Annotated in this window: 83 protein-coding genes, 1 pseudogene and 1 riboswitch; of the genes and pseudogenes, 41 read left to right on the forward strand and 43 right to left on the reverse strand. The window is 71.8% G+C overall.

Annotated features, from left to right (window positions below):
- Positions 1 to 53: 53 nt before the first annotated feature.
- The gene (locus tag ACFU3E_RS13580) at positions 54 to 329 is read right to left on the reverse strand and encodes a GlsB/YeaQ/YmgE family stress response membrane protein (RefSeq protein WP_175431745.1); all 276 of its coding nucleotides are present in this window, start codon (positions 327 to 329) and stop codon (positions 54 to 56) included.
- Between the two features lie 244 nt (positions 330 to 573).
- Between ACFU3E_RS13580 and ACFU3E_RS13585 the strand changes: the two genes are divergently transcribed.
- Both ACFU3E_RS13585 and ACFU3E_RS13590 read left to right on the forward strand, forming a co-directional pair.
- Entirely contained in the window at positions 574 to 969 is a 396-nt protein-coding gene (locus ACFU3E_RS13585) for a DUF3099 domain-containing protein (protein WP_384156129.1), read from the forward strand.
- 237 nt (positions 970 to 1,206) lie between these two features.
- The gene (locus ACFU3E_RS13590) at positions 1,207 to 1,419 is read left to right on the forward strand and encodes a hypothetical protein (RefSeq protein WP_361309394.1); all 213 of its coding nucleotides are present in this window, start codon (positions 1,207 to 1,209) and stop codon (positions 1,417 to 1,419) included.
- Between the two features lie 3 nt (positions 1,420 to 1,422).
- Here ACFU3E_RS13590 and moaA read toward each other — a convergent pair whose 3' ends face one another.
- The 3 genes from moaA to ACFU3E_RS13605 form a co-directional block, all read right to left on the reverse strand.
- Positions 1,423 to 2,412: a GTP 3',8-cyclase MoaA gene (gene moaA, locus ACFU3E_RS13595; RefSeq protein ID WP_384156132.1), complete on the reverse strand. Its 990-nt coding sequence runs from the start codon at positions 2,410 to 2,412 to the stop codon at positions 1,423 to 1,425.
- 171 nt (positions 2,413 to 2,583) lie between these two features.
- Positions 2,584 to 4,209, reverse strand: a complete 1,626-nt coding sequence (locus ACFU3E_RS13600; protein ID WP_384156135.1) for a cation acetate symporter — start codon at positions 4,207 to 4,209, stop codon at positions 2,584 to 2,586.
- A complete protein-coding gene (locus ACFU3E_RS13605; RefSeq protein WP_031104157.1) occupies positions 4,206 to 4,562 on the reverse strand; it encodes a DUF485 domain-containing protein in 357 nt (118 codons plus the stop codon). Before ACFU3E_RS13605 ends, ACFU3E_RS13600 begins: the two co-directional genes overlap by 4 nt.
- A 254-nt stretch (positions 4,563 to 4,816) precedes the next feature.
- Between ACFU3E_RS13605 and ACFU3E_RS13610 the strand changes: the two genes are divergently transcribed.
- The 8 genes from ACFU3E_RS13610 to ACFU3E_RS13645 all read left to right on the forward strand — a co-directional run bounded on the left by ACFU3E_RS13610 (position 4,817) and on the right by ACFU3E_RS13645 (position 14,429).
- On the forward strand, positions 4,817 to 6,358 hold the full coding sequence (locus ACFU3E_RS13610; protein WP_384156138.1) for a S8 family serine peptidase: 1,542 nt from the start codon (positions 4,817 to 4,819) through the stop codon (positions 6,356 to 6,358).
- 64 nt (positions 6,359 to 6,422) lie between these two features.
- Positions 6,423 to 7,943, forward strand: a complete 1,521-nt coding sequence (locus ACFU3E_RS13615) for a S8 family serine peptidase (RefSeq protein ID WP_384156141.1) — start codon at positions 6,423 to 6,425, stop codon at positions 7,941 to 7,943.
- Between the two features lie 135 nt (positions 7,944 to 8,078).
- A complete protein-coding gene (locus ACFU3E_RS13620) occupies positions 8,079 to 9,092 on the forward strand; it encodes a CopD family protein (protein ID WP_384156145.1) in 1,014 nt (337 codons plus the stop codon).
- A 195-nt stretch (positions 9,093 to 9,287) separates the two neighbouring features.
- On the forward strand, positions 9,288 to 10,289 hold the full coding sequence (locus ACFU3E_RS13625; RefSeq protein WP_384156148.1) for a DEDDh family exonuclease: 1,002 nt from the start codon (positions 9,288 to 9,290) through the stop codon (positions 10,287 to 10,289).
- Positions 10,290 to 10,387: 98 nt separating this feature from the next.
- Positions 10,388 to 10,621: a hypothetical protein gene (locus tag ACFU3E_RS13630; protein WP_078615365.1), complete on the forward strand. Its 234-nt coding sequence runs from the start codon at positions 10,388 to 10,390 to the stop codon at positions 10,619 to 10,621.
- Between the two features lie 49 nt (positions 10,622 to 10,670).
- Positions 10,671 to 11,468, forward strand: coding sequence for an SURF1 family protein (locus ACFU3E_RS13635; RefSeq protein WP_384156152.1), 798 nt, complete (start codon positions 10,671 to 10,673; stop codon positions 11,466 to 11,468).
- Positions 11,469 to 11,883: 415 nt separating this feature from the next.
- Positions 11,884 to 13,668 (forward strand): glycoside hydrolase family 15 protein, encoded by a 1,785-nt coding sequence (locus ACFU3E_RS13640; protein ID WP_384156155.1) that lies wholly within the window; start codon positions 11,884 to 11,886, stop codon positions 13,666 to 13,668.
- Between the two features lie 5 nt (positions 13,669 to 13,673).
- The gene (locus tag ACFU3E_RS13645; protein ID WP_384156158.1) at positions 13,674 to 14,429 is read left to right on the forward strand and encodes an SDR family oxidoreductase; all 756 of its coding nucleotides are present in this window, start codon (positions 13,674 to 13,676) and stop codon (positions 14,427 to 14,429) included.
- A gap of 31 nt (positions 14,430 to 14,460) precedes the next feature.
- On the opposite strand, the gene amaP is transcribed toward ACFU3E_RS13645, so the two are convergent.
- From amaP to ACFU3E_RS13670, 5 genes are read right to left on the reverse strand one after another with little or no spacing between them, the layout of a single operon-like run.
- On the reverse strand, positions 14,461 to 15,048 hold the full coding sequence (gene amaP / locus ACFU3E_RS13650; protein WP_384156162.1) for an alkaline shock response membrane anchor protein AmaP: 588 nt from the start codon (positions 15,046 to 15,048) through the stop codon (positions 14,461 to 14,463).
- Positions 15,045 to 15,740 (reverse strand): DUF6286 domain-containing protein, encoded by a 696-nt coding sequence (locus ACFU3E_RS13655; protein ID WP_384156166.1) that lies wholly within the window; start codon positions 15,738 to 15,740, stop codon positions 15,045 to 15,047. The genes amaP and ACFU3E_RS13655 overlap by 4 nt, the downstream gene beginning before the upstream one ends.
- A complete protein-coding gene (locus tag ACFU3E_RS13660) occupies positions 15,737 to 16,120 on the reverse strand; it encodes a hypothetical protein (protein WP_384156169.1) in 384 nt (127 codons plus the stop codon). The genes ACFU3E_RS13655 and ACFU3E_RS13660 overlap by 4 nt, the downstream gene beginning before the upstream one ends.
- The gene (locus ACFU3E_RS13665) at positions 16,117 to 16,305 is read right to left on the reverse strand and encodes a hypothetical protein (RefSeq protein WP_384156172.1); all 189 of its coding nucleotides are present in this window, start codon (positions 16,303 to 16,305) and stop codon (positions 16,117 to 16,119) included. The genes ACFU3E_RS13660 and ACFU3E_RS13665 overlap by 4 nt, the downstream gene beginning before the upstream one ends.
- Before the next feature lie 49 nt (positions 16,306 to 16,354).
- Positions 16,355 to 16,828 carry an Asp23/Gls24 family envelope stress response protein gene (locus ACFU3E_RS13670; protein ID WP_384156175.1) on the reverse strand — a complete coding sequence of 158 codons (474 nt, stop codon included), beginning with the start codon at positions 16,826 to 16,828 and terminating at the stop codon, positions 16,355 to 16,357.
- Between the two features lie 83 nt (positions 16,829 to 16,911).
- On the opposite strand from ACFU3E_RS13670, the gene ACFU3E_RS13675 reads away from it, so the two are divergent.
- Positions 16,912 to 17,634 (forward strand): nucleopolyhedrovirus P10 family protein, encoded by a 723-nt coding sequence (locus ACFU3E_RS13675; RefSeq protein WP_384156178.1) that lies wholly within the window; start codon positions 16,912 to 16,914, stop codon positions 17,632 to 17,634.
- A 25-nt stretch (positions 17,635 to 17,659) separates the two neighbouring features.
- Here ACFU3E_RS13675 and ACFU3E_RS13680 read toward each other — a convergent pair whose 3' ends face one another.
- From ACFU3E_RS13680 to ACFU3E_RS13690, 3 genes are all read right to left on the reverse strand, one after another.
- The gene (locus tag ACFU3E_RS13680; RefSeq protein WP_384156181.1) at positions 17,660 to 18,463 is read right to left on the reverse strand and encodes an enoyl-CoA hydratase/isomerase family protein; all 804 of its coding nucleotides are present in this window, start codon (positions 18,461 to 18,463) and stop codon (positions 17,660 to 17,662) included.
- A 151-nt stretch (positions 18,464 to 18,614) separates the two neighbouring features.
- Positions 18,615 to 18,833, reverse strand: coding sequence for a helix-turn-helix domain-containing protein (locus ACFU3E_RS13685; RefSeq protein WP_010037790.1), 219 nt, complete (start codon positions 18,831 to 18,833; stop codon positions 18,615 to 18,617).
- Positions 18,834 to 19,168: 335 nt separating this feature from the next.
- A complete protein-coding gene (locus ACFU3E_RS13690) occupies positions 19,169 to 20,767 on the reverse strand; it encodes an ABC-F family ATP-binding cassette domain-containing protein (RefSeq protein WP_384156184.1) in 1,599 nt (532 codons plus the stop codon).
- A 253-nt stretch (positions 20,768 to 21,020) separates the two neighbouring features.
- Between ACFU3E_RS13690 and ACFU3E_RS13695 the strand changes: the two genes are divergently transcribed.
- Entirely contained in the window at positions 21,021 to 21,437 is a 417-nt protein-coding gene (locus ACFU3E_RS13695; RefSeq protein ID WP_384156187.1) for a VOC family protein, read from the forward strand.
- A gap of 25 nt (positions 21,438 to 21,462) precedes the next feature.
- Here the strand turns inward: ACFU3E_RS13695 and ACFU3E_RS13700 are convergent, their stop codons facing one another.
- The 3 genes from ACFU3E_RS13700 to ACFU3E_RS13710 form a co-directional block, all read right to left on the reverse strand.
- Positions 21,463 to 22,863, reverse strand: a complete 1,401-nt coding sequence (locus ACFU3E_RS13700; protein WP_384156190.1) for a hypothetical protein — start codon at positions 22,861 to 22,863, stop codon at positions 21,463 to 21,465.
- 248 nt (positions 22,864 to 23,111) lie between these two features.
- Complete coding sequence (locus ACFU3E_RS13705; protein WP_384156193.1) at positions 23,112 to 24,239, reverse strand: alpha/beta hydrolase family protein; 1,128 nt, start codon at positions 24,237 to 24,239, stop codon at positions 23,112 to 23,114.
- An 82-nt stretch (positions 24,240 to 24,321) separates the two neighbouring features.
- On the reverse strand, positions 24,322 to 25,053 hold the full coding sequence (locus ACFU3E_RS13710) for a class II aldolase/adducin family protein (RefSeq protein ID WP_384156196.1): 732 nt from the start codon (positions 25,051 to 25,053) through the stop codon (positions 24,322 to 24,324).
- 162 nt (positions 25,054 to 25,215) lie between these two features.
- Between ACFU3E_RS13710 and ACFU3E_RS13715 the strand changes: the two genes are divergently transcribed.
- The 16 genes from ACFU3E_RS13715 (at position 25,216) to cobC (ending at position 44,741) form a co-directional block, all read left to right on the forward strand.
- A complete protein-coding gene (locus ACFU3E_RS13715; protein ID WP_384156199.1) occupies positions 25,216 to 25,443 on the forward strand; it encodes a hypothetical protein in 228 nt (75 codons plus the stop codon).
- Positions 25,444 to 25,632: 189 nt separating this feature from the next.
- Positions 25,633 to 26,877 carry an anion permease gene (locus tag ACFU3E_RS13720; RefSeq protein WP_384156203.1) on the forward strand — a complete coding sequence of 415 codons (1,245 nt, stop codon included), beginning with the start codon at positions 25,633 to 25,635 and terminating at the stop codon, positions 26,875 to 26,877.
- 34 nt (positions 26,878 to 26,911) lie between these two features.
- Positions 26,912 to 27,133: a hypothetical protein gene (locus ACFU3E_RS13725; RefSeq protein WP_384156205.1), complete on the forward strand. Its 222-nt coding sequence runs from the start codon at positions 26,912 to 26,914 to the stop codon at positions 27,131 to 27,133.
- A 117-nt stretch (positions 27,134 to 27,250) separates the two neighbouring features.
- A riboswitch (cobalamin riboswitch) is annotated at positions 27,251 to 27,409 on the forward strand.
- Positions 27,410 to 27,508: 99 nt separating this feature from the next.
- Entirely contained in the window at positions 27,509 to 28,444 is a 936-nt protein-coding gene (locus ACFU3E_RS13730) for a cobalamin biosynthesis protein (protein WP_384156208.1), read from the forward strand.
- 1 nt (position 28,445) lies between these two features.
- Entirely contained in the window at positions 28,446 to 29,954 is a 1,509-nt protein-coding gene (locus ACFU3E_RS13735; protein WP_384156211.1) for a cobyric acid synthase, read from the forward strand.
- The gene (gene cobN, locus ACFU3E_RS13740; protein ID WP_384156214.1) at positions 29,951 to 33,607 is read left to right on the forward strand and encodes a cobaltochelatase subunit CobN; all 3,657 of its coding nucleotides are present in this window, start codon (positions 29,951 to 29,953) and stop codon (positions 33,605 to 33,607) included. The genes ACFU3E_RS13735 and cobN overlap by 4 nt, the downstream gene beginning before the upstream one ends.
- Positions 33,604 to 35,601, forward strand: coding sequence for a putative cobaltochelatase (locus ACFU3E_RS13745; protein ID WP_384156217.1), 1,998 nt, complete (start codon positions 33,604 to 33,606; stop codon positions 35,599 to 35,601). The genes cobN and ACFU3E_RS13745 overlap by 4 nt, the downstream gene beginning before the upstream one ends.
- On the forward strand, positions 35,601 to 36,200 hold the full coding sequence (gene cobO / locus ACFU3E_RS13750; RefSeq protein WP_384156220.1) for a cob(I)yrinic acid a,c-diamide adenosyltransferase: 600 nt from the start codon (positions 35,601 to 35,603) through the stop codon (positions 36,198 to 36,200). The genes ACFU3E_RS13745 and cobO overlap by 1 nt, the downstream gene beginning before the upstream one ends.
- Positions 36,197 to 37,660: a cobyrinate a,c-diamide synthase gene (locus ACFU3E_RS13755; protein WP_384156223.1), complete on the forward strand. Its 1,464-nt coding sequence runs from the start codon at positions 36,197 to 36,199 to the stop codon at positions 37,658 to 37,660. Before cobO ends, ACFU3E_RS13755 begins: the two co-directional genes overlap by 4 nt.
- Entirely contained in the window at positions 37,657 to 38,388 is a 732-nt protein-coding gene (cobI, locus tag ACFU3E_RS13760; protein ID WP_248501553.1) for a precorrin-2 C(20)-methyltransferase, read from the forward strand. Before ACFU3E_RS13755 ends, cobI begins: the two co-directional genes overlap by 4 nt.
- A 56-nt stretch (positions 38,389 to 38,444) precedes the next feature.
- Positions 38,445 to 39,263, forward strand: coding sequence for a precorrin-4 C(11)-methyltransferase (gene cobM / locus ACFU3E_RS13765; RefSeq protein WP_384156226.1), 819 nt, complete (start codon positions 38,445 to 38,447; stop codon positions 39,261 to 39,263).
- Positions 39,260 to 40,498, forward strand: a complete 1,239-nt coding sequence (gene cbiE / locus ACFU3E_RS13770; protein ID WP_384156229.1) for a precorrin-6y C5,15-methyltransferase (decarboxylating) subunit CbiE — start codon at positions 39,260 to 39,262, stop codon at positions 40,496 to 40,498. Before cobM ends, cbiE begins: the two co-directional genes overlap by 4 nt.
- On the forward strand, positions 40,495 to 42,186 hold the full coding sequence (gene cobJ, locus ACFU3E_RS13775) for a precorrin-3B C(17)-methyltransferase (protein ID WP_384156232.1): 1,692 nt from the start codon (positions 40,495 to 40,497) through the stop codon (positions 42,184 to 42,186). Before cbiE ends, cobJ begins: the two co-directional genes overlap by 4 nt.
- On the forward strand, positions 42,183 to 42,770 hold the full coding sequence (locus ACFU3E_RS13780; RefSeq protein ID WP_384156235.1) for a precorrin-8X methylmutase: 588 nt from the start codon (positions 42,183 to 42,185) through the stop codon (positions 42,768 to 42,770). The genes cobJ and ACFU3E_RS13780 overlap by 4 nt, the downstream gene beginning before the upstream one ends.
- Positions 42,767 to 43,696 carry a sirohydrochlorin chelatase gene (locus tag ACFU3E_RS13785; protein WP_189589933.1) on the forward strand — a complete coding sequence of 310 codons (930 nt, stop codon included), beginning with the start codon at positions 42,767 to 42,769 and terminating at the stop codon, positions 43,694 to 43,696. The genes ACFU3E_RS13780 and ACFU3E_RS13785 overlap by 4 nt, the downstream gene beginning before the upstream one ends.
- The gene (gene cobC, locus ACFU3E_RS13790) at positions 43,686 to 44,741 is read left to right on the forward strand and encodes an Rv2231c family pyridoxal phosphate-dependent protein CobC (RefSeq protein WP_384156238.1); all 1,056 of its coding nucleotides are present in this window, start codon (positions 43,686 to 43,688) and stop codon (positions 44,739 to 44,741) included. The genes ACFU3E_RS13785 and cobC overlap by 11 nt, the downstream gene beginning before the upstream one ends.
- Positions 44,742 to 44,754: 13 nt before the next feature.
- Here the strand turns inward: cobC and ACFU3E_RS13795 are convergent, their stop codons facing one another.
- Both ACFU3E_RS13795 and ACFU3E_RS13800 read right to left on the reverse strand, forming a co-directional pair.
- Entirely contained in the window at positions 44,755 to 45,666 is a 912-nt protein-coding gene (locus tag ACFU3E_RS13795) for an SCO1860 family LAETG-anchored protein (protein ID WP_384156241.1), read from the reverse strand.
- Between the two features lie 157 nt (positions 45,667 to 45,823).
- Positions 45,824 to 46,915, reverse strand: a complete 1,092-nt coding sequence (locus tag ACFU3E_RS13800) for an amidohydrolase family protein (RefSeq protein WP_384156244.1) — start codon at positions 46,913 to 46,915, stop codon at positions 45,824 to 45,826.
- Positions 46,916 to 47,049: 134 nt separating this feature from the next.
- On the opposite strand from ACFU3E_RS13800, the gene ACFU3E_RS13805 reads away from it, so the two are divergent.
- The 6 genes from ACFU3E_RS13805 to thpD all read left to right on the forward strand — a co-directional run bounded on the left by ACFU3E_RS13805 (position 47,050) and on the right by thpD (position 52,299).
- On the forward strand, positions 47,050 to 48,150 hold the full coding sequence (locus ACFU3E_RS13805; protein WP_384156247.1) for a pyridoxal-phosphate-dependent aminotransferase family protein: 1,101 nt from the start codon (positions 47,050 to 47,052) through the stop codon (positions 48,148 to 48,150).
- Between the two features lie 76 nt (positions 48,151 to 48,226).
- Entirely contained in the window at positions 48,227 to 48,763 is a 537-nt protein-coding gene (locus ACFU3E_RS13810) for a DinB family protein (protein WP_384156250.1), read from the forward strand.
- Between the two features lie 345 nt (positions 48,764 to 49,108).
- On the forward strand, positions 49,109 to 49,615 hold the full coding sequence (gene ectA, locus ACFU3E_RS13815) for a diaminobutyrate acetyltransferase (protein ID WP_384156253.1): 507 nt from the start codon (positions 49,109 to 49,111) through the stop codon (positions 49,613 to 49,615).
- A 58-nt stretch (positions 49,616 to 49,673) separates the two neighbouring features.
- The gene (ectB, locus tag ACFU3E_RS13820; RefSeq protein WP_384156256.1) at positions 49,674 to 50,945 is read left to right on the forward strand and encodes a diaminobutyrate--2-oxoglutarate transaminase; all 1,272 of its coding nucleotides are present in this window, start codon (positions 49,674 to 49,676) and stop codon (positions 50,943 to 50,945) included.
- 39 nt (positions 50,946 to 50,984) lie between these two features.
- A complete protein-coding gene (locus ACFU3E_RS13825) occupies positions 50,985 to 51,383 on the forward strand; it encodes an ectoine synthase (protein ID WP_031142802.1) in 399 nt (132 codons plus the stop codon).
- A 7-nt stretch (positions 51,384 to 51,390) separates the two neighbouring features.
- Positions 51,391 to 52,299 carry an ectoine hydroxylase gene (thpD, locus tag ACFU3E_RS13830; protein ID WP_384156259.1) on the forward strand — a complete coding sequence of 303 codons (909 nt, stop codon included), beginning with the start codon at positions 51,391 to 51,393 and terminating at the stop codon, positions 52,297 to 52,299.
- 63 nt (positions 52,300 to 52,362) lie between these two features.
- Here the strand turns inward: thpD and ACFU3E_RS13835 are convergent, their stop codons facing one another.
- The 5 genes from ACFU3E_RS13835 to ACFU3E_RS13855 all read right to left on the reverse strand — a co-directional run bounded on the left by ACFU3E_RS13835 (position 52,363) and on the right by ACFU3E_RS13855 (position 57,116).
- The gene (locus ACFU3E_RS13835) at positions 52,363 to 53,415 is read right to left on the reverse strand and encodes an aminotransferase class V-fold PLP-dependent enzyme (RefSeq protein ID WP_384156262.1); all 1,053 of its coding nucleotides are present in this window, start codon (positions 53,413 to 53,415) and stop codon (positions 52,363 to 52,365) included.
- A gap of 96 nt (positions 53,416 to 53,511) precedes the next feature.
- Positions 53,512 to 54,234 carry a DsbA family oxidoreductase gene (locus ACFU3E_RS13840; protein WP_384156265.1) on the reverse strand — a complete coding sequence of 241 codons (723 nt, stop codon included), beginning with the start codon at positions 54,232 to 54,234 and terminating at the stop codon, positions 53,512 to 53,514.
- 72 nt (positions 54,235 to 54,306) lie between these two features.
- Entirely contained in the window at positions 54,307 to 54,801 is a 495-nt protein-coding gene (locus tag ACFU3E_RS13845) for a GNAT family N-acetyltransferase (RefSeq protein ID WP_384156268.1), read from the reverse strand.
- Positions 54,802 to 54,846: 45 nt separating this feature from the next.
- Positions 54,847 to 55,455, reverse strand: a complete 609-nt coding sequence (locus tag ACFU3E_RS13850; protein WP_384156271.1) for a DUF1349 domain-containing protein — start codon at positions 55,453 to 55,455, stop codon at positions 54,847 to 54,849.
- Positions 55,456 to 55,586: 131 nt separating this feature from the next.
- On the reverse strand, positions 55,587 to 57,116 hold the full coding sequence (locus tag ACFU3E_RS13855) for an aldehyde dehydrogenase (NADP(+)) (RefSeq protein WP_384156275.1): 1,530 nt from the start codon (positions 57,114 to 57,116) through the stop codon (positions 55,587 to 55,589).
- Positions 57,117 to 57,248: 132 nt separating this feature from the next.
- On the opposite strand from ACFU3E_RS13855, the gene ACFU3E_RS13860 reads away from it, so the two are divergent.
- The 3 genes from ACFU3E_RS13860 to ACFU3E_RS13870 all read left to right on the forward strand — a co-directional run bounded on the left by ACFU3E_RS13860 (position 57,249) and on the right by ACFU3E_RS13870 (position 60,325).
- Complete coding sequence (locus tag ACFU3E_RS13860) at positions 57,249 to 58,022, forward strand: IclR family transcriptional regulator (protein WP_031109054.1); 774 nt, start codon at positions 57,249 to 57,251, stop codon at positions 58,020 to 58,022.
- A 3-nt stretch (positions 58,023 to 58,025) separates the two neighbouring features.
- Positions 58,026 to 58,499, forward strand: a complete 474-nt coding sequence (locus ACFU3E_RS13865; protein WP_384156278.1) for a GNAT family N-acetyltransferase — start codon at positions 58,026 to 58,028, stop codon at positions 58,497 to 58,499.
- A 368-nt stretch (positions 58,500 to 58,867) separates the two neighbouring features.
- Complete coding sequence (locus ACFU3E_RS13870) at positions 58,868 to 60,325, forward strand: peptidoglycan D,D-transpeptidase FtsI family protein (RefSeq protein ID WP_384156522.1); 1,458 nt, start codon at positions 58,868 to 58,870, stop codon at positions 60,323 to 60,325.
- Positions 60,326 to 60,418: 93 nt separating this feature from the next.
- On the opposite strand, the gene ACFU3E_RS13875 is transcribed toward ACFU3E_RS13870, so the two are convergent.
- Complete coding sequence (locus ACFU3E_RS13875; protein ID WP_384156281.1) at positions 60,419 to 61,876, reverse strand: NCS2 family permease; 1,458 nt, start codon at positions 61,874 to 61,876, stop codon at positions 60,419 to 60,421.
- 268 nt (positions 61,877 to 62,144) lie between these two features.
- On the opposite strand from ACFU3E_RS13875, the gene ACFU3E_RS13880 reads away from it, so the two are divergent.
- From ACFU3E_RS13880 to ACFU3E_RS13890, 3 genes are all read left to right on the forward strand, one after another.
- Positions 62,145 to 62,744, forward strand: a complete 600-nt coding sequence (locus ACFU3E_RS13880) for a SigE family RNA polymerase sigma factor (RefSeq protein WP_384156284.1) — start codon at positions 62,145 to 62,147, stop codon at positions 62,742 to 62,744.
- Positions 62,741 to 63,595, forward strand: a complete 855-nt coding sequence (locus ACFU3E_RS13885) for a hypothetical protein (RefSeq protein WP_384156287.1) — start codon at positions 62,741 to 62,743, stop codon at positions 63,593 to 63,595. The genes ACFU3E_RS13880 and ACFU3E_RS13885 overlap by 4 nt, the downstream gene beginning before the upstream one ends.
- A gap of 85 nt (positions 63,596 to 63,680) precedes the next feature.
- Complete coding sequence (locus tag ACFU3E_RS13890) at positions 63,681 to 64,514, forward strand: pectate lyase (protein WP_384156290.1); 834 nt, start codon at positions 63,681 to 63,683, stop codon at positions 64,512 to 64,514.
- A gap of 228 nt (positions 64,515 to 64,742) precedes the next feature.
- Here the strand turns inward: ACFU3E_RS13890 and ACFU3E_RS13895 are convergent, their stop codons facing one another.
- Positions 64,743 to 65,897 (reverse strand): chondroitinase-B domain-containing protein, encoded by a 1,155-nt coding sequence (locus tag ACFU3E_RS13895; RefSeq protein ID WP_384156293.1) that lies wholly within the window; start codon positions 65,895 to 65,897, stop codon positions 64,743 to 64,745.
- Between the two features lie 245 nt (positions 65,898 to 66,142).
- Here ACFU3E_RS13895 and ACFU3E_RS13900 point away from each other — a divergent pair, with 245 nt between their 5' ends.
- A complete protein-coding gene (locus ACFU3E_RS13900; RefSeq protein WP_384156296.1) occupies positions 66,143 to 68,359 on the forward strand; it encodes a family 43 glycosylhydrolase in 2,217 nt (738 codons plus the stop codon).
- A 7-nt stretch (positions 68,360 to 68,366) separates the two neighbouring features.
- On the opposite strand, the gene ACFU3E_RS13905 is transcribed toward ACFU3E_RS13900, so the two are convergent.
- From ACFU3E_RS13905 to ACFU3E_RS13995, 19 genes and pseudogenes are all read right to left on the reverse strand, one after another.
- Entirely contained in the window at positions 68,367 to 69,479 is a 1,113-nt protein-coding gene (locus ACFU3E_RS13905) for a chondroitinase-B domain-containing protein (protein WP_384156298.1), read from the reverse strand.
- A 65-nt stretch (positions 69,480 to 69,544) separates the two neighbouring features.
- Positions 69,545 to 70,704, reverse strand: a pseudogene (locus ACFU3E_RS13910) (dienelactone hydrolase family protein).
- Positions 70,691 to 70,951: a hypothetical protein gene (locus ACFU3E_RS13915; RefSeq protein WP_384156301.1), complete on the reverse strand. Its 261-nt coding sequence runs from the start codon at positions 70,949 to 70,951 to the stop codon at positions 70,691 to 70,693. Before ACFU3E_RS13915 ends, ACFU3E_RS13910 begins: the two are co-directional and overlap by 14 nt.
- A 1-nt stretch (position 70,952) precedes the next feature.
- Positions 70,953 to 72,092 (reverse strand): pectinesterase family protein, encoded by a 1,140-nt coding sequence (locus ACFU3E_RS13920; RefSeq protein WP_384156304.1) that lies wholly within the window; start codon positions 72,090 to 72,092, stop codon positions 70,953 to 70,955.
- A gap of 94 nt (positions 72,093 to 72,186) precedes the next feature.
- A complete protein-coding gene (locus ACFU3E_RS13925) occupies positions 72,187 to 73,497 on the reverse strand; it encodes a polysaccharide lyase family 1 protein (protein WP_384156307.1) in 1,311 nt (436 codons plus the stop codon).
- A gap of 34 nt (positions 73,498 to 73,531) precedes the next feature.
- Complete coding sequence (locus ACFU3E_RS13930; protein ID WP_384156310.1) at positions 73,532 to 74,344, reverse strand: rhamnogalacturonan acetylesterase; 813 nt, start codon at positions 74,342 to 74,344, stop codon at positions 73,532 to 73,534.
- 175 nt (positions 74,345 to 74,519) lie between these two features.
- On the reverse strand, positions 74,520 to 75,875 hold the full coding sequence (locus tag ACFU3E_RS13935; RefSeq protein ID WP_384156313.1) for an ABC transporter substrate-binding protein: 1,356 nt from the start codon (positions 75,873 to 75,875) through the stop codon (positions 74,520 to 74,522).
- A gap of 99 nt (positions 75,876 to 75,974) precedes the next feature.
- Entirely contained in the window at positions 75,975 to 77,933 is a 1,959-nt protein-coding gene (locus tag ACFU3E_RS13940; protein WP_384156316.1) for a pectinesterase family protein, read from the reverse strand.
- Between the two features lie 76 nt (positions 77,934 to 78,009).
- Positions 78,010 to 79,530 (reverse strand): family 43 glycosylhydrolase, encoded by a 1,521-nt coding sequence (locus ACFU3E_RS13945; RefSeq protein WP_384156319.1) that lies wholly within the window; start codon positions 79,528 to 79,530, stop codon positions 78,010 to 78,012.
- The gene (locus ACFU3E_RS13950) at positions 79,527 to 80,369 is read right to left on the reverse strand and encodes a PmoA family protein (RefSeq protein ID WP_384156322.1); all 843 of its coding nucleotides are present in this window, start codon (positions 80,367 to 80,369) and stop codon (positions 79,527 to 79,529) included. Before ACFU3E_RS13950 ends, ACFU3E_RS13945 begins: the two co-directional genes overlap by 4 nt.
- Complete coding sequence (locus ACFU3E_RS13955; protein WP_384156325.1) at positions 80,366 to 81,523, reverse strand: Gfo/Idh/MocA family protein; 1,158 nt, start codon at positions 81,521 to 81,523, stop codon at positions 80,366 to 80,368. The genes ACFU3E_RS13950 and ACFU3E_RS13955 overlap by 4 nt, the downstream gene beginning before the upstream one ends.
- Positions 81,520 to 82,815, reverse strand: coding sequence for a polysaccharide lyase family 1 protein (locus ACFU3E_RS13960; protein ID WP_384156328.1), 1,296 nt, complete (start codon positions 82,813 to 82,815; stop codon positions 81,520 to 81,522). Before ACFU3E_RS13960 ends, ACFU3E_RS13955 begins: the two co-directional genes overlap by 4 nt.
- Positions 82,812 to 83,711, reverse strand: a complete 900-nt coding sequence (locus tag ACFU3E_RS13965; RefSeq protein WP_384156331.1) for a carbohydrate ABC transporter permease — start codon at positions 83,709 to 83,711, stop codon at positions 82,812 to 82,814. The genes ACFU3E_RS13960 and ACFU3E_RS13965 overlap by 4 nt, the downstream gene beginning before the upstream one ends.
- Positions 83,708 to 84,643, reverse strand: coding sequence for a carbohydrate ABC transporter permease (locus ACFU3E_RS13970; protein ID WP_384156334.1), 936 nt, complete (start codon positions 84,641 to 84,643; stop codon positions 83,708 to 83,710). The genes ACFU3E_RS13965 and ACFU3E_RS13970 overlap by 4 nt, the downstream gene beginning before the upstream one ends.
- A 112-nt stretch (positions 84,644 to 84,755) precedes the next feature.
- Positions 84,756 to 86,486 (reverse strand): L-arabinonate dehydratase, encoded by a 1,731-nt coding sequence (gene araD, locus ACFU3E_RS13975; protein WP_384156336.1) that lies wholly within the window; start codon positions 86,484 to 86,486, stop codon positions 84,756 to 84,758.
- Entirely contained in the window at positions 86,483 to 87,394 is a 912-nt protein-coding gene (locus ACFU3E_RS13980; protein ID WP_384156339.1) for a dihydrodipicolinate synthase family protein, read from the reverse strand. The genes araD and ACFU3E_RS13980 overlap by 4 nt, the downstream gene beginning before the upstream one ends.
- The gene (locus ACFU3E_RS13985; RefSeq protein WP_384156342.1) at positions 87,391 to 88,050 is read right to left on the reverse strand and encodes a GntR family transcriptional regulator; all 660 of its coding nucleotides are present in this window, start codon (positions 88,048 to 88,050) and stop codon (positions 87,391 to 87,393) included. Before ACFU3E_RS13985 ends, ACFU3E_RS13980 begins: the two co-directional genes overlap by 4 nt.
- 150 nt (positions 88,051 to 88,200) lie before the next feature.
- Positions 88,201 to 88,809: a TIGR03086 family metal-binding protein gene (locus ACFU3E_RS13990; protein WP_384156345.1), complete on the reverse strand. Its 609-nt coding sequence runs from the start codon at positions 88,807 to 88,809 to the stop codon at positions 88,201 to 88,203.
- A gap of 475 nt (positions 88,810 to 89,284) precedes the next feature.
- A complete protein-coding gene (locus tag ACFU3E_RS13995; RefSeq protein WP_384156348.1) occupies positions 89,285 to 90,808 on the reverse strand; it encodes a putative T7SS-secreted protein in 1,524 nt (507 codons plus the stop codon).
- Positions 90,809 to 90,890: the final 82 nt, after the last annotated feature.

The following is a 90,890-nucleotide window of genomic DNA, read 5'->3' on the forward strand; positions in this document are numbered from 1 at the left end:
CCGGAGGCCGCCCCCTTCGCCGTGCACCCCGTTATGCCCTGCGTTTGTCTGTTCTATGCCCTGCGTTTGTCTCCTCTGGCCGCCGTCCAGGCCCGGTCGCCCAGACCGACGAGGATGACCGCCATCACCAGCTGGAAGACGTGCCGCCACCAGTCGATTCCCGATGTGGCGTCGACGCCGGCCGCCCGGGCGATGGCATTGCCGGCGATGGCGCCGATCATGCCCAGGATGACGGTCAGCCACAGGGGAACGTGTTGCTTGCCCGGAATGATCGCCTTGGCGATCAGGCCGAGTACCAGTCCTACGATGATCGCCCACAACCAGCCCATCGCTGCCTCCTCGTGCGGCTCGACGTGAGCACTACGGCCAGTGTCGGCCCAGGCGCCGTACGCCGCATGCCGACGCGGTCCGTACGCGCAACGGCGCAGGCCGCCCGGCCAGTCGCTGCGCCACCCGGTCTCGTAGCCGGGGCCGACGCGGCGTAACGTGGGAGCTGTCCCGGTCGGGTTCCCCGGCCGGCCGCGGGCGGCTACGGGGCGGGGAGAGTCCGATACGGGCGGATGGTGGAATGCGATGCGGAAGCAGCATGGCGGCGGCAACGTCCAGGTTTTCCGGATCACCGGCGCCCGGACGGGACTCCAGGAGGACGTACGCGGGCGGCAGCGCCGGTACGTGATCTCGATGACGGTCCGCACGATCTCGGTGATCCTCGCGGCCACCCTGTGGAACGTCGAACGGCACGTCGCCATCGTGGCGTTGGTGCTCGGGTTGGTGCTGCCGTACGTCGCGGTGGTGATCGCCAACGCCGGGCGCGAGAACGCGCCGTCTCTGCCGTCGACGTTCGTGGCGCCGCCGGTGCGCCCGATGATCGCGCCGTCCGATCCGGAGGACGGTCCGGAGGAATCCGTCGCGGAAGATGCCGTGTCCGAGCCGGTCCCGGGTGCGCACAGTGATGAGCAGGAGAGGTAGGGGCGCCGGGGCGGGATCACGGGAGATCACGGAGGGAAGTCATCTTCCCGCCAAGCTCAAGAAAAGCTCAGATCAATCATGTTGTTCCAGTGCCGGGCTCGGGGTTACCCGTGACATACTTCGTACGCGCTCCGCATCCCCCGTCGGAGCGACGGACCGACGCCGGGCAGCTCCCCCCGTGGCTGCTCGGCGTCGCCTTTTGTGCCGTGCCGATGTGTGCAGTGGTGAGACGAAGCTGTGAGTGACGAGACGCCCATCTGTTCCGCGAAGGGCTGCCGGGCCGAGGCCGTGTGGGTGCTGGCGTGGAACAACCCGAAGATCCATACGCCGGAGCGGCGCAAGACGTGGCTGGCCTGTGAGGAGCATCGCGAGCACCTGTCGCAGTTCCTGGGCGTGCGGGGGTTCCTGAAGGACGTGGTCCTGCTGAAGGAGTGGGAAGAGACCGACTAGGTCTCAGCCCCCGATGGCCGACATCGGCCGGTCCGGCTGCACGAACGTCGGGTCGTCCAGGCCTGCTCCCGCCTTCTTGCCCCACATCGCGAGGCGCCAGATGCGAGCGATCTCCTCGTCCGGGGCGCCCGAGCGCAGGGCGGCACGCAGGTCCGTCTCCTCCTGGGCGAACAGGCAGGTGCGGACCTGGCCGTCGGCCGTGAGGCGGGTGCGGTCGCAGGCCGCGCAGAACGGGCGGGTGACGGAGGCGATGACGCCGACCACATGAGGGCCGCCGTCGACGAGCCAGCGCTCCGCCGGGGCCGAGCCGCGCTTCTCCTCGCCTTCGGCGGTCAGCTCGAAGCGGGTGCGCAGGGAGGTCAGGATGTCGCCGGCCGTGATCATGCCGTCGCGCTTCCAGCCGTGCTGGGCGTCCAGGGGCATCTGCTCGATGAAGCGCAGCTCGTAGTCGTGCTCCACGGCCCAGGCGAGCAGGTCGGGGGCCTCGTCGTCGTTGAGTCCCGGCATCAGGACCGAGTTGACCTTGACGGGGGTCAGTCCCGTGTCACGCGCGGCGTTCAGGCCCTCGATGACGTCCTTGTGGCGGTCGCGGCGGGTGAGGGTCTTGAAGACGTCCGGGCGGAGCGTGTCGAGGGAGACGTTGACCCGGTCCAGGCCCGCCTCCTTCAGGGCTGCCGCCGTGCGCTTGAGGCCGATGCCGTTGGTGGTGAGCGACATCTGAGGGCGGGGGTCCAGGGCCGCGACGCGCTCGACGATGCCGACCAGGCCGGGGCGCAGCAGGGGCTCGCCGCCGGTGAAGCGGACCTCCTCGATCCCGAGGGACGTGACCGCGATGTCGATCAGGCGGACGATCTCGTCGTCCGTGAGCAGGTCGGGCTTGGCCAGCCACTGCAGGCCCTCTTCGGGCATGCAGTACGTACAGCGCAGGTTGCACCGGTCGGTCAGCGAGACCCTCAGGTCGGTGGCCACCCGGCCGTAGGTGTCGATGAGCACGTGGGCCCCCTCCCTCGTCGCGGACCGTGCGTACGGCACTGCTTCTTTGACACCTGCGAGCCTACGTGACCCGACCGGCAACGCCACAGTCCCGATCCCACGACGCGGGACGCGGCCGGGCCGCAGGGACCTGGAGGTTCCTACGACACGGCCGCGTGGCAGGGGTCGTGCTCAGTGGGCGCCGGTGCCGGTCAGGGACCTGACCTCCAGTTCCGCGAACTTCTTGGCGTCCGGCTCCTCCTTGGACAGGACCGTGCCGAGCCAGCCCATGATGAAGCCGAAGGGGATGGAGATGATGCCCGGGTTCTTCAGCGGGAACCAGGCGAAGTCGACCTCGGGGAACATCGCCTTGGGGTCGCCGGAGACGACCGGCGAGAACAGCACCAGGCCGACGGCGACGATCAGACCGCCGTAGATCGACCAGAGCGCGCCCTGGGTGGTGAAGCGCTTCCAGAACAGGCTGTAGAGGATCGTCGGCAGGTTGGCGGAGGCCGCGACCGCGAAGGCGAGGGCGACCAGGCCGGCCACGTTCAGGTCGCGGGCGAGGGCGCCCAGGCCGATGGAGACGACGCCGATGAGCACGGTCGCCCAGCGGGCCGCACGCACTTCCTCCGCCCCGGAGGCCTTCCCCTTGCGGATGACGTTGGCGTAGATGTCGTGCGCGAAGGACGACGACGAGGCGAGGGTGAGTCCGGCGACCACGGCGAGGATCGTCGCGAAGGCCACCGCCGAGATGGTGGCGAGCAGGATCGCGCCCCAGGTCGAGTCGACGCCGCCCAGGTGCAGGGCGAGCAGCGGGGCCGCGGTGTTGCCGGACGGGTTGGACGCGATGATCTCTTCCTGCGAGATGAGCGCCGCGGCGCCGAAGCCGAGCGCGATCGTCATCAGGTAGAAGCCGCCGATGATGCCGATCGCCCAGTTGACGGACTTCCGGGCGGCCTTGGCGTCGGGCACCGTGTAGAAGCGGATCAGGATGTGCGGCAGACCGGCGGTGCCGAGCACCAGGGCGATGCCCAGGGAGAGGAAGTCCAGCTTGGTGGTGCCGGTCGCGCCGAACTGGAGGCCGGGCTCGAGGAAGGCGGCACCCTTGCCGCTGTTCTCGGCGGCCGTGCCGAGCAGGTCGGAGATGTTGAAGTTGAACTTCAGGAGCACCAGGAAGGTGATCAGGATGGTGCCGCCGATGAGCAGCACGGCCTTGACCATCTGGACCCAGGTGGTGCCCTTCATGCCGCCGATGGAGACGTAGACGATCATCAGGAGGCCGACGAGGGCGACGATGAGGATCTTGCCGGCGTCGGAGGTGATGCCGAGCAGCAGCGAGACGAGGACGCCGGCGCCGGCCATCTGGGCGAGCAGGTAGAAGATCGACACGACGATCGTGGAGGTACCGGCGGCGGTGCGGACCGGGCGCTGGCGCATGCGGTACGCGAGGACGTCGCCCATGGTGTAGCGGCCGGAGTTGCGCAGCGGCTCGGCCACCAGGAGTAGGGCGACCAGCCAGGCGACCAGGAAGCCGATGGAGTACAGGAAGCCGTCGTAGCCGAAGAGGGCGATGGCGCCCGCGATGCCGAGGAACGAGGCGGCGGACATGTAGTCGCCGGAGACGGCGAGGCCGTTCTGGAAGGCGCTGAACTGGCGCCCGCCGGCGTAGAAGTCGGCGGCGTCCTTGGTCTGGCGGCCCGCCCAGACGGTGATGCCGAGGGTCGCGAGGACGAACAACGCGAACAGGGTGATGATCAGCGGGCGGTGCTCGCTGGCCTCGTTCGCGGCGAGGAAGGTCTGCTGTACGGGGCTCATGCGCCGCTCTCCATCCGGGTCTTGATGGCCTCGGCCTTGGGGTCGAGCTTCGCGGCGGCGTGCCGCGAGTACCACCAGGCGATGAGGAACGTGGTGACGAACTGGGCGACGCCGAGGACGAAGGCGACGTTGATGTTGCCGAACAGCTTGGTGCCCATGAAGCCGCCCGCGTAGTTCGAGAGCAGGACGTACAGCAGGTACCAGGCGATGAAGCCGACGGTCAGTGGGAAGGCGAAGGAGCGGTAGGAGCGGCGCAGTTCACCGAACTCCGCGCTCTCCTGCACCTCCGCGAACTCCTCGGGTGAGGGGAGCTTGTGTTGCTCTTTCGAGGGGGGCGGTGCATCGGTGGCCACGGAGTCTCCTCGCAATGACGGAAGCGGTTGTGAGCGGGGGCGGAGGCGAGTGTCCTCGCGCTCCTTGTTCAACGTCACGGCGGCACAGGAGAACCGGTTCAAACCCCCGGCCTTCTTTCCGAAGTCGTTTCGACAAAGCGTTGCTGGCCAGCGAGAGCCCGGGATAGCTTCACACTGCACCACCTCGTCATGTACCTGCCCGAGCATCACCTGTGCCTCGGGCCGGTTTCGTTTCCGGAGGATGTGGAGACCCCATGTCTCACTTGCGTTCCAGACGCCGGCTCGCTCTCGCCGTGCCCGTCGTGCTCTCCCTGACGGCCTCGCTGGGCTTCCTGCCGGCCGCCGCGTCGGCGGCCCCGCAGGCGGCGCCGCAGGCGGCGCCGGCCACCCGGACGGCGGATGCGCCGAAGCTGTCGTACGTCGTCAACACCAAGGTGGACCGCCGCACGATCGCGTCGGTGAAGAAGGCGATCGGGAAGGCCGGCGGCTCGGTCGTGGCCACGTACGAGCGGATCGGCGTGATCGTCGTCCACTCCTCGGACGCCGGCTTCGCCACGACCATCCGCAAGACCCGCGGGGTCAGGTCGGCGGGTGCGACGCGTACGGCCCCCCTGACGGCCGCGGGGACGACGGAGGAGGGCGCGGTCGAATACCTGACGGCCGCCCAGGCGAAGCGCACCCAGGCCGCGTCGGCGAAGACGCCCGAGAGCGAGCCTCTCGAGGCGGACCAGTGGGACCTGCGCGCGATCGGCGCCGACAAGGCCGCGCAGATCAACCCGGGCAGCCCCAAGGTGACCGTCGCCGTGATCGACACCGGTGTGGACGACACCCACCCCGACATCGCCCCGAACTTCTCCGCGTCCCAGTCCGCCAACTGCGCAGGTGGCAAGGCCGACACCAGCCAGGGCGCGTGGCGGCCGTACACGCCCGAGGACTACCACGGCACGCATGTCGCCGGTGAGATAGCCGCGGCCCGCAACGGAATCGGCGTGGCGGGCGTCGCTCCCGGTGTGAAGGTGTCCAGCATCAACGTGACCGACCGGGCGAGCGGCCTCTTCTACCCGGAGAGCGTCGTGTGCGCGTTCGTGTTCGCCGCCGACCACGGCGTCGAGATCACGAACAACAGCTACTACGTCGACCCGTGGCTGTACAACTGCATGGACGACCCCGACCAGCGGGCCATCGTCGACGCGGTCAACAGGGCGCAGCGGTACGCCCAGAAGAAGGGCACGCTCAACGTCGCCGCGGCCGGCAACTCCAACCACGACCTGGACGCGGACGCGATCGTCGACGACTCCAGCCCGAACGACACCACGCCCGCCGAGCGCACCATCGACCCGCACGAGTGCTTCGACATACCGACCCAGCTGCCGGGTGTCGTCACGGTGAGCTCCACGGGTGTCGACAACGTGAAGTCGTACTTCTCGACGTACGGCAAGGGCGTCGTCGACGTCGCCGCGCCGGGTGGTGACCGCCGCTACCAGATACCGGACACGCCCTCGAAGGACGGCCGCATCCTGTCCACCATGCCGAACGGCGCGTGGGGCTTCCTGCAGGGCACCTCGATGGCCTCGCCGCACGCCTCCGGTGTCGCCGCGCTGCTGAAGTCCAAGCACCCCTGGGCCTCCCCGGCCCGGCTCCAGGCGATGCTGAAGGCACAGGCCGACCCGACCGCCTGCCCCACGTCCTACGACCAGGACGGCGACGGCACGCAGGACGCGGTCTGCGAGGGCGGCAAGCGCGTCAACGGCTTCTACGGGTACGGCATCGTCAACGCGCTGCGCGCGGTCAGGTGACCGGACTCGCGCCACTGAGACCTTCCGCAAAGTCAGCCCGTACCGTGAACGAACTGGAGACAGAATGACCGCGCCGTACGCGCGCTACCGCCGCGCCGTCGCCATTCCGGCCGGGATGGCCATGGCCACGGCCCTCGCGTTCCTGCCGAACACCGCCGCCACGGCCGCCGAGGACGCCCCCGCGGCGGTCTCGGCCGACGCGACCCCGCTGAGCTACGTCGTCAACGTCAAGCCGGGGCACCGCACTTCGGCGTACGTGAAGAAGGCCGTCGCCAAGGCCGGCGGGACGATCGTGACGTCGTACGACCAGATCGGCGTCATCGTCGTCCACTCCTCGAACCCCGACTTCGCCAAGACCGTCCGCACGGTGCGCGGGGTGCAGTCGGCCGGGGCCACCCGGACCGCGCCGCTGCCGTCGGCGGCGACGGGTGACCTGGGCGCGCCGAAGGTGCTGAGCGCGGCCGAGGTCGCCCGGGCCGAGGCCCCGGCCGGGCAGGACCCGTTGCAGCCCCAGCAGTGGGACCTGCCCGCGATCAAGGCGGACAAGGCGCACCAGAAATCGCTGGGCAGCGACAAGGTCACCGTCGCCGTGATCGACACCGGCGTCGACGACACGCACCCCGACATCGCGCCCAACTTCGACCGCGAAGCGTCGGTCAACTGCGTCTCGGGCAAGCCGGACACGTCGGACGGGGCCTGGCGGCCGAGTGCCGCGGAGAGCCCGCACGGGACCCACGTCGCCGGTGAGATAGCCGCCGCCAAGAACGGCGTCGGCATGACCGGTGTCGCGCCCGGCGTGAAGGTCTCCGGCATCAAGGTGTCCAACCCGGACGGCTTCTTCTACACGGAGGCCGTGGTCTGCGGTTTCGTGTGGGCGGCCGAGCACGGGGTCGACGTGACGAACAACAGCTATTACACGGACCCCTGGTACTTCAACTGCAAGAACGACCCGGACCAGAAGGCGCTCCTGGACGCCGTCACCCGGGCCTCGCGGTACGCGGAGAAGAAGGGCGCGGTCAACGTCGCGGCGGCCGGCAACGAGAACTACGACCTGGCCTCCGACGAGATCACCGACCCGTCGTCCCCGAACGACACCACGCCGGGCGACCGGGTCGTCGACCCCTCGAAGTGCCTCGACATCCCGACCCAGCTGCCGGGTGTCGTCACGGTCGCCTCGACGGGCGCGAAGGGCATCAAGTCGTCCTTCTCCAACTACGGGCTTGGCGTCGCGGACATAGCCGCCCCGGGCGGCGACTCGACCGCCTACCAGAAGCCGGACGCGCCGGCCACGAGCGGTCTCATCCTGGGCACGCTGCCGGGCGGCAAGTGGGGCTACATGGCCGGTACGTCGATGGCGTCCCCGCACGTCGCGGGCGTCGCCGCGCTCATCAAGTCGACGCACCCGTACGCCTCTCCGGCCCTGGTGAAGGCCCTGCTGTACGCGGAGGCCGACGCCACGCCGTGCACGGACCCGTACGACATCGACGCCGACGGCAAGATCGACGCGGTGTGCGAGGGCTCCAAGAACCGCAACGGCTTCTACGGCTGGGGCATCGCGGACGCGCTGGACGCGGTGACCAGGTAGAGCTCGTGTGAAGGCGTAGTCGATCCGGGCCGGGCAGGGACACCTGCCCGGCCCGTTTCGTGTCTGCGGCGGGATTCCTCGTCATCGAGTGCTGCCGACTTGCCCGGTCGTGTGGAGGTTGGTGAAGATCCTGGGGTGACTTTGACAAGACCCACCCCGGGGGCGCCCGATCCGCGCGGGCCCGTGCGGCGCGCCGGTGCGGGCCGGGCGGTCGCCGTCCTGGTGCTGGTGGCACTGGCCGCGCTGATCCCGCTGCTCGGCCCGTCCGCCGCGCTGCGCGGCACCGGGGAGGCCGGAGCTCCCGGCGCCGGCGGCATAGCCCTGCTGCGCACGGTGCTGTTCGCGGCGCTGTGCATACCCGTCGGCGAACTGTTCGTGAACCGGCTGGCGCGTTCGCTGCCCGGCCCGGAGGGCGGACACCCCGCGGCGCCCCGCAGCTGGTCCCTCTACGCGGCCGCCGCCGGTTTCGCCGCCGCCCTGGGGCTCGCCTCGGTCGTGGCCACCGGCAATCTCGTGCCGGACGAGGTGGCCGACGTCGACGTCGGCGGGCTCTACGCGTCCCGGGACGGCAAGCTCGCCCTGCTGGAGGTCAACGCGTTCCTCGCGGCGGGGCTGTGCGCCGCGTCGCGGCGCCCGGCCACGCAGGTGTGGCCACTGGCCGCCGTGGTCGTCGCCGAGGCCCTGCGCGCCCACCCCACGACCGAGCACAGCCCGCTGACCGGCTCCGGGCTGACACTCGTCCATCTGACGTGCGCGGCGCTGTGGGTGGGCGGCCTGCTGCACGCCCTGCGCACCCTCCGGCTGTGGCCCCGCGCGGCGGGCGCGGCCCTGCTGGGTCTCTACGCGCGCGTGGCGGTCGTGCTGCTCGCCGCCATCACCGCGACGGGCGTGTGCAGTTCGCTGCGCCGGATGCCGCCGGAGACGGTCCTGGAGCAGCTGACGGGGACGGCGTACGGACGCGCGCTGCTCGCCAAGGTGCTTCTCGTGGCGGTCGTCGCCGCCCTCGCCGTGTGGGCCCGGCGACGGCTGCGCCGGGCGGCCGACCCGCTGACCGCCTGTGCGCCGGCCCGGGCTGAGGCCGTCGCCCTGGGCTTGACGGTCGCGGCGTCCGGACTGCTGACGGCGCTCCCGGTGCCCATCCGCTGGTGACGCCGGTCGCGTTTCGGACGGCGCGCGAGGAGCGCCCCGAGTGTGCCGCCGACCCGGCAGATCGACCGAGTATCGATCAGACGTACGCCCCGCGAACGGACAGACCGGACAACACGCCTGAGGGAACATCGGAAGCGGTCGGCGGGCGCACCGGGGGGACGGGGGTGTCAGTCGTGGCCCGTATCCTCAGGGACCATGCTGGAAGACCTGACGACCGCAGTGTTCTCTGCCACGCCGTGGCCGGCCGCGTATCCCAAGGGGTACGCGGTCGTTGACGTGGAGACCACGGGCCTGGCCCGGGACGACCGCATCATCTCCGCTGCGGTCTACCGGCTGGACGAGCGCGGCGAGGTCGAGGACCACTGGTACACGACGGTCAACCCCGAGCGGGACCCGGGCCCCGTGTGGATCCACGGGCTGACGAGCGAGGCGCTCGAAGGGGCGCCCCTCTTCCCGGACATCGCCGAGGAGTTCACCGCCCGGCTGGCGGGGCGGGTGCTCGTCGCGCACAACGCCGTCTTCGACTGGCAGATGATCGCCCGGGAGTACGCACGCGCCGAGCGCGAGGCACCGGTGCGGCAGCGGCTGTGCACCATCGCGCTCGCCAAGGAGCTCCGACTGCCGCTGCCCAACCACAAGCTGGAGTCCCTCGCCGCGCACTTCGGCGTCGTCCAGCAGCGGGCGCATCACGCGCTGGACGACGCGCGCGTACTGGCGGAGGCGTTCCGGCCGAGCCTGCGGGCGGCGGCGGCGAACAACGTACGGCTGCCGCTGCACGAGTGCCGGCCGCTGACCGAGTGGACGGACCGCTCCGCCACGCCCCGCATCGGGCAGCAGGCGGGCCCCGGAGGCTACGGCGGCTACCGGCCGGGCGGTTGGCGCCCCTCCCGCAAGCGCCCCGCCTGCCCCTACCCCAACCCCGGGCGGTACGAGGCGGGCGGGCGGCTCAAGCAGGGCATGCGGGTCGCCTTCTCCGGTGACACCTCCATCGAGCGGGACCTGCTGGAGGACCGCGCCACCGAGGCAGGCCTGCACGTGGCCACGAGCCTGTCCCGGCTGACCAGCCTGCTCGTGACGAACGACCCGGACTCGGGCACGTCCAAGGTCGTCAAGGCCCGGCAGTTCGGCACGCCGGTCGTGGACGAGGCGGCCTTCGGGCAGCTCCTCGCGGATGTGGAGCCGGCGCCGGAGGGGTGACCGTGCGCCGGAGGAGCGACCGTACGGACGGGTGATTGCCGGGCGACTCGCCCGGCGCCCGCTCGCCCGCACGGGGAGGACGGCTCACCCTGTGGCGCATGGCGACCTGTGAGGTATGTGGCAATCAGTACGGAATGACCTTCGAGGTGCACGCGCAGGGCGCGGTGCACGTCTTCGACTGCTTCTCCTGCGCGATCCACCGCATGGCCCCCATCTGCGAGCACTGCCGGGTGCAGATCATCGGCCAGGGCGTCGAGGTGGAGGGCCACTGGTACTGCGGCGCCCACTGCGCCCGCGCGGAGGGAAAGGCAGGGATCGTCGACAAGGTGTGACCCCGTACCCGCCCGAATGCACCCCACGACCGAGTTGTACGGTCGTGGGGTGTACCGCTTCCTGATGTCCCGGCAGTGGGTGATCCTCTCGTTGATCGCCCTGCTTCTCATCCCCACGATGATCAGGCTGGGCATCTGGCAGATGCATCGCTACGAGGAGCGCACCGCCCGGAACCAGCTGGTCACCGACGCGCTGGCGGCCGAGCCCGTGCCCGTGGAGAAGCTGACCGCGCCCGGGCACACCGTCACCAGCACCGAGCGGTACCGCACCGTGACGGCGACGGGCCGCTTCGACACGGAGGACGAGGTCGTCGTCCGGCGCCGCACCAACTCCGACGACGAGGTGGGCTACCACGTGCTGACCCCGTTCGTCCTCGACGACGGCAAGGTACTGCTGGTCAACCGGGGCTGGATCCCCTCCGACGGCCCGAGTCAGACCACGTTCCCGAAGGTTCCCGCACCGCCGAGCGGCGAGGTCACCGTCGAGGGGCGGCTGATGCCCGACGAGACGACCGCGGCGAGCGGTATCAAGAACCTCCAGGGTCTGCCGGACCGGCAGATCATGCTGATCAACAGCGAGCAGCAGGCCCGGCGCCTGAGCGCCCGGGTGCTCGGCGGCTACATCGCCCAGACGGCTCCCGAGCCCAAGGGCGACACCCCCGAGCTGCTGGGCGACCCCGGCAAGGAGGACGCCGCGCTGAACTACGCGTACGCCATCCAGTGGTGGCTGTTCTCCGCGGCCGTGCCGGTCGGCTGGGTGGTCCTGGCTCGCCGCGAGGCCCGGGAGCGGGCCCAGGCGGCGGCCGAGGAATCCGACCCGGCGGAGACCGAGCCGGCAGCGGTGTAGAACCCGGCGGCGGGTCGGCCCCGGAACGCCGGGATCCGACCGGCCGCCGCACACCGGATCCACCCGCCGGGACCGCCCCCTCCCCGCCCCGACCGAGCCGAAGACGTCACGATCCACCAAGTCGCCACCGATCCGGCGGCGACGCGAGCCGGCCGACCGCGTGCGGAGCCGGACGGGTCCGCCGGTACCCGGCCCGGCCTCGTCGAGATCCGGTCGGCCGCGGCCGAGCCGGCAAGATCCGGCCCACCGCCGCCGAACGGCTCAGGGCCGGCCGGGCAGGGCCGGAGGCGTCGGGATCCAGCCTGCCGCTGCTGTTCCGGCCCTCCTCAGCACCCCGCCCCCTGTCGGCAAGGACACATCACTCCCCCGGCCCCGGCCCTGATTGCCACGTCGAGTTGCCGGGAACCCGCACTCCGTGCACCCCAGCATCGAGGACTACGCGCTCATCGGCGACGAGCAGACCGCGGCCCTGGTCGGTACGGACGGATCCGTCGACTGGCTGTGCCTGCCCCGCTTCGACTCGGCCGCCTGCTTCGCCAGACTGCTCGGCGACGAGGACAACGGCTACTGGCGCATCGCCCCCGTGGGGGCGGACCGCTGCACCCGGCGCGCCTACCGCCGCGACACCCTCGTCCTGGACACCGAGTGGGAGACCGGGCAAGGGGCGGTCCGGGTCACCGACCTGATGCCCCAACGCGACCGCGCCCCCGACCTCGTACGCATCGTCGAGGGCCTCGACGGCGAGGTGACGCTCCACAGCGTCCTGAAGCTGCGCTTCGACTACGGCTCGGTCGTCCCCTGGGTGCGCCGTGCCGACGGCCACCGCGTCGCCGTCGCCGGGCCGGACTCGACCTGGCTGCGCAGCGAGCCGGAGGTGACCAGCTGGGGCGAGGACTTCGGCACGCACGCGGAGTTCACCGTCAGGAAGGGGGAAAAGGTCGCGTTCGTCCTGACCTGGCACCCCTCCCACGAGCCGCGCCCGCCGCTCGTCGACCCGTACGACGCACTGCGCCACAGCGTGGAGGACTGGCGTGCCTGGACATCGCACTGCCGCTACGACGGCCCGCACCGGGACGCAGTCGTCCGCTCCCTGATCACCCTCAAGGCGCTCACCTACGCCCCGACGGGCGGCATCGTCGCCGCCCCCACCACCTCGCTGCCCGAGGAGCTGGGCGGGGTGCGCAACTGGGACTACCGCTACTGCTGGCTGCGCGACTCCACCCTCACCCTGAACGCGCTGCTCGCGGCGGGCTACCAGGAGGAGGCGGAGGCCTGGCGCAACTGGCTGCTGCGCGCGGTCGCGGGCGACCCCGCGGACCTGCAGATCATGTACGGCGTGGCGGGCGAGCGGCGGCTGCCCGAGTACGAGCTGCCCTGGCTCTCCGGCTTCGCCGGGTCCGCGCCCGTGCGCATCGGCAACGACGCCGTGAAGCAGCTCCAGCTGGACGTCTACGGCGAGGTCATGGACTCCCTGTCACTGGCCCGCGAGTCGGGCCTGTCCGCCCAGCCGGACGTGTGGGCGCTGCAGACGGCCCTGCTGGACTTCCTGCGGACCCACTGGCAGCAGCCGGACGAGGGGCTGTGGGAGGTGCGCGGCCCGCGTCGTCAGTTCGTGCACTCGAAGGTGATGGTGTGGGTGGCCGCGGACCGTGCCGTACGCACCCTGGAGCGCCATCCGGAGCTGCACGGCGACCTGGACGGCTGGCGCGCGCTGCGCGACGAGGTGCATCAGGAGGTGTGCGCCAAGGGCTACGACCCGGACCGCAACACCTTCACGCAGTCCTACGGCTCGCGCGAGCTGGACGCGGCGCTGCTGCTCATCCCGCGCGTCGGCTTCCTGCCGCCGGACGATCCGCGGGTGACCGGCACGATCGACGCGGTCCGCAAGGAGCTGGCGCACGACGGCTTCCTGCGCCGCTACAGCACGGACGACACCGACGTCGACGGGCTGCCCGGCGGCGAGGGCGCGTTCCTGGTCTGCTCGTTCTGGCTCGCGGACGCCCTGCACATGACGGGCCGCACCAAGGAGGCCCGCGAGATGTTCGAGCGTCTGGCGGGGCTCGCCAACGACGTCGGTCTGCTGTCCGAGGAGTTCGATCCGGTGACCTGCCGGCATCTCGGCAACTTCCCGCAGGCGTTCAGCCACATCGGGCTGGTCAACACCGCCCTCGCCCTGTTCGGTGAGGACGGGGCAGGATAGGGACCATGGATCTTGGACTGAAGGACCGGGTGTACGTCGTCACCGGGGCCACCCGCGGCCTCGGCAACGCCACCGCGCGTGAGCTCGTCGCGGACGGGGCGAAGGTGGTCGTGTCGGGCCGGGACGAGAAGAGTGTCGCCGAGGCGGCGGCCGAGCTGGGACCGAACGCGGTCGGCGTGGCCGTCGACAACGCTCACCCGGAGGCGGCGGCCCGGCTGATCGGGGCCGCACGGGAGCACTTCGGCCGTTTCAACGGTGTCCTGGTCAGCGTGGGCGGGCCGCCGGCCGGTTTCGTCGCGGACAACACCGACGAGCAGTGGCAGACGGCGTTCGAGTCGGTGTTCCTCGGTGCGGTCCGGCTGGCTCGCGCCGCGGCCGCCGAGATGGAGGCCGGGGGTGTCATCGGGTTCGTGCTGTCCGGATCGGTGTACGAGCCGATTCCGGGGCTGACCATCTCGAACGGGCTGCGGCCGGGGCTGGCCGGGTTCGCCAAGTCGCTCTCCGACGAGCTGGGACCGCGGGGGATCCGGGTGGTCGGTGTCCTGCCCGGGCGGATCGACACCGACCGGGTACGGCAGCTGGACGCGTTGTCGGCTGATCCCGAGGCGACCCGGGCGGCGTCGGAGTCGCGGATCCCGCTGCGGCGGTACGGGGCCCCGGAGGAGTTCGGCCGGGTGGCGGCGTTCCTGATGTCGCCGGCGGCTTCCTATCTGACCGGCGTCATGGTGCCGGTCGACGGTGGAGCGCGGCACGGGTTCTGACGAGCCGCACCCGGCTCACCCGTACCCCGTCTCAACTCACCCGTTCCGAACCGTGCTTGACACCCTTCAGCCTCACCTCCGCCGGAAGTGAGGCAAGGCCCGCCGACGTCCTGGCACGGGTGAGGGCGCCGGTCGTGAAGTCGTTCAGGACCGTCCCCGGGTCCACGTGGGGCTCCAGTGCGAGGCGTACGTGGGCCTCGGGGGTGCTGCGCCCGCCCTTCAGATGTGCTTGGGCTCCGTCCACGCCGTCGATGTGGTCCGCCTCCTGGGTGAGGACGTCCTGCAGGGCCCGGCCACGCAGGAGCGCGCCCTCGCCGTCGCCGGTGTCGACGAGGACCTCGGCGAGGCGGCGCCGGCGCAGGACGGCGACGAGCCACCACAGGGCGAGCAGCAGCAGGACCGCGAGGGCGGCGATGACGACCGGCCACCACCAGCCGTCGTCGCGCCAGCGGGTGCGCTCGGCGTTGCTCAGCAGCACGTCGTGCTCGCTGTCGTGGATCCACCACGAGGGCGCCGAGACGCCGAGGCCGACGGCCAGGACGGAGCCGCCCAGCGCCAGCAGGATCAGGCCCACCAGGCCGAGGAACACGCGGTTGACGGTCCTGAGCACCGCTCTCACCCCTTCCGGCCGGGCCGCCGGACCCGCACCGACAGCGAGGGCGGCCGGGACAGCCCCAGTCCGCGGACCGCGTCGGCGAGCACGGCGTCCAGATCGGTTCGTACGTCGTCCAGTTCCCGGAAGTGCGCCAGCGCGCGGACGTCCGCCCGCCTCCGGCGCACCCGGACCCGTGCCGACTGCACGCCGGCCACCTCCATGGCCCGGTCCCGCAGCGCGATGGCGGCGGCGTCCCGGTGCAGTCCGGCGCGCACGCCGGTGTGCGTGCGCCGCATCGGGAGCACGTCCCGCAGGCCTGGCGTGACGGCCAGGATCAGCAGCCAGAGACCCAGGAGGGCGGCGACCCCGGCGCCGACGAGAACCCAGGTGTCGTCGAGGGGCCGCTCGGCGAGCTGCCGGGCCAGTTCCCGGCGCCAGGCCATGCCGGGACGGCCGGCGCGCACGGAGACGATGTCGTAGAGGAACAGCCCGGCCAGTCCCAGGAGCAGCAGGGCGACGATGCCCGCGGGGACGCGGCGCGCCGACCAGAAGCGGCCCTCGCGGCCCTCCTCGCCCTTGAGTTCGGGCGGTGGCCCGGAGGCGGCCGCCGACTCGGACCGGTCGGGTCCGTCGCCGTTCTCCGTCTCCTGGCTGCCGAGGACGGGCAGGCGCTGTGTGCTGCCCTCGGGGGGCTGGGTGTCCCGGGGTTCGCTCATCGCGTCCTCCCCTGTACCGCGCCGGGCGCCGCGTTCAGGTGCAGCCGCTCCACCTGGACGACGACCTCCGGCACCTGCATGCCCGCCAAGGTGCTCACCCGCTCGACGACTTGTTGACGCACCGTGCGGCAGCGGGCGCCGATGTCGCAGGGGTAGCCGAGTTCGAGGTGGACCCGGACGTGGGCGACCTCGTGGTGGACGACGACGGACGCGGAGGGCCGGTCGGCGTCGGGCGGCAGCGTGCCGACGGCCTCGCGGGCCGCCTGCGAGGCGATCTTCGCGACGACCCGGTCGGCGATCCGGGTCGCGCCCCGCTCGCCGGGCGGGACGACGGTCAGAGGTCTGTCGAGCTCACCGGCCCCCGTACTCACGGGCGTCACCGCCGCCGTTCACGTTCACGAGGACGGAAGAAGTCGCCGAACTCCAGGTCCCCCTCCAGGAACCGGCCGACGACGAAGCCGACGGCGCCCAGTGCCGCCACCAGCAGGAAGGCACCGAATCCGCCGAAATATCCGGCGAAGGCCAGCGCCATGCCGGCGATCATGCCGACCACGGCCATGCTCATGCGCTCCTCAGCTCCTCAGCCGCTGTGTCGTTGTCCGATGGCCCGTGCCTCACTGGATCCGGCGCTCCGGTTCCTCTTCCTCCTCGTCCGGCAGCTTCACGTCGCTGACCGCGATGTTGACCTCGACGACCTCCAGGCCGGTCATCCGCTCCACGGCGGTGATGACGTTCTCCCGTACGTCGCGGGCCACATCGGCGATCGACACGCCGTACTCGACCACGATCTCCAGGTCGAGGGCCGCCTGCACCTCGCCGACCTCGGCCTTCACGCCGCGCGACACCGACTTCTGGCCGCCGGGCACGCGGTCGCGCACTGCTCCGAACGTGCGGGACAGGCCGCTGCCCATGGCGTGCACACCGTCCACGTCGCGTGCGGCGAGGCCGGAGATCTTCTCCACGACACCGTCCGCGATGGTCGTGCGCCCGCGGGATCCGGCGTCTCCCCCGTTGTGCTTGGTCAACGGGCTCCTGCGGACCGCCGCGGTCTCGGTCTCCCCGCCCCGGTTCTCGGTCATGTCACTCATCGCCGTACGTCCTTTTCGTCGTCCTTGGACCACCGTAAGCACGGTTGCGTGGAAGCGCGCCCCTGATGCGGCAGGCTGGAGGAATGACGGCCGACCGATGGACGCAGGCAGTGAGACATCAGCTGGGAATCGGCAGGCTTCTGCCGTTGGGTGACGCGCAGGACGGCGCGTGGATCACGGAGCGGGCAGCCGAGGCGGTGTTGCGGGGCGCGGCGCGGGACGCGCCGGGTGTGCGACTCGACGCGCTCCGTGTCGCGGTCGCCGATACGGCGGACACCGCGGAGCCGGCCGTACCGGCTCCGCCGAGTGCCCTGCCGCCCGGGCCGCTGCGGGTGACGGCGGAGTTCGCCGCGACGGCCTCGCAGCCCCTGCCGACGACGGCGTCCCTGCTGCGGGCGACGCTGGCGACCGCCGCGACCCAACGGCTCGGCCTGACGGTGACGGAGGTGGACCTGCGGGTGACGGGGCTGCTGGACGAGGAGGGGCCCGGGGAAGCCGGGGTCGCCGCGCGCCTTCCCGAGCCACCGGGTGCCGCGTCGGCCGGGGGTGGCGACGAGGGCCGTGTGGCCGCCGCCGCGCTCGGGGTCCCGGGCGTACTCCATCTGACCGGCACGCTGGGCCACCCCGTGCACATCGAGGAACTCTCCCGCGAGGGCGCCGCGCTGCCGCACCGCCATGTCCGGCTGGAGCTGGCGGTGGGCGCGGACCAGCGGGCCCGGGACGTGGCCCGCGAGGTCCGCAAGGCGGTCAGGCGCGTGCTGCCGGATCACCCGACGGTGGCGGTCGTGGTGAGCGCGATCGGCTGATCGCGCCCAGGAGGCCCGGCGGTCCTCAGTCCCCGACGCCCGCGAGGTCCCGCAGCCGGCGGGCCTGGGACTGGCGCTCCGCCGTGCGCTGTTCCTCGTACGTGCGGTCCTGGGCACCGCGCAGCAGGGCCTTGGTCTCGATGACCGCGTCGCGGGGCGCGGCGAGGACGGCCGAGGCGAGGTCGCGCACGGTGTCGTCGAGCTGGTCGGCGGGCACGGCGACGTTGGCCAGGCCGGTGGTCACGGCCTCCTCGGCCGTGACGAAGCGCCCGGTCACGCAGATCTCCAGCGCGCGGGCGTATCCGACGAGTCCCACCAGTGGGTGGGTGCCCGTCAGGTCGGGCACGAGTCCGAGGCTGGTCTCGCGCATGGCGAACTGCACGTCGTCGGCGACGACGCGCAGGTCGCAGGCGAGGGCGAGCTGGAAGCCCGCCCCGACGGCATGCCCCTGGACGGCGGCGACGGAGACGATGTCGCTGCGCCGCCACCAGGTGAACGCCTCCTGGTATTCGGCGATGGTCGCGTCCAACTCGGCGTCGGCGCCGCGCGCGAGGTCGACGAACGACGGTTCGCCGTCGAAGCCCTCGGGCGTGAACGCCTGCCGGTCGAGTCCGGCCGAGAAGGACTTGCCCTCGGCCCGCAGCACCACGACACGGACGGAGCCCGGCAGCTGCCGTCCGGCCTCGGTCAGCGCCCGCCACAGAGCGGGGCTCTGCGCGTTGCGCTTGGCCGGGTTGCTCAGCGTCACCGTGGCGATCGTGTCGTCGACGGTGAGCCGTACGCCGTCCTTGTCGAGTACGGGAACGAGGTCCTTGTCGGGCGAAGCCATGGGACGCCTCCGATGCGTGCGGTCGTCGTGCGTGCCCGTGCGACGGCTTCACCGCCGCAGCAGGCCACGCCTAAGTGACTGCACAGTAACCACCCGGCCGATCAACCGGCCGACCGGGTGGCCACCATCGGAGCCGAGGGGCCACCCGGGGTCAGGCCGTGGCCTTTTTGCCCCGGGTCGCCCCGCCGCGCCCTCGCAGCGTGACGCCCGACTCACTGAGCATGCGGTGCACAAAGCCATACGAGCGGCCGGTCTCCTCGGCCAACGCCCGGATGCTCGCACCGGCGTCGTACTTCTTCTTCAGGTCTGCCGCGAGCTTGTCGCGCGCGGCGCCGGTCACCCGGCTGCCCTTCTTCAGAGTCTCGGCCACCCGTGCCTCCTCATGGGAAGTGCGCTCTGGTCTCCTCATGATCACCCCTCCGGGCCTTCATGGCCACCCATTCGGCAAGGTCCGTGAGACAAGGTTGTGACGACGGGAGTGCATCCCCACATGCGGAATGCTCAATTCCGAAGAGTGGTGTCCGTACGACCGAACGGACAGTTCCGGAAAACGCCAGGTCAGAAAGGCGGCGCGGCCGAGCCCGGAAGAATCGGGGGCTCCGCCGCGAAATCGGTGTAGGACACACCTCGGTACGAGGAGATCTCACACAGATGATGGATCACCGCTAGGCCGAATGATCCATACGCCGTTGATCACGCATTCGATCAAGCGAGGGCGACGAGATCCGCGTAGTCGGCGCCCCACAGGTCCTCGACACCGTCGGGCAGCAGGATGATCCGCTCCGGCTGCAGCGCCTCGACCGCGCCCTCGTCGTGCGTGACGAGGACGACCGCGCCCTTGTAGGTGCGCAGCGCGCCGAGGATCTCCTCGCGGCTGGCGGGGTCGAGGTTGTTGGTCGGCTCGTCGAGGAGCAGCACGTTCGCCGAGGACACCACGAGGGTGGCCAGGGCCAGGCGGGTCTTCTCCCCTCCGGACAGGACACCGGCCGGCTTGTCGACGTCGTCGCCGGAGAACAGGAACGAGCCGAGTGTCTTGCGGACCTCCACCAGGTCCAGGTCGGGGGCGGCCGAGCGCATGTTCTCCAGGACCGTGCGCTCCGGGTCGAGGGTCTCGTGCTCCTGTGCGTAGTAGCCGAGCTTGAGGCCGTGCCCCTCGATGACCTTGCCGGTGTCGGGCTGCTCCGCCCCGCCGAGCAGGCGGAGCAGGGTCGTCTTGCCGGCGCCGTTGAGGCCGAGGATGACGACGCGCGAGCCCTTGTCGATGGCCAGGTCGACGTCGGTGAAGATCTCCAGCGAGCCGTAGGACTTCGACAGGCCCTCGGCCATGAGCGGGGTCTTGCCGCACGGGGAGGGCTCGGGGAAGCGCAGCTTGGCGACCTTGTCGGACTTCCGCTCGGCCTCCAGGCCGGCCAGCAGCTTGTCCGCCCGGCGGGCCATGTTCTGCGCGGCGACGGTCTTGGTGGCCTTGGCCCGCATCTTGTCGGCCTGTGAATGCAGCGCGGAGGCCTTCTTCTCGGCGTTCTGCCGCTCGCGCTTGCGGCGTTTCTCGTCGGCCTCGCGCTGCTGCTGGTAGAGCTTCCAGCCCATGTTGTAGATGTCGATCTGGGCGCGGTTGGCGTCCAGGTAGAACACCTTGTTGACGACCGTCTCGACCAGGTCGACGTCGTGGGAGATCACGATGAAGCCGCCGCGGTAGGTCTTCAGGTAGTCGCGCAGCCAGACGATCGAGTCGGCGTCGAGGTGGTTCGTGGGCTCGTCGAGCAGCAGGGTGTCCGCGTCGGAGAACAGGATGCGGGCCAGCTCGATACGGCGGCGCTGACCGCCGGAGAGGGTGTGCAGCGGCTGGCCGAGCACCCGGTCGGGCAGGTTGAGCGCGGCGGCGATGGTGGCGGCCTCGGCCTCGGCGGCGTACCCGCCCTTGGTGAGGAACTCCGTCTCCTGGCGCTCGTACTGCTTGAGCGCCTTCTCGCGGGTGGAGCCCTGGCCGTTGGCGATGCGCTGTTCGTTGTCGCGCATCTTGCGGATCAGCACGTCCAGTCCGCGCGCGGACAGGATGCGGTCGCGGGCGAGGATGTCGAGGTCGCCGGTGCGGGGGTCCTGCGGGAGGTAGCCGACCTCGCCGGAGCGGGTGATGGTGCCGCCGGCGGGCATGCCCTCGCCGGCCAGGCATTTGGTGAGGGTGGTCTTTCCCGCGCCGTTGCGGCCGACCAGGCCGATGCGGTCACCCTTGGCGATGCGGAACGAGGCGTTTTCGATGAGGACGCGGGCACCGGCGCGCAGCTCGATACCGGAGGCGGAGATCACGGACAGACTCCAGGGCGGATACGGGGGGCGGGATGGGCGGCTGAGGACGTTCCCGCCGTCTAATGCGCGAGGAGAATGGCCATGGGGACAGTCTAACGGGGCCGTGCAACCACTTTTTCTGTGTGCGGGTGTTCGATCACCGGCGGCCGGACGAAGGGCCGTTGTCCGTGGCCGGTGAAAGACTGAGCAGCGGGCCGGACTCCGGCTTTCCCGGCGGGGGGGACACGCAGCGAGACACGAGGAAGTGATCGCCATGGCAGGCACGTCCGGCGGGCGTCCGAGCATCTATCCGACGCTGCTGTACGCGGACGCGAAGGCGGCGATCCGGCAGCTCACGGAGGCCTTCGGCTTCACGGAGCTGTCGGTGTACGAGGGCGAGGACGGCTCGGTGATGCACGCCGAGCTGGCGCAGGGCAACGGCGCGGTGATGGTCGGCACCAAGGGCCGGGGCGGCCTGTTCGACACGGCCATGAAGGACGCGGGCACCACGGGGGTGTACGTGGTGGTGGACGACGTGGACGGGCACCACCGCCGCGCCGTGGCCCACGGCGTGGAGGTGCTGATGCCCCCGACGGACCAGGACTACGGGTCGCGGGACTACATGGCCCGGGACCTCGAGGGCAATGTGTGGAGCTTCGGGACGTACGCGCCGGAGGTGACGACGGGCTGACGGCCCGCGGGGCGGGCCGCAGGGGTCAGCTGCCGCCGGTGTGCACCTGGAAGGCGGCCCGGCGCACCGCCTTGGCCAGGGCCGGGTCGGGGTGTGCGGCGGCGAGGGCGACCAGGACCTGCACGGTGCGCGGGTGCCCCACGGCGCGTACCTCGTCCAGGAGCATCGGGACGGTCGGCTGCACCGCGGACTCCAGGTGGCGCACCAGCAGCGGCGCCTCACCGTGGTCGGCGACGGCGGCGGCGGTGTCCACCCACAGCCAGGTCGCCTCCTCGCGGGTGAGGACCTCGTGGGCGTCCTCGGGGTCGGCGCCGTCGTGCTCGGCCAGCCACAGCAGCGCGTACGGCCTGAGCGTGGGCTCGTCCAGCACGCCGCGGACGTCCGGCTCGGCGGGGGCGCCGACCACGCGCAGCGCCTCGAAGGCGAGGCCGCGCAGCAGGGCGTCCTCGCCGCGGGCGGCGCCGAGGAGTTCGGCGACGGCGCTGCCGACGGGGCGCGCGGCGAGCCAGGCGCGGTACTCGGCTCGGGCCGCGTTCGGGCGCAGCTGGGCGCAGCCGCGGAGCATGCCGTCGGCGGCCTGCTCGATGTTCCCGGCGGGGCTCTGCGCGGCGACGCAGATCTGCTCCAGCTTGACCCAGACGGCCCAGCTGCCGAGCGGGGTGAGCGTGGCCTGGCCGTCACCGTAGGTGAGGGCGCCGACGGAGGCGAGGGCGCGCAGGGCCCAGTCGAGCAGGGGGGCGAGCGGGGCGTCGGTGGGCTCCGGTTCGGCCGGCGGCTCGGGCTGGGGGCCGTAGGGGATCTCGCAGCGGGCGGTGCGCAGCTCGATGACGCGCTGCTCCAGGAGGTCGAGGAGCTGCTCCACGGGGACGGGCCCGGCGGACAGCTGGAGGAAGGACAGCGCCTGCGGCATGGCGGAGACGACCTCGGCGACGGCTGCGGGCTCGTGGTCCGCGGGCTCCGCATGGGCGAGCGACCAGGCGTCGAAGAGCGCGACCCAGCCGCGCAGCACGGCACTGTCGTCGCGGTCCCAGGCGCGCAGCCGCCAGCCGGGGCGGGCGCTGTCGCCGTGCACCTCGACGAGGCCGGCGAGGCGGGCGGTGTCCCAGTCGGCTCTGACCTGAGCCGCGGTCAGACCCAGATCCCGGGCGGCCCGTTCGGCGCTCGCGTCGGAGAGGGTGGCCTTGCCGTCGTCGGTGGCGCTGCCCCGGCCGGGGCCGAGCGCGGCGTCGGCCCAGCGGGCGACGCGGGCCGCGTCGGCGAGACCTGAGCGTGCCATTCTGGCCAGCTCCGCCGGTGCCGGGGTGCCCTCCGGAGGGCGCGGTGCGGGGCGGCGCGAGCGCCGCTGGTTCATCGCTGGGGGGGCGGCGGCCAGGGGTCGCGGGCGGACGAGTCGAAGCCTGGAGTCGCGCGGGATACGGGACGTCACGGGGGCAGTCTTCCGGTTGACGGTCCGAAAACCCAAACGGAATGTCACGGCGGGCGACGGAGATGGCCAACGCACCGGTTCCGGGGAGTGGTCGAGGGCCGGGAACAGGCCAGTGGTACGACGCTAAACGGAATCGTCGCGACCGGTCGGCGGAGAGCGCGACGGGACGCGGTGGCGACGGGGGCGTGAGCGGGGGTGCGCGAGAAGCCGGTACGGGAGGCCGCATCGGCAGATGCGTATGAGCGGGGTCACATAAGGGGCGTCAGGAAGCGCCGGAGCGCCTCCTCGTAGGCCTTCGGGTCGGCGTTCCACATGGCTCCGTGCGGGGCGTGTGCGACGGTGCGGAGGGCGACCGTGCCGGGATGGTCGTCGGCGAGCCGGCGGGAGAGCTGCCAGGGGGCGACGGTGTCGTCCGGTCCGTGGAGGACGAGCGCCGGGACGCGCAGCCCGTCGGACGGGGCCGTGCCCTCGACGCGTCCGCCGGTCAGGCCGGTGCGGCCCTGGGCGGCGCGGACCGCGAGGGGCAGCAGCGCGCCCGGGGTGCGGCGGGCCGAGGCGAGGGCGCGCAGGGTGGTCTCCCAGCTGAGCACCGGGGAGTCCAGGACGAGCCCGGAGACGCGGTCGCGCAGCCCGGAGTGCGCGGCGGCGCGCAGGGCCATGGTGGCGCCGGTGGACCAGCCGTGCAGGACGACCTGCCGGGCTCCGTACCGCACGGCGTAGCGGAGGGCCGCGTCGAGGTCGCGCCACTCGGTCTCGCCGAGGTGGTTCAGGCCGTCGGGCGGGCGGGGCGCGCCCAGGTCGCCGCGGTAGGCGAGGGCGAGCACCGGGAAGTGGTTGCGGTGCAGGAACGGCATGAGGTTCATGGCGAGTTCCCGGGTGGTGCCCAGACCGTGCACGGCGATCACCCAGGTGTCCCGCTTGCCCGGCACGAACCATGCGGGCAGGGAGCCGAGTTCGCCGGGGACGTCGACGTCGGCGTGGTCGAGTCCGAGGGCGGCGCCCGGGTTGCCGACGTACACGTTCGGTGTGAGCCAGACCTTGTCGCCGGACTCCAGCGTGCCGTGCGTGACGCTCTCCAGGCGGCGCACGACGGTGTCCGCGGGGTGCGGGGCTCCCGTCAGGACGGGGCCGACGACCGCGTGGGAGCCGTCGCCGGACAGGCCGTAGCGGCCGGGGCGCAGGGCGGCGAGGTCCCGGGTGAGGCTGATCTGCCCGGCGGCGGTGCCGTGCACGGTGAGCCGGGGCTCGGTGGGCAGGGGCCTGCCGGGGGGCGCCTTGAGCGCGGCGTCGCTGGCGAGCCGGCCGGCGGCCACCGCGGCGGCACCGGCCCCGATCACGGCGGTGACGGCAGCGGCCGTCGCTTTGACAGTGCGCACCGTTCCAGTGTCCTGGCGGATTCCGCGGGCGACCAGTGGGAGGGAGCGGCGGGGTGATGTCCGCGGCGGCCGCGGGACCGGCTCAGCCCCGCTGGCCGTAGCCGCGCAGGTGTTCCTCCACCTCGGTCAGCTGCTCCCGGGACAGCAGGCTCGGGGTCAGGCCGGGCACCGAGGCGGCGGTGAGCCACAGGCGGCACATCCACTCCAGCTGGGCGGTGCGGTCGTAGGCCTGGGCGAGGGTGCCGCCGTGGGTGAGGGTGCCGTGGTTCTGGAGGAGACAACCGGAGCGGTCGGCGAGGGCCCGCAGCACGTGGCCGGCCAACTCGTCGGTGCCGTACGTCGCATACGGGGCGACCCGGACGGGGCCGCCGAGCGCCGCGGCCATGTAGTGGATCAGCGGGAGCTCGCTCACGAGCGTCGAGACGGCCGTCGCGTGGACGGCGTGGGTGTGGACGACGGCCCGGGCGCCGGTCGCGCGGTAGACCGCCAGGTGCATGGGCAGTTCGCTGGTCGGGACGAGCGTGCCGAGGACCTGCCGGCCGTCGAGGCCGACGCCGGTCACGTCGTCCGGCGCCAGCCGGTCGTAGGGGACGCCCGACGGCGTGACCAGGACGGTCTCCCCGACGCGCACCGAGACGTTGCCGGACGTGCCGACGACGAGTCCGTCCGAGACCGTTCGGCGGGCCGTCGCGACGAGGTCCTCCCAGGCGCGCGCCTCCTCGGGGCGCGCACTCCTGCCGAGCGGCTCCCCCGCACCTCGCTCGCCCTCCCGTATGTCTCCCGTGCCCCGCTCGTCGCCTCGCTGCTCAGCCATGCCGCGATCCTGCCAGGGCGGGGCCCGACGCGCTGCCGGGCGGGGGCACTTCAGGCCGGAAGCCGACCGGCCCGTGACCGCACACCGACCCGCCGCCGCGGCCGCCCGCCGGCGGCGTCCGCGGCGGCGAGCCGCCCGAAGGGGCACGCGTCTCGCCCCCCGGTGGGAGTCCAACGGCGGAGCACGCGGGCGAAGGGCGTCCGCTTCGTCTACGTCAAGGAGACCGGGTCCACCACCTACCGCGTCCCCGCCTTCGGCAGGCGGGACAACGGCTCACGCGCGGCGGGCCTGGTACGGACCGACGGCTGGACGCTGCCGCCCGCGCTCGGCATCGAGTACGACCCGTACGGTTGCACGACCACCCGACGGCGGCTGGGCCCTGCCGGGTGACCGGAATCTCTTCAACGGGTCACTCGATCGGCTGAAGTGGTTCGCGCGGGGCGCCTGGCCGCCGGGCGCCCCGCGGCGGAACCACGACCCCCCGTTGCGGTCACCCCTGCGCCCCTCTCAGTTCATCTTCCGTTCACTCAGGTTGCCTACGTTCATCGAGCCAATGACCTCGAACGATTGCCTGGGTAAATGGAAAGCTTCTCGCTGATCCTCGCGATTGTGGTAGTAACCGCTCTCGCGTTCGATTTCACGAACGGTTTCCACGACACCGCGAACGCGATGGCCACGACCATTTCCACGGGCGCCATGAGGCCCAAGATCGCGGTGGCCATGTCCGCGGTCCTCAACCTGGTCGGCGCCTTCCTGTCCGTCGAAGTCGCCAACACGATCTCCAAGGGCCTCGTAGACGAGGCCGGCATCCGTCCCGAGGTCATCTTCGCCGCCCTGGTCGGCGCGATCCTCTGGAACCTGCTGACCTGGCTGGTCGGCCTGCCGTCCAGTTCCTCCCACGCTCTCATGGGCGGTCTCATCGGTGCCACGATCGCCTCGGCGGGCGTCGGCGCGGTGCACGGTGACGTGCTGGTCACCAAGGTGCTGATCCCGGCGATCGCCGCCCCGCTGGTCGCCGGCATCGCGGCGCTGCTCGCCACGCGGCTGACGTACTCCCTCGGCAGGAAGGCCGACGGCGAGGCGTCCAAGAAGGGCTACCGGGCCGGCCAGATCGCCTCCGCGGGCCTGGTCTCCCTGGCGCACGGCACCAACGACGCGCAGAAGACGATGGGTGTCATCACCCTCGCCCTGGTCGCCGGTGGCGCCGTCGCGCCCGACTCCGACCCGCCCATGTGGGTCATCCTCTCCGCCGGCATCGCGATCGCGCTCGGCACCTACCTGGGCGGCTGGCGCATCATCCGCACCATGGGCAAGGGCCTGACCGACCTCCAGCCGCAGCAGGGCTTCGCCGCCCAGACCAGCGCGGCCACGGTCATCCTGGCCTCCTCCCACCTCGGCTTCTCCCTGTCCACCACCCACTCCGTGTCCGGCTCGGTGATGGGCGCGGGGCTCGGCCGCAAGGGCGGTGTCGTCCGCTGGTCGACCGCGACGCGGATGTTCGTCGCGTGGGGTCTGACGCTGCCGGCGGCCGCACTGGTGGCCGCGATCGCCGAGTACATCACCGGCTTCGGCGACTGGGGCACCGCCGTGGTGGCCGTCTTCCTGGTCGCCTCCAGCGCGGCGATCTGGAAGCTGTCCCGGCGTGAGGTCGTCGACCACACCAACGTCAACGACACCGACGAGGCTGAGCCCGCCGGTGTGGTGACCACGGCGATGGCCGCGGTGACGCCGCCGCCGGCCGGCACGGCGACGGAGGAGCCGGTACCGTCGTTCCCGGCCCAGGCCGCCGCCGAGCGGACTCCCTCGACGACCACCACGGTCTGACCCCGCCGACCGGTAACAAGGAAGAGTCTCCGATATGAAGATCGACTGGGCGTCCCTCGGCTCCGTCTTCGGCATCAGCCTCGTGGTCACCGTGGCCCTCGTCGGCCTGTTCACCCTCGGCATCACCGGCCTGTCCCGCCGCGAGCGGGCGGTGGCGGAAGGCGGGTCCGCCGGGCTCGCGGTCACCGGCGCGTACGCGTGCTTCGCGGCGTGTGCGGCGGCTGTCGGGTACGGGATCTATCTGATCGTGGCCTGAGGGCCCGATCGCACGTCGTGTCCGCCGGGCGGCACGGGACTTGGGTCCCGTGCCGCCCGGTCGCCGTGTGTACCGAAGGGGGCGATGTGGGGTTCTCCACACTCTCCCCTCGCAGGTCAACGGCAAGTTGACGGCGGTTCCCGGCCGTGGTGGACTGCCGGAGCCAGTACGGCGGCAGGAGAGGAAGCCGGTGCGAGTCCGGCGCGGTCCCGCCACTGTCACCGGGGTAGCAATCCCCGGGAGCCAGGAACTCTCACCGCCGGTCTCGTCGAACCAGGGCGTGGACACCCTGAGTGAGGACACATATCGCCATGCGCGGCTGCCGATCGAGGTTCAACACCCCACCCCTGCCTGCCCTCCTGGCCGGCTGAGCCCATGGGTGCCGGTCGCGTCTTCGCGTACGGCGCCGCCGCCGGTCTGATCGGTGACCTGCTGCTCGGTGATCCTCGCCGGGGGCATCCGGTCGCCGCGTTCGGACGGGCCGCGGGTGCCGTGGAACGGGTGTTGTGGCGGGACCACCGCGGGTGGGGCACGCTGCACACCGCCGTGTGCACGGGAGGGGCCGTCGCCCTCGGGTCCGTCGCCGCGCGTGCCGTGCGGACGTCCACCGCCTCCTCCGCCGCGCTGACCGCGGCCGCGACCTGGGCTGTCGTCGGGGGGACTTCACTCGCCCGGGAGGCGCAGGCCATCGGGCGTGCCCTGGAGGCCGGGGACGTCGAGGCGGCCCGGGCCCGGCTGCCGCATCTGTGCGGGCGGGACCCGCAGGCCCTCGATGCCGACGGTATGGCCCGGGCCGTGGTCGAGTCCGTCGCCGAGAACACCTCCGACGCGGTGGTGGGGGCGCTGGTGTGGGGAGCCGTCGGCGGGGTGCCGGGGCTGCTCGGGTTCCGGGCCGTCAACACCCTGGACGCCATGGTCGGGCACAAGTCGGCCCGCTACCGCCGGTACGGGTGGGCCTCCGCGCGGCTGGACGATGTCGCGGGGTGGCCCGGCGCGCGGCTGACCGCCGTGCTCGCCGCGCTGGCCGGGCCGGATCCGCGGGGGGCCGTGCGGGCCTGGCGGGCCGATGCGGCGAAGCATCCGAGTCCCAACGCCGGTCCTGTGGAGGCCTCGTTCGCGGGGGCCCTCGGGGTGCGGCTCGGCGGGACGCTCTCGTACGGCGGGCGGGTGGAGCACCGGCCCGTGCTGAACACACAGGGGCGTGCCGTCGGTACGCACGACGTCGCACGGGCCGTGCGGCTGTCGAGGCGCGTCACCTGGCTCGCGCTCGGGGCGTGCGCCGGTGCGCGGTTGCTGAAGAGGGGGAAATGACATGAGCGGTGGGCTTCTCGTCGCCGGTACCACCTCCGACGCCGGCAAGAGCGTCGTGACCGCCGGGATCTGCCGGTGGCTGGTGCGGCAGGGCGTCAAGGTCGCGCCCTTCAAGGCGCAGAACATGTCCCTGAACTCCTTCGTGACCAAGGAGGGGGCCGAGATCGGCCGCGCGCAGGCCATGCAGGCGCAGGCCTGCCGGGTCGAGCCGACCGCGCTGATGAATCCCGTGCTGCTCAAGCCCGGTGGCGAGCAGAGCAGCCAGGTCGTGCTGCTGGGCAAGCCGGTCGGGGAACTGAGCGCCCGCGGGTACCACGGCGGCCGGCAGCAGCACCTGCTCGGGACGGTGCTGGACTGCCTGGAGCAGTTGCGGGGCACGTATGACGCGGTGATCTGTGAGGGGGCCGGTTCTCCCGCCGAGATCAATCTGCGGCGGACGGACATCGTGAACATGGGGATCGCCCGTAACGCCGGGCTGCCCGTGCTCGTCGTCGGCGACATCGACCGGGGCGGTGTGTTCGCCTCGTTCTTCGGGACGGTGGCGCTGCTGTCGCCCGAGGACCAGCGGTGCGTCGCCGGGTTCCTCGTCAACAAGTTCCGCGGGGACGTCTCCCTGCTGGAGCCGGGCCTCGACATGCTGCACGGGCTCACCGGGCGGCGGACGTACGGCGTGCTGCCGTTCCGGCACGGGCTCGGGATCGACGAGGAGGACGGCCTCAGAGTCTCCCTGCGGGGGGCCGTGCGGGAGTCCGTCGTCGCCCCGCCCGTCGGCGAGGACGTGCTGCGGGTCGCGGTGTGTGCCGTGCCGCTCATGTCCAACTTCACCGACGTGGACGCCCTGGCCGCCGAACCGGGGGTCGTGGTGCGGTTCGTGGACCGGCCGGAGGAGCTGTCCGACGCCGACCTCGTCATCGTGCCCGGCACCCGCGGGACGGTCCGCGCCCTGGAGTGGCTGCGCGAGCGGGGGCTCGCCGACGCCCTGGTCCGCAGGGCCGCCGAGCAGCGGCCCGTCCTCGGCATCTGCGGCGGCTTCCAGATCCTCGGCGAGCACATCGAGGACGACGTCGAGAGCCGCAGGGGCCATGTCGACGGACTCGGGGTCCTGCCCGTGCGGGTGCGGTTCGCCCGCGAGAAGACCCTCACGCGGCCGGTGGGCGAGGCCCTCGGGGAACGTGTGGAGGGCTACGAGATCCACCACGGGGTCGCCGACGTCATCGGCGGAGCACCCTTCCTGAACGGCTGCCGGGTCGGCCAGACCTGGGGCACGCACTGGCACGGCTCACTGGAGTCGGACGGCTTCCGGCGGGCCTTTCTGCGCGAGGTGGCGGCCGCCGCGGGCCGCCGCTTCGTGCCCGCGCCGGACACCTCGTTCGCCGCGCTGCGCGAGGAGCAGCTCGACCGGCTCGGCGACCTGATCGAACAGCACGCGGACACGGACGCGCTGTGGCGGCTCATCGAGTCCGGCGCGCCGCAAGGACTGCCCTTCATTCCACCGGGAGCGCCCGCATGAGCACAGTGTTGTTGTTGTCGACCGCCGACACGGACCTGCTGGCGGCCCGGGCCGCCTCCGGTGCCGACTACCGGATCGGCAACCCGACCCGCGTGGACGTCCGGGAGGAGCTTCCGGCCCTGCTGGACGGGGCGGACATCGCCGTCGTCCGGCTGCTCGGCGGCAAGCGGGCCTGGGAGGACGGGCTCGCCGCGCTGAAGGCCTCCGGCATCCCCACCGTGCTGCTCGGCGGCGAGGCCGTGCCGGACGCGGAGTTGATGGCCGAGTCGTCCGTCCCGGCCGGTGTCGTGGCCGAGGCGCTGAAGTACCTCGTGGAGGGCGGGCCGGAGAACCTCACCGAACTCGCCCGGTTCCTCTCCGACACCGTGCTGCTGACGGGCGAGGGGTTCGTCGAGCCGCGGAAGATGCCGGAGTACGGCGTCCACGGCGAGCGCGCCCTCGTTCAGGGCCGTCCGACCGTCGGCGTACTCTTCTACCGGGCCCACGAGCTGAGCGGCAACACCGCCTTCGTGGACACCCTGTGCGACGCGATCGAGGCGCGGGGCGCCAACGCGCTGCCCGTGTACTGCGGTTCGCTGCGCGGGGCGGACGCGGGGCTGTACGAGATCCTCGGGCAGGCGGACACCCTGGTCGCCACCGTCCTCGCCGCCGGCGGCACGCACGCCTCGCAGGCCTCGGCCGGCGGTGACGAGGAGGCCTGGGACATCGGCGCCCTCGCCGAGCTGGACATCCCCGTGCTGCAGGGCCTGTGCCTGACGTCCTCGCGGCAGGCCTGGGAGGACTCGGACGCCGCCCTCTCCCCCATGGACGCCGCGATGCAGGTGGCGATCCCGGAGTTCGACGGGCGCCTGATCACCGTGCCGTTCTCCTTCAAGGAGCAGGGCCCGGACGACGTGCCCGTCTACGTCGCCGACCCGGAGCGGGCCGCGCGCGTCGCCGGCATCGCCGTACGGCACGCGCGGCTGAAGCACAAGGAGAACGCCGAGAAGAAGCTCGCGCTGGTCTTCACCGCGTACCCGACCAAGCACTCGCGGGTCGGCAACGCGGTCGGGCTCGACACCCCGGCCTCGGCGGTGCGGGTGCTGGACGCGCTGCGGGACGCCGGGTACGTCGTCGAGGGGCATCCGGACGAGGGTGACGAGCTGATCCACCGGCTCATCAGCGCCGGCGGGCACGACGTGGAGTGGCTGACGGAGGAGCAGCTGGCCGCCGCGCCCGCGCGGGTGCCGCTGGCGGACTACCGGGCGTGGTTCGAGAAGCTCGACCCGGAGCTCAAGGACGCCATGACCGAGGCGTGGGGCGAGCCGCCGGGGAACCTCTACACCGACGGCGACGACATCGTGCTGGCGTCCCTGCAGTTCGGGAACGTCGTCGTGATGATCCAGCCACCCCGCGGCTTCGGCGAGAACCCGATCGCGATCTACCACGACCCGGACATGCCGCCGTCCCACCACTACATGGCGGCCTACCGGTGGCTGGAGAACAGTTTCGGCGCGGACGCCATCGTCCACATGGGCAAGCACGGCACCATGGAGTGGCTGCCGGGCAAGGGCCTCGGGCTCAGCGGGGGGTGCGCCCCGGACGCGGTCCTCGGGGACCTGCCGCTGATCTACCCGTTCATCGTCAACGACCCGGGCGAGGGCACCCAGGCCAAGCGGCGTGGGCACGCCACGGTCGTCGACCACCTCGTGCCGCCGATGGCCCGCGCCGACACCTACGGCGACCTGGCCAAGCTGGAGCAGCTCCTCGACGAGTACGCGCTCGTCTCCGACCTGGACCCGGCGAAGGCCCCGACCGTGCGCGCCCAGATCTGGACGCTGGTCAAGGCGGCCGAACTCCACCACGACCTGCATGTCGACGAGCAGCCGGACGACGAGGCGTTCGACGAGTTCGTCATGCACATCGACGGCTATCTGTGCGAGATCAAGGACGTGCAGATCCGCGACGGGCTGCACATCCTGGGCGGCGGGCCGGTCGCCGAACCGCGCGTCAACCTCGTGCTGGCCGTGCTGCGCGCCTCGCAGGTGTGGGGCGGGCAGGCCAACGCGCTGCCGGGGCTGCGGGCGTCGCTGGCGCTGCACTTCGGGCTGGTGGAGAAGGAGCTGCTGGCCGAGCCGGGCGCTCCGGTGAAGGTGCCGGTGGAGCTGACGGACCTGGTGGACGGCCCGTCGCGCAGCGCCGCCGACGCGATCGACCTGCTGGAGCAGCTGTGCCGGCGGATCGCGGAGGGCATGGAGGAGCGCGGCTGGGCGGTCGCCGAGAGCGCACCCCTGGTCCGGGAGGTCCTCGGCACCGAACTGCCCGACGCCGTAGCCGTGCTGGAGTTCGCCTGCAGCGAGGTCGTGCCCCGGCTGGAGAAGACCACCGACGAGATCGGGCACATCCTGCGGGCGCTGAACGGCGGCTACGTCCCGGCCGGTCCCTCGGGTTCACCGACCCGCGGGCTCGTCAACGTCCTGCCGACGGGCCGGAACTTCTACTCCGTCGACCCCAAGGCCATTCCGTCCCGGCTGAGCTGGGAGGTCGGGCAGTCGCTCGCGGACTCGCTGGTGCAGCGGTATCTGCAGGACACCGGCGAGTACCCCACGTCCGTCGGACTGACGGTGTGGGGCACCTCGGCGATGCGCACCCAGGGCGACGACATCGCCGAGATCCTGGCGCTGCTGGGCTGCCGGCCGGTGTGGGACGACGCCTCGCGGCGCGTGACCGGGTTCGAGGTGATCCCCCTGGCGGAGCTCGGCCGGCCGCGCATCGACGTGACGGTCCGCATCTCGGGCTTCTTCCGGGACGCGTTCCCGCACGTGGTGGGGTTGATCGACGACGCCGTGCGCACGGTCGCCGACCTGGACGAGCCGGCCGAGTCCAACTACGTCCGGGCGCACGCCGACCAGGACACCGCCGAGCACGGGGACCGCCGCCGGGCCACCGCCCGCATCTTCGGCTCCAAGCCGGGGGCGTACGGGGCCGGTCTGCTGCCACTGATCGACGCCCGCAACTGGCGCTCCGACGCGGACCTCGCCGAGGTGTACGCGGTGTGGGGCGGCTACGCCTACGGCCGGGGGCTCGACGGGCGGGCCGCGCGCGGCGACATGGAGACGGCGTTCAAGCGGATCGCCGTCGCCGCGAAGAACGTCGACACCCGTGAGCACGACCTCGTCGACGCCGACGACTACTTCCAGTACCACGGCGGCATGGTCGCCATGGTGCGGCATCTGACGGGCACGAGCCCCGAGGCGTACGTCGGTGACTCGGCCACCCCGGACCAGGTGAAGACCCGCACGCTCGGCGAGGAGACGCACCGCGTCTTCCGCGCCCGGGTGGTCAACCCGCGCTGGATGGCGGCGATGCGGCGGCACGGTTACAAGGGCGCCTTCGAGATGGCGGCGACCGTGGACTACCTGTTCGGCTACGACGCCACGGCCGGGGTCGTGGACGACTGGATGTACGAGAAGCTCAGCGCCGAGTACGTCTTCGACCCGGAGAACCGGGACTTCATGAAGAAGTCCAACCCCTGGGCGCTGCGCGGCATCACCGAGCGGCTGCTGGAGGCCGCAGAGCGCGGACTGTGGGCCGAGCCGGACGCGGAGACGCTGGAACGGCTGCGGGCCACCTACCTGGAACTCGAAGGCGACTTGGAGGGCGACGAGAAGTGACCACCCCCTTTCCGTTCACGGCCGTCGTGGGCCAGGACGACCTGCGGCTCGCGCTGCTGCTGAACGCGGTGTCACCGGCGGTCGGCGGTGTGCTGGTGCGCGGCGAGAAGGGCACGGCCAAGTCGACGGCGGTGCGGGCGCTGTCGGCGCTCATGCCCACGCTGGACGTCGTCTCCGGCTGCCGCTTCTCCTGCGACCCCGGCTCCCCCGACCCCGGCTGCCCGGACGGGCCGCACGAGCCGGGGGCGTTCGAGACCCGGGCCGCGCGCATGGTCGAACTGCCCGTCGGCGCCTCCGAGGACCGGCTGGTGGGCGCGCTGGACATCGAGCGGGCCCTCTCGGAGGGCGTGAAGGCCTTCGAGCCGGGCCTGCTGGCCGACGCGCACCGCGGGATCCTCTACGTCGACGAGGTCAACCTCCTCCACGACCACCTGGTGGACCTGCTCCTGGACGCGGCCGCGATGGGCGCCTCGTACGTCGAACGCGAGGGCGTCTCCGTACGGCACGCGGCCCGCTTCCTGCTCGTCGGCACGATGAACCCCGAAGAGGGCGAACTGCGACCGCAGTTGCTCGACCGGTTCGGGCTGACCGTGGAGGTCGCGGCCTCGCGGGAGCCGGACCAGCGGGTGGAGGTCGTCAGGCGGCGCCTGGCCTACGACGACGACCCGGCCGGGTTCGCCGGGCACTGGGCCGAGGAGGAGGCCGCCGTGCGGGCGCGGATCGTCGCCGCGCGGGAGCTGCTGCCGTCCGTGCGGCTGGGCGACGGGGCGCTGCGGCAGATCGCGGCGACCTGTGCGGCCTTCGAGGTCGACGGCATGCGCGCCGACATCGTGATGGCGCGCACCGCCACCGCGCTGGCGGCCTGGGCCGGGCGCACCGACGTGCTCGCGGAGGACGTACGGCAGGCGGCGCTGCTCGCGCTGCCGCACCGGCGGCGGCGCAACCCCTTCGACGCGCCGGGTCTCGACGAGGACAAGCTCGACGAGACCCTGGAGGAGTTCGGCGGCTCGGACGACGACGACCCGGATCCGGACCCCGGCCCTGACGGGCCCGGCGGGGGCGGCGGACAGCCGGAGCCCGACGACGCGCCGCAGGGCGACGGCGACACCGGCGCCCGGCCGGAGGCCGGTGAGGACGGGCAGCCGCAGCCCTCGGGGGGCGGCGAGCAGTCGGCCGCACGGGCTTCCGAGCCGTTCCGCACCAAGGTGCTGAGCGTGCCCGGGATCGGCGAGGGCGCCGCCGGGCGGCGTTCGCGTGCGCGGACCGAGCACGGGCGGACGACCGGGGCCCGTCGGCCGCGGGGCGCGCTCACCAAGCTGCACCTGGCGGCGACCGTGCAGGCCGCGGCGCCGCACCAGCGGGCTCGCGGGCGGTCCGGGCCGGGCCTGGTGGTGCGCCGGGACGATCTGCGGCAGGCCTCCCGCGAGGGGCGCGAGGGCAATCTCGTGCTGTTCGTCGTGGACGCCTCCGGGTCGATGGCGGCACGGCAGCGGATGAGCGCCGTGAAGGGCGCCGTGCTGTCGCTGCTGCTGGACGCCTACCAGCGGCGCGACAAGGTGGGTCTGGTGACCTTCCGCGGCTCGGGCGCGGACGTCGCGCTGCCGCCGACCTCGTCGGTGGACGCGGCGGCGGCCCGGCTGGAGACGCTGCCGACCGGCGGGCGCACGCCGCTCGCCGCGGGGCTGCTGCGGGCGCACGACGTGCTGCGCGTGGAGCGGCTGCGCGATCCCGCGCGGCGGCCCCTGGTCGTGCTGGTGACGGACGGTCGGGCCACCGGCGGCCCGGAGCCGGTCGCCCTGGCCGGGCGTGCGGCGCGGCTGTTCGCGGCCGACGGGGTCGCCTCGGTCGTCGTGGACTGCGAGTCGGGGCCGGTGCGGCTGGGGCTCGCCGGGCAGCTCGCGGGTGAACTGGGCGGTACGGCGGTGACATTGGACGAGCTGCGGGCGGACAGCATCGCCGGGCTCGTGCAGGACGTGCAGAGGAGGGCCGCGTAATGCCGCAGGGACAGCCGAGTGTGGTGCCGGACGACGGGCTGACCACACGGCAGCGCCGGAACCGGCCGCTGGTCGTCGTGCACACGGGCGTCGGCAAGGGCAAGTCCACCGCCGCGTTCGGGCTCGCGCTGCGGGCCTGGAACCAGGGGTGGCCGATCGGGGTGTTCCAGTTCGTCAAGTCGGCGAAGTGGAAGGTCGGCGAGGAACGGGCGCTGCGGGTGCTCGGGGACTCCGGCGAGGGCGGGTCCGTCGCCTGGCACAAGATGGGCGAGGGCTGGTCCTGGGTGCAGCGCGACGCCCAGATGGACAACGAGGAGAAGGCCCGGGAGGGCTGGGAGCAGGTCAAGCGGGACCTGGCCGCCGAGACGTACCAGCTGTACGTGCTGGACGAGTTCGCCTACCCGATGCACTGGGGGTGGGTCGACACCGATGAGGTGGTCGACGTCCTGCGGAACCGGCCCGGCACCCAGCATGTCGTGATCACCGGGCGGAACGCGCCCGGGAAGCTCGTGGACTTCGCCGATCTCGTGACCGACATGTCCAAGGTCAAGCACCCGATGGACGTGGGCCAGAAGGGCCAGAGGGGCATCGAGTGGTGAGTGCTTCCGTCCCTCGGCTGGTCATCGCCGCGCCCTCGTCGGGCAGCGGCAAGACCACCGTCGCCACGGGGTTGATGGCCGCGTTCGCCGCGCGGGGGCTCGCCGTGTCCCCGCACAAGGTCGGGCCGGACTACATCGACCCCGGGTATCACGCGCTCGCGACCGGGCGGGTGGGACGGAACCTCGACGCGTACCTGTGCGGGCCCGACCTGGTCGGGCCGCTGTTCCTGCACGGGGCACGGGGGTGCGACATCGCCGTCGTCGAGGGCGTGATGGGGCTGTACGACGGGGCCGCGGGTGAGGGCGAACTCGCGTCCACGGCTCATGTCGCGAAGCTGCTGCGGGCGCCGGTGGTGCTGGTCGTCGACGCGTCGTCGCAGTCGCGGTCGGTGGCGGCGCTGGTGCACGGGTTCGCGTCGTGGGATCCGGAGGTGCGGGTCGGGGGCGTGATCCTGAACAAGGTCGCCTCGGACCGGCACGAGGAGTTGCTGCGGGAGGCGCTTGAGCAGGCGGGGGTGCCGGTGCTGGGTGTCTTGCGGCGGGCTGCGCAGGTGGACACGCCGTCGCGGCATCTGGGGCTGGTGCCGGTCGCCGAGCGGCACGCTGCCGCGGTGGAGGCCGTGGCGGCGATGGCCGCACAGGTCTCCGACGGGTGCGATCTGGACGCGTTGACCGGGCTGGCGCGGAGTGCGGGAGCGTTGTCGGGGGCGGCTTGGGATGCGGCCGAGGTCGTCTCCTCGCCCCCGCCGCCCCTGCCCTTCCCGTCCTCCAGGGGCTTCGCCCCTTCGCCCCCGCCGGGGGGCTCCGCCCCCCGGGCCCCCGGTCGGCCCGAAGGGCCTCGTCCTCAAGCGCCGGACAGGCCGGTGGTCGCCGTTGCCGGGGGTGAGGCGTTCACCTTCTCCTATGCCGAACACACCGAACTCCTCGCCGCCGCCGGTGCCGACGTGGTGGCCTTCGATCCGCTGCGGGACGAGGAACTGCCCGAAGGGACGAGCGGGCTGGTGATCGGGGGCGGATTCCCCGAGGTGTACGCCACCGAGCTGTCCGCCAACGCGCCCCTGCGCAAGGCCGTCGCCGGGCTGGCGGAGAGCGGCGCTCCCGTTGCCGCCGAGTGTGCCGGGCTGCTGTATCTGTGCCGGGAGCTGGACGGGCTGCCGATGTGCGGGGTGCTGGACGCCGGGGCACGGATGACCGAGCGGCTCACTCTGGGCTACCGGGACGCCGTGGCCGTGGGCGACAGTGTGCTCGCGGCGGCCGGGACCCGGCTGCGGGGCCACGAGTTCCACCGGACCGTCGTGGAGCCCGGCTCGGGGGCGGAGCCCGCCTGGGGGGTCCGCAACCCCCGGCCGCGGGTCGAAGGTTTCGTACAGCGCGGTGTGCACGCGAGCTATCTGCACACGCACTGGGCGTCCGAGCCCGGTGTCGCCCGTCGGTTCGTGGAGAGGTGCCGGACGTCATGAGCAGCAGGCTGGTCGGAGTCGGGGTGGGGCCCGGGGATCCGGAGCTGGTGACCGTGAAGGGCGTGAACGCCCTGCGGGCGGCCGATGTCGTGGTGGTCCCCGTGATGGACAGCGGGGAGCGCGGCCGGGCCGAGGCGACGGTGCTGCACTACGTGCCCGAGGAGAAGGTCGTCCGGGTGGTGTTCGCGCTGAACGAGCGCAGCGACCGGGGGCGGCGCGAGGCCGCCTGGGACGCGGCCGGGGAGCGGGTCGCCGCGTTGCTGCGGCAGCACCCGTCGGTGGCCTTCGCGACCATCGGGGACCCCAACGTCTACTCGACCTTCACCTACCTCGCGCAGACCATCGCCGAGCTGGTGCCGGGGACCGTCGTCGAGACCGTGCCCGGGATCACCGCCATGCAGGACCTCGCCGCCCGGTCGGGTGCCGTGCTGACCGAGGGCACCGAGCCGCTCACGCTCGTGCCCGTCACCGCCGGGGCGGCCGTGCTGAAGGACGCCCTGGCCGGGCCCGGGACCGTGGTCGCCTACAAGTTCGGGCGGCAGGCGCACGAGGTCGCCGAGGCGCTGCGGGAGACCGGTCGGCTCGCCGACGCCGTGTGGGGGTCGGCGCTCGGACTGCCGGAGGAGTCCGTGCGTCCGGCCGCCGAGCTCGACGACGCGCCCCTGCCCTATCTGTCGACGCTCATCGCACCCGCCCGGCGCGACGGCGGACGGGGCGGAAAGCTCTGACGCGTCCGCCCCTCACCCCGCCCCCGTTCCACCCCCTGTACGAGAGGACCCATCCCATGGCCGACGCCCCCGCCGGCAAAGTGACCTTCGTCGGTGCCGGCCCCGGCGCCGCCGACCTGCTGACGTTCCGCGCCGCGCGCGCCATCGCCGAGGCCGACGTCGTGATCTGGGCGGCCAGCCTGGTCCAGGAGGAGGTCCTCGAGCACGCCCGCGAGGACGCGGAGATCCTCGACTCGGCGACCATGTCCCTGGAGGACGTCGTCGCCGTGTACGAGCGGGCCCGCGCCGAGGGACTCAAGGTCGCCCGTATCCATTCCGGTGACCCGGCCCTGTGGGGCGGCACGCAGGAGCAGGTCGACCGCTGTGCCGGGATCGGGATCGCGACCGAGATCGTGCCCGGGGTGTCCTCCTTCTCGGCCGTCGCGGCGCTCGCCCGGCGCGAGCTGACCATCCCCGAGGTCGCGCAGTCGGTCGTGCTGACCCGGCTCGGCGGCGGCAAGACGCCCATGCCGCCCGGGGAGGAGGTCCGGGAGTTCGCCAAGCACGGCACCACCATGGCGGTGTTCCTGTCCGCCGCCCGCAGCGGGCAGCTCGTGCGGGAGCTGCTGGAGGGCGGCTACCCGACGACGACCCCGGTCGTGGTGGCGTACCAGGCGACCTGGCCGGAGGAGCTGATCGTGAAGTGCACGATCGGCACGCTGGAGGAGACGGTCAAGGAGCACAAGCTCTGGAAGCACACCCTGTTCCTGGTCGGCCCGGCGCTCGACGCGCACGGCACGCGCTCGCACCTGTACCACCCGGGTCACTTCCACGGCTACCGCAAGGCCGACCCGGAGGCCCGCAGAGCCCTGCGTGAACGGGGTGCCAGTACATGATCACCGTGGTCGGGACCGGCACCGGGGTCCCGGTGGGCGAGGACGTCCTGGCCGGGGCCGGGCTGGTCGTCGGCGGGCGGCGGCATCTGGACTCCGTACGGCTGCCGGAGACGGCCGGGCGGATCGTGCTCGGGCCGCTGGCGCCCGCCCTCGACGCCGTCGAACGGCAGCTCGGCGAGGGCGGCCGGGTCGTCGTGCTGGCGTCCGGGGATCCGGGGTTCTTCGGGATCGTGCGGGCGCTGGCCGAGCGGTTCGGGCCGGAGCGGCTGGATGTGCGGCCCGGGGTGTCGTCGGTCGCCGCCGCGTTCGCGCGGATCGGGCTGCCGTGGGACGACGCCGTGGTGGTGAGCGCCCACGGGCGGGAACTGCGGACGGCCGTCAACGTGTGCCGGGCGCAGGCGAAGACGGCCGTGCTGACCGGGCCGGGCGCGGGTCCGGCGGAGCTGGGTGCCGCGCTGCGGGACGCGGCGCGGGTGCTGGTCGTCGCGTCGGGGCTCGGCTCGGACGCGGAGCGCGTGGAGCGGGTGACGCCCGCCGAGGCCGCCGCCCGGGACTGGGGCACGGCGGTGAACGTCGTGCTGTGCCTGGACCAGGCGCGGGCGCTCGGCCCTGTGCGGACGGTCGCGGGGCCCGGTGAGCGGCCCGCCGGCTGGGCCCTTCAGGAGGCGGAGTTCGCCCACCGGGACTCGATGATCACCAAGTTCGAGGTGCGGGCGCTGGCCCTGGCCCGGCTGGGGCCGCGCCCGGGCGACCTGGTGTGGGACGTGGGCGCGGGCTCGGGGTCCGTGGCCGTGGAGTGCGCGCGGCTGGGTGCGGCCGTCACCGCCGTGGAGAAGACCGCGGACGGGGCGGAGCGGGTCCGCGCCAACGCCGCCGCGCACGGTGTGGACGTGCGGGTGGTGCGCGGCGCGGCACCGGACGCGCTGGCGGATCTCGCCGAGGCCCCGGACGCGGTGTTCGTGGGGGGTGGCGGGCGCGAACTGCCCGCGATCGTCGCCGCGTGTGCGCGGCGTGCCCGGCGCACGGTGGTCGTCGCCATGGCGGCGCTCGACCGGGTACCGGCCGCGCGTGAGGCCCTGACGAGCGCCGGTCTCACCTGCGACGGCGTGCTGCTGCAGTCGTCGCGGCTCGCGCCGCTGCCGGGTCAGGTGACCCGGCTCGCGGCGGCCAACCCCGTTTTCCTGCTGTGGGGCGTCCGGCCTCCGGCAGCCGTCGAAGAAGGAGTTGCTCAGTGATCGGCCTCATTTCCGCCACCGCGGCGGGAGCGGCTGCGCGGGACCGGCTGGCCGCCGCGTGGCCGGACCGCACGCGTGTGTACGAGGGTCCCGTCGGGGACGCCGTACGGGCCGCGTTCGCGCAGTGCGAGCAGCTCGTGTGCTTCCTGGCGACGGGGGCGGTGGTGCGGCTGGTGGCACCGCTGCTGTCCGGCAAGACCGAGGACTCGGGCGTGGTGTGCGTCGACGAGGGCGGGCGGTTCGCCGTGTCCCTGCTGGGCGGACACACGGGCGGGGCCAATGAACTGGCCCGCGAGGTGGGCGACCTGCTGGGCGCCGAGCCGGTCGTCACGACGGCCACGGACGCCGTGGACCTGCCGGGCCTGGACACCCTCGGCCTGCCCGTGGAGGGCGATGTCGCCGGGGTGTCGCGGGCCCTGCTGGACGGCGAGGGCGTGGCGCTGCGGGCCGAGGTGGCCTGGCCGCTGCCGCCGCTGCCGACGGTGGCCGAGGGGGCGTACACGATCCGGCTCACCGACCGGCTCGTGGAGGCCGCCGGGCGCGAGGTGGTGCTGAGGCCGCCGACGCTGGCCGTCGGGGTCGGGGCGTCGAAGGGTGCGCCTGTCGAGGAGGTCCTGGGGCTGGTCGAGGACGCCCTGCGCGAGGCCGGGCTGTCCGTCGCGTCCGTCGCCGAACTGGCCACCGTCGACGCCAAGGCCGGGGAGCCCGGCATCGTCGAGGCCGCCCGGCGGCTCGGTGTGCCCCTGGTGACGTACCCGGCCGCGGAGTTGGCCGGGGTCGACGTGCCCCATCCGTCCGACGCGCCGCTCGCGGCCGTCGGGACCCCGTCCGTGGCGGAGGCCGCCGCGCTCGTCGGCGGGGGCGAACTGCTCGCCCCCAAGCGGAAGTCGGCCGCGAACCCGGCGATGGCGACCTGTGCCGTCGTCCGGCGGCCGGGGCGCGGGCGGCTCGCGGTGGTCGGGCTCGGGCCCGGCGCGCGGGACCTGCTGACGCCGCGCGCGAAGGCCGAACTGCGGCGCGCTTCGGTGCTCGTGGGGCTCGACCAGTACGTCGACCAGATCCGCGATCTGCTGCGGCCCGGCACCCGGATCCTGGAGTCGGGGCTCGGGGCCGAGGAGGAGCGGGCGCGCACGGCCGTCGCGGAGGCCCGCGAGGGGCAGGCCGTCGCGCTGATCGGCAGCGGGGACGCGGGCGTCTACGCCATGGCCTCCCCCGCGCTGGCCGAGGCCTCCGACGACATCGACGTGGTCGGTGTGCCCGGTGTGACGGCGGCGCTCGCGGCCGGCGCGATCCTGGGCGCCCCGCTGGGCCACGACCACGTGTCGATCAGCCTGTCCGACCTGCACACGCCGTGGGAGGTCATCGAGCGGCGCGTGCGGGCGGCGGCCGAGGCGGACATCGTGGTCACCTTCTACAACCCGCGCTCGCGCGGCCGCGACTGGCAGCTCCCCAAGGCGCTGGGCATCCTCGCCGAGCACCGGACACCGGCGACGCCGGTCGGTGTCGTGCGCAACGCCTCGCGGCCGGACGAGTCCAGCCGGCTCACGACGCTGGGCTCCCTCGATCCGGCGACGGTCGACATGATGACGGTCGTGACCGTGGGCAACACGGCGACCCGGGACATCGCGGGGCGCATGGTGACGCCGCGCGGCTACCGCTGGCAGGCAGCGCAGGAGGGCGCCGAGTGAACCGCGTCGTTCATCCGATCGAGGAGGAGTCCTACCGGCGCCTGCGGGCCCGGCTGGACACCTCGCACTTCCCGCCGCTGACCAGGGCGGTCGTGGAGCGGGTCATCCACTCCGCCGCCGACCTCGACTACGCCACCGACCTCGTCATGGCCGAGGCCGACCTGGCGAAGGCGCACGCGGCGCTGCACGCCGGCGCGCCCGTGGTCGTGGACGTGGAGATGGTCGGCGCCGGGATCACCCGGCGCGAGACCGTCTGCCGCCTGAAGGACGCCGAGTCCGGGCCCGGGCTGACCCGTTCCGCGCACGCGATCCGGCTCGCCCACGAGCAGGTCGGCCCCGGTGCCCTCTGGGTGATCGGCAACGCGCCGACCGCGCTGGAGGAGCTGCTGACCCTCGACGCGCGCCCCGCGCTCGTCATCGGACTGCCCGTCGGTTTCGTCGGAGCCGTCGAATCGAAGGCCGCGCTGCGCGAGAGCGGACTGCCCGCCGTGAGCAACGTGTCCGAGAAGGGCGGGTCGGCGGTCGCCGCCGCCGCGCTCAACGCCCTGCTGTACCACCCCACTTCCGCCGAGGAGAAACTGTGACCACCCCGCCCGCCCTGCTCATCGCCGGCCACGGCACCCGGGACGACGCCGGAGCCGAGGCGTTCCGCGACTTCGTACGGCGGCTGGGGGCCCGGCACCCCGAACTGCCCGTCGCGGGCGGCTTCATCGAGCTGTCCCCGCCGCCGCTGGGCGAGGCCGTCACCGAGCTGGTGGAGCAGGGCGTGCGCCGGTTCGCCGCCGTCCCGCTGATGCTGGTGTCCGCCGGGCACGCCAAGGGCGACATCCCGGCGGCCCTGGCCCGCGAGAAGGAGCGGCACCCGGGCATCTCGTACACGTACGGGCGTCCGCTCGGCCCGCATCCGGCGCTGCTGAACGTGCTGGAGCGGCGGCTGGACGAGGCCCTGGGGTCGGCGGGCCGCACGCCCGGGGACCGGGCCGACGTGACGGTGCTGCTGGTCGGGCGCGGCTCCACGGACCCGGACGCCAACGCCGAGGTGCACAAGGCGGCCCGGCTGCTGTGGGAGGGGCGCGGGTACGCGGGTGTCGAGACGGCGTTCGTGTCGCTGGCCGCGCCGGACGTGCCGAGCGGGCTCGACCGCTGTGTGCGGCTGGGTGCCCGCCGCATCGTGGTCCTCCCCTACTTCCTGTTCACGGGCATCCTGCCGGACCGGGTGCGGCACCAGACGGAGGGCTGGGCGGCCGCCCACCCGGAGGTCGAGGTGCTCTCGGCCGATGTCATCGGGCCGGAGCCGGAGCTGCTGGACCTGGTCTGGGAGCGGTACGAGGAGGCCGTCAAGGGCGATCTGCGGATGAACTGCGACTCGTGCGTGTACCGCATCGCGCTGCCGGGCTTCGAGGACAAGGTCGGCATGCCGCAGCAGCCGCACTTCCACCCGGACGACGACGACCATCACCACGGGCACGGGCACGGGCACCACCACGGTGCTCACTCGCATGCGCACTGAGAGCGGGCACGATCTGCGCCACCACGGGGACGCGGAGGTCCGGGACGACGGCGGCTCGCTCGTCGACCTCGCCGTGAACGTCCGCGCTGACACGCCGCCGGTCTGGCTGCGGGAGCACATCGCCGCGTCCCTGGGCGGGCTCGCGGCCTACCCGGACGGGCGTGCCGCGCGGGCTGCGGTGGCTTCGCGGCACGGGCTGCCGGTGGAACGGGTGCTGCTGACGGCGGGCGCGGCGGAGGCGTTCGTGCTGCTGGCGCGGGCGCTGAAAGTGCGGCGGCCGGTCGTCGTGCATCCCCAGTTCACGGAGCCGGAGGCGGCGCTGCGGGACGCGGGGCACACGGTCGGCCGGGTGCTGCTGCGGGAGGCGGACGGTTTCCGGCTGGACCCGTCGGCCGTCCCCGAGGACGCGGACCTGGTGGTGATCGGCAACCCGACGAACCCGACGTCGGTGCTGCACCCGGCGGACGCGATCGCCGGACTCGCCCGGCCCGGGCGGGTGCTGGTGGTGGACGAGGCGTTCATGGACGCGGTGCCGGGCGAGCGCGAGGCCCTGGCCGGCCGCGTCGACGTGCCGGGCCTGGTGGTGCTGCGCAGCCTGACCAAGACGTGGGGGCTGGCCGGTCTGCGGATCGGGTACGCGCTGGCGGCGCCGCAGACCGTCGAGGAGCTCCAGCGTGCGCAGCCGCTGTGGCCGGTGTCGAGCCCGGCGCTGGCCGCGGCCGAGGCGTGCGTGGGGCCGCGGGCGGTGGCGGAGGCGGCCCACGCGGCGCACCGCGTCGCGGCGGACCGCGCGCACCTGCTGGCCGGCCTCGACCGCTTCGCCCCGGCCGGGCTGCGGGTCGCCGGGCCCGCGCAGGGCCCGTTCGTCCTGGTGCGCCTGCCACGGGCGGCCGCCGTCCGCCGGCGCCTGCGCGACCTCGGCTACGCGGTGCGGCGCGGGGACACGTTCCCCGGGCTGGACGAGGAGTGGCTGCGGCTGGCGGTGCGGGACCGCAGGACGACCGACGGCTTTCTGCGGGCGCTGGAGCGGGCACTGACGGACTGACGCCGCCGGTGGGTCAGCCCCGGCGGCGGGCCAGGGCCACCGCTCCCCCGCCCGCGGCGAGCAGAGCGATCGCGGCGCCCACGAGGTACGGCGTGGTCGAGCTGCCGCCCGTCTGGGCCAGGCCCGCGTCCGCGGGCGCTCCCTGCGGTTCGACGGCGGCGGGCGGGGCGGACGGCTCGGCCGGGGGCTGTGCGGCGGCCTCGGGCCGCGGTGTTCCGCAGGTCGCCTCGGCCAGGGTGACGGTGCCGTCGACCTCGGCGACGTTCAGCTTCAACGGGTTGACGGACACCTTGAGTTCGAGTGCGGTGGCGGCGGCTGTCCGGGCCGTGGTCCGGGTGCTGGAGAGGTCCAGGCGTACGTCGCCGACGCCCGGCACCTTGACGTCCGTCGGGCCCCCGGCGGTGAGGGCCACGCGCTTGCCGAGCACGGTCACCGCGCCGGGCAGGCCGGTCGTGGCGACCGGCTTCTTCCCGACCTCGCAGGTGGCCCTGGCGGTGGCCTTCTCGACCTCGATCAGCGACAGCAGTGGCAGGCCGGGGACGTGCAGGCGGGCGTGGGCCAGGGTCGTGGTCCCCTCGGCCTTCGTGGCGGTTGCCGTGGCTCTCGCCTCGGCCACCTCCGCGCGCAGCACGCTGAAGGGCCGGCCAGCGTCCACCGCGTCGAGGGAGGCCGTCAGCGTGGTCTTCTCGGCGCTCCGCGGGGCCTGGACGTCATTGAGGGAGACGGTGAGGGGGACGTCCACCGACTTGTTCAGCAGGGACACCTCCAGCCCGGTGCGCAGGACGACGGCGCTCGCGCGGCCGTGGTCGCCGGTGGCGTGCGCCGGGCTCACGCCGGTCAGTGCCAGGGGCCCGGCGGCGAGGGCCGTGGCGGTCGCGACGGTCGCCAGCCGGCGTGCGGGCATGCGGAAGGAAGGGCTGTTCACGGTGGGGACTCCAGGAGAGACAGGCTCGGGACCCGGAAAGAATCGCCGCACCGGGCGTACGGCGTCAGCGATCTGCCGCCGCTTCACTCCAACGTGGCGAGACCGTGGATCCATTCGAATCCACCGGCACAGGCGTTCCCCGCCGTCACCCGCGCGGCTACCCGACCACGCGCCCGTTCAGCACCACCCGGCGCGGCGCCGTCAGCACCCGTACGTCGGCCCGTGGGTCCTCGTCGTAGACGACGAGGTCGGCCGGGGCGCCCTCGTCCAGGCCGGGGCGGCCCAGCCAGGCGCGGGCCGTCCAGGTGCCCGCGGCGAGGGCCTCGACGGGCGGGATGCCCGCGGTGACGAGCTCGCCGACCTCCGCCCCGGCCAGGCCGTGGGCGAGGCCGCCGCCGGCGTCGGTGCCGACGAAGACGGGGATCCCGGCGTCGTAGGCGTTCCGGACGGTGTCGTAGCGGCGTTCGTGGAGCCGGCGCATGTGGGCCGACCAGCGGGGGAACTTGCTCTCGCCGCCGTCCGCGAGCTGCGGGAAGGTGGCGATGTTGACCAGGGTGGGGACGATGGCCACGCCCCGCTCGGCGAACAGCGGGACGAGGTCCTCGGTCAGGCCCGTCGCGTGTTCGATGCAGTCGATGCCCGCCTCGACGAGGTCCCTGAGGGAGTCCTCCGAGAAGCAGTGCGCGGTCACGCGGGCGCCCAGGCGGTGGGCCTCGGCGATCGCCGCCTCGACGGCCTCGCGGGGCCAGCAGGCCGACAGGTCGCCGAGGTCGCGGTCGATCCAGTCGCCGACCAGCTTGACCCAGCCGTCGCCGCGCCGGGCCTCCTGGGCGACGTAGGCGACCAGGTCCTCCGGCTCGATCTCCCAGGCGTAGTTGCGGATGTAGCGGCGGGTGCGGGCGATGTGCCGCCCGGCGCGGATGATCTTCGGCAGGTCCTCGCGGTCGTCGATCCAGCGGGTGTCGGAGGGCGACCCGGCGTCGCGGATGAGCAGCGTGCCCGCCTCCCGGTCGGTCAGGGCCTGCTTCTCGGCGACGTCCTCAGGGACCGGGCCGTGCCGGTCGAGTCCGACGTGGCAGTGCGCGTCGACGAGGCCGGGCAGGGCCCAGCCGACGACCGTGCGGACGTCACGGGCGCCGGCGGGACGGTCGTAGGAGACGCGGCCGTCGACCACCCACAGGTCGTCCCGGACGTCCTCGGGTCCGACGAGCACCCGGCCCTTCACGTGCAGCACCGCCTGATCGCTCATGCACCGCACCTTAGTAAGCCGGCCGCCGGACCTCGAAGGGGGCCGGTGTCCGCGGGCCTCGCCGCGCAGGGGGCCGAAGGCCGCCGGTTACCCTCGATGCGATCGAACCTGCTGTGAGTGAAGAGAGCATTGCCGTGACGCATCCGCTTCTGGACCTGGCCCCGCTCGGCGCGGACCGCTTCGCCGCGATCGAGGACCGTGTGGCACGGCTGCTGAGCACCGGACAGGACGTCGTGATCATGCAGGGCGAGGCGCTGCTGCCGCTGGAGGGCTCGATCCGTGCCGCGGCCGGTCCGGGCACGACGGCGCTGAACGTCATCACGGGGCCGTACGGGCAGACCTTCGGCGACTGGCTGCGGGACTGCGGCGCCACGGTCATCGACCTGCCGGTGCCCTTCCACACGGCGGTCACGGCCGAGGAGATCCACCAGGCCTTCGCCGAGCACCCGGGCATCGACTTCGTGTCCCTGGTACACGCGGAGGCCGCCACCGGCAACACCAACCCGGTCGCGGAGATCGGCGAGGTCGTGCGGGCGCACGGGGCGCTGTTCTACCTGGACGCCGTGGCGTCCATCGGAGCCGAGCCGGTGCTGCCGGACGCGTGGGGCGTGGACCTGTGCGTGATCGGAGCGCAGAAGGCGATGGGCGGTCCGGCCGGGGTGTCGGCGGTGTCGGTGAGCGAGCGGGCCTGGGCGCGGATGGCGGCGAACCCCGAGGCGCCGCGCAGGTCGTACCTGTCGCTCCTCGACTGGAAGGAGCGGTGGATCGACGGCGGCCGCAAGGCGCTGCTGCACGCGCCGGCGCAGCTGGAGATGCTGGCGCTGGAGGCCTGTGTGGAGCGCATCGAGGCGGCCGGCCTCGAAGCCTTGATGACCCGGCACGCGTCCGCCGCGGCGGCGACCCGGGCCGGGGCGGTCGCGCTGGGTGGCGGACTGGAGCCGTACGTGGCCGAGGCACGGGACGCGGCGCCGGTCGCCACGACGCTGCGGACGCCGTCCGGGGTGGTGGCCTCGGAGCTGGTCCGGCGCGCGCTGGAGGCGGATCCGGCGGTGCCGCTGGCCGCGGGCGGGGGCGCGCTGGCCAAGGAGATGATCCGGGTCAACCACTACGGCGCGGAGGCGACGCCGGGGGCGGTGCGGGCGAGTCTGGCGGCGCTGGGCGTGGCACTCTCCGAGCAGGGGCTGCCGGTGGAGGTGGAGGCGGCGCTGCGGGCCGTCGAGGAGGCGTGGCGGTAGCCCTCGGCCGAGGTGCGCCGGACCACCGGAACCGAGTACCGGCATCAATGTCAGTGCCCCGTGCCATGCTCCCCGCATGACTGCCGACGCATCCGCTGACACCCCCGCCCTCCCCGACGGCCGCCCCGTCCCCCGCCTCACGGGCGACGAGCGGGCCATGCTCGAGAGCTGGCTGGACTTCCACCGGGCCACGCTGGAGCTGAAGTGCGCCGGGCTCGACGACGCGCAGGTGCGGATCGCGGCGGCCGAGCCGTCCTCGCTGACCCTGCTCGGTTTGGTGCAGCATCTCGCCGAGGTCGAGCGGAACTGGTTCCAGCGGGTGGCCGGCGGGCTCGCCGTACCGTCCCTGTTCGAGGACGCGACCGGCTACACCCTGGATCCGGGGCGCGGGCTCACCGAGGCACTCGGGATCTGGCGGCAGGAGATCGCGCGAGGCCGGGAGCTGTGCGCCGGGCTGCCGCTGGACCACATCGGGCGGGTGGCCGAGGGGCCGGTGCCCGGGATGGAGGTCAGCCTGCGCTGGGTGCTCATCCACATGATCGAGGAGTACGCACGGCACAACGGTCACGCCGATCTCCTGCGGGAGCGCATCGACGGAGTGACCGGGGCCTGAATTCCACCTGCTATCCGAGACATCTCACATGTAAGCTGGCACACAATTAAGAAGTCGAATTCCCTCAAGAATAGCTTCCCGTCTTCTTCTGCCCGCTTTTTTCGGTCCTAAACGCACTGATTTTGAGGACCTGCCGCGAGGTAATTCTGGCGGATCTTGCACGGGTTACAAGGGTGTGACGCGTTACACATCGCGCCCGCTATGCCCGGTATTACCGGGACAATATCGGGCATTGCGCCGCCTGTGGGCACGATGCCTCGCGCTCGCGCGATAACACAGGTGTGGCTCATACGTAACCCCCATAGGCGATGCAATTTTGAATTTCGCTGGGTAAATTTATTTCGCATGACTGCCGTACAAGCAGATCCGCTAATCGACCGCCCGACGGTGGCTGACGGAGCCGCGCTCTGGCGGATGGCGAAGGACTCGAAGGTTCTCGACCTGAACTCGTCCTACAGCTATCTGCTGTGGTGCCGCGACTTCGCCGCCACATCGGCCGTCGCCCGTGACGAGCACGGCGAGCCGATGGGCTTCATCACCGGGTACGTGCGGCCGGACAGCCCGCGCACCCTGCTGGTCTGGCAGGTGGCGGTGGACGAGGCCCACCGCGGGCGGGGACTGGCCGCCGCACTCCTCGACGGCCTCGTCGCACGGACCGTGGCCGAGCGCGGGGTGACGACGGTGGAGACCACCATCACCCCGGGCAACACGGCCTCGGAGCGCCTGTTCACGTCGTTCGCCGAGCGTCACGGCGCGCGGCTGGAGCGCGAGGTGCTGTTCGACACGGGGCTGTTCCCCGACGGGCCGCACGACGCAGAGGTGCTGTACCGCATCGGCCCGCTGCCCCACTGAGACTTCCCGCCCCACCCCACTCCCGCAGACTTTCCCACGTACCGAGGAGCGATTCGTCGTGACCATCACCCAGCCCGACCTGAGCGTCTTCGAGACCGTCGAGTCCGAGGTGCGCAGCTACTGCCGCGGCTGGCCCACCGTCTTCGACCGTGCGGTGGGCAGCCGCATGTACGACGAGGACGGCCATGAGTACCTCGACTTCTTCGCCGGAGCGGGGTCACTGAACTACGGGCACAACAACCCCGTCCTGAAACGCGCGCTGATCGACTACCTGGAGCGGGACGGCGTCACGCACGGGCTCGACATGTCGACCACGGCCAAGCGCACGTTCCTGGAGGCCTTCCAGAACCTGCTGCTGCGCCCGCGCGACCTGCCGTACAAGGTCATGTTCCCGGGCCCGACCGGCACCAACGCCGTGGAGGCCGCGCTGAAGCTGGCGCGGAAGGTGAAGGGGCGCGAGTCGATCGTGTCGTTCACCAACGCCTTCCACGGCATGTCGCTGGGCTCGCTGGCCGTGACCGGCAACGCCTTCAAGCGGGCCGGCGCCGGTATCCCGCTGGTGCACGGCACCCCGATGCCGTTCGACAACTACTTCGACGGCACGGTCGAGGACTTCCTGTGGTTCGAGCGGCTCCTGGAGGACCAGGGCTCGGGCCTCAACAAGCCGGCCGCCGTGATCGTCGAGACCGTGCAGGGCGAGGGTGGCATCAACGTGGCCCGGCCCGAGTGGCTGCGTGCCCTGTCGGAGCTGTGCGAGCGGCAGGACATGCTGCTGATCGTCGACGACATCCAGATGGGCTGCGGCCGTACCGGGGCGTTCTTCTCCTTCGAGGAGGCGGGCATCACGCCGGACATCGTCACCGTGTCCAAGTCGATCAGCGGTTACGGCATGCCCATGGCGCTGTGCCTGTTCAAGCCCGAGCTCGACGTCTGGGAGCCCGGCGAGCACAACGGCACCTTCCGCGGCAACAACCCCGCGTTCGTCACGGCCACCGCGACCCTGGAGACGTACTGGGCCGACGGTTCCGCGATGGAGAAGCAGACCCGCAAGCGCGGCGAGCAGGTCGAACAGGCCATGATCTCCATCACCGAGGAGAACCTGGCCGACGTCAAGGAGTACCGGGGCCGCGGCCTGGTGTGGGGCCTGGAGTTCCACGACAAGGAGCGTGCCGGCAAGGTCGCCAAGCGCGCCTTCGAGCTCGGACTGCTCATCGAGACGTCCGGCCCGGAGAGCGAGGTCGTGAAGCTGCTCCCGGCACTCACCATCACGCCCGAGGAACTGGACGAGGGCCTCAGCATGCTGGCCCGCGCCGTCCGAGAGACCGCCTGACCCACCGAGCACCACCCATCTAGGAGGCATCGCAGCACCGTGATTGTCCGTTCGTTCAAGGAGATCGAAGGTACCGACCGGCACGTGAAGGCGGCGTCCGGTACGTGGGAGAGCAAACGCATCGTCCTCGCCAAGGAGAAGGTCGGTTTCTCCCTGCACGAGACGGTCCTGTACGCGGGTACGGAGACGTCGATGTGGTACGCGAACCACATCGAGGCCGTCGTCTGCGTGGAGGGCGAGGCCGAGCTGACCGACCACGAGACCGGGCAGAAGCACACCATCACGCCCGGCACCATGTACCTCCTGGACGGGCACGAGAGGCACACGCTGCGGGTGAAGCAGGACTTCCGCTGCCTCTGCGTGTTCAACCCGCCCGTGACCGGCCGGGAGGACCACGACGAGAACGGCGTATACCCGCTGCTCACCGAGGAGGTGTGACGTTTCCATGACCGCCACCACCGACACCACCACCGGTATCCCCGACCTCTACCCCAGTCGCGGCGCCACCGAGGTGCTCACCCCGCGCCAGGACCCGGTCGTCTGGGGCGCGCCCGACGCCCCCGGCCCGGTCGCGCCGGCCGATCTGCTGTCCTTCGAGCGCGACGGCTTCCTGGCCATCGACGAGCTCATCGGCGCGGACGAGGTCGCCGTCTACCGGGACGAGCTGAACCGGCTGGTGAACGACCCGGACATCCGTGCCGACGAGCGGTCGATCGTCGAGCCGCTGTCCAAGGAGATCCGCTCGGTCTTCGAGGTGCACAAGATCAGCGAGGTGTTCGCCAGGCTGGTCCGTGACGAGCGGGTCGTCGGCCGGGCGCGGCAGATCCTCGGCTCGGACGTGTACGTCCACCAGTCGCGGATCAACGTCAAGCCGGGGTTCGGCGCCAGTGGCTTCTACTGGCACTCGGACTTCGAGACGTGGCACGCCGAGGACGGTCTGCCGCGGATGCGCACGGTGTCGGTCTCGATCGCGCTGACCGAGAACCACGACACCAACGGCGGGCTCATGATCATGCCGGGGTCGCACAAGACGTTCCTCGGGTGCGCGGGGGCCACGCCGAAGGACAACTACAAGAAGTCGCTGCAGATGCAGGACGCGGGCACGCCCTCGGACGAGGCGCTGACCCAGCTCGCCTCGCAGCACGGCATCAAGTTGTTCACGGGCAAGGCCGGTTCGGCGACGTGGTTCGACTGCAACTGCATGCACGGTTCCGGCGACAACATCACGCCGTTCCCGCGCAGCAACGTGTTCATCGTGTTCAACAGCGTGGAGAACACGGCGGTGGAACCCTTCGCGGCGCCGGTGCGGCGGCCGGAGTTCATCGGGGCGCGGGACTTCACGCCGGTGAAGTGACCGTGTGACGCAGCTGCCGGGTGGGGCCTCCTCGTGTGGGACGGGAGGCCCCACCCGGTTCTGTCATGCCGCCAGGACCTCGAGGAGCCGGTCCACGTCCGCGGGCGTGTTGTAGAGGTGGAACGCGGCCCGCAGGTTCCCGGCCCGGTTCGAGACCTCGATGCCGGCCCGGCTCAGTTCGCCCTGCCGGTGGCCGAGCCCCGGCACCGACACGATCGCCGAGCCCGGCGCGGGCACCGGCTCGTGGCCCAGCCCGGCGAGCCCGGCGCGGAAGCGGTCCGCGAGGCCGACGTCGTGGGCGTGCACCACGTCCACGCCGACCTCTTCGAGCAGTTCCAGTGAGGCACGCAGCCCGGCGTAGGTGAAGAGAGCGGGGCTGACGTCGAACCGTCGCGCGGAGTGGGCGAGTTCCTCGACGGGGCCGTAGCAGCTGTCCCAGGGGACCTCGCCGGCGACCCAGCCCGCGAGCAGCGGCGTGAGCCCGCCGAAGTCCTGCGGGGCGACGAAGAACGAGGCCCCGTGCGGGCCCAGGAGCCACTTGAATCCGACGGCGGCGAGGAAATCGTCCGCGCCGGCCTCCATCGGCAGCCAGCCGGCCGACTGGGAGGCGTCGACGTAGGTGCGGGCGCCGTGCGCCCGGGCCGCCTCGCGCACCGCCGGAAGGTCGGCGAGGCGGCCGTCGGCGGACTGGGCGGCGCTGACCGCGACGAGCGTGGTACCAGGGCGGACGGACTCGGCGAGCCGCTCCAGGGGCACGGCCCGCACCTTGAGGTCGCCGCGCACGTGGAACGGGTTCACCAGCGACGCGAAGTCCCCCTCCGCCGTGAGGACTTCGGCGCCGGCGGGCAGCGAGGCGGCGATCAGTCCGCCGTACTCGGCGACCGAGGCCCCGGTCGCGACGCGCTCGGCAGGAACGCCGGCCAGCCGGGCGAAGGACGCGCGGGCGGCCTCCACGTCCTCGTACAGGGGCCCCAGGGGCGTGCCCTCGGCTCGCATCCGCACCGCCTGCTGCACGGCGCCGACGGTACGGGCGGGCAGGAGCCCGTTGCTCGCGGTGTTGAGGAAGGTCTGCTTCGGGGTGAACTCGGCACGGACGAGGTTCTCGAAGGTCTCCATGGGACCACTCTGCGTCTCCGGGATCTCCCCGTCCATTGCCGATTTCTGCGTGATGCCGCTAAGGAGCGCTTATGGATGCGCTCCGAGCTGGGCGTTTCAGCGCCGGGGCACGGCGCAGCCGTCCGGGCCGCAGGCGTCCGCGGCGTCGGCGTCGCCGCCGCCGACGGTCTTCAGCGGCGCGCGCTCGCCGTACGCCTGGGTCAGGGCCTGGGCGAAGACCTCGGCGGGCTGGGCCCCGGAGACGCCGTACTTGCGGTCGAGGACGAAGAACGGCACGCCGCTCGCCCCGAGCTGCGCGGCCTCGCGCTCATCGGCACGGACCCCGTCCGCGTACGCGCCCGGGTCGGCGAGCACCGCGCGCGCCGCCTCCGCGTCCAGCCCGGCGGCCGAGGCGAGCTCCACCAGCCGCTCGTCGTCATCGAAGACGGAGCGCTCCTCGGCGAAGTTGGCCCGGTACAGCAGGTCGAGCAACTGCTCCTGGCTGCCCTGCTCCCTGGCGAAGTGCAGCAGGCGGTGCATGTCGAAGGTGCTGCCGTGGTCGCGGCCCCGGGTGCGGTAGTCGAGCCCCTCGGCGGCGGCCTGTGCGCCCAGGTTGTCCTCACCGGCCTCGGCCTGCGCGGCGCTCATTCCGTACTTCTTGGTGAGCATCGTGATCACGGGCTGGATATCGCCCTTCGCGCGACCCGGGTCCAGCTCGAAGGAGCGGTGCACCACCTCGACCTCGTCGCGGTACGGGAAGTCCCGCAGCGCCTTCTCGAAGCGGGCCTTGCCCACGTAGCACCAGGGGCAGGCGATGTCGCTCCAGATCTCGACGCGCATGTCTCGGCTCTCTCCAGGTCGTACGGTACGGAGACTCCCTCCGCCGATGCATGAACGTTCAAGCAGCGGACTTCATTCCCCGGCCGGGGCGAACCGCATCCGCAGGTGATGGTCCCCCGGCCCGGGCGGTTCCGGGACCCATCCCCGCCGCCGGTAGAACCCCTGCGCCCGCAGGTTGTCGACGTGCACGTCGAGGAGGGCCGCACGCCTGCCGTCGGCCCGCCACTCCTCCACACAGGCCGCGTGCAGCGCGGTGCCGACGCCACCGCGCCAGTGCTCGGGGTCGACGTGGAACTGGAACAGCTTCACCGAGTCCGCCGGGGCGTCCTCAGGAGTGCGGAAGGAGGCGAGGCCGATGATGCGGCCCGCCTCCACGACGCACAGCACACGGCCGTCCGGCCGGGCGAGGGCGCTGCGCCAGGAGGCGGTCCAGTCGGTGCCGTCCTGCGGCAGCCCGCCGGGGTAGTACGTCGCGCGGGCCCGCGCGTGCAGCGCGACGACGTCGGCCACCTCGGCGGGCAGGACGGTACGGATCACACGGCCCGGAACCACTCGATTGCTGATCATGGAGCGGAAGACGGGGCCGGCCGGGACACGGTTCCCGGGCGGGCCTCAGCTGCCGTCGCGCAGATCGTTCGGCCAGGACGGCCTGAACTCGATGTGGTCGTACGTCACCACGCAGCCCTCCCCCATCGGGGACTGGGTCATGAAGCCGACCAGGGCCGCGTCCGCCTCCTTCTCGCCGCCGAGGGTGAAGAGGCGGACGAAGGTCCAGCGTTCCCCGTCGCGGGAGGCGTGGAAGGCGAAGGCGCGGCCGGTGCGGCTGACCCGGAGCCAGACGGAACTGCCGTCCACCGTGAAGGAGTTGGCGTCGTCGGAGTGACCTCGGGTGACCACCGTGCAGACGGTGGGGACGTCCGGGGAGTACTCCAGGCAGAGCTTGGCCCAGGCCCGCTCCCCCACATGGACGTAGAGCACCCCGGCGTCGAAGGCCGCGCCGAACCCGACGGTGACCTTGGCGATCAGCTGGAAGTCCCCTTCGGGCGCCCCGAGCAGCCGAGGCGCGTCGGAAGCCGGGTCCAGCCCCTCACCGGTGGGCGGAACGAACCGATCCTGCCGCGGCCCGGCCCACCCGGTGAGCACGCCGTCTTCGTAGGACCACTGCGCCTCGGGCCCGTAAGTGCGCAGGGCGAAAGGAAGTTCGGGAAGTTCGAGATCCATTCGGCCGAGTCTTTCAGGTCCGCCCCTCAGGGGCGCGGGACTGTGCCAATTTGCTGCTCCGCCGCATGGGCGCGATCAACCACGACGAACCGGCACCTCGCGGCTCACCGCGCCCCTACGGCGCTACCCGGTCAACGCTCAAGTCGCCCGTTGAACCGCCGCGGCAGCCCCAGCGGGTTCTCGTCCCGCAGCTCCGCCGGCAGCAGCGCCCCGGGCGCGTTCTGATACGCGACAGGCCGCATCCACCGCTCGATCGCGGTCCCGCCCACCGACGTGGACGTCGACGTCGTGGCCGGGTACGGCCCGCCATGGTGCTGAGCCGGCGCGACGGCGACACCTGTCGGCCAGCCGTTCACCAGCACGCGCCCGGCCAGCGGCGTCAGCTCCGCGAGGATCTCGGCGCCACGGCCCTGCCCCGCCGCCTCCTCCTCGGACAGCTGCACCGTCGCCGTGAGGTTGCCGGGCAGCCGCGCCAGCACCGCCTTCACCTCGGCCTCGTCCTCGTAGCGGGCCACGACGGTGACCGGCCCGAAGCACTCCTCCAGGAGCAGGTCGTGCTCGCCCTCCGCCGCCAGCCTGCTCGCCGGCACCGTGAGGAAACCCGCGCTGACGGTGTGCTCGCCACCCGCGCCCGGGGTGACAGGGGAGTCGACATCGGGCAGCCCGGCCCGCTCGGCGACCCCGGCCACGAAGTTGTCGCGCATGCGGTGGTCGAGCAGGACGCCGGCGTCGGTGTCGCTGACGGCGTCGGTCAGGGACTTCAGCAGGGCGTCACCGGCGGCGCCTCCCGGCGCGAGGACGAGGCCCGGCTTCACGCAGAACTGGCCGACGCCCAGCGTCATGGAACCGGCGAGACCGGCGCCGATCGCCTCGGCGCGCTCGGCGGCAGCGGCCTCGGTGACCACGACCGGGTTCAGGGAGCCCAGTTCGCCGTGGAAGGGGATCGGGACCGGGCGGGCCGCCGCCGCGTCGAAGAGGGCACGGCCACCGCGCACGGAACCGGTGAAGCCGGCCGCCGCGACCAGGGGGTGCTTGATCAGCTCGACGCCCGCGTCGAAGCCGTGGACCAGACCCACGACCCCCCCGGGGATGTCGTGCCGGGCGGCGGCGCGGCGCAGCACCTTGGCGACGTACTCGGACAGGGCCGGGTGGTCCGGGTGGGACTTGACGACGACCGGGCAGCCGGCCGCGAGGGCGCTCGCGGTGTCACCGCCCGCGACGGAGAAGGCGAAGGGGAAGTTCGACGCCGAGTAGACGGCGACGACGCCCAGCGGCACCTTGTAACGGCGCAGGTCCGGGATCGGCGGGGTCGCGGTGTCGTCGGGGTGGTTGATGACGACGTCGAGGAAGGCGCCCTCGTCGACGATGTCCGCGAAGGCCCGCAGCTGGTAGCAGGTGCGGGCGAGCTCGCCGGTCAGCCGGACCGGGCCGAGCGCGGTCTCGGCGTCGGCGGCGTCGACGAGACCGTCCCTGGCCGCCTCCAGCTCGTCCGCGGCGCTGCGCAGGAAGGCCGCGCGGACCGTGCGGTCGGCGAGGGCGCCGCGCGCCTCGTGCGCGGCCCGGACGGCGGCGTCCACCTCCTGGGCTGTGGCCTCCACCGCAACCTGTTCACGCTGCTTCCCGGTTCGGGGGTCGACACTCCAGACTGGTGCTGCTGCCACCGCGGGTCCCTCCACACATGTATTGCCGCAGTACTGGGTCATCCACCAGGCACGTTCGATATACTGAACGCTGTCTCTGATGATGAATATGCTGTGGAGACTATTTCCCGTCCAACGAAGGGGTCAAGGGCGATGTCGGCTGGCGAGACGGGCGGCGGGGCGCAGGTCAAGTCCGCGGTACGAACGGTTGAACTGCTCGAATACTTCGCCGGACGCCCCGGCATGCACTCCCTCGCGGCGGTCCAGGAGGCCGTCGGATATCCCAAGTCCAGCCTGTACATGCTGCTGCGCACGCTGGTCGAGCTGGGCTGGGTGGAGACGGACGCGACGGGCACGCGGTACGGCATCGGGGTGCGGGCCCTGCTGGTCGGCACGTCGTACATCGACGGTGACGAGGTCGTGGCGGCGGCCCGCCCGACGCTGGACCGGCTCTCGGACGACACCACCGAGACGATCCACCTCGCCCGCCTCGACGGCACCAACGTCGTCTACCTGGCCACCCGCCAGTCGCAGCACTACCTCCGCCCCTTCACCCGCGTCGGCCGGCGGCTCCCCGCGCACTCCACATCCCTCGGCAAGGCGCTGCTGAGCACCTACTCGGACGAGCAGGTCCGCAAGATGCTCCCGGAGACGCTGCCGGCGCTGACCGAGCACACGATCACCGACCGGGAGAAGCTCATCGAGGAGCTCCGCCAGGTGCGGGAGCAGGGCTTCGCCGTGGACCGCGAGGAGAACACGCTGGGGCTGCGCTGCTTCGGCGTGGCGATCCCGTACCGCACGCCGGCGCGGGACGCGATCAGCTGCTCGGTGCCGGTGGCCCGGCTGACCCCGGCGCACGAACAGCTGGTGAAGGACGCGCTCTTCGACGCGCGGGACCGACTGACACTGGCGACTCGTAGGCTCTGAGGCATGAACGTCGAGCTGCGCCAGGTCCACGACAGCGATCTGCCGGTCTTCTTCCGGCAGATGAACGACCCCGAGTCCCTGACCATGGCGGCCTTCACCCCGGAGGATCCGGCCGACCGGGCCGCCTTCGACACCCGCTGGTCCCGGCAGCGCTCCTCGCCCGACGTCGTCGCCCGTACGGTCCTGGCCGACGGTGACGTGGTCGGCAGCGCGGCGGTGTACGGGGTGCCGGGTGAGCGCGAGGTGACGTACTGGATCGACCGCGCGTACTGGGGCAAGGGCATCGCCACGCGGGCCCTGCGGGCGCTGCTCGCCGAGGTGCCCGAGCGCCCGCTGTACGCACGGGCGGCGTCGGACAACACGGGGTCGCTGCGCGTGCTGGAGAAGTGCGGGTTCCGGGTGGCGGCGGCGGCCCGGGGGTATGCCCCGGCCCGGGGTGCCGAGATCGACGAGACAGTGCTCATCCTGGAGGGCTGAGGGGCCTCTCCCCGGTCACCTCGCCGTTCCCGCTGACCCGGCCGGTGGAGTCGGCCGCCGTGTGCGCCGGCCGTGCGGTGTGGAGGCGGCCCTGCTCGCCCCCGGGCCCGCGCCGGGCGCGCGGCGAGCAGGGCCGGACGGCTGCCTGCTTCACGCTGCACCCCGGGCTCGCGGGCCGGAGCCGCCCCGCGTGGGTGGCGGAGCTCACGGGTCGCGAGCGGGAGGTGCCACCCGGGACCGTACGCAGACGGTGATCGCCGTGTACGAAGCGGGCTTTCTGAACGGCGGATGAGAAAACCGGCCCGCCGGATGAGAAACCAGGACGGACGGGAACGATCCGCCCGGTGTGGCTCGTCCTCCTGTACGGAATGAACAAGACGATCAGGCGCGCTTCGGTCTTCTCGCTGCTCCTGGTGCTGGCTCTGCTGGGCAGGGCGACCTGGGTGCAGTTCTACGAGGGCCGGGCGCTGGCAGACGACAAGGACAACCGGCGGAACGCGATCGAGACGTACTCGGCGCCGCTCGGGAACATCGTCGTGGGCGGCCGGTCGGTCACCGGCTCGGCGGCGACGAAGACGGGCGACCTCAGGTACAAGCGGACGTACACGGACGGCCCGCTGTACGCGGCGGTGACGGGTTACGCGTCGCAGGCGTACGCCCCGACACAGTTGGAGGGCATCTACACCGACCTGCTCAACGGCACGGACGGCCGGCTCAAGTCCGTGATGGACACGCTCACCAACCAGCGGGCCGAGCCGGGCAACGTGATCACGACCATCGACCCGGACGTGCAGAAGGCGGCCTACGAGGCGCTCGGCGACAAGAAAGGCGGCGCCGTCGCCATCGACCCGAAGACCGGGAAGATCCTCGCGGTCGCGTCGACGCCGTCGTACGACCCGTCCGCGCTGACCGACGCCAACACGGCGGGGGCGGCCTGGCAGAAGCTCACCTCGGACCCGGAGAAGCCGCTGGTCAACCGCGCGCTGCGGCAGCCGCTGCCGCCCGGTTCGACGTTCAAGCTGGTGGTGGCGGCGGCCGCGCTGGAGGAGGGGCTGTACTCGTCGGTGGACGAGAAGACGGACAGCCCGGACCCGTACACGCTGCCGGGCACCAGCCGGGAGCTGACGAACGAGAACCCGAACGCGCCCTGCACGAACGCGACCATCCGCACGGCGCTGGAGTACTCGTGCAACAACGTCTTCGCGAAGATGGCCGTCAAGCTCGGCCAGGACAAGGTGAAGGCGATGGCGGAGAAGTTCGGCTTCAACGACGACGAGCTGGATGTGCCGGTCCGGGCCTACCCGAGCGTGTACCCGTCGGACATGTACCCGTCGCAGACGGCCCTGACGGGCATCGGGCAGTTCGACGTCACCGCCACGCCGCTGCAGATGGCCATGGTGTCGGCGGCCATAGCCAACGGCGGCAAGCTGGTGTCGCCGCATATGGTTTCGCAGATCACCGACAGCGGCGGTGATGTGCTGCGGGACTACGGCGACGACGTGGGCACGAAGGAGATCGTCAGTTCCTCGACCGCCGAGCAGCTGCAGTCGGCGATGGAGACGGTCGTGAACAAGGGCACGGGCACGAACGCCCAGATCCCCGGCGCGACCGTGGGCGGCAAGACGGGCACGGCCCAGCACGGTGAGAACAACAGCCAGGTGCCGTACGCCTGGTTCACCTCGTACGGCAAGTCCGGCTCGTCGGGCAAGGAGGTCGCCGTGGCGGTGGTCGTGGAGCAGTCGGACGCGGCCCGCTCGGAGGTCAGCGGCAACGGCCTGGCGGCGCCGGTCGCCAAGGCGATGATGCAAGCGGCGCTCAGGGACTGAACCTCCACCGCCGACAAGCCGTCTGTACGGACAAGACGGGCCGCCCCCCTCCCCCCGGGGGCGGCCCGTCCTCGTGTCACCGCGCGCCCGGCGTCACTTCGCTCCCAGGAGCTGCTCGATCGGATCGATCGCGAAGTACACGACGAACAGTGCCGACGTCCCCCACAGCAGCCAGTGGACCTCCTTGGCCTTGCCGAGGACGGTCTTGATGACGACGTAGGCGAGGAAGCCGGCGCCGATGCCGTTGGTGATGGAGTAGGTGAACGGCATCACGGCGATGGTGAGGAACGCGGGGATGGCGATGTCGTAGCGGTCCCAGTCGATGTGCTTGACCTGGGTCATCATCAGGAAGCCGACGGCGACCAGGGCGGGGGCGGCCGCCTGGAGCGGGACGATGGTGAGCAGCGGGGTGAGGAACAGCGCGAGGCCGAACAGGCCGCCGGTGACGAGGTTGGAGAAGCCGGTGCGCGAGCCCTCGCCGACACCGGCCGCGGACTCGATGTAGGAGGTCGCGGAGGAGGCGGAGGCCGCACCGCCGGCGACCGCGGCGGCACCGTCGATGAGCAGCACCCGGCCGAGGTTCGGGACCTTGCCGTCCTCGTCGAGCAGCCCGGCCTCGGCGCTGATGCCGACGACCGTGCCCATGGTGTCGAAGAAGTCGGACAGGATCAGGGTGAAGATCAGCAGGACGACGGTGATGACGCCGACGCCGGGGGCGCTGAAGGCGCCGAACAGGTCGAAGTCGCCGATGAGCCCGAAGTCGGGGGTGTCGACGAGCTGGTCCGGCCAGGAGGGCGTGGTCAGGCCCCAGGACTTGATGCCGGCCAGGGAGTTGATCAGTATCGCCAGCGCGGTCATGGTGACAATGCTGATCAGGATGGCGCCCTTGACCTTGCGGGCGAGCAGTCCGATCGTCAGCAGCACACCGAGGCAGAAGACGAGCATCGGCCAGCCGGCGAGGGTGCCGGTGCCGCCCAGCTGAACGGGCACGGTGGTGTTCGCGGCGTCCGGGATGCGGCTGACGAACCCGGCGTCGACGAAGCCGATGAAGGCGATGAACAGGCCGATGCCGACGCTGATCGCCTGCTTGAGCGGCTGGGGTATCGCGTGCATGACGGCCTCGCGCAGACCGGTCACCACCAGCACGCAGATCAGCAGGCCTTCGAGGACGATCAGGCCCATCGCGTCGTCCCAGCTCATCAGCGGGGCGATCTGGAAGGCGACCACGGCGTTCAGGCCGAGTCCGGCGGCCAGCGCGAGGGGCAGGTTGCCGCCGACGCCCATGATGATCGTCATGACCGCGGCCACCAGGGCGGTGGCGGTGCTGAGTTGGACGGCGTCCAGCTGCTGACCGGACTTGTCCTTCGCGCTGCCCAGGATGATGGGATTCAGGACAAGGATGTAGGCCATGGTGAAGAACGTGGCGAAACCACCGCGTATCTCACGGCCGAAGGTGGAGCCCCGCTCGGAGATCCGGAAGAACCGGTCGACGCTGTTCGCCGGGGGTGGGGTGGCGGGCGGCCGGTCGGTCACCTGCTGCGGTTCGGACATGGCGCGTGCTCCTCGGTGCCTGAGTGATCGGTGTGCGGATGCTGGCCGGATTGTGCCCGCGTCGAACCCTGTTCAGGTTTTCTCCGTGTTACGGAATCAGAGTCCGGCCCGCCATACGCCGTTCGAAGCTCTGTACGAACCATCCGACGATCGCTGCTAGGCTTCCCGATCGCGCCGGGACTCCCCCGGATGATCACATGTCATCTACATGACAGCCACAGGTGCCCCGTCCGGGAGCGCCCTGAGCCGCTGCGAGGAGAGGTCGCCCGTGGGCACAGTCGTCGACGACGCCGCCTCCGTGGAGTTCCACGCCTTCTTCGAGCGCCACTACGCCGAACTGTCCCGCCTCGCCTACCTGCTGACGGGTGAGTCGGACACCGCCGACGACCTGGCGGCGGACGCGTTGCTGGCGCTGTGGCACCGCTGGGACCGGGTGCGCGCGGCCGAGCATCCGGCGGCGTACGCGCGCGGCGTGGTCGCCAACCTGGCCCGTACCCGCATCCGCAGCGCGGTGCGCGAACGGCGGCGCATCGCCCTGTTCTGGTCGCAGCGCGAGGAGAACACCGAGAACCCGGACGTCGCGGGCGTGGTCGACGTGCAGGAGGCATTGCGCAGGCTGCCGTTCCGCAAACGGGCCTGTGTGGTGCTGCGGCACGCGTTCGACCTGTCGGAAAAGGACACCGCGCTGGCGCTCGGTGTCTCGGTGGGTACGGTGAAGAGCCAGACCTCGAAGGGAATGGCCGAACTCCAGCGGTTGCTGGGGACGCAGGGGGCCCCGCAGCGGATGCATGTGACGCTGGGTGCTCCCCGCTGCTCGCCCGCCGTCGAGGGCGTGCGCACCGGTGAGGGCGGAGGGAGGGACCGATGAGCATGCGGCGGGACGTGCACGAGGAGGTGCGCGCCCGGCTGCACGAGGCGGCCGGGGCGCACGAGCCCGACCGGGAGCGCATGCTGGCCCGGATCGAGCGCGGCATGGCCGGGCTGTCCGGTTCCGGCCACCGGGCGACGCGTCCGGCGGTGTTCGGCTGGATGCGGGTGGCCGGTGCGACGGCCGCGGTCGCCGGTGTACTGGCGGTGGGCGGTTACGCGGTGGCGTCCGCGGTGAAGGACGGGACCGCTCCGCAGCAGGAAGTGGCGACGTCGCCGACACCGACGCCCGCACCGTCCCCGGATGCGACGAGCCGGGCCCCCGAGCCCCCGGCTCCGGTGGAGCCGACGCCGAGCCGGTCACCCGAGCACCGCGAGTCGGGCCCGCCGCCGTCGAGGACGCCGAGCGCCCCGGCCACCGCGCGGCCGCCCGCCGCCGTCGAGGACGGCCCGCTGTGGTCGGACGGCTCGGTCGACCCGCACAGCAACGACTTCTGGGCACAGAGCAACATCACCCTCAAGACCCGCGAGCAACTGACCGCGCTGACCGTGCGGTTGCGGGTGGCCCAGACCGGCGGGGTCTCCGACGCGGGCGCCTGGCGCTCCCTGCCCGAGAACGACTTCACCCTCGCGGTCGCCGAACGGGACGGCTTCCTCGTCTACACCTGGACCCTCAAGGAGGACCGTACGGTCCCGGCGGGTGAGTGGGTGTTCGCCGGCCAGTTCGACCACGCACGCGGCGGCCGCGACGCGGGGGAAGACGCCTACGCGGTGACGGCCACGGCCGGTTCCCGGCACCTGTCGGTGGGCGGTGGTTTCGCCGCCGTGGGCGACCGCGACGGCGACTCGTGAAAATCTTCCGGAGAGGCGGCAACCCTTTCCTCACCGGTGGCGACCACCAGGCGCAAGAGTCACCACCCAGTTGAGGAACCGGTACATGACTGCACCCGCAGAACAGCGCGTCCGCCACCGCCGCAGTGTCACCAAGCGGCGGGCGGTGATCGCCGCGATGTCCGCTCTGGGCATCACGGGCGCGGCGATCGTCACCACGTCGATGCTGTCGACGGCGGGCGCCGCGTCCTCCTGGCCCACGGACAAGGGCAAGACGCCCGTGTCCAAGACCATCCCGGTCTCCGGTGTGCGCGACGGCGGGATGAAGATGTTCTACGGCACCGGCGCACTCGGCGGCGGCAGCCAGGACGAGGGGCAGGACCCGCTCTTCGAGCTGGCGGACGGCGCGGTCCTGAAGAACGTCGTCATCGGCACCCCGGCGGCGGACGGCGTGCACTGCAAGGGCAGTTGCACCCTGCAGAACGTGTGGTGGACGGACGTCGGCGAGGACGCGGCCAGCTTCAAGGGCAAGTCCTCGTCCGCGGTGTACAAGGTGATCGGCGGCGGCGCGAGGAACGCCGACGACAAGGTGCTGCAGTTCAACGGCGCCGGCACGCTGAACGTGTCGGGCTTCCAGGTGCAGAACGCAGGCAAGCTGGTCCGCTCCTGCGGCAACTGCAAGACGCAGTACAAGCGCACGATCGTGCTCAGCGACATCGACGTGACGGCGCCGATGAACTCGATCGTCGGGGTGAACGCCAACTACGGCGACACGGCGACGCTGTCGAAGGTCCGCATCCACGGCGACGGCAAGAAGAGGATCAAGACGTGTGTGCGCTTCGAGGGCAACAGCACGGGCAAGGAGCCCAAGGAGCTGACGCCGCCCGGCCCGGACGGCAGGAGCTGCAAGTTCAAGGCCTCCGACATCAGCTACCAGTAGGACCTGTCCCCCTGTGACTCCGGTTGGCCCTCGTCCCCCCTTGGGCCGGCCGGAACGCCGGGTGTCCGGCCCCCCAGTCGGACGTCCCGGCATCACGGCCCTCCGGAGCCCCCCTCCGGAAGGCCGGACGGTACCGGCCGAGCCCCCCTCGGCCGGTCGGCAGGACGCCCCCGTCGCTTCGCACCGGCGGGGGCGTCTTCATGGGTGGGGCATCCCGCGGTGGGCTCCTCAATCCATCGTCGAGCCGATGGTCGTGGAGCCGGTCGTCAGGAACGTCGTGGCGGGCAGGGAGCCGTCCGCCCGGCGCGCTCCGTGCGCACGGGCCGCGTCCGTCGACCTGAAGGGCGGGGTGGCGACGCCGCTGTCCCAGTTGTTTCCGGCCGAGACCGCCGAGGAGCCGAGCTGTGCCGCTCCGCCCTTGTCGCCGACGGCGAGGTTCTTGCCGAGGCGGGCCGTGCCGGTGGCGCAGTAGAAGCCGTTCCCGGCGTTGGCATACGCGGTGTTGCGGTTCAGGGCGAGGGCGCCGGTGTTGGAGTTCTCGGTGAAACCGTGCAGCGTGTTGTCCCAGGCCGCGTTGTCGTTGACGACGTGGGCGGCGGACGCGCCCCCGCCGCCCAGTTCGAAGCCGTTGCCGTTGCCCTCGAAGGCCGCGTCGTTCCAGCGGTTCTCGCCGTTGCCGAAGGCCCAGGAGTGCTCGATGGTGACCGGCGAGGAGAACTGCCACAGGTCGAGGCCGTCGTCGGAGTTGTTGTACAGCCGGGCTCCGGTGATCCTGTTCCCGGTCCCCGAGCCGAACTTGACGGCGATGCCGTCGGCGTTCTGGCCGTGGCCGGCCGGGTCGTAGTTGCCGTGGCTGTCCAGGTTCTGCACGAGGTTGTCGGTGGTGCCGTCGCCGCGCAGGGTGAAGCCGGAGTCGCCGTTGCCCGCGGTGACCAGGTTCCTGAAGACCCCGCCGACCGAGGACGTGGCGACGAAGCCCTGGGCCGGGGAGTTGACGAAGGCCAGGTCCTGGACGGTCCAGTGGTCGCCGTGGATCCCGGCCAGCCAGGAGCCGGCGGGCAGCTTGGACCCGTCGATCCGCACCTTCTCACCGCCGTACGCCCGCAGGGTGATGGGCGCGGCAGCCGTACCGTTCGCGGAGGACTTGAGGGTGGCGGCCGGATGGTAGGTGCCGCCGCGGACCTGGATCACGGTGCCGGCGGTGGCGTTCTTGACGGCCTGTTCGAGCTGGGCCGCGGTCGAGACGGTGACCGTCGTCGAGGCCGCCCGCGCGCCGCCGGTCGACAGCCCGAGGTAGACGCCGCCGGCCCCCGCGGCACAGGCCACGGCTGCGGCGATGGAGAGCGTACGGGTGCTGCGATGACGTCCGGTGCTCGGCAGCACGGAGCGTTCCTTTCCTGGGGGATCGGGGACGGAAACGGCTCGGAGGGGCCCGCTCCGGCCCGTTTCCGTCCAGCAGTCGCCGCCGCGCCGCAAAGGGTTGCCGCCGTCGCGCGGCGGAGACCTCGATGGTCCGAAAGTTTCGGAACCACCGGCCGCACGCCCACCCGTTGACGCCCTGCGTCCCTCCGGTGAAACTCCGAAGGCCGCTATCCAACAGAATCCCCCAGACTCCGACAGGAAGTGTCATGCGCCCCCGCATCGCCCGCACGCTCCTGCTCCCCCTCCTGGCCCTCACCGGCCTCCTCCTGACCCTGCTCACGGCACCGCCCAGCACCGCAGACCCCGGAGCCCCACCCGTGAAGCACCACAAGTACGCCGGCTATCTCTTCGCCTACTTCACCGGCGAGGGCACCGCCGACGGCGAGCAGATCCGCTACGCCCTCAGCCGCGGCAACGACGCCCTGCACTGGCGTGAGCTGAACGCCGGCAAGCCGGTCCTGACCTCCACGATCGGCGAGAAGGGCCTGCGCGACCCGTTCGTCATCCGCTCCCCCGAGGGCGACAAGTTCTACCTGATCGCCACCGACCTGCGGATGTACCAGAACTCCAGCGGCAGCTGGGACCAGGTCCAGCGGCACGGCAGCAAGTCGATCATGGTCTGGGAGTCCACCGACCTGGTCAACTGGACCGACCAGCGCCTGGTGAAGGTCTCGCCGGGCAACGCGGGCAACACCTGGGCCCCGGAGGCCTACTGGGACGACGAGCTCGGTGAGTACGTCGTCTTCTGGGCGTCGAAGCTGTACGCCGACGACGACCCGGACCACAAGGGCAGCACGTACAACAGGATGATGTACGCGACGACCAAGGACTTCCGCACCTTCGGCGAGCCCAGGATCTGGAGCGACCCGGGCTACTCGGTGATCGACTCCACGGTCGTGAAGCACGAGGACGAGTACTACCGCTACACCAAGGACGAGCGGGACCCCGGCTCCTCCAGCCCCTGCTCGAAGTTCATCACCGGCGAGAAGTCGACCTCCCTGACCTCGACGCAGTACGACTTCGTGGCCGACTGCATCGGCAAGGGCGCGATGGACCGCGGTGAGGGCCCGACGGTGTTCAAGTCGAACACCGAGAAGAAGTGGTACCTGTTCATCGACGAGTACGGCGGCCGTGGCTACGTGCCCTTCGAGACCACCGATCTCGCCTCCGGCAAGTGGACCCCGTCCACGGACTACCAGCTCCCGGCGAGCCCCCGGCACGGGACGGTGCTTCCGGTGACGCAGCAGGAGTACGACCGCCTGCTGGCCGCCTACCCGTCCACCCCCACCTCGGTCGTGGACGCGACGGCGAAGCACCAGAAGGGCTACTCGATCGTCACGGACAGCGCGTCCAAGGTCGTCCTGCCGATGGAGCCGGACGCCGATCTGCGCCGTCTGGCCCCGAAGCTGTGGGTCGGTGAGGGTGCGAAGCTCAGCCCGAAGTCCGGCACCCGGCGCGACTTCCGCACGCCGCAGAAGTACACCGTCACGTCGGCCGACGGCACCCGGCGCACCTGGACGGTCGAGGCGGTCCGCACCCGCAGCCCCATGCTGCCCGGCCTGAACGCCGACCCCGACGTCCACTACCTGAACGGCAGGTACTGGATCTACCCGACGACGGACGGCTTCCAGGGCTGGAGCGGCACCAAGTTCAAGGCGTACTCGTCGAAGGACCTGGTCCACTGGAAGGACCACGGCGTCATCGTCGACCTCGGGCCGGACGTGACCTGGGCCGACAAGAACGCCTGGGCGCCCGCCATCGCCGAGCGCGACGGCAAGTACTACTTCTACTTCTGCGCCGAGCAGCAGATCGGCGTGGCGGTGGCCGACTCCCCCGCCGGCCCCTTCAAGGACGCCCTCGGCAAGCCGCTGGTCGCCAAGGGCGGTTCACTCAAGGGCCAGATGATCGACCCGGCGGTCTTCACGGACGACGACGGGCAGGCCTACCTGTACTGGGGCAACGGCCACGGGTACGTGGTGCCGCTCAACGACGACATGGTGTCGTTCGACGCGTCGAAGGTGCGGGACATCACCCCGGACAACTTCCGTGAGGGCGCCTTCGTGATCAAGCGGAAGGGCACGTACTACTTCATGTGGTCGGAGGACGACACCCGCAGCGAGAACTACCACGTGGCCTACGCGACCGGACCGTCCCCGCTCGGCCCGTGGACCAAGCGCGGGACGATCCTCGAGAAGCGGCCCGAGTACGGCATCCTCGGCACCGGTCACCACTCGGTGGTGAACACGCCCGGCACCGACGACTGGTACGCCGTCTACCACCGCTTCGCCCTCAACGGCCCCGGACGGCCGGGCGGCGACGGCATGCACCGGGAGACCACCATCGACCGCATGGAGTTCGCGGCCGACGGCGGCATCAAGCCGGTGGTACCGACGCTGGAGGGGATCAGGCCGGTGAAGAGGTAACTCCGGCTCAGTTCATCGTCGCGCCGATCGTCGTGCTGCCCGTGGTCAGGAAACCCGTCACGGGCAGCGCGCCGTTCGGCTGCCGGGCGTTGTAGACGGTCGAGGCGTCGGTGGACCGGAAGGCGGGGGTCCCGATCCCGGAGTCCCAGTTGTTGCCGGCCGACACCACCGAGGAACCCTTGCCGGCCGAGCCGCTGCCGTTGCGCACGGCGAGGTTCTTGCCGAGGCGGGCCGACCCGGTGGCGAAGTAGTAGCCCCACTTGGCGTTGGCGTAGGCGGTCGTGCGGTTGATGACGATCGCGCCTCGGTTGGAGTTCTCCGTGAAGCCGTTGCCGGTGTTGTCCCAGGCGGCCGAGTTGTTGACCACGTGTGCGACGACCTCGCCGTCGCCGCCGAGCTTGTAGCCGTTGCCGTCGCCCGCGAAGGCGGAGTCGGCCCAGCGGTTCTTGCCGTTGCCGAAGGCCCAGGTGTGCTCGATGGTGACCGGGGAGGAGAAGGACCAGAGGTCGATGCCGTCGTCGGAGTTGTTGAAGAGCCGGGCGCCGGTGATCCTGTTCCCGGTCCCCGAGCCGTACTTCACGGCGATGCCGTCGGCGTTCTCGCCGTGGTTGGCCGCGTCGTAGTGGCCGTAGGAGTCGATGTTCTTCACGGTGTTGTTGACCGTGCCGTCACCGGTGAGGGTGAAACCGGAGTCGCCGCCGTTGATGGTCTTGATGTTGTTCCAGTTCGTGCCGGTGCAGGACCCGCAGACGACCGCGCTGTCCGGGGAGTTCTGGAAGGTGATGCCGGAGACGTTCCAGTAGTCGGCGGTCAGCTTGAAGATCCAGGAGCCGGCGGGCAGGTTCGAGCCGTCGATCTTCACGGTCTCCGAGCCGTACGGGGTGAGCGTGATCGGCGAGGACGAGGTGCCGTTGGCCGTGGACTGGAGGGTGGCCGACGGGTGGTAGGTGCCGCCGCGGACCTGGATGACGGTGCCGGGCGTGGCGTTCTTGAGGGCGCTGGACAGGTCGGACGAGTTGCTGACGACCACGGTCGCGGCCTGGGCCTGGGTGGGCAGGGCGGCGAGGCCGGTACCGGCGACGAGTGTCGCGACGGCCAGGAGGGGGGTACGACGAGGCATGGAGAGCGGTGCCCTTCTCGTGCGGGTATGGGGGGACGGTTCTCGTGCGGGTACGGGGGGACGGTTCACAGGGCGGAGTCGAGCCAGGTGAAGACCTCGTCCTGCATGCGGTCGACGAAGACATGACCGAGGTCGGGCCAGGTCTTGAGGTGCAACCGCTCCTCGGCGTGGCGTGACCGCCAGACGGCGCGCAGCTTGTCGTGGGCCACCCGTACGCCGTCGGCCGGGAAGAGGGTGTCCAGAGCGCCGTTGAAGAAGAGCATCGGCCTGGGTGCGGCGATGCCCGCCACGTCGGGGAAGTCGAGGAACCGGGGAAGCCCGGGGTGGAGCATGCAGTACGCCGACTGCCCGCGCAGCGTGTTGTTGCCGGGCACCATCATTTCCTTGAGCCCGGTCATCCAGCAGACGCTCGCGGCAGCGGCGATGTCGTCGCTGAGCGCGGCGGTCTGCCAGGCGCGGTAGGCGCCCATGGAGAACCCGACGGCCGCGACCCGGCGCCCGTCCACGCGGTCGAGGCCCGCCAGGAACGCCGCCGCCCGCTGGTCCTCCCGGGCCATCAGCCCGGCGAGTGAGGAGCCGAGGTGGTAGAAGTTGCTCGCGAGGGCCTGCTGCTGCTCGTAGGCGAGGGGCCCGCGGTCGCCCCAGCCGAGCGCGTCCAGGCACAGCACCACATAGCCCCGCCGGGCCAGTTCGTCGCCGACGAACCGCCCGCTGAAGTACTTCTCCGCCCACGCCCGCGCGGAGGCGAGCCGCGTGTCGTCGTACCAGGGCCGGACGAGTTTCTCCTTCCCTATGTCGAACCTGGCGCCGTGGTCGTGCAGCAGCAGCACGGCGGGGAAGGGGCCGCGGCCGTGCGGGGTGAGCAGGGCGCCGCGCACGCGCTCGTGGCGGGTGAGGGAGAGGGTGACCAACTCCCTCGTGTACCCCTCTCCCTGGGCACGGGCGCCGAACTCCGGTGCGTACGGCGTCCCGTCCTGCCGCTCCACGAGGAGGTGCTCCTCGACCGTGGCCCGGGCGGCGCGCCGCCAGGCGCGGAAGTCGCGGACCGGGGAGCGGCCCCAGGCGAGCGGGAAGGTCAGGGCGTCCTTCAGCGCCGGGTGGAAGTCGGGCAGCGGGCCGTCCACGACCGCGGCCTCCGCCCCGCTCACCGCTCTCCCCCGGCCGGCAGCGCCGTGCTCGCCCCGACCACGAACGTCCGCCGGCCCAGCGGCTCATGGGCGCCCATACGACCTCGTACCGGCCGGCAGAGTCAGCATGGCCTTGTCCGCGGGGACATTCACGACCTGGCGGTACGTCCCCGCGTGCACGACGACCGTCCGGCCCGGCCCGCCGACGGCGTCCACGGCCGCCTGGACGAAGCCGCCGGGGCGGACGTGCAGGACGCGGTGGCGTGGCGCGGCGGAGGCGGGCCGGGTGCCGGCGGCGGTCAGGCCGCCGGCGACGCCGGTGAGCAGGAGAATGCGCCGGCGCATCTCAGCACGCCTTCGGTGGCCGCCAGTCGCCGAGCCAGGTGGCGCGGGTCGCCGACCGGGCCTGTTCGCCGGTGAGCTGGGGCCGGTTCTCCGGGACGGTGACGACGGCGCCCGGGCCGGTGTTGCGGTACTCGGCGAAGCGCTGGTCCTGCCAGGGGTGGGCGTCGCGCATGTTGGCGTAGGGCGCGACCGCGTCGATGCCCGGGCCCAGCCAGGTGTCGCGCACCATGAGCATCGGGCGGACGGTGGTGCTGGAGCTGGGCACCCAGGGGCGGGCCAGCTTGTAGAAGCCGTCCGGGGCCTCGCTGCTGACGTGGGCGCGCGTCACGAGGTAGCCGCGTGGGTTGTCGCCCTCCGTGGAGGGGGCGAAGACGAAGCCGTACGGGGCGCCGGACGCGTCGGTGCGGTTCAGGGTGCGGAAGTGGCAGTGCTCGAAGACGGCCGAGGCCCGGCCGAAGACGAAGTCGACGTCGCCCTCGACGTAGCAGTGCGAGAAGAACTGGCGCGCGAAGAGGCTCGCCGCGTTGGAGTCGGCGTACAGGGTGTCCTGGTGGCCGAGGAAGCGGCAGTGGTGGAAGGCCGAGCGGTCGCCCTGCACCTTGATGGCGACGGCCTGGGTGCCGGTGATCTCGGGGTGCTCGGCGCGCAGGAAGTCGTTGGCGAAGGTGATCCGGTGGGCGGTGAAGCCGTCGGCCCGGACGGTGGTGGTGGCCGATCCGGTGGTGCCGTAGGTGCCCGAGCCGTCCGGCTTCGGGGTGCCGGCCGCGTTGTCGTAGACGATGACGACGTCACGCGGACCGTCCCCGGCGCCGAGCCAGGTCATCTCCGTGCGGGAGCGGTCGACGGAGACCGTCTCCCGGTAGGTGCCCGGTGCGATGACGAGGGTCCAGCCGCTGCCTCCGGCGCCGGTCACGGCGGCCTGGACGGAGGTGAAGTCGCCGCGGCCGTGCGGGTCGACGTACAGGGTCCGCGGGGTGCGGCGGGCGGCCGGCGAACCGTACCGGCCGAAGGGGCGCGGCCGGGCCTGGGCGGGGGCGGCCGCCCCGACGGCGAGCGCGGCCGCGGCACCGGCGCCCGCGAGCAGGATTCCCCTTCTGGGCAGGGAGGGCCGGGGGTGGGTGTGGGGGTGGGGCGAGGACATGCGGGTGCTCCTTGGGGTGCGGCTCGGGCGGTGGTTCCTCGCGTGGGGGGTGGGGGCCGGGGCGGTCCGCCCCGGCCCGGGCGTGCGGGTGACGTCAGCGCAGGCGGCCGGCGCCCGCGTGGTGGTCGACGAGCCACGGGATCGCCCGCGGCGAGTGGACCTTGGTGCGCAGGGTCGGCTTCCAGCCGGCGCCGGACTGGAGGGTCTCCTCGGGGATCTCCGCGTTGTGCACGGCGATCAGGTCGGTGAGCCTGCCGTTGACCCAGTTGTTCTCGGCGGTCAGCGGCGCTTCCTTCCACTTCTTCAGGATCTTGGCCGCGCTGACCCCCTTCGCCAGCGAGAAGGCGTTGTCCGTGGCGTGCAGCCGCGACTCGATGCCGATGCCGAAGACGTAGCCGAACGGCTGGTCCTCGGTCACCACGAAGTGGTTGTTGTACGAGTCGACCTGCCCGAACCGCACGCGGGGCGCGCGCTCGACGATGCCCTCGAAGCGGTTGTGGTGCAGGGTGACCTTGAGCTTGCCGGCGTCGTCCGCGGCGGCGCTGTCGCTGTTGCCGATCAGCATGGTCTTGTCGTGGTTCTTGAAGGAGTTCCAGGACACGGTGACGTGGTTGGCGCCGCGCACGATGTCGAGCAGGCCGTCGTGCTGCTGGTAGACCTTGCCGAAGTGCTTCGGCAGGGAGCTGTCGGGGTGGCGGCCGTCGGTGAGGGTGTTGTGGTCGACCCACACATGGGTGGAGCCGTAGACGACGACACCGTCGTACTCGGAGTTCCAGGCGCCGGTTCCGTTGTCGTCGGTCGGGTCCCACTGCGGGAAGCAGTCGATCGGGGCCTCGATGGTGAGGTTGCGCAGGATGACGTTGTCCACGCCCTTGATCTGCAGGCTGCCGCCGAGGATCCCGGAGTTCTTCCCGACGCCCACGATGGTGGTGTTGGAGGGGACGCTCACCCGGATGGCCTTGCCCTGGTTGTCCGCGGACGCGTCCCGCAGGTCCTCCTGCTCCCCGCTGACGGGGGTGTCGTTGCCCCAGACGGCGGGGTCGTAGTCGGCGAGGTACTGCTGGAAGTCGTAGCCCTCGGCCTCGAAGGCCTCGCAGCCCTGGGCCACGGCGTCGATCATCCCCTTGACCTTGATGATCCTCGGGGCGTCACCGCCGTCCTTCAGGGCGGCCTTGAACTGCTCCCAGGTGGTGACGGTGTGGACGTGCGCGGCGCCGGCGGCCGAGCCGCCCGTCGTGCCCGTGCCCTGAGAGGCCCAGCCGTCCTTCGCGGCGAGTACCTCACGGCCGAGGTCCCGGCCGCCCGCCTGGGCGGTGGCGCCGGTCAGGGACAGCACCAGGGCGGTGCATCCGACGAGCGCGGCGGCTCTCACTGTGGCATGCCCATGCCAGTTGCGTGCGTTCATGGTGCGGCTCTCCTAGTACAGGACGGGGTTGGGGTCAGGCGGTGGGCTGGGGCCAGGTGATCCAGGACTCCGGGATGTCGTCGTCCAGCCGGCGCACGTCCCGCGGTGCCAGCACCCGGGTGCGGCGCAGTTCCCGCACCACCAGCCGCGCCACGGCGATGGCGCCGGGCGGGTTGAAGTGCGTGTTGTCCTGCTCGGTCTCGGTCCAGTTGAAGTACTTCTTCGTCTCCTCGACCCCGAGTTCCTGCCACAGCGCGATGGAGAGGGCCTGGATGTCGAGCAGCGCCACGCCCTCCGCCCGGGCGAGCGCCCGCATCGCCGCGGGGTACTCGCCGTGGCTGGACCGGGCGTTGCCGTTCGCGTCGAATCTGCGGCGCTCCACGGACGTGGCCAGCACGGGACGCGCGCCGCGTGCGCGGGCACCGGCGATGTACCGCCGCAGGTGGTCCTGGTACGTCGTCCAGGGCTCGGTGTAGCGGGTGGGGTCGTCGGACTTGGCGTCGTTGTGACCGAACTGGATCAGCAGGAGGTCGCCGGGCCGGATGGCCGCGAGGATGGCGTCGAGGCGGCCCTCGTCGATGAAGCTCTTCGAACTGCGGCCGTTCACGGCGTGGTTGGAGACCTTCAGGGGCTCGCGGAGGAAGAACGGCAGTGCCATGCCCCAGCCGGTCTCGGGGGCGGCGTCGGCGTACTTCTGGGCGGCGGTGGAGTCGCCGGCGATGTAGAGGGTGCGGGTGCGCGGGGCGCCGCCGTAGGAGGGGGCGGCGGCGTGCGCGGGGGTCGCGGCGGCGACGGGGAGGGCGGCGATGAGCGCCGCGGCGGCGACCTGTCTGCGGGTGAGAGACATGGGGGCGGCCTTTCAGGGCGGTGTATCGGTGTATCGGGTTCTTTCGGCAGGCTTCTTGCTTCAGGCGTGGCGGGGGTTGCGGGGTGGGGGAGGGCGGGGGCCGGCGGCGGGGCGCGATGGGTGTCCGCCGCCGGCCCTGTCCTGTGGGGGGCGTGGGGGGATCAGCGGGCCGGGGTCAGCCCTTCTGCTCGTTCCATTCCTTCTGGGCCTCGTTGAGCTGCTCGGCCATCTTGTCCAGGAAGTCCTTGGCGCTCATGTCGCCGAGCAGGACCTTCTGGAAGCCGGCCTCGTTGTCGGCCTTGGAGATGGTGTTCCAGTCCGGCAGGTAGTACGGCAGCTGGACGATGGTGGTGGAGCCGTCGTTGAGGGCCTCGGCGGCGAGCTTGGTCGGCTCGGCCTTGGAGATCCAGGCGTCCTTGGCGGCGTCCTTGTTTGACGGGATGGCGCCGGCCGACTCGTTCCACTTGGAGTTGGACTCGTGCGAGGCGGCGAACTCGATGAACTTCCAGGCCGCCTCCTTGTTCTTGGAGCTCTTGAACAGGCCGAGACCGTCGACGGGGTTGGACACCTGGACGCGCTTGCCGCCGGGACCGGTCGGCTGCGGGATACCGCGGAACTTGCCGGTGCCGAGCGCCTTCACGTGGTCCTGGTAGGAGCCCAGGTTGTGGTTCAGCATCCCGATGGTGCCGGAGTCCCACTGGGCGACCATCTTGGTGAAGTCGTTGTTGAGGTCGGCGGCCGGCGTGTACTTCTTGTACAGGCCGGCGTACTTCTCCAGCGCTTCGACGTTCTTCGGGTCGTTGAGCGTGGTCTTCTCGCCGCTCGCGTCCCAGAAGGACGTGATGCCGGACTGCCCGTACATGGCGTCCAGCGCCTGCGCGATGGAGCCCGCGCCGCCGCGGATGGTGTAGCCGAACTCGTTCTTCTTGACGTCGGTGAGCTTCTCGGCGGCCTCGTAGAACCGGTCCCACGTGGTGGGCGCCTCCAGACCCGCCTTGTCGAACAGGTCGGTGCGGTAGTAGAGGGTGCCGTTGTTCGCGGAGGTCGGGATCGTGAACATGTTGTCGTCGGAGCCGCCGGCCACCTTGACCGACTCGACCATGCCCTCGTTGAGCTTGCCGCCCAGCGAGGACTTGGCCAGCCGGTCCTCCAGCGGCTCCAGCGCGTCCTGCGCCGCGATGCCCGCGAGCATGGCCGCGCCGACACCGCCGACGTCGGGCAGGCCGCCGCCCTGGATGGCGGTGTCGTACTTCGACTGCACCTCGGTGGAGGGGATCCCGACGTATTCGACCTTGATGTCCGTGTTCGCCTTCTCGAAGTCGGCGATGATCTCCTTCCAGATGTCGGTGCGGACACCGCCGTTGTTGTCCCAGAAGACGATCTTCCCGGTGCCACTGCCCTCGGCTCCGTCACCCCCACCGCTGCCGTCGTCACCGCAGGCGGTGGCGGTCAGGGCGAGCACGGCCCCCAGAGCGACGGCGGCCGACGTCCGGCGCCTTCCTGTGCTGGTGCTGCGATTGCTGATCCTCATTGGTCGGCTCTCTTCTTCTGGATCCAACGGAGATGTGCGGGTGTGCGGGTATGGGGGTGTGGGGGTGGGGGGTGTGGGGGGTGGGGGGTGTGGGGGGTGTCAGTGGCGGTCGTACGGCGCCCAGCCGTCCGACCCGTTCAGGTAGCGGGCGACGGTGTGCGACCGTGCCTCGGCGTCACTCAGGTGCGGCCGGTCCTCCGTCAGGAACGCGCCGGGCCCGTAGTTGCCGTATTCGGCGAACCGCGCGTCCCGCCAGGAGAAGCCGCTCATGTCGGTCCACGGCGAGGCCTTGATCGCGGCGGGCAGCTTCGTGTCCCGGATCAGCACCTGGGCGATGGCGTCCGGCTGGCCGCCCGGGTGCCAGGGCCGCCCCAGGTGGAACGATCCGGCGGGCGCGTCGCTGACGATCTCCGACCGGGTGATCAGGAACCCGTACGGGTTGTCCTTCCAGGTCGAGGCGGCGGTGATGTAGCCGTTGTTCGTCGCCGATCCCCGGCTCAGCGCCCGGATCACCGACCGCTCGATGACGGTGGTGGCCCGCCCGTAGATGAAGTCGACGTCGCCCTCGATGTACGAGTCGCGGATGTAGACCCGGCTGACGGTGGTCAGCCTGGGGCTGTCGGTCATCAGGGTGTCCTGGTTGCCCAGGAACGCGGTGTCCTCGAAGACGATCCGGTCGCCGGTCGTCTTCATCGCCAGCGCCTGCTCGCCCTTCAGCTCGTGCGCGGCCTCGTCGAAGTCGTTGCTGAAGGTGAGGTTGCGTGCGGTGACGTCGCTCGCGGCGATCCGGACGGTCGCGCTCCCGGTGGAGCCGCCGTACTCGGCGGGTGTGTCGTAGACGATGACCGTGTCCGAGCGGTCCTGTCCAGTCCCCCGCAGCACGATCTTCGGCTTGTCCGCGGGAACGAGCACCTTCTCGCGGTACGTGCCGGGCGCGACCGCGATGGTGACGGGCACGTCGTTGCCGGACGGCACGGCGTCCACGGCCGACTGCACGGTCGGGTACGCCGCGGGGACGTGCAGCGTCACCGCGTCACCGATCCGCTTCTGCGGGCCGGAGAAGCGCTTGACCAGCGCGGGGACGGCCGCGGCCGGGTCGAGGCGGTAGTCGTAGAACGCCCGTGGGTCGAAGGCGTCACCCCGGGTGTCGTGCCGCCCCGTGGTGTTCCTCAGGATCGAGCCGCGCTGCACCAGCTCGGCCGTGGCATCGGCCTGGTGGGGGTGCTGGACGCCGTCGTAGTAGCTGTTCTCGATGACCATCTCGGTCCTGCCGCGCGCCCAGCTGCCGTAGGTCCACCGCGGGTCGCCGTCGGCCACCTGACGGGAGAAGTAGTTGTTGTACAGGTGCGCGTAGGCACAGTTGTCGGCGGACGGGTTGCGTTGTTTCGTCCCCGTGAACCAGTTGTGGTCGATGGTGATCTGCGTCTTGGCGTTGTCCGTCCAGCCGATGCCGAACGCCTTGTTGTGGTCGGCGAACTCGTTGTACGAGACGGTGATGTACTCGCTGTCCTTGCGCACGTCGAGCAGCCCGTCGCCCATGCGCGTGAAGCGGTTGTGGTCGATCCAGACGTGGTGGACGGAGTCCATCTGGATGGCGTCGAAGTCGGTGGTCTTGCCGTCCCAGTCGCCCTCGACGTAGGAGTCCCGGATCGTCAGGTTACGGATGATGACGTTGTGCGTACCGGGCTTGAGGTGCAGCTCGCCGTGGACGATCTCACCGGTGTCGCCGACGCCGATGATGGTCTTGTCGGACGCCACGACGATGTCCGAGCCGAAGGGTTCGACGGCGATCGAGCCCTTGACGCGGATGACGTACGGTTCCTCGGCCGCCGCGTATCGGGCCAGCGAGGCCTGGTCGGTGACTGTCACGACCTTGCCGCCCGCCCCTCCGGTGGTGCCGCCGGCGAGGGCGGCGAAACCGTGCGGCCGGTCGGTGAAGCGGTCGGCGGTCGTGGTGGCCGGCGTGGTCCGCGCCGTGTCCGCGGCGGGGGCGGCGGCCTTCGCCTCCCCCACCGCCCCCAGGGCCAGGGCGGCGACCAGGCCGAACACGGCGGCCATGGTTCTGCCGGTTCCCGGCAAGCGCTTGCTTCGGAGGTGCGTCATTGCGGCTCCCAACAGGCGGGGTGGTGACGGGTTACAGGGTTCTGATCCGGAACTGCGTGAAGGTGGCCGCGCCGGCGTGTCCGGGGCCGGCGGGCGCGAGGGCGAACAGGCCGAGCAGGGCGCCGACCCAGCGCCACGGGGTGGCGGCGAAGACCGGGCCGGAGGGGCGGAAGCCGTCCCCGACGTCGTAGGAGAAGCGGCAGCGCGCCCCGGCGCCGATCTCGATGCGCAGCCGGGCCCGGCCCTCGGGCGCCTCGCGGGGATGCGCGGCGTCCCGTTCCCGCTCCCCGACCGCCTCGGCGAACCGGTGCACCAGATGCACGGTCCCCTCCGCGCCCCGCTGGAGCCCGATCCAGCCGAACGCGTCGCCGAGGACCGCGAGTCCGGCCCGCGCGCCCGGTTCCTCGCTGTTGAGACACAGCTCCACCTCGGCCACCCGGGGCGTGCCGGGCAGCCGTTGGGTGAGCACGTGCGGCAGCCGGCGCAGGTCGTGCGCGTCGGCCGTGCGGAGGCAGGTCAGCCGGAGCCCGTCGCCGGAGTGCTGAGTGGCCCAGCCGTCCTGGGGGTTGGCGGTCCACTGCCACTGGCGGCCGAAGCGTCCGCCGGGGAAGTCGTCGTCGGTGGCGGGCGCGGCGGGCGGCTGCGGTGGCAGATCGGGCCGTTGGTGCACGGCCACGGGGGCGCCCTCGTGGCCGAGCACGGGCCAGCCGTCCGCGTCCCAGCTCATCGGCTGGAGGTGCACGACCCGGCCGTAGGCGCCGCGCTGCTGGAAGTGCAGGAACCAGTCCTCGCCGGACGGGGTGCGCACCCAGCCGCCCTGGTGGGGGCCGTTGACGTCGGTGTCCTTCTGCTCCAGGACGATTCTCTCCTCGTACGGCCCGAAGAAGCCGCGCGAGCGGAGGGCGCCCTGCCAGCCGGTCTCCACTCCCCCGGCGGGCGCCAGGATCCAGAACCAGCCGTCGTGCCGGTAGAGCTTGGGCCCTTCGAGGGTGAACCAGCCGGGGATGCGGTCGCCGTCGACGATCACCTTGCCCTCGTCGAGGAGTTCGGTGCCGTCGGGGCTCATGCGGTGGCCGGTGAGGCGGTTCTTGACGCCGGAGCGGGACTTGGCCCAGGCGTGCACGAGGTACGCCTCGCCGGTCTCCTCGTCCCACAGGGGGCACGGGTCGATCAGGCCCCGCCCCGACTTGACCAGGTGCGGGCGGGTCCACGGGCCCCGCACCGCCGGGGCGTTGACCTGGAAGATGCCCTGGTCGGGGTCGCCCCAGAAGATCCAGAAACGGTCGTCGTGATACCTCAACGAGGGTGCCCAGACGCCGCAGTCGTGGCGCGGTGCCCGGAACTCGCCCGCCGGTTCCAGGCGTTCGAGGGCGTGGCCGACCAGGGTCCAGTTGACCAGGTCGCGGGAGTGCAGCAGCGGCAGGCCGGGGACGCGGCCGAAGCTGGAGGCGGTCAGGTAGAAGTCGTCGCCGACGCGTACGACGTCCGGGTCGGACCAGTCGGCGTCCAGGACCGGGTTGCGGTACGTGACGTCGGTCTGCTCGGCGCTCACGGGCTCACCGCCTTCCGGACGAGGGACGCGGCCGCGTCCCGGTCGAGGCGGCCGTCGGCGACGACGGTGACGACGCGGCGTACGACGGTGTCACCGGGCGGGATCGGCAGCCGTTCGTCGTGCGCGAGGGACGAGCCCACGCCCGGGTACTCCTCGGTGCGTACGAACCACGGGTCCCGCCGGGTCTGTCCGGTGGCCCCGGCGAAGACCAGCGTCCAGGTGGAGCCGGCCAGGGCGAGCCAGTCGGCGCGCCGTCCGTGGACCTGGGCCTCGCCCTCGGTGCCGGCGGTGAAGACGTCCGGGGCCCCGGATTCCTTGCGGGCGCGCCAGAAGAAGCCGCCGTAGGCCGCGCCCGGGCGCCCGTTGGTGGCGGGACTGCCGATGGACAGGGGATGCGGTGTGACGTTGGTGAGGGAGAAGGTGAGGTCCAGGGCCCAGGCGCTGTCGGTGAGTTCGGTGGCCGCGACCGTGCGGCGTTCACGCAGCAGCTCGCCCGGCGCGGCCACCCAGCGCAGCTCCTCCACGAAGCCGTCGGGGTCGCGCAGCTGGAAGGCGGAGTGCCGCTGGGAGCCGTGGTTGTCCAGCTCGGTCGGGCCCTGGTCGCGGACGAAGGTGCGCCCGCCCCAGAAGTTGTACCCCTCGACGTCGGGAACGGCGACACCGACGCCGAGGTGGTGTGCGTGGTCGGCCGGACCGAGTTCGGTCACGGCCGTGCCGGCCAGGGTGGTGACGGGGTGCAGGTACGGGCGCGGGGACAGGCGCGTGGGGAGTTCGGGCCGGGTGACGTACCGGCCGACGGGCCGGCCCGCGACGCGCAGGACCGCGGTGTCGGTGGTCATCGGGTGCTCACCTCTTTCCGGCGGGCGGGTGGGAGCGCCCAGGGGGCACCCAGTTCGGAGTACAGGGAGAGGGTGTCGGCGGCGGCCGCGACCAGTCCGTCGATGCCGGGCACGACCCTGCGGTTCTCGCCGGGGATCCGGTGCCAGGCGGTGCCGGGCAGCGGGGCCGGGTCGGGGGCCTGCCGGATCGCCTCCACGACCTTCATGAAGGCGCCGGTCCCGTCCGGGGTGACCAGCAGGCCGGCCCCGGTGGTGAGGTGCGCGACGAGGTTCTCCAGCAGGTCGGTGCGGCCGTACTCGTACTCCTGAGGGCCGTGGGCCGCACGCTGGAGCAGCACCCGGTCCTGCTTGTACCAGAAGGTGATCCGGCCGCTGCTGCCGTGCACCAGGACGTACGGCTCGTCGGCCCGCTCGGCGCACAGGGTCGCGGCGACGGTGACCGGGTGTCCCTGCGCGGTGGTGACGCGGACGCAGGAGGTGTCGTCGGACTCGATGGCGTTGGCGCGCAGCAGTTCGGTCTCGATGGCGGTGACGTCCTCGGCGCGGGTGCTGCCGCCGAGGGCGAGGGCGGTGGCGACGGCGTGGGCGAGGGGGTTGGTCAGCGCCCCGTCGATCACGTCGGCGCCGTTCATCCGCCGCTTGCCCGCCCAGGGCGCCCGGCGGAAGTAGGCCTCGTCGCGCACCCAGGCACCGGCTCCGCCGAGCCCGGCGAGTTCGCCGATGGCGCCCTGGGCGATCAGTTCGCGGATGGCGGGCAGGGCGTGCGAGCCCAGCGACTGGAACCCGATCTGGCAGGCGACACCGGCCTCGGCGACCCCGTCGGCCATGCGGCGGTACTCGGCGTAGGAGGGCGCGGGCGGCTTCTCCAGGAGGATGTGGACACCCTTGCGCGCGGCCGTCAGCGCGAGGTCGGTGTGCGTCGGGATCGGCGTGCAGATCACCGCGATCCGGGCACCGGTGGACTCCAGCAGTGCGCCGAAGTCGGCCGACTGCTCGGGGAGTTCGCCGCCGAGCTCGTCCTCGGTCAGCGGGGTCAGCTCGCAGATGCCCGCGAGCCGGACCAGTCCCTCGCGCTCGAGCCGGCGGATGTTCTCCACGTGCCAGCGGCCGTGGCCGCGGGCGCCGGCGAGGACGACGGGCAGGGGTGTGCTCATGGGATCCTCCCCGCTCCCGCGCCGCGGGCCACCGCTCGGTCGGCCGACGCGGCGCTGTCGATCTTCGTGTGCAGGGCCGGTGTCCAGCCCACGTCGGCGGTCAGGTCGCGCTCGCTGCCCGAGTTGTAGGCGTTGTGGATCGCGAGCAGGTCGACCGGATAGCCGTTGAAGAGGGTGCCGCTCTGGTGCAGGGCGCTGCCGTTCCAGCTCTTGACCAGGTCGGCCGCCTCGACGTGGCCGGGCGTGGTGAAGGCGTTGTTCTCGGCGTGGAGGGCGGACTCGGTGCCCACGCCGAGGGAGTAGCGGTAGGGCGCGCCGTCGGGGACGACGTACCGGTTGTTGTAGAGGTGCACCTGGCCGAAGCGGACCCGCGGGGCGCGCTGGACGACCGACGTGAACTCGTTGTGGTGCAGGGTGACCCGGAGTCTGCCCCGGTCGCTCGTCGCCGAGTCGCTGTTGCCGATGAGCATGGCCTTGTCGTGGCCGGCGAAGCGGCTCCAGGAGACGGTGACGAGGTCGGAGCCGTTGGTGATGTCCAGCAGGCCGTCGTGGCGCAGGTAGTTGCGGCCGAAGTAGGTGGGTTCCCTGTCGTCAGGGTGCCCCTGGTCGGAGAGCGTGACGTGGTCGATCCAGACGTGCGTGGCGCCGCGCAGCCAGATGTTGTCGTAGGCGGTCTTCCAGTCGCCGAGGCCGCCGGTGTTGGGCTGCCAGACGGGGAAGCAGTCGTAGGCGTCGCGCAGGTCGAGGTTGCGGATGATCACGTTGTGCGCGTTCTTGACCTGGAGGCTCGCGCCCTTGAGCACCGCGCGGGAGCCCAGTCCGACGATCGTGGTGTTGGAGCCGACGGGCAGCACGATCCGCTCGGCCTGCCGGGCCGCCGACGCCTGGCGGGCCTCCTCCTGCGGGCCGCTGGGCTTGGCCGGGCCCCAGGTGCGGGGGTCGTAGGCGGCGAGGTACTTCTTCAGGCCGTAACCGTCGGTGGCGTAGTCGGCGCAGTCCAGGCGGTCGCCGTCGTCGTCGGTGTTGGCGTCGACGGTCCCGGCGATCTTGATGATCTTCGGGGTGTCGCTGCCGCCGTCCAGGGCGCGGACCAGTCCGGCGCGGTCGGTCACGGTGTGGACGTGCGCGTCGCCGGCCGCGGCACCTCCGGTGGTGCCGCCCCCGGCCGCCGCCCAGCCGTCGTGCGCGGGCAGGGTGTCGCGGCTGATGTCCCGGGCCTCGGCGTGCGCGGGGACGCACAGCAGCCCCAGCAGGCCGGCGGCCACGGCGAGGTGACGTGAAGGTGCTCTCATCCCTTCACCGCCCCCGCGCTGAACCCGGTGATCAGCCACTTCTGGATGAAGGCGAACACGATCACCACGGGCACGGCCGCGATGATGCCGCCGGCGGCGAGGGCGCCGAGGTCGACGCTGTCCGCGCCCATCAGGGTGTTGAGGCCGACCGGGATGGTCTGCTTGTGCTGGTTGTTGAGGAACATCAGGGCGAACAGGAAATGGTTCCATGAGTGCACGAAGGCGAAGGAACCGACGGCGATCAGGCCGGGCCTCAGCAGCGGCAGGACGACGATCCGGAAGGCCTTGAACCGGTTGCAGCCGTCGACCCAGGCGGCCTCCTCCAGGGAGTACGGCACGTTCTTGATGAAGTTGCTGATCAGGATCATCGACAGCGGCAGCTGGAAGACGGTCTCGGCGATGATGACGCTGGCCAGCGAGTTGATCATCTGCAGCTCGGCGAAGATCTCGAACAGCGGGACCAGCAGCAGCGCGCCCGGCACGAACTGGGAGCACAGCAGGGCCAGCATGAAGAGCTGCTTGACCTTGAAGTTGAACCGGGCGAGTGCGTAGCCCCCGGCCAGCGCGACCAGGGTCGTCATCACCAGCGTGGCGACGCCGACGAGCACGCTGTTCTGGAAGTAGACACCGAAGCTGCGCTCCGTCCACACCTTCTCGAAGTGGTCGAAGGTCATCGGCCAGGGCACCAGCGAGGTGGAGCCGGCCGGGCGCAGCGAGAACAGCAGGATCCAGTAGAACGGGATCAGCGTGAAGACGAGGTAGATGCCCAGGGGCAGGTAGATCTGCCAGCGGGGTGCCTCGTCCCATGCCCGGCGGGACTTATCCGCCGGTCGCGGCGGTTCGGGGGCGGCGGGTGCCGGAGCGGGCGCGGCCTTGGTGGCCACCTTGGTGCTCACTTGTTCTCGCCTCCGAACTTGCTCATCCGCAGATAGACGATCGAGCAGAAGAGCAGGATCACGAACGCGACCGTGGTCAGGGCCGACGCGTAGCCGAAGTTGTGGGACTCGACGCTGGTGCTGGCGACATACAGCGGCAGCGTCGTGGTGACACCCGCTGGTCCACCGCCGGTCAGCGTGTAGAGCAGGTCGACGTTGTTGAACTCCCAGACCGCGCGCAGCAGCGTGGACAGGATGATGGCGTCCTTCAGATGGGGCAGCGTGATGTGCCAGAACTGCTTGATCCGGCTGGCCCCGTCGACCTCGGCGGCCTCGTAGAGGTCCTTCGAGACGGACTGGAGGTCGGCGAGGATCAGGATCGCGAAGAAGGGCACACCGCGCCACAGGTCGGCGACGATCGCCGCCGGGAACACGGTCGAGGTGTCCGACAGCCAGCTGGTGCCGTAGGAGCCGATGCCCAGGTCCGCGAGGTAACGGGTGATGCCCGTCTGGGAGTTGTAGAGCAGCACCCAGATCGCCGAGGTCAGCACGCCGGAGACGGCCCACGGGGAGAAGACCATGGCGCGTCCCAGGCCCCGCCCGACGAAGGTCTGGTTGACGATGAGGGCCAGGGCGAGGCCGAACAGCAGTTGCAGGCCCACTTCGACGAAGACCCACTTGGCGCTGAATACGAGACTGTCCCAGAACAGCGGGTCGTCGGTGAAGATGCGGACGAAGTTGTCGAAGCCCGCGAATCCGTTCCGCCAGGGCTTGGTGGGGTTGTAGTTCTGCAGGCTGTAGTAGAAGACGCTGATGACCGGGTAGGCGATGAAGCCCAGCATGAGCAGGGCGGCCGGTGCGATCAGCAGGTAGGGGAGCCTGCGCGGGGTGGCGGAGGCACGGCGCCGCCTCGGTGGCGCGGGCGGTTTCGCCACGGCTGCGGCTTGGGCCATGACTGTTCTCCGTTCTCAGTACGTCGTGGTACGTGGTGCGTGCGCGGGAAGCGCTTTCTCGCTGTGCCGGGTCGTGCCGGGTCGTGCTGAGGTACCTGGGTGGTGCGGTGCTTCAGCCCGCGTACGGGTCCCGCACCGTGCCTGGGCGAGCCAGGAACTCGAAGTCGCAGCCGGTGTCGGCCTGCGTGATCTGCTCGTTGTAGAGCGCGCCGTAGCCGCGCTCGTAGCGGGTGGGCGGGGGCGTCCAGTCCGCCCTGCGCCGGTCCAGCTCCTCGTCGTCCACGTGGAGATGGAGGGTGCGGGCCTCGACGTCGAGGGTGATGGAGTCACCGGTGCGCACGAGGGCGAGCGGTCCGCCCACATGCGATTCGGGAGCGACGTGCAGCACACAGGCGCCGTAACTCGTGCCGCTCATCCGGGCGTCGGAGATGCGGACCATGTCCCGGACGCCCTGCTTGAGCAGGTAGTCGGGCAGGGGCAGCATCCCGTACTCGGGCATGCCCGGGCCGCCCTTGGGGCCGGCGCCCCGCAGCACGAGCACGTGGTCGGGGGTGATGCCGAGCGCGGGATCGTTGATGGTGCGCTGCATCGTCCTGTAGTCGTCGAAGACGACGGCGGGTCCGGTGTGCTTGAGCAGGTGCTGCTCGGCGGAGATGTGCTTGATGACGGCGCCGTCCGGGCAGAGGTTGCCGCGCAGCACCGCGACCCCGCCCTCGGCGGCGACCGGGTTGTCCCGGGTCCGGATGACGTCGTCGTTGTGCACCTGCGCGCCGGCGAGCTGCTCCCGCAGCGTGTCGTACGCGACGGTCGGCCGGTCCAGGTGGAGCAGGTCCGTGATCCGGGAGAGGAACCCGGGCAGACCGCCCGCGAAGTGGAAGTCCTCCATCAGGTACGTCTGTCCGCCGGGCCGTACGTTGGCCAGCACCGGCACCGTGCGGGCGATGCGGTCGAAGTCGTCGAGGGTGAGCCGGACGCCCGCGCGGCCCGCCATGGCGATCAGGTGGATCACGGCGTTGGTGGAGCCGCCGAGTCCGAGCACGGTCGTCACGGCGTCGTGGAAGGCCTCGGCGGTGAGGATGTCGCTCAGCTTCCGGTCCTTGTGGACCAGTTCGACGATCGTCATGCCCGCTCCGGCGGCCATCCGGTCGTGCCCGGAGTCGACGGCCGGGATGCTGGAGGCGCCCGGGACGGTGACGCCGAGCGCTTCGGCGGCGGCGGTCAGGGTGGAGGCCGTGCCCATCGTCATGCAGTGGCCGGGCGAGCGGGCGAGGCCGCTCTCCAGCTCCTGCATCTCGCAGTCGCCGATGACCCCGGCCCGCTTGTCGTCCCAGTACTTCCACATGTCGGTGCCGGAACCGAGGACCTCGTTGCGCCAGTGGCCCGGCAGCATGGGCCCGGCCGGCACGAACACCGCCGGCAGGTCCGCGCTCGCCGCGCCCATGAGCAGGGCGGGCGTGGACTTGTCGCAGCCGCCCATCAGGACGGCCCCGTCGACCGGGTACGACCGCAGCAGTTCCTCGGTCTCCATGGCGAGCATGTTGCGGTAGAGCATGGGGGTCGGCTTCTGGAAGGTCTCACTCAGGGTCGAGACCGGGAACTCCAGCGGGAAACCGCCCGCCTGCCAGACACCGCGCTTGACCGCCTGGGCGCGGTCCCTGAGGTGCACATGGCAGGGGTTGATGTCCGACCAGGTGTTGAGGATGGCGATGACGGGCTTGCCGAGATGCTCCTCGGGCAGGTAGCCGAGCTGGCGGGTCCGGGCGCGGTGGCTGAAGGTGCGGAGCCCTTCGGTGCCGTACCACTGGTGGCTGCGCAGCTCCTCGGGACGCTTCCGGTCGGTCATATCGACCACCCGGCGGCGATGGCGGCGACCTCGGCGCGTTCGCTCTGAGGCAGGGACTTGCTCGGCGGGCGGACCTCGCGGCGGCACAGCCCCAGGGAGGCGAGGGCCTCCTTGACGACGGTGACGTTGTTGGCGGAGCCGCTGTCTGCGCGCAGCTCCTCGAAGCGGCGGATCTGCTCCCAGACCTTCATGGCGGCCGGGTAGTCGCCGGAGCGCAGCGCCTCGATCATGTTCAGGGAGACGGCGGGGGCGACGTTCACCAGCCCGGAGGTGAAGCCGGTGGCGCCGGCGGAGAAGTAGGAGGGCGCGTAGGGCTCGGCGAGCCCGGCCACCCACACGAACCGCTCAAGACCCGCGTCCCGGGCGAACGCGGCGAACCTGGCCGCGTCGGGGACGGCGTACTTCACGCCGATGACGTTCGGGCAGGCGTCGGCGAGTTCGGCGAGCCGGGCACCGGTGAGCTGCGCGTTGCGGATGTAGGGGACGACGCCCAGCTCGGGCACGGCCTCGGCGATGGCGCGGTGGTAGTCGACCCAGCCGGCCTGGGAGACGTAGGGGTGGACGGGCTGGTGGACCATCACCATCCGGGCGCCGAGTTCCCGGGCGTGCCGGGCGGAGGCGACGGCGGTCGGGATGTCGTGTCCGACGCCGACCAGGACGACGGCCCGCTCCCCGGCCTCGTCGATCGTCAACTCGGTGACGAGCCGACGCTCTTCGGGGGTGAGGGCGTAGAACTCGCCGGTGTTGCCGTTCGGGGTGAGGGTCGTGATGCCACCGTCGAGCAGACGGCGCAGCAGGGCCCGGTAGGTGTCCTGCGCGACGGAGCCGTCCTCGGCGAACGGGGTCACCGGGATCGCCACCACGTCGGCCAGGGCCGCCCGCTGGGTCTCGAACGCCACGCTGCTCATTCCTGACCTTCCTGTTCCAGTCCTGCCTGGGGGAAAGCACGCTGCACGAAGGACGCGATGTGGGCGTGCAGGGCACGCGCCGCGCCGTCGGCGTCGCCGTCGAGGGCGAGCCGCAGGATCTCCCGGTGCTCGCCGGCCTCCCGCTCCCAGGAGGGCGAGGCGGCCCAGGCGACGGCGGAGACCAAGGCGGCCTGGTCGCGGACCTCGTCGAGCATCCGGCCGAGCAGCGGGTTGCCGCACGGCAGGTACAGGGCGCGGTGGAACTCCCGGTTGGCGAGGGAGCGTTCGGCGGTGTCGGTGGCGACGTCGGCCTGGGTCAGCGCCTCGCGGGCGGCGTCCAGGGAGGCCCCGCGCTGCACGGCCCGTCGCAGCGCCTCGGGCTCCAGCAGCAGCCGCACGTCGTAGACCTCGCGCGCCATGTCCGCGTCCACCAGGCGCACGGTGACGCCCTTGTACTGGCTCATCACGACCAGCCCGGTCCCGGCGAGGGTCTTGAGCGCCTCGCGCACCGGTGTCTTGGACACCCCGAACTGCGCGGCGAGCTCGGTCTCGACCAGCGCCTGTCCCGGCGTCAACTGCCCGGTGAGGATGCGGTGTTTGATCCCCTCCAGCACGTACTGCGTGCGGGAGGGGATCGGCGTGGGCACAGAGGTCATGCGCGCCTCTCGGATCTCGCGTATCGGTGGATCGCGTATCGGATCTCGCGTATCGCGTCTCATATATGACGTACGAAGTACGACGCGATGACGGTAGGAGGGCGCGTTTGTTTCGTCAATGCTTCTGACAAAGGAAGCTGCAATCGCTTTCTACGGCGTGCGCGTCCACCCCGGGTCGCGGCCGCTCAGTCCGACCGCCCGGTCCAGCAGGGGCGCGTCCGGCTCGACGGGGACGACGGGGCCGAAGATGGCGCCGCGCTCGGGGTCGTCGACGGACGCCGCGAGGAAGTCGTGGCAGACCTGGAGTGCGGCCTGGTCGGGGGCGTAGGACCGGCCGGTGGCACGGGCCAGGTCCCAGCCGTGGATCACCAGCTCGTCGGTGGCGACGAGCCCGGCGACCTCGCCGGGCAGGTCCACGCCCCCGGCCCGGGTCATACCGGTCCAGGCGGCCGGGTCGCGCCAGCCCTCGGCCAGTTCGGCGAGGGCCTTGGGCAGCTCCTCGCGCCAGCCGGGCGCGATGTCCGGGAGCGCGGAGTCCGGACTGGTGTCGGTCGTGGCGCCGAGGTCCTTGCGGGCCGCGTCACGGAAGGCGACGGTCAGCCCCGCGAGGTGGCCGAGCAGGTGGCGCACCTCGTACTCGGGGCAGGGTGTGGGGTCGGCCAGCTGTTCGTCGGTGACACCGGCGACGAGCTGCGCCAGGGCCTCCGTCTGGGGTCCGAGGTCGAGGGTCGTACCGGTCGTACCGGCGGTGTCGGTCATGCGAGCTCCTCAGGAGTGGTCCTGGGAGGTAGACCGACGCCGGGCGCGGAACTCATCGCCCGCACTTCTCCGCTCCTCGCGTCCGGTGCCGCTTCGCGGCCGGCAGGCCATCAGCCACGCGGCGGCCGTTTCGTGCACGGGATGCGGGGCGGCCAGTCGGACGAGGCCACCGTAGGTGGCGTTCAGCCAGGCGGTTGCCCGCTGGTCGGGACTCGACGTCTTCTAGTGCCCCCTCTTCGGCGGCCATCCATGAGGCCATTCGCCCGTCTCACGGAGTTCCATGTACTTATCCCCCGGAAGATGGGTCGGGGAGAAGTGCGGAGCGGTGCCGTCGTGCGGTACCACGATGAGCGACGTGAACGGAGACTGCGTGGGGTCGCCCGTGTCGATGTGTTCCTTGAAATCGAAACGCACGGTCCAGCCGTAGGTGAACCGGATCGCTGTATCCGGCAGCATCACTACCGAATCGGGCTTCTCAGGGAAAGCCTTGGTTTTCAGGTATTCGGCGGGCGAGGGCTCCTGACTGCCCGTCGAGGAAAACAACCCCGTGCTTGGTGTTCACGGCATTGAACACGTGGGTGCTGCCGTCGGGCCGGCTCACGTACATGGCACTCCTTGGACCTTCTCCCCGCGCCTGGAGGTCTCGGATGATGTCATCGTAGCTGTCCACCATGTCGCAGTGGCCCTTGACCCTGTCCTTGAGGCCGAGTTGCTCCGGGGGAATGTGATCGGGCTGCGGCTTGGGTGCCGCACTCACTTCGATCCCGTCCAGCCTGCGGTCCACGGAGACGACGTTGTGGCTGCAGTTGTCTCGATATCCCGGAGTGCCGGTATTATCGATCTCTTTCAGCCACGGAAATTCACTGTCCAAAAACTCCTGGGCCTTCTGCGGGTCCACGGAGTCGTAATGGATGGCTTTTTCCTTGACGTGGTCCGTCGACCGTGCGAGGTCGCTCCAACCTTTGGGTACCGAGCCGGCGGCCTCGTCGGCGTATTTCGCTCCGGACGCTGCCAGATTGTCGGCGGTCCCCGCACCTTCTTTCACGGCCATGCGCAGACCCCCGCGCGCCAACCCCGCGCCCTTCGTGCCGATGAGCTCGGGTACCAGGCGGCCGATGAACTCGGACGGATCCTTCCTGAAACCCTCCACCGCTGCGTTCAGCGCCCGCTCGGGATGGGCCGCGGTCGAGACCAGGCCGGAGAGGGTCAGGGAGATGTTCTGGAGGTACTCCGCCGGGTGGGTCAGGTTGTAGGGGTCGACCGGGTTCAGGCCGCGGGCGAAGCTGACCAGGCCCGCGGTGCCCTTGATGACACCGCCCACGAAGTGGTTGAGCTCGACGCCGGTCGCCACGAGCCCGTCGACCACGTTGCCGGTCAGGCGGTCCAGCGGTGGCGGCTCCGCCGGGGCATGGGCGAGGGCCTTCCTGATGTCCGCCTCGGCGTCACCGGCGGCGGTGTTCCGCTGAGCGCGGGCCCGGGCCAGCTGCTCCCGCGCCTGCCGGATGGTCTCCTTGCCGGGGTCGTGGAACGGCCCGGGAGTGGGGCCGGGGTCCTGGTCCGCCCGCACCTTGGCGTTGTAGGCGTCGACCTTCTGGTTGTACTCCCCGATGGCCTTCTCGGACGCGCTCTTGCCGCGTGCGTACAGCTCGATGGCCTCCTGCGCCTGCTGCTGCGCCCACTTCACCGTGCCCGCGTAGGCGTCCAGGGCAGTGGCGGCGGTTTCGCACGCGTCGGCGGCCCGGAGCCACTTCGAGGGGTGGACGCCGAACTTCTCACGGAAGGTGTCCCCGCCCTCGCCGCGCCAGGCGGAGGAGTCGACCTTCTTCATCCCCGAGCCGACCTTGTCGAAGGCGGCGGAGAAGTCCCGCAGGTGCTTGGCACTGCTCCGGATCTTCTCGGGGTTGCCGTGGATCAGCTCGTTGGCCTCCTGGGTCTGGCCGAGCTGCTGCTCTCCCGGTGTGGCGCCGAGGTCGGACGCGACCTCGGCGCCCCCCCCCACCACCCCCCCCGCCGGCGACACCACGCCCGCCCCCCCCAAAGCCGCCCCCAGCCCCGCGGGTTGTGGAGAGGCCCGCCCCCCC

The organism is Streptomyces sp. NPDC057424, assembly GCF_042803315.1.
Taxonomy (GTDB): domain Bacteria; phylum Actinomycetota; class Actinomycetes; order Streptomycetales; family Streptomycetaceae; genus Streptomyces.

What these genes read in the sequence shown, in the direction of transcription:
- ACFU3E_RS13725 (WP_384156205.1), top strand. Translation starts at nt 26,912, where the DNA reads ATGAAGATCGACTGGGCGTCCCTCGGCTCCGTCTTCGGCATCAGCCTC.
- ACFU3E_RS13730 (WP_384156208.1), top strand. Translation starts at nt 27,509, where the DNA reads ATGGGTGCCGGTCGCGTCTTCGCGTACGGCGCCGCCGCCGGTCTGATC.
- cobM (WP_384156226.1), top strand. Translation starts at nt 38,445, where the DNA reads ATGGCCGACGCCCCCGCCGGCAAAGTGACCTTCGTCGGTGCCGGCCCC.
- ACFU3E_RS13955 (WP_384156325.1), bottom strand. Translation starts at nt 81,523, where the DNA reads ATGAGCACACCCCTGCCCGTCGTCCTCGCCGGCGCCCGCGGCCACGGC.
- ACFU3E_RS13655 (WP_384156166.1), bottom strand. Translation starts at nt 15,740, where the DNA reads ATGAGCGAACCCCGGGACACCCAGCCCCCCGAGGGCAGCACACAGCGC.
- ACFU3E_RS13840 (WP_384156265.1), bottom strand. Translation starts at nt 54,234, where the DNA reads ATGCGCGTCGAGATCTGGAGCGACATCGCCTGCCCCTGGTGCTACGTG.
- ACFU3E_RS13950 (WP_384156322.1), bottom strand. Translation starts at nt 80,369, where the DNA reads ATGACCACCGACACCGCGGTCCTGCGCGTCGCGGGCCGGCCCGTCGGC.
- ACFU3E_RS13960 (WP_384156328.1), bottom strand. Translation starts at nt 82,815, where the DNA reads ATGAGAGCACCTTCACGTCACCTCGCCGTGGCCGCCGGCCTGCTGGGG.
- ACFU3E_RS13800 (WP_384156244.1), bottom strand. Translation starts at nt 46,915, where the DNA reads ATGAGCGATCAGGCGGTGCTGCACGTGAAGGGCCGGGTGCTCGTCGGA.
- ACFU3E_RS13930 (WP_384156310.1), bottom strand. Translation starts at nt 74,344, where the DNA reads ATGTCTCTCACCCGCAGACAGGTCGCCGCCGCGGCGCTCATCGCCGCC.
- ACFU3E_RS13675 (WP_384156178.1), top strand. Translation starts at nt 16,912, where the DNA reads ATGACGGCCGACCGATGGACGCAGGCAGTGAGACATCAGCTGGGAATC.
- ACFU3E_RS13720 (WP_384156203.1), top strand. Translation starts at nt 25,633, where the DNA reads ATGGAAAGCTTCTCGCTGATCCTCGCGATTGTGGTAGTAACCGCTCTC.
- ACFU3E_RS13680 (WP_384156181.1), bottom strand. Translation starts at nt 18,463, where the DNA reads ATGGCTTCGCCCGACAAGGACCTCGTTCCCGTACTCGACAAGGACGGC.
- cobC (WP_384156238.1), top strand. Translation starts at nt 43,686, where the DNA reads ATGCGCACTGAGAGCGGGCACGATCTGCGCCACCACGGGGACGCGGAG.
- ACFU3E_RS13580 (WP_175431745.1), bottom strand. Translation starts at nt 329, where the DNA reads ATGGGCTGGTTGTGGGCGATCATCGTAGGACTGGTACTCGGCCTGATC.
- araD (WP_384156336.1), bottom strand. Translation starts at nt 86,486, where the DNA reads ATGACCGACCGGAAGCGTCCCGAGGAGCTGCGCAGCCACCAGTGGTAC.
- ACFU3E_RS13920 (WP_384156304.1), bottom strand. Translation starts at nt 72,092, where the DNA reads ATGTCCTCGCCCCACCCCCACACCCACCCCCGGCCCTCCCTGCCCAGA.
- cobO (WP_384156220.1), top strand. Translation starts at nt 35,601, where the DNA reads ATGCCGCAGGGACAGCCGAGTGTGGTGCCGGACGACGGGCTGACCACA.
- ACFU3E_RS13615 (WP_384156141.1), top strand. Translation starts at nt 6,423, where the DNA reads ATGACCGCGCCGTACGCGCGCTACCGCCGCGCCGTCGCCATTCCGGCC.
- ACFU3E_RS13645 (WP_384156158.1), top strand. Translation starts at nt 13,674, where the DNA reads ATGGATCTTGGACTGAAGGACCGGGTGTACGTCGTCACCGGGGCCACC.
- ACFU3E_RS13810 (WP_384156250.1), top strand. Translation starts at nt 48,227, where the DNA reads ATGACTGCCGACGCATCCGCTGACACCCCCGCCCTCCCCGACGGCCGC.
- ACFU3E_RS13990 (WP_384156345.1), bottom strand. Translation starts at nt 88,809, where the DNA reads ATGACCGACACCGCCGGTACGACCGGTACGACCCTCGACCTCGGACCC.
- ACFU3E_RS13885 (WP_384156287.1), top strand. Translation starts at nt 62,741, where the DNA reads ATGAGCATGCGGCGGGACGTGCACGAGGAGGTGCGCGCCCGGCTGCAC.
- ACFU3E_RS13670 (WP_384156175.1), bottom strand. Translation starts at nt 16,828, where the DNA reads ATGAGTGACATGACCGAGAACCGGGGCGGGGAGACCGAGACCGCGGCG.
- cobI (WP_248501553.1), top strand. Translation starts at nt 37,657, where the DNA reads ATGAGCAGCAGGCTGGTCGGAGTCGGGGTGGGGCCCGGGGATCCGGAG.
- ACFU3E_RS13610 (WP_384156138.1), top strand. Translation starts at nt 4,817, where the DNA reads ATGTCTCACTTGCGTTCCAGACGCCGGCTCGCTCTCGCCGTGCCCGTC.
- ACFU3E_RS13915 (WP_384156301.1), bottom strand. Translation starts at nt 70,951, where the DNA reads ATGCGCCGGCGCATTCTCCTGCTCACCGGCGTCGCCGGCGGCCTGACC.
- ACFU3E_RS13665 (WP_384156172.1), bottom strand. Translation starts at nt 16,305, where the DNA reads ATGAGCATGGCCGTGGTCGGCATGATCGCCGGCATGGCGCTGGCCTTC.
- ACFU3E_RS13890 (WP_384156290.1), top strand. Translation starts at nt 63,681, where the DNA reads ATGACTGCACCCGCAGAACAGCGCGTCCGCCACCGCCGCAGTGTCACC.
- ACFU3E_RS13985 (WP_384156342.1), bottom strand. Translation starts at nt 88,050, where the DNA reads ATGACCTCTGTGCCCACGCCGATCCCCTCCCGCACGCAGTACGTGCTG.
- ACFU3E_RS13850 (WP_384156271.1), bottom strand. Translation starts at nt 55,455, where the DNA reads ATGGATCTCGAACTTCCCGAACTTCCTTTCGCCCTGCGCACTTACGGG.
- cobN (WP_384156214.1), top strand. Translation starts at nt 29,951, where the DNA reads ATGAGCACAGTGTTGTTGTTGTCGACCGCCGACACGGACCTGCTGGCG.
- ACFU3E_RS13625 (WP_384156148.1), top strand. Translation starts at nt 9,288, where the DNA reads ATGCTGGAAGACCTGACGACCGCAGTGTTCTCTGCCACGCCGTGGCCG.
- ACFU3E_RS13835 (WP_384156262.1), bottom strand. Translation starts at nt 53,415, where the DNA reads ATGGAGACCTTCGAGAACCTCGTCCGTGCCGAGTTCACCCCGAAGCAG.
- ACFU3E_RS13940 (WP_384156316.1), bottom strand. Translation starts at nt 77,933, where the DNA reads ATGGCCGCCGTGTTCGGCCTGGTCGCCGCCCTGGCCCTGGGGGCGGTG.
- ACFU3E_RS13845 (WP_384156268.1), bottom strand. Translation starts at nt 54,801, where the DNA reads ATGATCAGCAATCGAGTGGTTCCGGGCCGTGTGATCCGTACCGTCCTG.
- cbiE (WP_384156229.1), top strand. Translation starts at nt 39,260, where the DNA reads ATGATCACCGTGGTCGGGACCGGCACCGGGGTCCCGGTGGGCGAGGAC.
- ACFU3E_RS13935 (WP_384156313.1), bottom strand. Translation starts at nt 75,875, where the DNA reads ATGAGGATCAGCAATCGCAGCACCAGCACAGGAAGGCGCCGGACGTCG.
- ACFU3E_RS13870 (WP_384156522.1), top strand. Translation starts at nt 58,868, where the DNA reads ATGAACAAGACGATCAGGCGCGCTTCGGTCTTCTCGCTGCTCCTGGTG.
- ACFU3E_RS13905 (WP_384156298.1), bottom strand. Translation starts at nt 69,479, where the DNA reads ATGCCTCGTCGTACCCCCCTCCTGGCCGTCGCGACACTCGTCGCCGGT.
- ACFU3E_RS13735 (WP_384156211.1), top strand. Translation starts at nt 28,446, where the DNA reads ATGAGCGGTGGGCTTCTCGTCGCCGGTACCACCTCCGACGCCGGCAAG.
- ACFU3E_RS13630 (WP_078615365.1), top strand. Translation starts at nt 10,388, where the DNA reads ATGGCGACCTGTGAGGTATGTGGCAATCAGTACGGAATGACCTTCGAG.
- ACFU3E_RS13710 (WP_384156196.1), bottom strand. Translation starts at nt 25,053, where the DNA reads ATGGCTGAGCAGCGAGGCGACGAGCGGGGCACGGGAGACATACGGGAG.
- ACFU3E_RS13860 (WP_031109054.1), top strand. Translation starts at nt 57,249, where the DNA reads ATGTCGGCTGGCGAGACGGGCGGCGGGGCGCAGGTCAAGTCCGCGGTA.
- ACFU3E_RS13695 (WP_384156187.1), top strand. Translation starts at nt 21,021, where the DNA reads ATGGCAGGCACGTCCGGCGGGCGTCCGAGCATCTATCCGACGCTGCTG.
- ACFU3E_RS13585 (WP_384156129.1), top strand. Translation starts at nt 574, where the DNA reads ATGCGGAAGCAGCATGGCGGCGGCAACGTCCAGGTTTTCCGGATCACC.
- ACFU3E_RS13600 (WP_384156135.1), bottom strand. Translation starts at nt 4,209, where the DNA reads ATGAGCCCCGTACAGCAGACCTTCCTCGCCGCGAACGAGGCCAGCGAG.
- ectA (WP_384156253.1), top strand. Translation starts at nt 49,109, where the DNA reads ATGACTGCCGTACAAGCAGATCCGCTAATCGACCGCCCGACGGTGGCT.
- ACFU3E_RS13875 (WP_384156281.1), bottom strand. Translation starts at nt 61,876, where the DNA reads ATGTCCGAACCGCAGCAGGTGACCGACCGGCCGCCCGCCACCCCACCC.
- thpD (WP_384156259.1), top strand. Translation starts at nt 51,391, where the DNA reads ATGACCGCCACCACCGACACCACCACCGGTATCCCCGACCTCTACCCC.
- ACFU3E_RS13925 (WP_384156307.1), bottom strand. Translation starts at nt 73,497, where the DNA reads ATGAACGCACGCAACTGGCATGGGCATGCCACAGTGAGAGCCGCCGCG.
- ACFU3E_RS13980 (WP_384156339.1), bottom strand. Translation starts at nt 87,394, where the DNA reads ATGAGCAGCGTGGCGTTCGAGACCCAGCGGGCGGCCCTGGCCGACGTG.
- ACFU3E_RS13865 (WP_384156278.1), top strand. Translation starts at nt 58,026, where the DNA reads ATGAACGTCGAGCTGCGCCAGGTCCACGACAGCGATCTGCCGGTCTTC.
- ACFU3E_RS13970 (WP_384156334.1), bottom strand. Translation starts at nt 84,643, where the DNA reads ATGGCCCAAGCCGCAGCCGTGGCGAAACCGCCCGCGCCACCGAGGCGG.
- ACFU3E_RS13900 (WP_384156296.1), top strand. Translation starts at nt 66,143, where the DNA reads ATGCGCCCCCGCATCGCCCGCACGCTCCTGCTCCCCCTCCTGGCCCTC.